General features: G+C 72.1%; 82 protein-coding genes and 3 pseudogenes. 45 read left to right on the top strand and 40 right to left on the bottom strand.

Annotated features, from left to right (window positions below; genetic code table 11):
• Positions 1-373: 373 nt before the first annotated feature.
• Positions 374-970 carry a hypothetical protein gene (locus QFW80_RS00540; RefSeq protein ID WP_280598938.1) on the top strand — a complete coding sequence of 199 codons (597 nt, stop codon included), beginning with the start codon at positions 374-376 and terminating at the stop codon, positions 968-970.
• Between the two features lie 88 nt (positions 971-1,058).
• Here QFW80_RS00540 and QFW80_RS00535 read toward each other — a convergent pair whose 3' ends face one another.
• The 4 genes from QFW80_RS00535 to QFW80_RS00520 all read right to left on the bottom strand — a co-directional run bounded on the left by QFW80_RS00535 (position 1,059) and on the right by QFW80_RS00520 (position 4,441).
• The gene (locus QFW80_RS00535) at positions 1,059-2,243 is read right to left on the bottom strand and encodes a glycoside hydrolase family 16 protein (RefSeq protein ID WP_280598936.1); all 1,185 of its coding nucleotides are present in this window, start codon (positions 2,241-2,243) and stop codon (positions 1,059-1,061) included.
• 30 nt (positions 2,244-2,273) lie between these two features.
• On the bottom strand, positions 2,274-2,699 hold the full coding sequence (locus tag QFW80_RS00530; protein WP_280598944.1) for a ketosteroid isomerase-related protein: 426 nt from the start codon (positions 2,697-2,699) through the stop codon (positions 2,274-2,276).
• A 168-nt stretch (positions 2,700-2,867) separates the two neighbouring features.
• Positions 2,868-3,479, bottom strand: coding sequence for a YdcF family protein (locus tag QFW80_RS00525; protein ID WP_280598934.1), 612 nt, complete (start codon positions 3,477-3,479; stop codon positions 2,868-2,870).
• On the bottom strand, positions 3,476-4,441 hold the full coding sequence (locus QFW80_RS00520) for a pyridoxal-phosphate dependent enzyme (RefSeq protein WP_280598933.1): 966 nt from the start codon (positions 4,439-4,441) through the stop codon (positions 3,476-3,478). Before QFW80_RS00520 ends, QFW80_RS00525 begins: the two co-directional genes overlap by 4 nt.
• 123 nt (positions 4,442-4,564) lie before the next feature.
• Between QFW80_RS00520 and QFW80_RS00515 the strand changes: the two genes are divergently transcribed.
• Together QFW80_RS00515 and mnmG are read left to right on the top strand one after the other, a co-directional pair.
• Positions 4,565-5,242, top strand: coding sequence for a hypothetical protein (locus tag QFW80_RS00515; RefSeq protein ID WP_280598931.1), 678 nt, complete (start codon positions 4,565-4,567; stop codon positions 5,240-5,242).
• Positions 5,243-5,713: 471 nt separating this feature from the next.
• Entirely contained in the window at positions 5,714-7,633 is a 1,920-nt protein-coding gene (gene mnmG, locus QFW80_RS00510; RefSeq protein WP_280598929.1) for a tRNA uridine-5-carboxymethylaminomethyl(34) synthesis enzyme MnmG, read from the top strand.
• Between the two features lie 17 nt (positions 7,634-7,650).
• On the opposite strand, the gene trxC is transcribed toward mnmG, so the two are convergent.
• The 5 genes from trxC to QFW80_RS00485 form a co-directional block, all read right to left on the bottom strand.
• On the bottom strand, positions 7,651-8,091 hold the full coding sequence (gene trxC, locus QFW80_RS00505) for a thioredoxin TrxC (protein ID WP_280598927.1): 441 nt from the start codon (positions 8,089-8,091) through the stop codon (positions 7,651-7,653).
• 82 nt (positions 8,092-8,173) lie between these two features.
• A complete protein-coding gene (locus QFW80_RS00500; RefSeq protein WP_280598925.1) occupies positions 8,174-11,491 on the bottom strand; it encodes an efflux RND transporter permease subunit in 3,318 nt (1,105 codons plus the stop codon).
• A gap of 1 nt (position 11,492) precedes the next feature.
• Positions 11,493-12,566 carry an efflux RND transporter periplasmic adaptor subunit gene (locus QFW80_RS00495; protein WP_280598924.1) on the bottom strand — a complete coding sequence of 358 codons (1,074 nt, stop codon included), beginning with the start codon at positions 12,564-12,566 and terminating at the stop codon, positions 11,493-11,495.
• Positions 12,567-12,580: 14 nt separating this feature from the next.
• Entirely contained in the window at positions 12,581-12,784 is a 204-nt protein-coding gene (locus tag QFW80_RS00490) for a YgaP family membrane protein (RefSeq protein WP_280598923.1), read from the bottom strand.
• 46 nt (positions 12,785-12,830) lie between these two features.
• A complete protein-coding gene (locus QFW80_RS00485) occupies positions 12,831-14,102 on the bottom strand; it encodes an NAD(P)/FAD-dependent oxidoreductase (protein ID WP_280598922.1) in 1,272 nt (423 codons plus the stop codon).
• 165 nt (positions 14,103-14,267) lie between these two features.
• On the opposite strand from QFW80_RS00485, the gene QFW80_RS00480 reads away from it, so the two are divergent.
• A complete protein-coding gene (locus tag QFW80_RS00480) occupies positions 14,268-14,678 on the top strand; it encodes an ArsR/SmtB family transcription factor (RefSeq protein ID WP_280598920.1) in 411 nt (136 codons plus the stop codon).
• A gap of 58 nt (positions 14,679-14,736) precedes the next feature.
• On the top strand, positions 14,737-15,096 hold the full coding sequence (locus QFW80_RS00475; RefSeq protein ID WP_280598918.1) for a carboxymuconolactone decarboxylase family protein: 360 nt from the start codon (positions 14,737-14,739) through the stop codon (positions 15,094-15,096).
• Between the two features lie 13 nt (positions 15,097-15,109).
• Here QFW80_RS00475 and QFW80_RS00470 read toward each other — a convergent pair whose 3' ends face one another.
• Positions 15,110-15,295 (bottom strand): oxidoreductase-like domain-containing protein, encoded by a 186-nt coding sequence (locus QFW80_RS00470; RefSeq protein WP_280598917.1) that lies wholly within the window; start codon positions 15,293-15,295, stop codon positions 15,110-15,112.
• Between the two features lie 147 nt (positions 15,296-15,442).
• On the opposite strand from QFW80_RS00470, the gene QFW80_RS00465 reads away from it, so the two are divergent.
• Positions 15,443-18,445: a two-component regulator propeller domain-containing protein gene (locus tag QFW80_RS00465; protein WP_280598916.1), complete on the top strand. Its 3,003-nt coding sequence runs from the start codon at positions 15,443-15,445 to the stop codon at positions 18,443-18,445.
• Between the two features lie 537 nt (positions 18,446-18,982).
• Here the strand turns inward: QFW80_RS00465 and QFW80_RS00460 are convergent.
• On the bottom strand, positions 18,983-21,352 hold the full coding sequence (locus tag QFW80_RS00460; protein ID WP_280598914.1) for a Tex family protein: 2,370 nt from the start codon (positions 21,350-21,352) through the stop codon (positions 18,983-18,985).
• Between the two features lie 121 nt (positions 21,353-21,473).
• Positions 21,474-21,851: a putative signal transducing protein gene (locus QFW80_RS00455; RefSeq protein WP_280598913.1), complete on the bottom strand. Its 378-nt coding sequence runs from the start codon at positions 21,849-21,851 to the stop codon at positions 21,474-21,476.
• Positions 21,852-22,008: 157 nt separating this feature from the next.
• Between QFW80_RS00455 and QFW80_RS00450 the strand changes: the two genes are divergently transcribed.
• Together QFW80_RS00450 and QFW80_RS00445 are read left to right on the top strand one after the other, a co-directional pair.
• Positions 22,009-23,349, top strand: a complete 1,341-nt coding sequence (locus QFW80_RS00450) for a sialidase family protein (RefSeq protein WP_280598911.1) — start codon at positions 22,009-22,011, stop codon at positions 23,347-23,349.
• A 205-nt stretch (positions 23,350-23,554) separates the two neighbouring features.
• Positions 23,555-24,268, top strand: a complete 714-nt coding sequence (locus QFW80_RS00445) for a pseudouridine synthase (RefSeq protein ID WP_280598909.1) — start codon at positions 23,555-23,557, stop codon at positions 24,266-24,268.
• On the opposite strand, the gene QFW80_RS00440 is transcribed toward QFW80_RS00445, so the two are convergent.
• Complete coding sequence (locus tag QFW80_RS00440) at positions 24,254-24,769, bottom strand: DUF2059 domain-containing protein (RefSeq protein WP_280598908.1); 516 nt, start codon at positions 24,767-24,769, stop codon at positions 24,254-24,256. The genes QFW80_RS00445 and QFW80_RS00440 overlap by 15 nt on opposite strands.
• A 72-nt stretch (positions 24,770-24,841) precedes the next feature.
• Here QFW80_RS00440 and arfB point away from each other — a divergent pair, with 72 nt between their 5' ends.
• On the top strand, positions 24,842-25,246 hold the full coding sequence (gene arfB, locus QFW80_RS00435) for an alternative ribosome rescue aminoacyl-tRNA hydrolase ArfB (RefSeq protein ID WP_280598907.1): 405 nt from the start codon (positions 24,842-24,844) through the stop codon (positions 25,244-25,246).
• 32 nt (positions 25,247-25,278) lie between these two features.
• Positions 25,279-25,881 carry a lysophospholipid acyltransferase family protein gene (locus QFW80_RS00430; protein ID WP_280598905.1) on the top strand — a complete coding sequence of 201 codons (603 nt, stop codon included), beginning with the start codon at positions 25,279-25,281 and terminating at the stop codon, positions 25,879-25,881.
• A 55-nt stretch (positions 25,882-25,936) separates the two neighbouring features.
• Here QFW80_RS00430 and QFW80_RS00425 read toward each other — a convergent pair whose 3' ends face one another.
• The 3 genes from QFW80_RS00425 to QFW80_RS00415 all read right to left on the bottom strand — a co-directional run bounded on the left by QFW80_RS00425 (position 25,937) and on the right by QFW80_RS00415 (position 30,720).
• On the bottom strand, positions 25,937-28,699 hold the full coding sequence (locus QFW80_RS00425) for a TonB-dependent receptor plug domain-containing protein (RefSeq protein WP_425603471.1): 2,763 nt from the start codon (positions 28,697-28,699) through the stop codon (positions 25,937-25,939).
• Between the two features lie 373 nt (positions 28,700-29,072).
• A complete protein-coding gene (locus QFW80_RS00420) occupies positions 29,073-30,119 on the bottom strand; it encodes a FecR family protein (RefSeq protein ID WP_280598902.1) in 1,047 nt (348 codons plus the stop codon).
• 4 nt (positions 30,120-30,123) lie between these two features.
• Positions 30,124-30,720: an RNA polymerase sigma factor gene (locus tag QFW80_RS00415; RefSeq protein ID WP_280598901.1), complete on the bottom strand. Its 597-nt coding sequence runs from the start codon at positions 30,718-30,720 to the stop codon at positions 30,124-30,126.
• On the opposite strand from QFW80_RS00415, the pseudogene QFW80_RS17525 reads away from it, so the two are divergent.
• From QFW80_RS17525 to QFW80_RS00400, 4 genes and pseudogenes are all read left to right on the top strand, one after another.
• A pseudogene (locus tag QFW80_RS17525) lies at positions 30,692-31,324 on the top strand (cyanophycinase); the annotation flags it as partial. The gene QFW80_RS00415 and the pseudogene QFW80_RS17525 sit on opposite strands and share 29 nt — an antisense overlap.
• 438 nt (positions 31,325-31,762) lie before the next feature.
• The gene (locus QFW80_RS17520) at positions 31,763-32,764 is read left to right on the top strand and encodes an isoaspartyl peptidase/L-asparaginase family protein (protein ID WP_331488473.1); all 1,002 of its coding nucleotides are present in this window, start codon (positions 31,763-31,765) and stop codon (positions 32,762-32,764) included.
• Between the two features lie 226 nt (positions 32,765-32,990).
• Complete coding sequence (locus tag QFW80_RS00405; RefSeq protein ID WP_280598897.1) at positions 32,991-33,632, top strand: hypothetical protein; 642 nt, start codon at positions 32,991-32,993, stop codon at positions 33,630-33,632.
• A gap of 28 nt (positions 33,633-33,660) precedes the next feature.
• Entirely contained in the window at positions 33,661-35,037 is a 1,377-nt protein-coding gene (locus tag QFW80_RS00400) for a phospholipase effector Tle1 domain-containing protein (RefSeq protein WP_280598942.1), read from the top strand.
• A 57-nt stretch (positions 35,038-35,094) separates the two neighbouring features.
• Here QFW80_RS00400 and QFW80_RS00395 read toward each other — a convergent pair whose 3' ends face one another.
• Positions 35,095-36,063 carry a LysR family transcriptional regulator gene (locus tag QFW80_RS00395; protein ID WP_280598895.1) on the bottom strand — a complete coding sequence of 323 codons (969 nt, stop codon included), beginning with the start codon at positions 36,061-36,063 and terminating at the stop codon, positions 35,095-35,097.
• A gap of 113 nt (positions 36,064-36,176) precedes the next feature.
• Here QFW80_RS00395 and aceB point away from each other — a divergent pair, with 113 nt between their 5' ends.
• The 3 genes from aceB (at position 36,177) to QFW80_RS00380 (ending at position 39,898) form a co-directional block, all read left to right on the top strand.
• Entirely contained in the window at positions 36,177-37,832 is a 1,656-nt protein-coding gene (aceB, locus tag QFW80_RS00390; RefSeq protein ID WP_280598894.1) for a malate synthase A, read from the top strand.
• 123 nt (positions 37,833-37,955) lie between these two features.
• Positions 37,956-39,290: an isocitrate lyase gene (gene aceA, locus QFW80_RS00385; protein ID WP_280598892.1), complete on the top strand. Its 1,335-nt coding sequence runs from the start codon at positions 37,956-37,958 to the stop codon at positions 39,288-39,290.
• A 134-nt stretch (positions 39,291-39,424) separates the two neighbouring features.
• Positions 39,425-39,898 (top strand): hypothetical protein, encoded by a 474-nt coding sequence (locus tag QFW80_RS00380; protein ID WP_280598890.1) that lies wholly within the window; start codon positions 39,425-39,427, stop codon positions 39,896-39,898.
• Between the two features lie 124 nt (positions 39,899-40,022).
• Here QFW80_RS00380 and QFW80_RS00375 read toward each other — a convergent pair whose 3' ends face one another.
• Positions 40,023-40,688 (bottom strand): ankyrin repeat domain-containing protein, encoded by a 666-nt coding sequence (locus QFW80_RS00375; RefSeq protein WP_280598888.1) that lies wholly within the window; start codon positions 40,686-40,688, stop codon positions 40,023-40,025.
• 123 nt (positions 40,689-40,811) lie between these two features.
• Positions 40,812-42,392 (bottom strand): Tle-like phospholipase domain-containing protein, encoded by a 1,581-nt coding sequence (locus tag QFW80_RS00370; RefSeq protein ID WP_280598886.1) that lies wholly within the window; start codon positions 42,390-42,392, stop codon positions 40,812-40,814.
• Between the two features lie 174 nt (positions 42,393-42,566).
• On the opposite strand from QFW80_RS00370, the gene QFW80_RS00365 reads away from it, so the two are divergent.
• The 3 genes from QFW80_RS00365 to QFW80_RS00355 all read left to right on the top strand — a co-directional run bounded on the left by QFW80_RS00365 (position 42,567) and on the right by QFW80_RS00355 (position 47,627).
• Positions 42,567-43,217, top strand: coding sequence for a tetratricopeptide repeat protein (locus tag QFW80_RS00365; protein WP_280598884.1), 651 nt, complete (start codon positions 42,567-42,569; stop codon positions 43,215-43,217).
• Positions 43,218-43,339: 122 nt separating this feature from the next.
• Positions 43,340-45,049 (top strand): gamma-glutamyltransferase, encoded by a 1,710-nt coding sequence (gene ggt / locus QFW80_RS00360; RefSeq protein WP_280598883.1) that lies wholly within the window; start codon positions 43,340-43,342, stop codon positions 45,047-45,049.
• Between the two features lie 49 nt (positions 45,050-45,098).
• Complete coding sequence (locus tag QFW80_RS00355) at positions 45,099-47,627, top strand: alpha/beta hydrolase family protein (RefSeq protein WP_280598881.1); 2,529 nt, start codon at positions 45,099-45,101, stop codon at positions 47,625-47,627.
• Between the two features lie 147 nt (positions 47,628-47,774).
• Here the strand turns inward: QFW80_RS00355 and QFW80_RS00350 are convergent, their stop codons facing one another.
• Together QFW80_RS00350 and QFW80_RS00345 are read right to left on the bottom strand one after the other, a co-directional pair.
• Entirely contained in the window at positions 47,775-49,262 is a 1,488-nt protein-coding gene (locus QFW80_RS00350) for an AAA family ATPase (RefSeq protein WP_280598879.1), read from the bottom strand.
• Positions 49,263-49,325: 63 nt separating this feature from the next.
• Positions 49,326-50,510, bottom strand: coding sequence for an acyltransferase family protein (locus tag QFW80_RS00345; RefSeq protein ID WP_280598878.1), 1,185 nt, complete (start codon positions 50,508-50,510; stop codon positions 49,326-49,328).
• 137 nt (positions 50,511-50,647) lie between these two features.
• Here QFW80_RS00345 and QFW80_RS00340 point away from each other — a divergent pair, with 137 nt between their 5' ends.
• From QFW80_RS00340 to QFW80_RS00290, 11 genes are all read left to right on the top strand, one after another.
• Positions 50,648-51,283: a nucleotide-binding protein gene (locus QFW80_RS00340; RefSeq protein ID WP_280598877.1), complete on the top strand. Its 636-nt coding sequence runs from the start codon at positions 50,648-50,650 to the stop codon at positions 51,281-51,283.
• A 45-nt stretch (positions 51,284-51,328) separates the two neighbouring features.
• The gene (locus QFW80_RS00335) at positions 51,329-51,805 is read left to right on the top strand and encodes a SixA phosphatase family protein (RefSeq protein WP_280598876.1); all 477 of its coding nucleotides are present in this window, start codon (positions 51,329-51,331) and stop codon (positions 51,803-51,805) included.
• Positions 51,796-52,389, top strand: a complete 594-nt coding sequence (locus tag QFW80_RS00330; RefSeq protein ID WP_280598875.1) for a YceI family protein — start codon at positions 51,796-51,798, stop codon at positions 52,387-52,389. The genes QFW80_RS00335 and QFW80_RS00330 overlap by 10 nt, the downstream gene beginning before the upstream one ends.
• Positions 52,386-54,374 carry a phospholipase D family protein gene (locus QFW80_RS00325; RefSeq protein ID WP_280598874.1) on the top strand — a complete coding sequence of 663 codons (1,989 nt, stop codon included), beginning with the start codon at positions 52,386-52,388 and terminating at the stop codon, positions 54,372-54,374. The genes QFW80_RS00330 and QFW80_RS00325 overlap by 4 nt, the downstream gene beginning before the upstream one ends.
• A gap of 310 nt (positions 54,375-54,684) precedes the next feature.
• On the top strand, positions 54,685-54,867 hold the full coding sequence (locus QFW80_RS00320; RefSeq protein WP_280598873.1) for a hypothetical protein: 183 nt from the start codon (positions 54,685-54,687) through the stop codon (positions 54,865-54,867).
• 130 nt (positions 54,868-54,997) lie between these two features.
• A complete protein-coding gene (locus QFW80_RS00315) occupies positions 54,998-55,615 on the top strand; it encodes a YkvA family protein (protein WP_280598872.1) in 618 nt (205 codons plus the stop codon).
• 11 nt (positions 55,616-55,626) lie between these two features.
• Positions 55,627-56,055, top strand: coding sequence for a hotdog fold thioesterase (locus QFW80_RS00310; RefSeq protein ID WP_280598871.1), 429 nt, complete (start codon positions 55,627-55,629; stop codon positions 56,053-56,055).
• 211 nt (positions 56,056-56,266) lie between these two features.
• A complete protein-coding gene (locus tag QFW80_RS00305; protein WP_280598870.1) occupies positions 56,267-57,022 on the top strand; it encodes a lysophospholipid acyltransferase family protein in 756 nt (251 codons plus the stop codon).
• Positions 57,022-58,017 carry a YheT family hydrolase gene (locus QFW80_RS00300; RefSeq protein ID WP_280598941.1) on the top strand — a complete coding sequence of 332 codons (996 nt, stop codon included), beginning with the start codon at positions 57,022-57,024 and terminating at the stop codon, positions 58,015-58,017. The genes QFW80_RS00305 and QFW80_RS00300 overlap by 1 nt, the downstream gene beginning before the upstream one ends.
• Before the next feature lie 63 nt (positions 58,018-58,080).
• Positions 58,081-60,162 carry a tetratricopeptide repeat protein gene (locus tag QFW80_RS00295; protein ID WP_280598869.1) on the top strand — a complete coding sequence of 694 codons (2,082 nt, stop codon included), beginning with the start codon at positions 58,081-58,083 and terminating at the stop codon, positions 60,160-60,162.
• 19 nt (positions 60,163-60,181) lie between these two features.
• Positions 60,182-60,799, top strand: coding sequence for a YbhB/YbcL family Raf kinase inhibitor-like protein (locus QFW80_RS00290; RefSeq protein ID WP_280598868.1), 618 nt, complete (start codon positions 60,182-60,184; stop codon positions 60,797-60,799).
• Between the two features lie 51 nt (positions 60,800-60,850).
• On the opposite strand, the gene QFW80_RS00285 is transcribed toward QFW80_RS00290, so the two are convergent.
• On the bottom strand, positions 60,851-61,666 hold the full coding sequence (locus QFW80_RS00285) for a DUF4377 domain-containing protein (RefSeq protein ID WP_280598867.1): 816 nt from the start codon (positions 61,664-61,666) through the stop codon (positions 60,851-60,853).
• Between the two features lie 173 nt (positions 61,667-61,839).
• On the opposite strand from QFW80_RS00285, the gene QFW80_RS00280 reads away from it, so the two are divergent.
• Both QFW80_RS00280 and QFW80_RS00275 read left to right on the top strand, forming a co-directional pair.
• Positions 61,840-62,238 carry a VOC family protein gene (locus QFW80_RS00280; RefSeq protein WP_280598866.1) on the top strand — a complete coding sequence of 133 codons (399 nt, stop codon included), beginning with the start codon at positions 61,840-61,842 and terminating at the stop codon, positions 62,236-62,238.
• Positions 62,239-62,509: 271 nt separating this feature from the next.
• A complete protein-coding gene (locus QFW80_RS00275; RefSeq protein ID WP_280598865.1) occupies positions 62,510-63,772 on the top strand; it encodes an RNA polymerase sigma factor in 1,263 nt (420 codons plus the stop codon).
• A gap of 19 nt (positions 63,773-63,791) precedes the next feature.
• Here the strand turns inward: QFW80_RS00275 and QFW80_RS00270 are convergent, their stop codons facing one another.
• The 5 genes and pseudogenes from QFW80_RS00270 to QFW80_RS00250 form a co-directional block, all read right to left on the bottom strand.
• Complete coding sequence (locus QFW80_RS00270; RefSeq protein WP_280598864.1) at positions 63,792-64,391, bottom strand: YceI family protein; 600 nt, start codon at positions 64,389-64,391, stop codon at positions 63,792-63,794.
• Between the two features lie 146 nt (positions 64,392-64,537).
• The gene (locus tag QFW80_RS00265; RefSeq protein ID WP_280598863.1) at positions 64,538-64,927 is read right to left on the bottom strand and encodes a VOC family protein; all 390 of its coding nucleotides are present in this window, start codon (positions 64,925-64,927) and stop codon (positions 64,538-64,540) included.
• 252 nt (positions 64,928-65,179) lie between these two features.
• On the bottom strand, positions 65,180-65,974 hold the full coding sequence (locus tag QFW80_RS00260) for an undecaprenyl-diphosphate phosphatase (protein ID WP_280598861.1): 795 nt from the start codon (positions 65,972-65,974) through the stop codon (positions 65,180-65,182).
• 70 nt (positions 65,975-66,044) lie between these two features.
• A complete protein-coding gene (locus QFW80_RS00255; RefSeq protein WP_280598859.1) occupies positions 66,045-67,667 on the bottom strand; it encodes a flavin monoamine oxidase family protein in 1,623 nt (540 codons plus the stop codon).
• A gap of 110 nt (positions 67,668-67,777) precedes the next feature.
• Positions 67,778-73,084: pseudogene (locus tag QFW80_RS00250) on the bottom strand (putative Ig domain-containing protein); the annotation flags it as partial.
• A 642-nt stretch (positions 73,085-73,726) separates the two neighbouring features.
• Here QFW80_RS00250 and QFW80_RS00245 point away from each other — a divergent pair.
• Genes QFW80_RS00245 through QFW80_RS00230 form a run of 4 tightly spaced genes read left to right on the top strand, consistent with a single transcriptional unit; the run spans position 73,727 to position 75,975 of the window.
• Positions 73,727-74,275, top strand: coding sequence for a phage tail protein (locus QFW80_RS00245; protein ID WP_280598857.1), 549 nt, complete (start codon positions 73,727-73,729; stop codon positions 74,273-74,275).
• Between the two features lie 60 nt (positions 74,276-74,335).
• Entirely contained in the window at positions 74,336-74,866 is a 531-nt protein-coding gene (locus QFW80_RS00240; RefSeq protein ID WP_280598855.1) for a phage tail protein, read from the top strand.
• A gap of 16 nt (positions 74,867-74,882) precedes the next feature.
• Positions 74,883-75,425: a phage tail protein gene (locus tag QFW80_RS00235; protein WP_280598853.1), complete on the top strand. Its 543-nt coding sequence runs from the start codon at positions 74,883-74,885 to the stop codon at positions 75,423-75,425.
• Positions 75,426-75,438: 13 nt separating this feature from the next.
• Positions 75,439-75,975 carry a GNAT family N-acetyltransferase gene (locus tag QFW80_RS00230; RefSeq protein WP_280598851.1) on the top strand — a complete coding sequence of 179 codons (537 nt, stop codon included), beginning with the start codon at positions 75,439-75,441 and terminating at the stop codon, positions 75,973-75,975.
• A gap of 18 nt (positions 75,976-75,993) precedes the next feature.
• Here QFW80_RS00230 and QFW80_RS00225 read toward each other — a convergent pair whose 3' ends face one another.
• On the bottom strand, positions 75,994-76,284 hold the full coding sequence (locus QFW80_RS00225; RefSeq protein ID WP_280598850.1) for a DUF6916 family protein: 291 nt from the start codon (positions 76,282-76,284) through the stop codon (positions 75,994-75,996).
• 235 nt (positions 76,285-76,519) lie between these two features.
• Here QFW80_RS00225 and glnA point away from each other — a divergent pair, with 235 nt between their 5' ends.
• From glnA to QFW80_RS00200, 5 genes are all read left to right on the top strand, one after another.
• Complete coding sequence (gene glnA, locus QFW80_RS00220) at positions 76,520-77,929, top strand: type I glutamate--ammonia ligase (RefSeq protein ID WP_280598849.1); 1,410 nt, start codon at positions 76,520-76,522, stop codon at positions 77,927-77,929.
• Positions 77,930-78,207: 278 nt separating this feature from the next.
• On the top strand, positions 78,208-78,912 hold the full coding sequence (locus QFW80_RS00215) for a TorF family putative porin (protein ID WP_280598847.1): 705 nt from the start codon (positions 78,208-78,210) through the stop codon (positions 78,910-78,912).
• Between the two features lie 39 nt (positions 78,913-78,951).
• Entirely contained in the window at positions 78,952-79,290 is a 339-nt protein-coding gene (locus tag QFW80_RS00210; protein WP_280577623.1) for a P-II family nitrogen regulator, read from the top strand.
• 121 nt (positions 79,291-79,411) lie between these two features.
• On the top strand, positions 79,412-80,698 hold the full coding sequence (locus QFW80_RS00205; protein ID WP_280598940.1) for an ammonium transporter: 1,287 nt from the start codon (positions 79,412-79,414) through the stop codon (positions 80,696-80,698).
• 650 nt (positions 80,699-81,348) lie between these two features.
• Positions 81,349-82,119 (top strand): N-acetylmuramoyl-L-alanine amidase, encoded by a 771-nt coding sequence (locus QFW80_RS00200; protein ID WP_280598845.1) that lies wholly within the window; start codon positions 81,349-81,351, stop codon positions 82,117-82,119.
• 70 nt (positions 82,120-82,189) lie between these two features.
• Here the strand turns inward: QFW80_RS00200 and QFW80_RS00195 are convergent, their stop codons facing one another.
• The 4 genes from QFW80_RS00195 to QFW80_RS00180 all read right to left on the bottom strand — a co-directional run bounded on the left by QFW80_RS00195 (position 82,190) and on the right by QFW80_RS00180 (position 87,927).
• A complete protein-coding gene (locus QFW80_RS00195; protein WP_280598844.1) occupies positions 82,190-83,263 on the bottom strand; it encodes an SDR family oxidoreductase in 1,074 nt (357 codons plus the stop codon).
• A 19-nt stretch (positions 83,264-83,282) separates the two neighbouring features.
• Entirely contained in the window at positions 83,283-84,197 is a 915-nt protein-coding gene (gene ku / locus QFW80_RS00190; RefSeq protein WP_280598842.1) for a non-homologous end joining protein Ku, read from the bottom strand.
• 68 nt (positions 84,198-84,265) lie between these two features.
• A complete protein-coding gene (gene ligD, locus QFW80_RS00185) occupies positions 84,266-87,187 on the bottom strand; it encodes a non-homologous end-joining DNA ligase (RefSeq protein WP_280598840.1) in 2,922 nt (973 codons plus the stop codon).
• Positions 87,188-87,423: 236 nt separating this feature from the next.
• Positions 87,424-87,927 carry a hypothetical protein gene (locus tag QFW80_RS00180; RefSeq protein WP_280598839.1) on the bottom strand — a complete coding sequence of 168 codons (504 nt, stop codon included), beginning with the start codon at positions 87,925-87,927 and terminating at the stop codon, positions 87,424-87,426.
• Between the two features lie 795 nt (positions 87,928-88,722).
• Between QFW80_RS00180 and QFW80_RS00175 the strand changes: the two genes are divergently transcribed.
• From QFW80_RS00175 to QFW80_RS00165, 3 genes are read left to right on the top strand one after another with little or no spacing between them, the layout of a single operon-like run.
• Positions 88,723-90,222 (top strand): cytochrome ubiquinol oxidase subunit I, encoded by a 1,500-nt coding sequence (locus QFW80_RS00175; RefSeq protein WP_280598838.1) that lies wholly within the window; start codon positions 88,723-88,725, stop codon positions 90,220-90,222.
• Positions 90,219-91,220, top strand: a complete 1,002-nt coding sequence (gene cydB / locus QFW80_RS00170) for a cytochrome d ubiquinol oxidase subunit II (protein ID WP_280598836.1) — start codon at positions 90,219-90,221, stop codon at positions 91,218-91,220. Before QFW80_RS00175 ends, cydB begins: the two co-directional genes overlap by 4 nt.
• Positions 91,220-91,351: a DUF2474 family protein gene (locus tag QFW80_RS00165; RefSeq protein WP_280598834.1), complete on the top strand. Its 132-nt coding sequence runs from the start codon at positions 91,220-91,222 to the stop codon at positions 91,349-91,351. The genes cydB and QFW80_RS00165 overlap by 1 nt, the downstream gene beginning before the upstream one ends.
• A 25-nt stretch (positions 91,352-91,376) precedes the next feature.
• Here QFW80_RS00165 and QFW80_RS00160 read toward each other — a convergent pair whose 3' ends face one another.
• From QFW80_RS00160 to QFW80_RS00125, 8 genes and pseudogenes are all read right to left on the bottom strand, one after another.
• The gene (locus QFW80_RS00160) at positions 91,377-92,393 is read right to left on the bottom strand and encodes an HDOD domain-containing protein (RefSeq protein ID WP_280598833.1); all 1,017 of its coding nucleotides are present in this window, start codon (positions 92,391-92,393) and stop codon (positions 91,377-91,379) included.
• A gap of 154 nt (positions 92,394-92,547) precedes the next feature.
• On the bottom strand, positions 92,548-94,362 hold the full coding sequence (locus tag QFW80_RS00155) for an ATP-binding protein (RefSeq protein ID WP_280598832.1): 1,815 nt from the start codon (positions 94,360-94,362) through the stop codon (positions 92,548-92,550).
• Between the two features lie 71 nt (positions 94,363-94,433).
• A complete protein-coding gene (locus QFW80_RS00150; protein WP_280598831.1) occupies positions 94,434-95,612 on the bottom strand; it encodes a methyl-accepting chemotaxis protein in 1,179 nt (392 codons plus the stop codon).
• Positions 95,613-95,675: 63 nt separating this feature from the next.
• A complete protein-coding gene (locus QFW80_RS00145) occupies positions 95,676-96,725 on the bottom strand; it encodes a protein-glutamate methylesterase/protein-glutamine glutaminase (RefSeq protein ID WP_280598830.1) in 1,050 nt (349 codons plus the stop codon).
• 1 nt (position 96,726) lies between these two features.
• A complete protein-coding gene (gene cheD / locus QFW80_RS00140) occupies positions 96,727-97,317 on the bottom strand; it encodes a chemoreceptor glutamine deamidase CheD (protein ID WP_280598828.1) in 591 nt (196 codons plus the stop codon).
• Positions 97,314-98,189 carry a CheR family methyltransferase gene (locus tag QFW80_RS00135; protein WP_280598827.1) on the bottom strand — a complete coding sequence of 292 codons (876 nt, stop codon included), beginning with the start codon at positions 98,187-98,189 and terminating at the stop codon, positions 97,314-97,316. Before QFW80_RS00135 ends, cheD begins: the two co-directional genes overlap by 4 nt.
• Entirely contained in the window at positions 98,182-100,485 is a 2,304-nt protein-coding gene (locus QFW80_RS00130) for a putative bifunctional diguanylate cyclase/phosphodiesterase (protein WP_280598825.1), read from the bottom strand. The genes QFW80_RS00135 and QFW80_RS00130 overlap by 8 nt, the downstream gene beginning before the upstream one ends.
• Before the next feature lie 37 nt (positions 100,486-100,522).
• A pseudogene (locus QFW80_RS00125) lies at positions 100,523-100,765 on the bottom strand (methyl-accepting chemotaxis protein); the annotation flags it as partial.

Genomic DNA, 100,765 nt, shown 5'->3' with positions numbered 1-100,765 from the left:
CGCACCCGGGGACCACCTCGCAACCGCATCGCACGCGCCTCGACCCCGGATGCGGCCTGCGGCCTTATCCGGGCTACGCGTCCCGCGCTCGTTCACCCGCGTCGCCCGGGTAAGCGCAGCGCACCCGGGGGCCACTCGCCCTCGCCGCCGCGTATGCCGCGCCTCGCGCCTCCGGGGGTCGCCGTCCGGCCCGCACCCGGATGCAGTCGTCCGTCTGATCCAGACGACGGGCCCGTCACCGGTGCGGTCGTCCGACCCGCCGCCGTCCCGGAGGCGGGCGCGAGCGCCAAGGGCACCGCCGCCGCGCGGCAGGGCCGTGATTCAGACCATCCCGCATAGACTTTCCGCGCTCCCGTCGCCGGAAGACGCCCTGATGAAACCGCTGATCGCCGCGCTGTGCCTGTCGCTCCTGCCCGCGCTCGGTGCGCAGGCGCAGTCCTCGCGCGTGGACCTGTCGGGCATCGATCCGCTGCAGGTCATCGCCGGTGCCAACGACGTGCTGCTGCGCGCGCCCGATGCCGACATCGACCGCCTGTTCAAGGCGGTGCATTTCGCGTCGCGCAACGAGCGCGAGGCGCGCGGCCTGTGCGCGCTGTTCGAACCCGATGCCGACCGCAGCCTGGTCGGCCTGCAGCGCGCGGCCAATGCGCTCGGGCCCGACAGCCGCACGCGGTTCGTGGACGCGGTGACCGCGGTCGCCGTCAACGGCCTGCAGGGCACGCCGCAGGCCTGGGATCCGGCCGTCGGCGAACAGGCGCTCAAGGCCGCGACCGTCACCGGGATGATGCTGCACGACGGCTTCATGCTCGGCCTGACCGGCACCGGCCGCGACGCCGCCAGCCGCGACGCGCGCTGCACCGCCTTCCGCCAGCTGGTGGACGTGCTCCATGGCTTCGAACTGGACCGCCGCGCGGCGGCGACGCGCTACCTGCTCAGCGAGGGCCTGGCCCGGTACGGCAGCGAACTCTGAGGCCGTTCGGCGGGTCGTCGCCGATCGGAGCGGGTCGCGGTCGCGCGGCCGTCGGCGTCAGCACGACCCTGCACGCCGCGGGTGTCCGTCAGCGGGGCGTGCGTGCCGGCCCCCGCGGGGTCGCCCCGGTGTCCCGGTTCGCATCCGCGCAGGCGGGCGCATCGGTGTGCCCATCCTCCCGGCTGCACGCGGTCGCGCGCGCGTCGCCTGCCGTCGCGCCACCCAGTCGCAGCAGGGGCGCCAGCAGCGGCCGCGTCGACGTCTGCGCTGCGGATTCTGCTGAAGGCGTGGAGAGGGAAGTCCCGCGTGGCGCAGGTGCAGGCGCCGGCGACCGCGCGGCCCGCGGCGGCGCCAGCGGCTGCGATCCGCTGCGGCGGATACGCGGCGGCGCGGCCTGGTACACCCGCACCCAGTCCACGTACATGCGCTGCGGGAACACGCTCGAGCTGTCCGGACTGCCGGGCCAGCTGCCGCCGACGGCGACGTTGAGCAGCAGGAAGAACGGCTGGTCGAACACCCACGGTCCGCGCGCCTCGACCTGGGCGCGGGTGCGGCTGTAGAACGGCTGGCCGTCGACGAACCAGCGGACGCCGGCCGCGTCCCATTCCACCGCGTACACGCGGTAGCGCGCATCGGCGCGTTCGCCCAGGTCGTAGGTGCCGCTGAAGGGCGTGTTGCCCGAATAGCCGGGTCCGTGCAGTGCGCCGTGGGTCAGCGTCGGCTCGAAGCCGACGTGTTCCATGATGTCGATCTCGCCGCTGTGCGGCCAGCCGACCTGGCCGAAGTTCGAGCCCAGCATCCAGAACGCCGGCCAGATGCCCTGGGTCTGCGGCAGGCGGATGCGGGCCTCGACGCGGCCATGCCGGAACTCGCGCTTGCCGCGCGTGATCATGCGCGTCGAGCTGTACTGGCACGTGCCGTACCAGCAGCTGGCGCCGGCCGGCGCGCCGCGTCGCGCCTCGATCACCAGCACCCGGCTGCCGGCCAGCGCATCGTGCTGGATGAAGGCGTTCTGGCCGTCGGTGTAGTGCTGCAGTTCCTGGTTGCCCCAGCCGTGGCCGCCGGTCTCGAAGGTCCAGTCGGCGGTGTTGGCGGTGTCGAACTCGTCCGACCAGACCAGCGTGTCGAAGGCGCTTGCGGCCGGCGTCGCGGCCATCGCCACGCGCGGCGGCGCCGCGGTATTGCGCGCAGTCGTGGGTGCGGCGCAGGCCACGGAGGACAGGCAGGCCAGCAGCAGCGCGGCGCGCAGCGGGGCGGAGCGGGGAGCGGTCATGCGTCCTCCGGGCGATGCGGTCGAGGGTCGTCAGCGCACCTGCGCCAGCCAGTCCTGCAGGTTGTAGTAGTTGCTCACGCGCGCGATGCGGCCATCGCGGATGTCGAAGAACGCGCCGCCCGGCAGCGAGTAGCGCTGGCCGCGTGCCGGCGGCAGCCCCTCGTCGTCGGCCAGGTATTCGCCGTCCACCACGTACTCGGCGGCCGCGCGCGCGCCATCGGCGGTCGCCATCACCACGATGTCGCGCAGCTGCTCGCGGTAGCAGCGGTCCATCCGCGCCATGAAGGCGGCGAAGGCCTCGCGCCCGGTCTCGCGCGCGCCCTGGTTGAGGTCGTGCTCGACCCCGTCGTCGAGCAGCGCCAGCATCGCGCCGCGGTCGCCGCGGTTGAAGGCCGCGTAGTAGGCCAGCACCAGTTCGGTGGCGCGGTCGTGGAGGCGGTTGCCGTCGATGCGCATCGCGTGTCCCCGGGCGCGCGTCGATTCGCGCAGTGGCATCATAGCGTGCCGGGTCCGGCGCTCCGGACGTCTGCGCCCGATGCCGGCGCGGGCGGCGTCGGCGTGCCGATGACAGGCGCGAATGCGCACGCGAAGGCTGGCGCGCATCGCGGCGCGATACCTGCACAGCTACTGCGGCGCCACCACCAGGTCGCGATGGAAGAAGTACACCTCGCGGGCGAGGAATTCCCAGCGGGTGCGGAACGAGCGGAAGCGCGTGCTCGGCGTCGGCGAGCCGACCGCGTCGATGCCCAGGCCGCGGCACAGGCGCAGCGCGCGCGCCATGTGCAGCGGATCGCTGACGACGATCGCGCGCCGCAGCCCGTGCTCGAGCATCAGCCGGCGCGCCTCGAACAGGTTCTGGTAGGTGGTCTGCGAGGTGGACTCGATCAGGATCGCGTCCTCTGGAATGCCGGCGCGGATCGCGTAGCGGCGCGCCACCTGCGATTCGGCGAAGCGCGCGCCGCTGCCGCCGTAGCCGCCGGTGAACACCAGCCTCGGCGCGAAGCCGTCGCGGTACAGGTCCAGGCCGTGTTCGATCCGGGCCCGGAACACCGGCGAGGGCACCGCGTCGTAGGCCGCGGCGCCGAGCACGATGATCGCGTCCGCGGCCGAGGCCTGGTCGCGCTCGCCGCTCCAGTGGATCCACGCCGCCACGCCGCAGATCCACGCCAGCGCGAGCAGCAGCAACCGCGCCAGCCAGCGCAGCAGCGGCCGGCGGGGGCGGGCCGGCCGCCTCACGGCGTCACCCGCGGCAGGGTGTCGGGGTCGACGTTCCCGCCCGTGAGCACGATCCCGACCCGGCGCCCGGCGAAGCGGGCCGGCTGTGCCAGCACCGCGGCCAGCGCGATCGCCGAGGACGGCTCCACCAGCAGCTTGAGCCGGGTCAGCAGCAGGCGCATCGCCGCGCGCGTGTCGGCGTCGTCGACCGCGATCACCTCGGCGCCGTAGCCGTGCAGGATGCGGAAGTTCGGTTCGCCCAGGGTGCCGCGCAGGCCGTCGCAGATCGTGTCGGGGACGAAGTCGACATCGCGCACGCCGCTGCGCAGCGAACGCAGGGTGTCGGCCGCGCCGGCGGGTTCAGCCAGCACCAGCGGCAGCCCCGGCGCGCAACCGGACAGCGCCAGCGCCGCGCCCGCCGCCAGCCCGCCGCCGCCGACCGGGACCACCAGCACGTCGAGCCCGGGTGCGGCGGCCAGCAGTTCCAGCGTCGCGGTGCCCTGGCCGGCGATCACGCGCGGATCGGCATAGGGGTGGACCAGGGTGGCGCCGGTGGCCGCCTGCACCTGCCGGCACATCGCCTCGCGCGCGGCGATCGTCGGCTCGCAGCGGTGCAGCACCGCGCCCTGCGCCGCGATCAGGGCCAGCTTCGGCGCCGCCGCGCCCTGCGGCGCGACCACGTGGCAGCCGATGCGGCGCCGACGCGCCGCCAGCGCGAGCGCGGCGCCGTGGTTGCCCGAGGAATGCGTGACCACGCCGCGCGCGGCCTCGGCATCGGACAGCGAGAACACCGCATTGCAGGCGCCGCGGAACTTGAACGCGCCGCCGTGCTGCAGCGGTTCGGCCTTGAACAGCAGCGAGGCGCCGGCCGCCTCGTCCAGCGCATCCGCCCGCAGCACGGGCGTCGCGCGCACATGCGGCGCGATCCGTGCCGCCGCGTCCAGTACGTCGTCGAACTGCGGAAGCGGCGTGCTGGCGGGCATGGCCGACAGCCTAGCCGATCGAAGCCAATCGTGTTCAGGAAGCACAACGCGCCGCCGGAAAGGTTAAGCACGGATTCAATGCCCCGCGCCGATGCTGGATCCTCGCAGAACGGGGGATCCACCATGGTCCGCAGGTTTTTCATCGCGCTGGTGGCCCTGGCCGCCCTCTCCGGGTGCGCCACCTACAGCTCCTCGCGCGGCTACGGCTACGGAGACGGCGACTACTACCACGGCGGCGCGTCCGACTATTACTACGGACGTCCCTATGGCTCGCTGAGCCGCAGCGGCGGCAGCTGGTACGGCGGGGTCGGCTACGGCTACCCCTATGTCGGCGGCTACGGCGGTTACTACCGCCATTCCTACTACTCGCCCTACTACGGCGGCTACGGGTATGGCGGCTGGCCGTACTACTACCCGCGCCCGCCCCGGCCGCGCCCGCCGCACCGGCCCGACACCCCCGAACCCCCGCAGGCGGGCGACCGGGTGACCGGCGGCAACCTGCCGCCGCGCCGGCGCAGCGTGCCGCAATCCCAGCCGCAGCAGGCGCAGATGGCGCCGCGTCCGATTCGGCGCGAGATGGGGCAGCCGCTGTCGCGACCGTCCGTGCGCCCGGGCTCGCAGATGCAGCCGCAGCCGGTGCGTCGGGTGCCGTCGCGCCCGATGGCGCCGTCGCCGGCCCCGCGGATGGAGCCGCGCGCGGCCCCGCGACCGGTCATGTCGGCCCCGCGCCAGGAGCCGCGCAGCGCGCCGCGGATGGAGCGCCGGTCGATCTCGCGACCCGACCGACGGCAGGAGGAATAGGGTCCGGACCCCTTGCACACCGCCCCGGGGACGTTCAAGCTAACCGGGCTGACCGGTTGCGTCGGATTCCGACGTAACCGGTCCTGAAAGAGACAAAAAAGCGTTCCGCTTGTCGACACCCGGCGGGGGATACCGGATCCCCCCTGTTCCGCTCCCGCCGGGCGTCGGCGCCTCTTCCGAGGCGCCGGGCGCCGCCCCCTTGTGACGCGGTGCCCATGCAAAAGAATGGGGCCGGATGTCCCCCGACATCCGGCCCCTTTGCTTCCCCGGGTTGTGCATGGCCAGCCCTGTTCCAATCTCCGGCCGCGCCCCCCTTGACGCTTGCCATCCCGGGTGCAGGGAAACAGATCGCAGGAAGCGTGCCAACTTTCGCGCCGATCCGCCCTGGCGGCTTGCGCGCCGCGGCCCGGCCGCGAACAATTCCAGCGCATTCCGCCATTCCACGCGCCGCCCGCGCATCGTCCCGCACGCATGTCCCACGACTTCCACCGCTACGACGTCATCGTGATCGGCGGCGGCCATGCCGGCACCGAGGCCGCGCTGGCGTCCGCACGCGCCGGCGCGCGCACCCTGCTGCTGACCCACAGCATCGACACCGTGGGCGCGATGAGCTGCAACCCGGCGATCGGCGGCATCGGCAAGGGCCATCTGGTGCGCGAGATCGACGCGCTCGGCGGGCTCATGGCCAAGGCCGCCGACGCCGCCGGCATCCAGTGGCGCCGGCTCAACGCGTCCAAGGGGCCGGCAGTGCGTGCCACGCGCGCGCAGGCCGACCGCGCGCTGTACCGCGCCTTCGTGCGCCATGCGGTGGAACACCAGCCCGGGCTGACCGTGTTCCAGGCCGCGGTCGACGACCTCGTCATCGAGGGCGACGCAGTGCGCGGCGCGATCACCCAGACCGGCCTGCGCTTCGACGCGCCGGCGGTGGTGCTGACCGCCGGCACCTTCCTGGCCGGCAAGGTGCATATCGGCGAGACGCAGTACGCCGCAGGGCGGATGGGCGATCCGCCCGCGACCACGCTGGCGGCCAGGCTGCGCGAGCGACCGTTCGTGGTCGATCGCCTGAAGACCGGCACCCCGCCGCGCATCGACGGCCGCACGCTCGATTATTCGACGATGGTCGAGCAGCCCGGCGACGATCCGCGTCCGGTGTTCTCGTTCACCGGCTCGCGCGAGGACCATCCGCGGCAGGTGTCGTGCTGGATCACGCACACCACCGAACGCACGCACGCGATCATCCGTGACGCGCTGCACCGCTCGCCGCTGTACTCCGGGCAGATCGAGGGCATCGGCCCGCGCTACTGCCCCAGCATCGAGGACAAGGTGGTGCGCTTCGCCGACAAGGCCAGCCACCAGGTGTTCGTCGAGCCCGAGGGGCTGGGCGTGGTCGAGATCTATCCCAACGGCATCTCGACCTCGCTGCCGTTCGACGTGCAGTTTGAACTGGTGCGCTCGATCAGCGGCTTCGAGCGCGCGCACATCACCCGCCCAGGCTACGCGATCGAGTACGACTTCTTCGATCCGCGCGGGCTCAAGGCCTCGCTGGAGACCAAGGCGGTCGCCGGGCTGTTCTTCGCCGGCCAGATCAACGGCACCACCGGCTACGAGGAGGCGGCGGCGCAGGGGCTGCTGGCGGGCGTCAACGCCGCGCGCTTCGTGCGCGAATTGCCCGCGTGGTCGCCGCGCCGCGACCAGGCCTACCTGGGCGTGCTGGTCGACGACCTGATCACCCACGGCACCAGCGAGCCCTACCGCATGTTCACCTCGCGCGCCGAATACCGGCTGCAGCTGCGCGAGGACAACGCCGACCTGCGGCTGACGCCGGCGGGCCGCGAGCTGGGGCTGGTGGACGACGCGCGCTGGTCGCGGTTCGAGGCCAAGCGCGAATCGGTCGAGCGCGAGACGCAGCGACTCGGCGGGCTGTGGGCATCGCCGGCGAACGCCGCCGGCCGCCAGGCGGCGGAGGTGTTGGGCATCGAACTCAGCCGCGAGAACAGCGCGCTCGACCTGCTGCGCCGGCCGGAGCTCGATTACGCGACGCTGGTATCGCTGCCGGCGTTCGCGCCCGCGACGCCGGTGGCGGGCGAGGTCGCCGAGCAGGTCGAGATCGAGACCAGGTACGCCGGCTACCTGCAGCGCCAGCGAGACGAGATCGCGCGCGCCCAGCGCAACGAGGGCACGTCGATCCCGCACGGGTTCGACTACGCGCAGGTGCGCGGGCTGTCGGCCGAGGCGGCGCAGAAGCTGGAACGCGTGCGCCCGCAGACCGTGGGCCAGGCGCAGCGCATTCCCGGAATGACGCCGGCGGCGATCTCGCTGCTGCTGGTGCACCTGGTGCGCGACAGGCGCGAGGATTCGACCGGCGCCGCATCGCGCGCGGCGGCGCACTGAGCGGATCGCCGGCGCCCTTACGTCGGCCGGTTCGCCCGCGCCCAGCGCACGATCTCGCCCGCCGGCATCGCCCCCGATACGCGTGCGAGTTCCCGCCCGTGCAGGAACAGCGCCAGCGTCGGGATGCTGCGCACGGCGAAACGCGCGCCCAGCGCCGGTTCGGCCTCGGTATCGACCTTCGCCAGCCGCATGCCCGGCTCCAGTTGCGCCGCGGCGGCCTCGAACTGCGGCGCCATCGCCTTGCACGGGCCGCACCAGGGTGCCCAGAAGTCGACCAGCAGCGGCAGGTCCGCGCGCTGCGCATGGACATCGAACGAGGCCGCATCCAGCGCCACCGGCCGGCCCTCGAACAGCGCGCGCCCGCAGCGCCCGCATTTGGGCCGGTCGCCCAGGCGCGCGGCCGGCACGCGGTTGAGGGCCGCGCAGTGCGGACAGGCGACGCCGAGCAGCGCGTTCACGGGCGATCCCCGGCGCGCTCGCGTGCGGGGTCGCGGGCAGTCCCGCACCGGCGTGCGGGGGTGGGGTGGGGCGGGGCGATGGTCATGTCGGTCCGTTCCGGAGCGTCGGGGCCTGCTCGCCGGGCGCATCGGCCGCCGGCGCCGGCGCCGGCGGCGTGGAGCGGGCGCGCCGGCGGGCGAGCAGCCCGTAATACAGCAGCGGGATCACCAGCAGCGTGAGCACGGTGGACACCAGGATGCCGAACACCAGCGAGATCGCCAGCCCGTTGAAGATCGGATCGTCGAGGATGAAGAGGGCGCCGCCCATCGCCGCCAGCGCCGTCAGCGCGATCGGCTGCGCGCGCACGGCGCAGGCATCGATCACGGCGCGCTCCAGCGACTGCCCGCATTCGAGCAGGTGGTTGATGAAGTCCACCAGCAGGATCGAGTTGCGCACGATGATGCCGGCCAGGGCGATCATGCCGATCATGCTGGTGGCGGTGAACTGCGCACCCAGCAGCGCATGGCCGGGCATGACCCCGATCACGGTGAGCGGGATCGGCGCCATGATCACCAGCGGCACCACGTAGTCGCGGAAGTAGGCCACCACCAGCAGGTAGATCAGCACCATGCCCGCGGCATAGGCCAGGCCCATGTCGCGGAAGGTCTCGTAGGTGATCTGCCATTCGCCGTCCCACTTGATGCCGAAGCCGCTGGTGTCGGGGGGCTGGCGGACGAAGAACTGCGACAGGCGCTGGCCGTCGACGAACGCATCGGAGACCTGGCCGACCAGGTCGAACATGCCGTACAGCGGGCTGTCGGCCGCGCCGCTCTCGTCGCCGGTGACGTAGACCACCGGCAGCAGATCCTTGTGGTGGATGGCGCCGTCCCAGCCCGTGGTCTCGACCCGCACCAGTTCCGACAGCGGCACCAGCTGGCCCGCGCCGCCGCGCACGGCCAGCTGCAGCAACGCGTCCAGCGAGGCCTGGTCGGTGACCGGCAGGCGCAGGCGGATCGGGCGCGGGTACTTCGACCGCCCGTCGACCAGCCAGCTCGCGTCCAGCCCCGACAGGCCCGCCGCGATCGCGTCGGCGATCGCCGCCTGCGGCACGCCCAGGCGCGCGGCGCGGACCCGGTCGATGACGATCGCCTCGCGCCGCGCGTCCGGCGCCTCGACGCTGGTGTCGACGTCGACGATGCCAGCGGTCGCGCGGAACCGCTGCTCCAGCGCGCGGCCGATCGCGCGCTGGCGGGCATAGTCCGGGCCGTACACCTCGGCCACGATCGGCGCCAGCACCGGCGGCCCCGGCGGCACCTCCACCACCTTCACCGAGGCTACATGGCGCGCACCGATCGCCGCCACCTGCGGCCGCAGCGCCGCGGCGATGTCGTGGCTCTTGCGGCTGCGCGCATGGCGGTCGACCAGGTTCACCTGCAGGTCGCCGACGTTGGCGCCGGCGCGCAGGTCGTACTGGCGCACCAGTCCGTTGAAGTTGATCGGCGCAGCGGTGCCGGCGTAGCCCTGGTAGTGCAGCACTTCCGGGGTGCGGTCGAGCACGGTCGCCAGTTCGACCAGCAGCGCACTGGTGTCTTCCAGCGTCCGGCCCTCCGGCAGGTCGACCACGATCTGCAGCTCGGACTTGTTGTCGAACGGCAGCATCTTCAGCACCACCAGCTGGACCACCGCCAGGCTCGCGGCCAGCGCCACCAGGCCGGCCATCGCCAGGAACAGCAGGTGCCGCCGGCGCGCGCCCCTGCCGGCGTCCAGGAACGGCGTCATCACCCGCTCGAACAGCCGGTGCAGGCGCGCGGCCATGGTGCCCTCGGCGTGGCCGTGGGCGTCGCCGTGTTCGTTCGCCGGCGCGGCGTGCCGGCGCAGCAGCCTGAGCGACAGCCAGGGCGTGACCACGAGTGCGATCAGCAGCGACAGCAGCATGCCCACCGAGGCGTTGATCGGGATCGGCCGCATGTACGGCCCCATCAGCCCGCTGACGAAGGCCATCGGCATCAGCGCGGCGATCACGGTGAAGGTGGCCAGGATGGTCGGGCCGCCCACCTCGTCCACCGCCGGCGGGATCGCCTCGCGCAGCGTCCTGCCGCCCTGGGCCATGTGCCGGTGGATGTTCTCGACCACGACGATCGCATCGTCGACCAGGATGCCGATCGAGAAGATCAGCGCGAACAGCGACACCCGGTTGAGGGTGAAGCCCATCGCCCAGGAGGCGAACAGCGTCGTCGCGAGGGTCAACACCACCGCGCTGCCGATCACGATCGCCTCGCGCCAGCCGAGCGCGAGCAGCACCAGCAGCACCACCGAGGCCGTGGCGAAGGCCAGCTTCTTGATCAGCGTCCGCGCCTTGTCGCTCGCGGTCAGGCCGTAGTCGCGCGTGATCTCGACCCGCACGCCGTCGGGAATCACCTCCCCGCGCAGGGCGTCCACGCGGCGCAGCGCGGCGGCGGTGATGTCGGCGGCATTGCTGCCGGGCTTCTTGGCGATGGCCAGGGTCACCGCCGGGGCGGTGCCGCTGGCGGGTCCATCCCGCCCCGGCGGCGCGCCGTGCCAGGCGTAGCGCGTCGGCACGTCGCCGGCGTCGGTGACGGTGGCCACGTCCGCCAGCCGCACCGGCTGGCCGCCGGCGATGCCCAGCACCAGCGACGCGACCTCGGCGCGGTCGGCCAGGAAGCGGCCCGCGGTGACCTGCGACACGCCGTCGCCGCCGACGCGCTCGCCGGCCTGGCGGGCGAGGTTGGCCGACCGCAGCGCCCCGGCCAGGTCGTCCACGGTCAGCCCGTGGCTGGCCAGGCGCGCCGCATCCAGCTGCACCATCACCGCGCGGTCGGGCGCCCCGATCGTGAACACGTCGCGGGTGCCGGGAATGTGCTTGAGCTCGGTCTCCAGCGTGTGCGCCACCTCGGCCAGGTCGGCGGCGCCGCGCGACGGATCATCGGTCCACAGCGTGAGCGCCATCACCGGCACGTCGTCGATGCCCTTGGGTTTGACGATCGGCTGGCCCACCCCGAGCCCGGGCGGCAGCCAGTCCTGTTTCGAGAACACCTTGTCGTACAGGCGCACCAGCGCCGGCTGGCGCTGCACGCCGACCTCGAACTCCACCGTCAGCACCGCCATGCCGGGCCGGCTCACCGAATAGGTGTGCTTGACCTGCTCGATCTCCGACAGCGCCTGTTCCAGCGGCCAGGTCACCAGCTGTTCGACCTGGCGCGCATCGGCGCCGGGGAACGGCACGATGACATTGGCCATGGTGACGTCGATCTGCGGCTCTTCCTCGCGCGGCGTGATCAGCACCGCGACCGCGCCCAGCAGCAGGCCGACCAGCGCCAGGATCGGCGTCAGCGGGCTGGCCTGGAAGGCATGCGCGAGGCGCCCGGCGAGGCCGGGACGCGCGCCGGTTTCCTGCGCCATCTCAGTCGGTCCCGCGCGCCGCGACCAACGCCTGCAGCGCGGCGACCGGGTCGATGGCGACGGTCTCGCCGGCGCGCAGGCCCGCGATCACCTCGACCGCGTCCGCCTCGCGTGCGCCGGGCCGCACCTGCCGCAGCGACAGCCGGCCCTCGGCCAGCACGTACACCGCGCTCACCTCGCCCCGCTGCACCAGCGCCGTTGCCGGGACGCGCGGCAGGGCGGCGCCACGCACCGCGGGGAACGCGACCCTGGCCGTCGTGCCGGGCTGCGGCGGCGCCTCGAGCGGCGGCAGCACGACGCGCACGCGCACCGCGTGGGTCGCGGCATCGGCGGCGGGGAATACGGTGACCTCCCCGATCTCGATCCGCCGGCCGTCATCGAAGGTGACCACTGCGCGCGGATCGGCGCGGAGCGCTTCGGCCTCGGACTGCGGCACGCGCACGTCGATGCGCAGGTCCCCCGGCGCGAACACGCTCACCAGCGGCTGGCCGAGGCCGACGCTCTCGCCCGGTTCGACCGCGCGCGCGCCGACGATCCCGGCATACGGTGCGCGGACCGTGGTGTAGGCCGCCTGCTGTCCGGCATCGGCGACCCGGGCGCGCGCGGCGTCGCGCGCGGCGACCGCCGAATCGCGCATCGCGCGCGTCTGGTCGAGCTGCGACGCCGAGACGTAGCGGGCCTGCGACAACTCGAGGTAGCGGCGGTAGTTGCCCTCGGCCTCGGCGGCGGCGGCCTCGGATGCGCGCAGCTGCGCGCGCGCGGCATCGACGCCCGACTGCTGTTCCACCGCGCTCAGGCGCACCAGCACTTCGCCGGCTGCGACGCGGTCGTTCACGTCGCGCAGCACGTCGGTCACGCGGCCGCTGGTCTGCGCGGTCAGGGTCGCCTGCCGCACCGCCTCGACCACGCCGTCCCAGGCGCGGCCGTCGGCCGGCGCGCCGGCGGCGACCGTCACCGTCCGCAGGCCGTCGATCGCGGCGGTCGGCGGTGGCTGCGCGGGTTCGCGCGTGCCGCAGCCGGCCAGGGCGGCGGCCAGCAGCAGCGGACCTGTGCGGCGTGCGGCGGAGAGCGGCATGCGCATCGGCGTGGTCACCGGAAGGCGCAGCCGCCGGGCACGCCCAGCCGGCGCAGCACCATCGCCGCCGGGCAGAAGCCGGTGATGCTGGACTGCAGCAGGTTGGCGCCGACGAATACGGTCAGCCACAGCCACAGCGGCGAGACGAAATGGGCAAGGGCGACGCTGGCGAGGATCATCACGCCGGCGAAGGCGAGTACGGCCCGGTCGAGGTTCATGGAGACGCTCCTGGAAGGGGTGGGGGTGAGGGGTGGGGGGCGTCGCTCAGCGCGTGCGCCGGATGCCGAGCAGCCTGAGGACGTACTTCTCGTACACCGGCTCGGTGCGCCCGGTCTTGATCTTCATCAGGAAGTACTTCTCGAAGGCGATCTTCGCCATGTGCACCCACCTGCCGCGCCGGGCCCAGGTGACATTGCGCGGCGGCATCTGCGGCAGCGCGACGAAGGCCACCCCGGTATCGCCCATGTCGGCCAGGCAGATCGCGTTCCAGGTCGCTTCGGTGGTGGCCGGTTCGCCCGCGATGTCGGCCCGCAGGTTGCGCGCCACGGTGGACACCATCGACTCGATCATGAATCCGGTCTTGGGCGCGCCGGTGGGCACCGGGGTCGGCTCCACCGGCGGGATGGCGACGCAGACGCCCAGCGCATAGACGTTGGGGAACGCGGGATTGCGCTGGTGGCGATCGATCGCGACGAAGCCGCGCGGATTGCACAGGCCCTCGATCCCGCGCACCGCATCCACGCCGGTGAACGCGGGCAGCACCATCGCGTACTTGAACGCCAGCACGTGCGCCTGCTTCGGCTGCCCGGAATCGTCCATCTCGGTGACGTCCATCTCGCCGGCGCGCACCGCGGCGATCTTCGCGTTCGTGATCCAGCGGATGTGGCGCTGGCGCAGCTCCGATTCCATCAGGCCCTTCGAATCGCCCACGCCGCCCAGGCCCATGTGGCCGATGTAGGGTTCGGGCGTGACGTAGGTGATCGGCACGCGGTCGCGCAGCTTGCGCTTGCGCAGGTCGCGGTCGAGGATCATCGCGAACTCGTAGGCCGGACCGAAGCAGCTGGCGCCCGCGGCGGCGCCCACCACCACCGGACCCGGCGATTCCAGGAAGCGCTCGTAGGCCGCCCGGGCCTGCGCCGCGTGCGCGGTGGTGCAGATCGAGTGGGTGTGGCCGCCGTCCGGTCCCAGGCCCGGGACCTCGTCGAACGCGAGCCGCGGACCGGTGGCGATGACCAGGTGGTCGTAGTCCAGCGTGCGCCCGTCGCGCAGGCGCACGCGGTTGTGCCCGGGCTCAACGCGCTCCGCCCCCGCGGCCTCGAACCCGATGCGGTGGTGCGCCAGGCGCGGCGGGACCTGCACCTGGATCTCGTCCGGCGTGCGCCAGCCCACCGCCACCCACGGATTGGACGGGGTGAACGAGAACAGCTCGCCCTCGCCGACCACCGTGATCGTCGCGTCCTCGTCCAGCAGCTCGCGCAGTTCGTAGGCGACGCTCATGCCGCCGATGCCCGCGCCCAACACCACGACATGTGCCATGACCGTGCCCTCGCGCGTGGTGGCCCGCGGCCACCTCTATGGTTGATTTCTAAATTAGCAAAATCTAATATACATGTCAATCGACGCCATGCGCGATCGCCAGGGCGCTTGCCCGTGCCGGCCGCGCGTGGCGCAATGCGGCCCTTTCATCCATGAGGAACGCCAATGGCGGCTGCCCCCGGCAATCCAGGCTTCGATCTCCAGGCCATGCAGGCGCACGCGGGCGACGCCGCCCGGCTGCTCAAGGCCCTGGCCAACGAGCGCCGGCTGCAGGTGCTGTGCCTGCTGGCCGGCGGCGAGCGTTCGGTGGGCGAACTCAACGAGCTGCTCGACCTGAGCCAGTCGGCGCTGTCGCAGCACCTGGCGGTGCTGCGCGAGGAGCAACTGGTGGACACCCGGCGCGAGTCGCAGACGATCTACTACGCGCTGGCGCCGGGGCCGGCGGCGGCGGTCATGCAGACGCTGCACGGCATCTACTGCGCGCCGCCAACGACGCGGCGCAAGGCGCCCACCCGGCCCGCGCGCGCGCCGTCGTCCCGAACCCCGCCGGCGGGACGTCCGCGCCGGTCCGGATAACGCTGGCGCGCGCGTCGCACCGCATTCCCCGCATCGCCCACCCTCGCAGGAGCCGACCATGCCGAGCCGATCCTTCACCGACCTCACCCGCGACACCTCCCGCCACCTGGCGCCGCTGCGCACCCACAACCCCGACGTCATGCAGGCCTTCGGCGCGCTCAGCAAGGCCGCGCTGGCGCCGGGCGAACTCGACGGGAAGACCAAGGAACTGATCGCGATGGCGATCGGCGTGGCCAGTCGCTGCGACGACTGCTTGGGCTTCCATGCGAAGGCGCTGGTGCGCCTGGGCGCGACCGCGGGCGAGTTCCGCGAGATGCTGGGCGTGGCCGTGTACATGGGCGGCGGCCCGTCGCTGATGTACGCCGCGCACGCGCTGGCGGCGTTCGAGGAATTCTCCGCCGCCGCGCAGGGGGAGTGAGCCGGCGCGCGCCTCAGCCGGCGCCCGGGTGCCGCTGGCGCCAGCGCGCGAGCCGCTCGCGGTAGTCGCGCATCGCCTCGGCGTGCAGGTCGTGCACGCACGGGTCGCAGCCGCCGTCGCAGCAGTCCGAGGGCAGCGGCGGCTCGGGCGGCAGCGGGCGCGGATCGTCGTCGGCGGGCGTGGACGTGTGCACGACCATCGGCTCGGGAAGGTGTGGACCATCATGGTCGCGCACCCGGAGTGTGCGCGGCGTCTCGTTGTACGCCTGCGCATGCAGGCGCGACGGACGGCGCGGTGATCGCAGCGGCTAGACTGTGAAGACGTGAACAGGGGCACGTTGCAGGGCATGCCACGATCGAGTGCATCCAGGCTGGCCGCGCGCGCGCGCCGGCCACGGCGCCTGCGTGCGTTCGCGTGCCTGTGCGCCTGGGCCTGGCTTGCATGCGCCGGGCAGGCGGCCGCGCTGGATCCATCGCTCCCGGTCGAGCGCTACACCGTGACCCGCTGGAGTGCCGACGACGGGCTTCCGCACAGCCAGGTCCACGACATCGCGCAGGCACGCGACGGCCATCTGTGGCTGACCGGCTGGGAAGGCACCTCGCGCTTCGACGGCACCGCGTTCGTCGAAGTCGACGGACTGCGCCATCCCGACGGGCGGCCGCTGGCCTCGCGCATGCTGTGGCGCGATGCCGAGGACGGCCTGCTGGCCGGCATCGACCACCTCGGCCTCGCCCGGGTGGCGCCGACCGGCGCGATCGCGCCTGCCTGCACCGGAATGCGGGTCCAGGCGGTTGCCCGCCTGGCCGCTGGCGGCGACGGACGCCCTTGGGTGGCCGCGCGCGACGGGCTGTACCGGCTCGCGCCCGATGGCCGCTGCGAGCGCGTGGCGGGCAGCGAAGTCGTGTCCGCGCTGTCGCCGCTGTCGTTGCTCGAACACCCCGACGGCAGTCTCTGGATCGGCCACCCGCGCGGGCTCTCGCGCTGGCACGCGGGGCGCCTAGAAGCGCTCGGCGACACGCTGGGCCTGCCCTCGGGCGAGGTCCGCGCGCTCGTGGAGACCGATGACGGCGACACCTGGATCGGCGGCGACGCCGGTGTCTGGCGGCTGCGCGCGGGACGGCTCTCGCGCCAGCGCGCCGAACGCGCCGAGGCGCTGCTCCAGGACCGGCGCGGCGCGCTGTGGGTGGCCGCCACCGAGAGCGCGGTGCTGCGCCTGTGGAACGACCGCTGGGAGCGGCTGGACGCCCGCCATGGCGTAGCCGGATACGCCACCGGCGCGCTGTTCGAGGATCGCGAAGGCCTGCTCTGGTTCGGCACCACCCACGGCCTGTTCCGGATCGCCGACGGCCCGGTCTGGGCGCTGGGCGAACGCCAGGGCCTGCCGACCGGCTACGTGCGCAGCGTGCTGCAGACCGCGGACGGGCAGGCCTGGGTGGGCCATTCGCTGGGGCTGTCGCGCATCCGCGACGGCCGACCCGAACCCGTGCTCCCCGCGCCGGGCCAGGCGCCGACGTCGGTGCTGTCGCTGGCGCGCGCAAGCGACGGCGGGCTGTGGGCGGGCACCTACAACCGCGGCGTGCTGCATGTCGACGCGGGACCGTCCGCGGCGAGCCGCCCGCTGCTGCCCGCGTCCGCGCCCCTGGCCACCGCCCAGGTGCGCGCGCTGCTCGAGGCGCCGGATGGCACCCTATGGATCGGCACCGAACAGGGGCTGGTCGCGTGGCGGGACGGCACGCTGGACCCGGACCCGCTGCCCGGCCTGCCGCGCCTGCCGGTGCGTGCGCTGCACCTGGGCGCCGACGGCACGCTGTGGATCGGGCAACTCGGCGGCCTGGCGTGGCGCGAGCCGGGCGGGCGGCTCGTGGTCCCGGCGACCGAGCGCGACTACCCCGCGCAGTCCGCGTTCGATTTCCTGCCCGAGCCCGACGGCGGCCTGTGGATCGCGAGCGACCGCGGCCTGGTCCTGCATCGCGACGGCGGCTGGCGGCTCTACGGCCGCCCGCAGGGGCTGCCGGGCAGCAGCGTGTTCCGGCTGCTGCTCGACCGGGCCGGCCACCTGTGGGCCAGCGGCAACCACGGCGTGATCCGGATCGCGCGCGAAGCGCTGCGCGCGTTCGACCAGGGCGACGAGACACGGCTGGACCTGCAGGTGTTCGGACGCGAGGACGGCGTACCCAGCCGCCAGGCCAATGGCGGCAGCGCCCCGGCCGGCTGGCGCATGGACGATGGCGCGCTCTGGTTTCCCACCGCGGCCGGCATCGCCGTGTTCGATCCGGACCGGGTGGCGCACGCGCTGCCGGGCGACGTGCCGCTGGCGATCGAAGGCCTGCAGGTGGACGGCGTCGATCGTCCGGTGACCGCGGACGTCGTGCTGCCGGCCGCGGCGCGGGTGGTGATCCGCTATGCCGGCGTCCACCTGCGCCATCCCGGTGCGCTGCGCTACCGCTACCGCATGCACGGGCTCGACCGGGACTGGATCGAGGCCGGGCAGGCGCGCGCGGTGACCTACACCAACCTGCCGCCGGGCCGGCTGCGGTTCGAGGTGCAGGTGGCGCGCGCGCCGGCCGACTGGGCGCACCCGGCCGGTCGCGCGCAGATCGTGTTCGACGTGGCGGCGCCGTGGTGGACGCGGCCGTGGATGGCGCTGCCCGCGCTGTTGCTGGTGCTGCTGGCGTTGCTGGGCCTGCACTACGCCCTGGGGCGGCACCAGCGCACGCGGCAGCGGCGGTTGGAGGCGGAAGTGGCGCGCCACACCGCGCGCCTGCGCGAGAGCAACCGCCAGCTGGAGGAGGCCTCGCGGGAACGCGAGCAGCTGATGGAGCAGCTGCTGCACCAGGCCAGCCACGATCCGCTGACCGGGCTGCCCAACCGCCGCGCCAGCGACCAGCAGCTCGCGGCCGCGCTGCAGCACGCCGACCTGGTGCACGCGCCGCTGTGCGTGGCGCTGGTGGACGTGGACCGCTTCAAGCACGTCAACGACCGCCACGGGCACCACGTCGGCGACCGCGTGCTGGCGCGGGTGGCGCTGCAGCTGCAGGCTTCGTTGCAGCGCGGCAACGTGTTCGTGGGCCGCACCGGCGGCAAGGAATTCGTGGTGGTGCTGCGCGAGACCGCCTTGGACGACGCCGTGGCCGCGCTCGAACGCGCCCGCGCCGACGTCGCCGGCCTGCGGCTCGGCCCGGACCCGGCCGCGCCGATCGCCTGCACCATCAGCGCCGGCGTGGTCGAGCGCCGCGGACGGGAAGGGCCGGACCAGCTGCTGCAGCGCGCCGACGTCGCGCTGTACGACGCCAAGCGCCAGGGCCGCGACCGCGTCGTCGCAGGCGAACCCACCCGCGACCACGCGTAGCCCGGACAAGCGAAGCGCATCCGGGTCGCGGGATCTCCGGGCAAGGCGCACCTCCCCTTCGTGCCAGGGTCCGGCGCGGCGCGACACGCCCCGCCGAACCCGCCACGCAGCCGCGTCGCCCGGCCAAGCGCAGCGCATCCGGGTCGCGCGATCACTGGAGAAACTGCGCGCCAACTCTCGCCGTGCGCCGCAACCGACTCCGTGTGGCTCACCAGTGGGTCATCCACGTCGCCGCATCGCCAACGACAGGGCGAGGTGCATCCGCGATCGACGCGCCGGCCGGGGCCACGTGCGCGATTGGAATGCAAGGCAGGCGACGCGTGGCCTGCGCTCAAGGGTGGATGCGGGGTGCATGAAACGTGCGGGTGGATCCCGGATGCGCTGCGCTGATCGGGGCTGCGGCAGGGAGGCGTGCGCGCGATGGCGCGGCGGACGCCGCATGTGGTCGTCCGTCCCGCGCGTGGCGCGCGACCCGGATGCGCTGCGCTGATCCGGGCTACGTAGGGGCGGCGTGGCGGCGCGCGGTGCGGGCGCCGCCTAGCTGCGGCGGGCGCGGGCGAAGGCGTCGGCGAGGGCGTTGTTGGCCGGCGGCGCGGCCGGCTTCGGTGCGCCGCCCCCCGGCTTGCCGGACCGCGCGGACCCGCGCGACGGCCCCGCGTTGCGGGCGGCGCCCTCGCGGCCGCGGCCGTCATCGCCGCGCGGCTGCCGGGGCGCCGGGGCATCGTCCAGGCGCCGGGTCAGGGCGATGCGCTTACGCGCCACGTCCACCTCGAGCACCTTGACCTTGACGATGTCGCCGGCCTTGACCACCTCGCGCGGATCCTTGACGAACCGGTCGGACAGCGCGGAGATGTGGACCAGCCCGTCCTGGTGCACGCCGATGTCGACGAAGGCGCCGAACGCGGCGACGTTGCTCACCACGCCTTCCAGGATCATGCCCTCGCGTAGGTCCTTGATGTCCTCGACGCCGTCGGCGAACTGCGCGGCCCTGAATTCCGGGCGCGGATCGCGGCCGGGCTTTTCCAGCTCGGCGAGGATGTCGCGCACGGTGGGTTCGCCGAAGCGCTCGTCGGTGAACTGCGCGGGCTTGAGCGAACGCACGAAGCCCGCGTCGCCGACCAGCGCCTGGATCGGCCTGCCGGTGGCCTGCACGATGCGCTCGACCACGGGGTAGGCCTCCGGGTGCACCGCCGAGGCGTCGAGCGGCTCGTCGCCGTCGGCGATGCGCAGGAAGCCGGCGCACTGCTCGAACGTCTTCTCGCCCAGGCGCGGGACCTTCAGCAGGTCGCGACGGCGGCGGAACGGCCCGTTGGCATCGCGATGCAGGACAATGTTCTCGGCCACGGTGGTCGACAGCCCGGCCACGCGCGCCAGCAGCGGCGCGGACGCGGTGTTGACGTGCACGCCGACCGCGTTCACGCAATCTTCCACGCGCGCGTCCAGCGCCCGCGCCAGCTTGAACTGGTCGACGTCGTGCTGGTACTGGCCCACGCCGATCGCCTTGGGTTCGATCTTCACCAGCTCGGCCAGCGGATCCTGCAGCCGCCGCGCGATCGACACCGCGCCGCGCAGCGACACGTCCAGCTGCGGGAACTCCCTGGCCGCGAGCTCCGAGGCCGAATACACCGAGGCCCCGGCCTCGCTCACCACCAGCTTCTGCATCTTCAGCTCGGCGCAGCGCTTGAGCAGCTCGCCGGCGAGGCGGTCGGTCTCGCGCGAGGCGGTGCCGTTGCCGATCGCCACCAGCTGCACGCCGTGCGCGGCGCACAGTTTCGCCAGCGTGGCCAGCGACGCGTCCCACTGCCGCCGCGGCTCGTGCGGGTAGATGGTGTCGGTGGCGACCAGCTTGCCGGTGGCGTCGACCACCGCCACCTTGACCCCGGTGCGCAGGCCCGGGTCGAGCCCGAGCACGGACTTCGGGCCGGCGGGCGCGGCCAGCAGCAGGTCCTTGAGGTTGTCGCCGAACACCGCGATCGCCTCGGCTTCGGCGCGCTCGCGCGCCTGCGCGAACAGGTCGATGACCAAGTGCAGGTGCAGCCGCGCCTTCCACGCCAGGCGGCAGGCGCTGCGCAGCCACGCGTCCGCGGCGCGGCCCTGGTCGCGGACGCCCGCGTGCAGCGCCACGCGCCCTTCGGCGTACAGGTGCCCGGCCTCGGCGTCCGCGCCGGGGTCGAGATCGAGGGTGAGGAATTCCTCGCGCCGCCCACGCAGCAGCGCCAGCAGCCGGTGCGAGGGAATCTTCGCCAGCGGCTCGGCATGGTCGAAGTAGTCGCGGAACTTCTCGCCGGCCGCCTGCTTGCCGTCCACCACGCGCGCGCGGACGACGCCGGTGGCCTGCAGCCAGTCGCGCAGTTCGCCCACCAGCGCGGCGTCCTCGCCCCAGCGCTCGATCAGGATCGCGCGCGCGCCTTCCAGCGCGGCCTTCGCGTCGGCCACGCCCTTGTCCGGGTCGACGAACTGCGCGGCGAACTCCTCCGGCACGCGGGTCGCATCGGCCAGCAGGCCGTCGGCCAGCGGCTCCAGCCCCGCCTCGCGCGCGATCTGCGCGCGGGTGCGGCGCCTGGGCTTGTACGGCAGGTACAGGTCTTCCAGCCGCGCCTTGCTGTCGGCGGCCTCGATCTCGGCGCGCAGGACGTCGTCGAGCTTGCCCTGTTCGGCGATGCTGTCGAGGATCGCGGCGCGCCGGTCCTCGAGTTCGCGCAGGTAGGTCAGGCGCGTCTCCAGCGTCCGCAGCTGGGTGTCGTCCAGGCCGCCGGTCACTTCCTTGCGGTAGCGGGCGATGAAGGGCACGGTCGCGCCTTCGTCGAGCAGGGCGATGGCGGCGGTGGTCTGGGCGGGCTGTGCGCCGATCTCGTCGGCGATGGCGGAGGCGATCTTGCGCGCGAGCGCGGGGGAAGCTGACGGCATCGTTCGGTGTCGCGTGCGGCCATGGCGGCGCGGAGGCGCGATTGTGGCAACCGCGGGCGCGGGCCGGAACCCGTTGACAGCCGCGCACGCCTGGGGTGGCGTCGCGCGCTGCGGCGTGCGCTCAGGCCTCGCGCACGACCGATTCGCCGCGGGCGCGGCGCCGCCACGGCAGCGGCAGGCTGAGCAGCATGAACGCCAGCCAGGCCAGGCGGCTGGACGGCGATTCGCGGTCGGGCGCGTGCAGCTGCGCGTCGGCGGGCGCCTGGTCGTCGTCGATGGCGTACTCGCCGGCGTCCATGGCGCGCAGGATCGCGCGCGCGCGTTCGGCATCGGCCTCGGCCACCCGCACGCGGGTGCCGCCGATCGCCAGCCGCCATTCCCAGTTCGCGACCGACAGGTGCTCGTCGCCCACGTGCGCGTCGATGCCCTCGGACTGCAGCAGGCCGCGGGCGATCTGCGCTTCGATCGGATCGAGGTAGCTGGCGACGGTGGTGAACATGCCCGGGTCCGTGGCGCGCATGCGCCGGTGCAGGCGACAGGCTACGCTAGCGCGCGGACGCCGCGGTGAATGCGCGTCCGGCCGCCATCGCGCCGACGCGTGCGCGCATGGACGCGGCTCCATTCCCAAGCGCGGCTTCGCCGCAGGACCGAGCGCCATGATTCCAGCCAGCATCCCGTCCCGCAGTCTGCGCGCGACTGCCGTCGCGCTGGCGTTGGCGATCGCCGCGTGCGGCGGCGGCGAAGCCCCGCCCGCGACGCCGGCCGCCGCGGGCGACCTCGCCGCACCCAGCCGCATCGAACCCTGGACGCTGCCGCCGACCCTCCCCGGATCGGCCGCGCCCAGCCTGTCCGCGACCCCCGACGGCAAGCTGCTGCTGGGCTGGATCAATTCGCAGAAGGGACGCCGCCACATCTTCCAGTTCAGCAGCTTCGCGCCGGACTGGGGCCGCTGGATGCATGCGATGACCACGGTGGCGGTGGGCAACAGCCTGTTCGTCAACTGGGCCGACGTGCCGCACCTGGCGGCGACGCCCGATGGCGCGCTGTGGGCGCACTGGCTGCAGAAGAACGGCGACGCGCCGTACGCCTACGACGTGGTGCTCTCGCGCTCGCGCGACGGCGGCGCGAACTGGGCCCCGCCGGTGCTGGCGCACGACGACGGCACCCGCACCGAACACGGCTTCGTCTCGCTGTGGCCGCAGGGCACCGACGCGCTCGGCGTGGCCTGGCTGGACGGACGCCAGACCGCCGCCGTCGCGCAGGGCCAGGGCGGCCACGACCACGGCCCGGCGCAGGGCCACGGCGGCGGGCACGCGGGCGCGGGCGCGATGACGCTGCGCGCGGCGGTGTTCGATGCCCAGCTGCAGCCACGCGCGCAGGCCGAGATCGACGCCAGCGTCTGTGACTGCTGCCAGACCTCGGTCGCGATCACCGCGCGCGGACCGCTGCTGGTCTATCGCGGCCGCCGCGAGGGCGAGATCCGCGACATCTACGCCACGCGCTTCGACGGCAACGCGTGGCGCGCGCCGCAGGCGGTGCACGACGATGGCTGGATGATGCCCGCCTGCCCGGTCAACGGCCCGGACGTGGCCGCCGATGGCGAGCGCGTGGTGGTGGCCTGGTACACCGCCGCCGACGGCGCGCCCGAGGTGCGGATCGCGGCGAGCGGCGATGCCGGCGACCGTTTCTCCGCGGCGCTGACGCTGGACCGCGGCGAGGCGGTGCTGGGTCGCGCCGCAGTGGCGCTGGACGCGCGCCAGGCCTGGATCCTGTGGCAGCGCGAGGAGGCCGGCCGGCAGTCGCTGTGGCTGTCGCGGCGCAGCCCGGACCTGGCGACCGAATACGAACGGATCGAGATCGCACAGCCGCGTGGCGAAGGCCGGGCGACGGGCTTTCCGCAGCTGGCGGTGGTGGGCGGCGTGGCCCACGTGGTCTGGACCGACGTGGCCGCCGGCGCGCCGAACCTCGCGGGCGTGCGCGTGGTGCCGGCCGGGTGAGCCCTGGTTGCGACCGTCCCGCCAGCGAAACCGAAGCCGCCCGGCTCGAGTTCGCCTGCACGACAGTCGCCGCATCGGGCGTGGCCGGACGCGTGGACGCCGCCGCGGCCCGGCAGATCTCCGATGGCGCGCCGCCGCCGATGACCGCACGCCCGCCTGCGACCGGTCCGCGCCGGCCACCGTGTGCCGACGGGTGCGCGAGCGCATGATCGAAGTGCTGTATGCCGACGACCACCTGGCAGTGGTCGACAAGCCCGCCGGGCTGATGGTGCACGACAGCGCACTGGCGCGCGGCGAACACGATTTCCTCGCCGACCGGCTGCGCGAGCAGCTGCAGCGCCAGGTACTGCTGGTGCATCGCCTGGACCGCGCCACCAGCGGCTGCCTGCTGCTGGCCTTCGACCGCGAGACCGCGGGCGCGCTCGGCCGCGCGGTGATGGCCGGCGACCTGCACAGGGATTACCTGGCCGTGTGCCGCGGCTGGCCGGAGCCGGCCTTCACCATCGACCATCCACTCGATGGCGGGCCCGGCAAACCGGTCAAGAAGCCGGCGGTGACCCGCTTCGAGCGCCTGGCCACGTGCGAGCTGGCGCTGCCGTCGGCGGGCTTCGACACCTCACGCTACGCGCTGCTGCGCGCCAGCCCGGTCACCGGCCGCTTCCGCCAGATCCGCCGCCACCTCAAGCACGCCTCGCACCACCTCATCGGCGACACCAGCCACGGCGACGGCCGCCACAACCGCCACTTCCGCATGCTCGGCATCCACCGCATGCTGCTGCATGCGCAGCGGCTGCGTTTCGTGCATCCGGCCAGCGGCGCGGCGCTGGTGGTGGAGGCGCCGCCGGACGCGGAGTTCGGGCGTGCGCTGACGCTGTTCGAAGCGGTGCCGGGCGGCGCCGCGGCTTCATCCGCCGGCTGACACCTCGGCCGAGATCTCGCGCTGCATCTGCTCCAGCATCGGCACCACCAGCCCCTGCATGGCCTCCATGGTGTGCTGCATCAGCGTCGGCATCTTCTCGATCATGCGCTGGCCGGCCGGCGTTTCGTAGAAGGCGACGATGGCGTCGATGTCCTCGGCGCTGAAGGTGCGGCGGTAGATGTCGCGGTAGATCGGTTCCAGGTTCTCCCACGCCAGCGCCTGGCGCACCGCGGCGGACGAGCGCGACACGATCGCCTCCATGCGCGCGCGCTGCGCGTCGTCGAGTTCCTGCCCGGCCGTCAGCTGCGCGACCATCTGCCGCTGCGAGGCCTCGACCTGCGGCAGCATCCCCTCGAGCATCTGCCGCGCGCGGGTGACGTCCAGCAGGCGGTCGATGCGCGCATCGTCGAGCGGCGTCTCCGCGGCGGCGGCGGGGGCGGGCGCGCCGATGCAGGTGGCGAGCAGCATCGACACGGCGAGCAGCAGGGTTCTGTGCGACATTGGGGCGGTCCTGTCCGGTGGCGTCGGACCCAGTGTAGATGCCGCGCGGGCGCTCCGAACCCCGTCACCGCCATGGCCATCGAGATTCCCGAGAGCGAGATCGTCGAACGCTTCGTGCGCGCCAGCGGCGCGGGCGGGCAGAACGTCAACAAGGTCGCGACCGCGGTCGAGCTGCGCTTCGACGTGGCCGGCTCGCCCACGCTGCCCGAGCCCGTGCGCGCGCGCCTGCTGGCGCGACGCGACCGTCGGCTCACCGATGAGGGCGTGCTCGTGATCCAGGCCCAGCGCTTCCGCACCCAGGAGCGCAACCGCCAGGACGCGCGCGAGCGGCTGCAGGCCTTCGTCGACGCCGGCCTGCGCGCGCCGGTGCCGCGCATCGCCACCCGGCCCACGCGTGGCGCGAAGGAGCGGCGCCTGGGCGAGAAGCGGCAGCGTAGTACGATCAAGCAGTCGCGCACCCGCCGCGACTGGGACTGAACACGCGGGCACGGCCAGGGCGTGGGAGGCGCATGACCGCAGGCAACGACGTGGTGCCGCCGCTGCCGCCGAGCGCGCCGCGGGTGCGGCCCAATCCCTTCACCCGCTGGTTGGGGCGCGCGATCCTGCGCCTGGGCGGGTGGCACGTGGCCGGCAGCTTGCCGGACCTGCCGAAGCTGGTGCTGATCGCCGCCCCGCATTCGTCCAACTGGGATGGCGTGTGGGGCTTCGCCGCCAAGCTCGCGCTGGGCTTCGAGGTGCGGGTGCTGGGCAAGGCGCAGCTGTTCTGGTGGCCGCTGGGACCGGTGCTGCGCAGGCTGGGCGTGATCCCGATCGACCGCAGCTCGCCGCAGGGCACGGTGGGCCAGGCGGTGGCGATGATCCGCGCCAGCGAGCGCATCTGGTACGCACTCGCGCCCGAGGGCACGCGCAAGCCCGTGGAGCGCTGGAAGAGCGGTTTCTGGAAGATCGCGCACGAGGCGCAGGTGCCGATCCTGCCGGCCTACTTCCACTATCCGGAACGGCGCATCGGCATCGGCCCGCTGTTCCACACCAGCGGCGACATGGCCGCCGACATCGCCGCGCTGCGCGCGTGGTATGCGCCCTGGATGGGCAAGCACCGCGGCACGGTGTGAGCCGTGCCGCACGGCGGCGCGGCCGGCCTGCCGCGCACCGGCCGGCGCGCCCGGCTCAGAGCGCGCTGCCCCCGAACTTGTGGGTGAACTGCAGGTAGAAGCTGCGGCCTTCGGTGTCGAACCAGGAGATGTCGTAGTACGGGTACGAGGTGTAGGTCGGATCGGCGGGCGGCATCTCGTCGGTGAGGTTGACCACCGACAGCGAGAGGCGCGAGTGGTCGCTGAAGCGGTAGCCGACGTTGGCGGTGTAGCGGTAGGTGGCCTCGATCCACGGGCCCGGATCGCCTTCCTCCCAGACCTCGTCGTAGGACCAGCCGTTGGGCAGGCTGCCCAGGCGCCGGCCCTGCACCGAGGCGCTCCACGCATTCTTCTCCCAGCCCACGAGCAGGCTGGCCTTGGTGCGGGGAATGTCGTAGCCGCTGTTGACCGCGAACTGGTCGACCACCGCCTCGTCGGGATACTCCTGGATGTCGTGGCGATCGACCCAGGTGTAGCCGGCGTTGAGCCGGAACAGGCCGACCGGCGTGTCGAAACGCAGGTTCGAGGCGGCGTCGACACCCTGGGTGCGCTCGCGCGCGATGTTGATCGGGTTCACGTGCACGCCGTAGATGCTGCCGTCCACGGTGCGCGTGATCCGGGCCAGCATGTCGACGCAGGTGGACGAGTCCGGGTCGGCGCCGTTCAGGCCGAGACGGCAGTCGCGCTCCCAGCGCATCACTTCGTTCGCGCGCAGGTCCCGCACCTGGTTGCGCATGTCGATGCTGAACCAGTCGAGCGAGACGTCCCAGCTCGCGGTCGGCGACCAGACCAGGCCGGCGGTCCAGGAATCGCTGGTCTCCGGCTCCAGGTCGCGGTTGCCGACGCGGCTGCGGATGATCCCTTCATCGCCCCAGCTGCAGTCGTCGTAGCTCTCGGCGTCCGGTTCCTCGGTGTCGCAGCGGTAGAAGTCGGTGACCGAGGTCTCGTCGTTGCCCGGGCCGGTGAACACGTAGTGCAGGTCCGGCGCGCGGAACGCGGTGCCGTAGGAGCCGCGCACCAGCAGGCTGTCGATCGGGCGCCACTCCAGGCCGGCGCTCCAGGTGAACTTGTTCGGGTCGCGGCCGGCGAAGCGGTACTGGTCGAAGCGGCCGGCCACGCTCAGGTTCAGCGTGTCGTGCAGCGGCATGCGCAGCTCGCCGGCGAGTGCCCAGCGGTTGCGGCTGCCGGCGCCGTCGGAGTCCTTCCAGCTGTAGTAGTAGTACTGCGTCGCCAGCGGATCGGGCTTGAGGTCGTACGACTGGTGGCCGAGTTCGGCGGTGGCGGCGAAGCCCGCGGCGCCGCCGGGCAGCTGGAACAGTTCGGCGTTGGTCAGCGTGAACCAGGCGGTCTGGGTGTCCGACTCGGGATGGTAGGTGGTGCGGGCGAAGATGCTGTCGTACTCGGCGCGGGTGAGCGGGGTGTACATGCGCGAATACGGCGCATCGAAGATCGGGTAGCCGTCCTCGTCGACGCCCAGCTGCGGCCCCAGGAACAGCTCGTTGGCGCGCGCGGCGACGATCTGCGGCCAGCTGATCTCGGCCCGGTACTGCGAATGGCCCAGCGCCGCTTCGTAATCCCAGGCCTCGCCCAGCCGGCCGGCCAGGCCGGTGGTGATGCTGAAGGTCTTCTGCACGGTGTTGACCATGCCGTTGCGCAGGCCGCCCATTTCCTCGAGCGTGAACTGGCGCTGCCAGTACTCGAGCTGTTCGGTGCTGCGGTTGTAGAAGTAGTCCCACTCGGTGCCGTCGGCGGTCATCAGCGCCCAGCTGCGCGGGGCGCGGAACAGCGAGACCTCGTGGCGGCCCGCCTGCACGTCGGCGAACCAGCGCAGGCCGCCTGCGAAGTCGTAGTTGAGCGAGGCGTAGGTGTTGATGCCCTCGCGCTCGCTGATCATGGTGCGGTAGGCCACCGCGCGGTCGCTGCCGCAGTAGTTGCCGTAGTTGCGCCGTTCGGCGTAGTGCATCGTGCCCTCGTTGAGGTGCGAAAGCGCGTTGCAGGTGTCTTCGCCCGGGTCGATATAGTCGTCCCACCAGTCGGTGATCAGGAAGTTGCGAGGCGGATAGCCGTAGCGCTCCGGGTTCGGCGCGTCGTAGCTCGAGTCCTGCTGCGCGCGCTGGAAGCCCCACAGCGGCTGCTGGTTGCGGTACTCGGCGCCGAACACGGCGCTGAACGCGCCGCGCGACAGGCCCCCGGACGCGTTGAGCCGGAAGCTCTCGGCATCGCCGCGTTCGGTCCGGCCGAAGCGGTAGTCGAGGGTGATGCCGTCGGCCTCCTTCTTCAGGATGAAGTTGACCACGCCCGAGATCGCGTCCGAGCCGTAGATCGCCGACGCGCTGCCGGTCAGGACCTCGATGCGGTCGATCATCCCCAGCGGAATGCTGGAGATGTCGGTGAAGTTGCTGCGGCCGCCGAAGGGCATCGGGAAGTCGGCGATGCGGCGGCCGTTGACCAGCACCAGGGTGTGGTTGGGCCCGAGGCCGCGCAGGTCCACCTGCTGCGCGCCGGGCGAGAAGTCGGCACCGCCGGCCGACTGCTGGCTCTGGGTCTCGCCGCCGTTCTGGGTCAGCGACTGCAGCACGTCGGGCACGCTGGTGAACCCGCCCGCGCGGATGGTCTCGGCGGTGATCACCGTGATCGGCGCGGGGCCTTCCACCTGCGCGCGCGGGATGCGCGAGCCGGTGACCTGGACCGTCTCCAGTTCGGCCACCGGCGGCGCGGGTTCCGGCGCCGGCGGCGGTGCGGGCGCGGCGACCGGCGCCGGCACCGGGCTGGCCTGCGCCAGCAGCGGCTGCTGCACCACCAGCACCGCGCCGGATGCGTCGCGCCGGGCGGCGAAGCCGCTGCCGTTCAGCAGCCGGTCCAGCGCCTGGTCGGCCGGCAGCCCGCGCGCGCCGGCGGTGCGCACGCCGCGCAACTGGTCGGCACGATAGACCAGCTGGGTGCCCGACTGCCGGGCCCAGGCGTCGAGTGCGCCCGCGAGGTCGCCCGCGGCGATTTCAACGCGTCCGGAAACGGGCGCCTGGGCGTGGGCGGCGAACGCCGCGGAACAGGCGAGGGCGAGCAGCAGCGGGCGCAGCGGACGTGACGGTATCAAGGCGGTTCCCCAAGCGGCGCGCGGATCGCGCCCCATGTCTGGTCAGGACGAACGAGCCGCGCAAATCCCCCGCCGACGCTCAGGGGCTGTGCAGCACGATGCGGTCGCGGGCGTACTCGGCGCGCACCGGGAAGCCCTGCTCGAGCAGCCGCACGAAGCCTTCCGCGTTCTCCCAGCGGAAGCTGCCGCCGATGCGCAGGTCGCCGACGGCGGCGTCGCCGATCACGATCTTGCGCGCGTTGTAGCGGTTGAACTCGTCCGCGGCCTCGGCCAGCGGCGTGTCCTGGAACACCAGCAGGCCGCTGCGCCAGTCGACCAGGCGCGCCGCCTCGGCCAGCGGCATCGAGCGCACCAGCACTCCGTCGCGCCGCGCCAGCGCCACGCTGCCGGCCGGCAGCAGCGCCGCCGGCCGCGGTTCGCCGTCGACCGGGTCCGACTCCAGCCGCACCGTGCCCTCGGTGACCACCACGCGCAGGTCGGCGCCGTCGCGGCGGACCGAGAAGCGCGTGCCCACAGCCACCACCCGCCGGGGGCCGGCCTCGACCACGAACGGCCGGTCGGGATCGCGTGCGGCTTCGAAGTAGGCCTCGCCGCGGGTCAGGTCGATGCGCCGTTCGCGCCGCGACAGGCGCACGTCGATGCGGCTGTCGCTGGCCAGCGTGGTGCGCGAGCCGTCGGCCAGCGGCACCGTGCGCACGGTGCCGAGGGCACTGGCGTGGGAGGCCGCCTCGACCGGCGCGAGCGCGTACCAGCCCCAGCCCAGCGAGAGCGCACACGCGGCGACGGTGGCCGCGACCGCGAAGCCGAGCCGGCGGCGGGTGCCGCCGCGCGGGCGCATGCGCGGCGCGAACACGAGATCCGCGGGACCGGGCGTGGCGCTGCCGATGCCCGCGGCCGCCCACGCGCCGCGGGGCGGAGGCGCGTCGCCACGCCAGCCCGCGCCCAGGGCCTGTAGCCGGCCGGCCTCGGTCCACGCCGCTTCCAGCCGCAGGAACGCGACCCGGTGCGCGACCGCCTCGCCCAGCCAGGCCTGCAGGGCGGACTCGTCGCCCGCGCACCAGCCGGTGCCGTCGCGACGCGCCAGCCAGTCGGCGGCGATGCGTTCGATGTCGTCGGCCGCGGTCACGGGCTCAGTCCGACTGCCGCTGTCCATCGGGCTCCATGGCCACCTCCATGTCCGCACCGCCGTCGCGCGGGCGGGGCGCGCGCGCCTCCCCGTCACCGCCGTAGAAGGACCCGGCGAGCAGGCGCATGCCCTTGGCGATGTGTTTTTCCACGGTCTTCTCGCTGATTCCGAGCCGCTGCGCGACCTCGCGTTGCGACAGGTGTTCGACGCGCCGCAGCCACACCACCTCGCGGCAGCGATCCGGCAGCCGGTCGAAGGCGTCGGCCAGGCGCCGCAGCAGCTGGCGTCCGCCGCACCACCGTTCCGGCGACATCTCGTCTATCAGGACGTGCAAGGGCTCGAAATCACCCACCGGCTCGATCGACACCACCTTGCCGCGGCGTGCGCGGTCGGCCAGCAGATGGCGCGCGGTGGCGAACAGGAACGCCCGCGGCTGCTGCGGCAGCGCCTTGCCGGCGGCTTCGTACACGCGCGCGTACACCTCCTGGCGCAGGTCGCGCGCCTCGTCGCGGCTGGGCGCGGAGCGGACCAGGAACTGCATCAGCGGCGCCTCGTGGACGAGAATCTCGCGGATGAACCAATCGTCCAGCGGCGTGGGCATGGGCGGCACCATAGCCGATCGCGCGCCGCGGTTGCCGGGCGGGGGATTTGCCGCCACTGTTCGTCCTCTTCCCGCACGGGCCCGCGAACGGGACGAAGGACGCCGGATGACGAGACGCGCGATCGGATCGATGCTGCTGGCCTGTGCGCTGGCGTGGCTGCATGCCGGCGCGGCGCGCGCGGCGGACTACGAGCGCCACCTGGTCGGCGACCCGTCCCTACCCACGCCCGGCACCACCGCGCCCGGGCTGCTGCTGATGGGCGGCGGCGACCGCAACTTCGACGCGCTGCGCTGGTTCCTGGCCAGGGCCGGCAATGGCCACGTGGTGGTGCTGCGCGCCTCGATGGGCGGCGAGATCGGGCGCGAGTTCCACGACGAGGTGGGCGGCGTGGCCTCGGTGGAGACGTTCGTGTTCTCGAGCCGCGACGCCGCGGATGATCCGGCGATCCTCGCCAGCCTACGCAAGGCCGACGGCATCTTCATCGCCGGCGGCGACCAGTCGCGTTACGTGCGCTACTGGAAGGACACGCCGGTGGCGCAGGCGCTGGACGCGCACGTGCGCGCGGGCAAGCCGATCGGCGGCACCAGCGCGGGCCTGGCGATCCTGGGCGAGTTCGTCTACGGCGCGATGGACGGCGGCAGCCAGGTCAGCCCGCGCGCGCTGGCCGATCCGCTGGGCGAGGCCAATACCATTGAAACCGGGTTCCTGCACATCGACGCACTGGGAGGCGTGCTCACCGACACCCACTTCCGCGAGCGCGACCGCCTCGGCCGGCTGCTCGCGTTCGTCGCCAAGGCCGAGACGCTGTCCGGCGGGCGCCCGGTGCTCGGGCTGGGCGTGGACGAGGACGCCGCGGTCGCGGTCGACGGCGACGGACGCGCGCGCGTGTTCGCCACCGCCCCGGGCGCGGGCGCCACGGTGGTGCGCGGCGGGTTCGCGCCGCAGGCTCCCGACGAGCCGATGCGGCTGGAGCGGGTCGAGACGATCGGCGTGGGCGTCGACTCGGTGCTGCGGCTGCCGCAGGGCGAGGTCGAGCGCCCGATGTGGCAGCGCCGCTACGCGGTGCGCGACGGGGTACTGGTGGCGCGGGACGCACCGCGCCTGGTGATCCACGGTGGCGCCGGCGTGGAGCGCGGCGACCTCACGCCGGAGGAGGAAGCGGCTGCGCGCGCCGCGCTCGCCGAGGCCCTGCGCGCGGGCCACGCCGCGCTGGCCGGGGGCAAGCCCGCACTCGAGGCGGTGACCGCCGCGATCACCGTGCTCGAGGACGCGCCGCAGTTCAACGCCGGCCGCGGCGCGGTGTTCACGCACGATGGCCGCAACGAACTCGACACCTCGATCATGGATGGCGCCAGCGGCCGGGCCGGCGCCGCCGCCGGGCTGCAGCGCGTGCGCAATCCGATCCTGCTGGCGCGCGCGATCATGGACCGCTCGCGTCACGTGATGATGGTGGGCGAGGGTGCCGAACGCTTCGCGCAGGAGGCCGGTGTCGCGCTGGTCGAGCCGTCGTACTTCCGCACCGAGAAGCGCTGGCAGCAGCTGCAGCGCGCGCTGCAGGACGACAGCAAGCCGCATGCGGCGCTGCCGGGGCCGGAGCTGCCGGGCAAGGCGTACTTCGGTACCGTCGGTGCGCTCGCGCTCGATGCGCAGGGCCGGCTCGCCGCGGGGACGTCCACCGGCGGCATGACCAACAAGCGCTACGGCCGGGTGGGCGATGCGCCGATCATCGGCGCCGGTACCTGGGCCGACGACCGCTGCGCGGTGTCGGGCACCGGCTGGGGCGAGTTCTACATCCGCGCCGCCGCCGCGCACGAGATCTGCGCGCGCGTGCGCCTGTCGGGCGATCCGCTGGCGCGCGCCGCCGACGCGGTGATCAACCGCGACATCCCCGCCGCCGGTGGCGATGGGGGTGCGATCGCCCTCGGCGCCGACGGTACCGTCGCGTTCCCGTTCAACACCCCGGGCATGTACCGCGGCTGGATCGGCGAAGACGGCGAACCCCACGTGGCGATCTGGCCGGACGAGGCGTTGCCGATGCCGTGAGGGCAGCCCCGCATGGCGCCTTCGGCCAGCGAGGATGTTCGACATCGTTGACAAGGGTGCTGGCCGCCCCGGATCGGGTGCGCCTCGCGCGGCATTCCGGATCGTTGGCCGAATCGTGTAGAACGGTGCGGGCGGCGGCCGCGCCGCGTTTGTCTCCGGTCGCGACCCGCGCTATCGTCGCTGAGGCGCCGGTTCGCGGGGCGCTGCAGGACGACAGGGAGGTGGCATGGATGCGCAGCACACTGCCTGCGGTGGCGGGCGTCGTGGATCGCGCCGGATCATCGCGACGCTCGTGGTCGCGTCGCTGACCACGACGGGATGCCAGGGCATGGCGGACACCAGGCAAGGGCCGACGACGGCCGACGGCAGACGCATCGACAACACCGTGGCCGACTGGCCGCTGAAGTTCGTGCAGCACAGCTTCGGTGTACGTTGCTATTCCACGTACGGCTGTACGGTGGACTACAACGGCTTTCGTCACGTCTCGCATTCTGAGGACCAGTTGCGTCCTGCGCTTTCGGACGTGCATCCGGACGCTTTGAAGAATGCATCGGTCGGTTACATCGGAGTTCGGAACTTTCCCGACCCTGCGCGCGTGAGCTGGCGCTCGAAGGATGGCGTTCGGCACGATGAGCAAGTGGATATCGGCGCGATCTTCGCCGATCAGCTGATCGTCCATGAGGTGCCGCGCGACGAGATCAGCGAGGGGGTTTCGATCTGGGATCCAGGGATTCTTCTCGTGGTCGACGACCGGACCATCAGCGTCTACATGCGCGCGTTCATTCCGACGAAAGCGCCACAGATCCCGGGCAATCCGAGGAGTACTCACCGGGACGACTGGGTGCTCGCCTGGAGCAGGCGCTACTGACTGAGCCCGGTCGACATGGAGGTTGGCGATGGGTGGACAGAGGCATCCAGATGGCGTGGAGACATATCCGGCGACGGATGCTGATCTCGAACTTTTCGTGGAGGCAAGCTATGAACTGGCGCGGTTCGATGCGCCTGCTCTCCTGAGTAGTCATCATCCGCAGGGGCGGCTCTACGTCGCGGCCTTCGACGGTACCGGGAACAGCCGGGTGCGAGATCTGCCGGAGAACCACACCAACGTCGCGCTCATCCACGAGCAGGTGGCAAGCCGGGTGAGGGCGGATGAAGACCGTCTGGGGTATTCGCGTCTCGGTACCGGCTATGTCGAAGGCGTGGGTACGCAGGGTGGTCTTGCAGGGACGCTCGATCTGATTTCAGGGAGAACGTATCAAGCGCGACTCGAAGAGATGTATCTCCAGTTCGTCACCGAAGCCGCACGTTGGATCGACGAGGACCCAAACGCCGACATCCGCCTCGCCTCCATCGGCTTCAGCCGTGGCGCCGAGCAGGCCGCCGGCTTCACGCGCATGGTCGAGGCGCGCGGGATCCAGAATCCCGAAGGCGCGATCGTGGAGCGCGGCCGCGACGGCCTGATCGAGCGCGTCGAATTCACCCGTCCGCCCCTGCGCGAACCCGGCACCGTCGTGCAGGCCATCGGACTGTTCGATCCGGTCGGCACCGGCGTGCCGCGCGAGCATGATCGCCGCCCCGCGGCGTCGGTGATCTCGGGGTTCCAGCTCACGGCGGAACACGAGCGGCGCAACCTGTTCCAGGGCACGCGCGTCGCCGACATGGGCGCGACCTCCGATGGACGCTTCCTCAACGTGCTGGTGCCCGGCGCGCACAGCGACGTCGGCGGCGGCTATCGGCAGAACGGCCTGTCGATCCGCAGCGGCAACCTGATGATCGACTACCTCAATGCACTCAGCGACGAACCCTTCCTGGCCAAGCGCCCCGAGCCGCAGGATCCGGCGCTCAACGTGATCCACCGCTCCGAGCAGCACCAGATCTTCTACCGCACCTCCGAGTTCGACCGCGACGGCATCCGCGTGCACCAAGAGGACCTGGCGCCGCCACCGCTGTGCCGGATCGACTGTCGCGATGCCGAGCCCCGCAACGAGGCGATGGCCGCCAGCGTGGACTGGCAGCCGGTGGTGGTCGGACCCGCCCCCGCGGCGCCCGCGGCCGTGCTCGAGGATGCCGATGCCCGTGCCGCGGTCGACCAGTTGCTCCAGGCGGCGGGGCGGCACGACGCGTACGCCGTCTGGCAATTGTCGCGCGACCTGCTCGATGGTCCCGCCGGCCAGGCCTGGCTGGCCGCGGGCGAAGAACGCCTGCGCGCCGTACCCATGGTCGGCGAGCAGACGCAGCAGCGCGCACCCGCCGTGCCCGAGCTGGAACGTTGATCGCGTCGATCGGCCCGGGCCTCCAGTGGCAGGGCCGCACCACGCGAGCAACTGCGCTCAGCGCTCCGAATGCCCGCTGTCGTAGTAGTCGCGGCGGACGAACAGGTCGGGCTGGATCAGGTCCATGAAGGCGCGGGCCTGGGGCGAGGGCAGCTTGCCCTTGCGCATCACCACGCCGTAGCTGCGGGCCGGGAAGAAACGCTCCAGCGAACGCGTGGCGATGCGGCCGCGGTCGGCTTCGGTCAGGCAGATCGAGGACAGGATGCTGATCCCCATGCCCATCGCCACGTACTGCTTGATCACTTCCCAGCCGCCGACCTCCAGCGCCACCGTGTAGGGCACGCGGTTCTGCTGGAACACCAGGTCCACCAGGCGCCAGGTGATCTGGCGCTTGGGCGGCAGGATCAGGCCGTACTGGCCGATGTCGGCCAGCGTCAGGTCGTCCTTCCCGGCCAGCGGGTGCCCGGGCGGCATCACCAGGTGCTGTTCGAAGCGGTGCAGCGGCTCGTACACCAGGTCCGCCGGCACGTCGAGCATCGAGCCCACCACCAGGTCGACCGCATCGGCGCGCAGCAGGTCGGTGCCGTCGGCGCTGACGGTGTTGTGCAGGCTCAGGCGCACGTCGCCGTGGTGCTGCCGGAAGCGTTCCACGATCCGCGGCAGCAGGTACAGGATGGTCGAACTGTTGGCCGCGATGTTGAGCTCGCCCGCGTCCATGCCCCTGAGCTGGTTGCGGAAGGCCGCCGGCAGGGCGTCGATGCCCTCCACCAGCGGACGCGCCAGTTCGTACAGCGCCTCGCCGGCGCGGGTCGGCACCAGGCGCCGGCCGCTGCGCTCGAACAGGGTCTCGCCCAGCTCCCGTTCCAGCGCCTGCAGCTGCAGGGTGATCGCCGGCTGGCTCAGGTACAGCGCCTCGGCCGCCCGCGACACCGAGCCCAGGCGCGTGACCTGGCAGAAGGCGCGCAGCGGCTTGAGCCGGTCGGCCTTGTAGGCGAAGCGCGACGGGGGGTGGTCGCTGGAAGCCATTGAAGACGTTGCTTATATGGTGAACTTATAGATCGCATTGAAATAACTGTCTTGTCAAATACCTGGCTCGGGAGGACGGTGGCGCTGCACCGCAACATCCACCGGAGCCCGCCATGTCCGCCGTCCTCAAGCCGATTGCCCCCGTTCCCGCCCTGCGTCTGGCCGTCGCCGACGGCGCGGCCGACCTGCTCGACGCTCCGGCCCGGGAGTTCCTCGCCGGCCTGCACCAGCGCTTCGACGCCCGGCGCCTGGCGCTGCTGGCCGAGCGGCGCCGGCGCCAGGCGGCGTTCGATGCCGGCGCGCTGCCCGACTTCCGCGCCGACACCCGCCACCTCCGCGAGGCCGACTGGCGCGTGGCGCCGATCCCGGCCGCGCTCGAGGATCGCCGGGTCGAGATCACCGGGCCGGTGGACCCGAAGATGGTCATCAACGCCCTGAACTCGGGCGCGACCTGCTACATGGCCGATTTCGAGGATTCGACCTCGCCGACCTGGGAGAACGTGACCGCCGGCCAGCGCGCGCTGCGCGAAGCGGTCGCCGGCACCCTCACCTTCGAGGGCGGCGGCAAGCGCTACGCGCTGCGCCCCGAATCGGAGCGCGCGGTGCTGATCGTGCGGCCGCGCGGCTGGCACCTGGACGAGAAGCACGCGCGGATCGAAGACGGCGGCGACGGCGCGCGCATGTCCGCCGCCCTGTTCGACCTGGGGCTGTTCGCCTGGCACAACGCCGCCGCGCTCGCGGCGAAGGACCGTGGCCCGTACGCCTACCTGCCCAAGCTGCAGTCGATGGAAGAGGCGGCGCTGTGGGACGACGTGCTGGCCCACATCGAGGGCGAACTCGGGCTGCCGCGGGGGCAGATCAAGGTCACGGTGCTGATCGAGACCCTGCCGGCCGCATTCGAGATGGACGAGATCCTGCACGCGCTGCGCACACGCATCGCGGGACTGAACTGCGGGCGCTGGGACTACATCTTCTCCTACATCAAGACCCTGCGCGCGCACCGCGACCGGGTGCTGCCCGAGCGCGGGCAGGTGACGATGACCCAGCCGTTCCTCAAGGCCTACTCGGAACTGCTGATCCAGACCTGCCACCGCCGCGGTGCGCATGCGATGGGCGGCATGGCCGCGCAGATTCCCATCGGCAACGACGAGGAAGCCAACGAACGCGCGCTGGCGCGGGTGCGCGCGGACAAGCTGCGCGAGGTCACCGCCGGGCACGACGGCACCTGGGTGGCGCACCCGGCGCTGATCCCGCTGGCCCGCGAGGTGTTCGACCAGCGCATGCCGACCAGGCACCAGCAGCACCTCGGGCGCGAGGAGGTGGTCGTCACCGCGGCGGACCTGCTGGCGCCCTCGCTGGGCACGATCACGCGCATCGGCTTCGAGAACAACGTCGAGGTGTGCGTGCGCTACCTCGCCGCCTGGCTCGACGGCAACGGCTGCGTGCCGATCCACTGGCTGATGGAGGACGCGGCGACCGCGGAGATCGCGCGCGCCCAGTTGTGGCAGTGGCTGCACCATGCCGACCAGCCGATCGGCCGCGTGCCCGCCGCCGCCGACGGCGCGCGCTGCCCGCTGCACCTGGACGACGGCACGGTGATCGACGAGGCCCTGTTCGACCGCGTGCTGCTGGGGCTGCCCTCGCGCCTGGCGGCGCAGCCGGTGGTGGGCGCGGCGCGCATCCCCGAGGCGATCGCAATGCTCGAAGCGCTGACGCGACGCGACACGCTGGAAGAGTTCCTGACCCTGCCGGCGTACGAGCGCCTGTGACGCGCGGCGACGGGTGATCCGTGGCGGTGACCGCACCGTCCGGTTCCGGCCCGCGACCGCCAGGCCATCGATCCTCCCTGCCATAACCACCGATTGCGAATCCCGCCTTCCGGAGTCCGACCCATGAACATCCAGCACCAGATCGACGCATTGCAGCAGCAGTGGACCACCGACCCGCGCTGGGCCGGCATCGAACGCCCTTACTCGGCCGCCGACGTGGTGCGCCTGCGCGGCAGCCTGCAGCCCGCGTACACGCTGGCCGCGCGGGGCGCGGACAGGCTGTGGACGCTCGTCAACGGCGGCGCGAAGAAGGGCTACGTCAATGCTTTCGGCGCGATCTCGGCCGGCCAGGCGATGCAGCAGGCCAAGGCCGGGCTCGAAGCGGTGTACCTGTCGGGCTGGCAGGTGGCCGCCGACGGCAACACCTCCGAAACCATGTACCCGGACCAGTCGCTGTACGCCTACGACTCGGTGCCGACGATGGTGCGCCGGATCAACAACACCTTCCAGCGCGCCGACGAGATCCAGTGGAAGGCGATCTGCGACGGCAAGATGCGGCAGGAAGACGCGATCGACTACTTCCTGCCGATCGTCGCCGACGGCGAGGCCGGCTTCGGCGGCGTGCTCAACGCCTACGAACTGATGAAGAACATGATCACCGCCGGTGCCGCCGCGGTGCATTTCGAGGACCAGCTGGCCGCGGTGAAGAAGTGCGGCCACATGGGCGGCAAGGTGCTGGTGCCCACCCAGGAAGCGGTGCAGAAGCTCGTCGCCGCGCGTCTGGCGGCCGACGTGCTGGGCGTGCCAACGGTGGTGCTGGCGCGTACCGACGCCGAGGCCGCGACCCTGCTGACCTCCGACTTCGACGCCAACGACCGTCCGTTCATCACCGGCCAGCGCACCGCGGAGGGCTTCTACAAGGTCCGCAACGGCCTGGAGCAGGCGATCAGCCGCGGCGTGGCCTACGCGCCGTACGCGGACCTGGTGTGGTGCGAGACCGGCACGCCGGACATCGGGTTCGCGCGCGAGTTCGCCCGGGCCGTGCATGCGCGCCAGCCGGGGAAGCCGCTCGCGTACAACTGCTCGCCCAGCTTCAACTGGAAGAAGAACCTGGACGACCGCGCCATCGCCCGCTTCCAGGACGACCTGGCGGCGCTGGGCTACACCTACCAGTTCATCACCCTGGCCGGCATCCACATCAACTGGTTCAACACCTTCCGCTTCGCGCACGACTACGCGCGCGGCGAGGGCATGCGCCACTACGTGGAGCAGGTGCAGGAGCCGGAGTTCGCCGCGCGCGAACAGGGCTACACCTTCGTCTCGCACCAGCAGGAGGTCGGTGCCGGCTACTTCGACGACGTCACCACGGTGATCCAGGGCGGCAGCTCCAGTGTCACCGCGCTCAAGGGCTCGACCGAAGAGGAACAGTTCGCGCGTTCGCACGCGGCGGCGGCCTGATCCGGATCTGCAGCGGAAGCGCCGGCCTGTGACGATTGCAGCTTCGATTGCCTCGATAGCGGTCGTTATCCGTTCGCTGGACTGGCGAGGACAGGCGCGATAGATTGCGGCTAAAGGCCGCCAGGTAATCCGTGATGCGTTATCTACTGCTGCTTTGCATGCTGCTCGGCGCCGAAGCCGTGGCCCAGGTGGCGGCCCTGCCTGCTGTGGACCTGGAAGAAGTATCGGTGCGGCAGGAACAGATCCGGGCGGAGATACGCAGTGCTGCAGACGAGTTCCGTGGGCTTTCGCCCTCTGAGCAGCAACAGGTGCTCGAAAGATCGGAGTCCGTGTCACAGATCATCGCGGGGAAGGAGTCTTGGGGAGAACTCGACGATGCCGAGCGCGCCAGCGTGATGGCGACGCTGGACTGGATTGATGTGACCTTGGACAAGGCCAAGGCCGCTGAGCTGGTTTGCAGCTATGAAAGGGTCGTCGGAAGCAATCGTAAGACGCGTGTCTGCAGGAGTGCTGCTCATATCGAGGCGGAGCGTGAAGAAACCAGGCGGCTTCTTTCGAAGCCCGGTGTTTGCGCGCCGGGAACTCCGGGATGCAGCATGAGAAACTGAAGCCGCTCCCGCCGGCGCGTTCAGCGCAGCGAGTGCGCCATTTGTCCGGTCGTCCGGATGGAAGAGTGAAAAATCAGGACAGTGCCCGTCGGCGTTCCCGCGTTGCAGTCAATGACGTCGCAAATCACTGGTCCGCAGCGTCCACCGCCGCTTCCAGCGGCACGCCATTGGCCTTCAGCCAGGCGACAACCGCCTTGCGCTCGCCCAGCGCGCGGTCGTTGAGGATCGCGCGGTTGTAGCCGAAGTAGTACGACTGGAAGCTGGCGCCGCCGGAGTTCTTCGCCAGCGGCGAGGCGCCGGCTTCCAGCAGTGCGAGCACGGCGCCGCCGTTGTTGGTGCGGGCGGCCACGTGCAGCGGAGTGTCGCCGTTGTTGTCGGCCACGTCGGGGTCGGCGCCGGCTTCCAGCAGGACCGCGTACTGCGTCGCCTCGGGCGACAGCAGCGCCTGCACCAGGGGGGTGGCGCCGGTCTGCGTGTTGCGCGCATTGGCATCGCCGCCATGGCGCAGGACCGTCCGCAGCACCTCCGCGTTGGCCGAGAACGCGGCCGCGTGCACCGGCGTGTCGCCCGATGGCCCGGGCCGGTTCGGATCCGCTCCGCCTTCCAGCAGGGCGGAGACGCTAGCCGCCTGGCCGGCCTTGATCGCCGCCAGCAGCAGGGTGCTGCCGTCGCTGCCGGGGGTGTCGACATCGACGCCGTCCAGCTGGCGTCGGATCTCCGCAGCGTCGCCACGCGCCACCGCGGTGGCCAGCGCTGACACTTCGGGCTGGGAAAACGCGTCGTTACTCATGGATGGCCGGGCGCAACCCGTGGTCAGGCAGAAGAGGACCGCGGAGGCGAGCAGGGACAGTCGACGCATGCGCGGCATTTCACTGCCGATCATACCCGGGCGCAAGCGGCAGACCGTGTCCGGTCAGCGACCGAACAGGCCGCCGACCAGGTTGGTCGCGCCCTGGGCCACCCAGCCGGCACCGTCGGCGATGCTTTCGACCACCTGCCCGCCGGTGTCGGCCACGAACTCGACCGCATCGCCGCCGAAGTCGACGGTGCCCGACAGCACGTCGCCGACCCAGCCATCGACGTGTTCGTCGATCTTCGCGGCCGCGGCGTCGGCGTAACCGTCGACCGTGTCGCCGACCGAGTTCAGCGCTCCCTCGGCGAAGTCGCCGGCGAGGCTGACGCCGCCCTGCACGTACTGGCCGTTGGCGAACTCGCCGGCGACCACCGAGTCGATGTCGGTGGCAAAGTCGTGCACGTTGCGCGCATAGTCGTCCTTCACCGCGTCGGGCAGCAGGTTCTGCGCGTCGCGGCCGAAGCTGGACGGATTCTCGTAGCCCGGCTGCCACGGCTGGTGTTCGACCATGCCGGCGGTCAGCGCGTTGGGGCTGTGGCTGATCGCGGCATAGGCCACGTCGCCGACCAGGTTCACCCCGCCGGTCACCAGCCCGGTCACCGGGTTGATCGGCAGGAACGGCGTGTGCCGCGCCGCTTCCACACCCGCGTTGATCAGGGCGCTCTCGCCGGGCGAGAAGCCCTCGATCGGCCCGTAATTGGTGAACATGTTGTGGGCGTCGGCGCTGGCCGGATCGACCACGATCTGGGTGCCGATCGCGTCGGGCGCCAGGATGCCCGTCACCCAGCTGTCCTGGGCCTGGGTCAGGGCGTCGCTGGACAGCGAGTAGGCGCGGATCTGCCCGCCTTCGGCGAGGTCGCGCGCGCGCTGCGGATCGATGCCGAGGCGGTCGAAGGTGTTGGGATGGATGCCGGAGGCATCGAAGGTCACCGCCGGCACGCCGCTGGCGAGCGAACCCACCGAGGCCAGCCCGCCGCCCTGCGAATGCCCGGTGATCGCCAGGTTGGTCGCATTGCCGCCGGCGCCGTCGCCGAACACCCGCGCGAATTCGACCGCGGTATTGACCGCAGTGACGCTGAACTTGTCGCCGTCGCGGGTCTCGTAGCCCAGGCCCTGGCGGAAATTGTTGTCCCAGTCGTCGGCGCCTTCGGCGGTGCCGCGGTAGGACAGGACGAAGTTGCCCTCGCCGTCGGTGTAGACCTCGGCGCGGAATTCCTGGGCGTTGGTCTCGACGCTGTCGTTGGCGCCCAGGTACTGCAGGCGCCAGGCCTGCGGATCGGCCACGCCCAGCTCCTGGAGCTGGGCGTCGGTGACCGCGCTCCAGCCTTCCGGCGGCGCGCCACGCGTGCCGTACACCGCGGTGGCCAGCTGGGAGAGGGTCACATCGAACGGCTGTGCCTGGGTGCCGCCCGCCACGCCCGAGAGCGTCGTCCCGGCGGGGATCCCGTAGGTGCCACCGGCGGCCGACGGCGGGGTGCCCGCGGTCTGGCCCGGAGCCTGCATTTGCGGGTGGTAGCTCGTCTCCGGGCGGTAGCCGGTCTGCACCGGCGGTGGCAGGGTCGGCGTGGTGGCGGTGGTCGGCTGGACCGGCGGCTGCCAGCGGTAGCCCGAATCGATGACTGGTGAAATGCCGGCGCCCATGGCCGTCTCCGTACGACTTGGTACGGCCACGCTAGCGCGGCGCGGGCCGCGAATCAGCTAGGGCGTGCCCGAGGGCGAGGGCAGGGGACCGGGACGCCGGTGGCCGCGCCCTCGCGACGGTGACATTACAATATGTCCCGGGAGGCTGTTCGCGTTCTACAGGGGGAGTTACCGATGGACATCCACACACGTGCAATCGCGCGAGCGTGCACGCCGGTTCTGCTTGCGCTGCTGGCCTGGGCCTCGGCCGCGTCGGCGCAGTCGCTGCCCAGGCCGGCCGAGTTCTATTTCGATGAGGACGCGAGCGTGGCCGCGCCCCTCGCACGGGAGGCCGATGGGGCCGATGTCGAACAGCTGGTGCGGCTGATGGAGCGCGGCGGCCGCAACGCCGAGCAGGCCACCGCGCAGCTGGCGCACCTGTCGATGGCCTCGGGCCGCGCTGAGACCGGCCGTGCGCTGTACGCACGCGCGATCGCGCAGGCCCAGGAGGGCAGCGCGCGTCGCCGCATGCTGCAGTGGAACCAGGGCTGGGACCTGTACCGCGCCGGCGATCTCGAGGCCGCGCTCGGGAGCTGGGGCCAGGCCTACGCGAACCGCCTGGTGCATCCGTCCTGGGTGCCGCCGACGCTCGCGCTGGCACTGTGGAAACTCGACCGGCGCGACGAGGCCGTGGCCTGGTATGCCGCGGCGGTGCGCACCTATCCGGACCGCTGGTCGAACCCGGCCGCGCTGCCCGCCCTGCTGCCGGACTGGACCGAGGCCGACCGCACGACGCTGGCCGAGGTGGTGGCGGCCTGGCGCGAAGCGCCGCCGGCCTGGCCGTGATCCGGCGCGGCCGCTCCGCACGTCGCGGCCTGTGCCGTGACGCGCTCGGGGCCGTCGGCGCGTGACAAGGCTTCCGCGGTTCCCCTAAGGTGGCGCGCCACCAGCCACGACGGGGAACCAGCATGCGCCACACGATCCGGATCCTCGCGCTCGGCGCGCTCGTGGGGTTGGCCGCTGGCGCATCGGCGGCCGATCGCATCACCGGCCAGCCCTTCGCCACCCGCAGCGAGGTCTACGCCCCGCACGCGATGGCGGCCACCTCGCATCCGCTGGCGACCCAGGTGGCGCTGGACGTGATGAAGGCCGGCGGCAGCGCGGTTGATGCCGCGATCGCCGCCAATGCCGCCCTGGGGCTGATGGAGCCGACGGGCAACGGCATCGGCGGCGACCTGTTCGCCATCGTCTGGGATCCGGAGACGGCCCGCCTGCACGGCTACAACGGCTCGGGCCGTTCGCCGAAGTCGCTGACCCTGGCCGAGTTCCAGCGCCGCGGGCTGAGCGACATCCCGCCGCACGGGCCGCTGCCGGTCACCGTCCCGGGCGCGGTCGACGGCTGGTTCGCGCTGCACGGCCGCTTCGGCAAGCGCACGATGGCGCAGAACCTCGCGCCCGCCATCCGCTACGCGCGCGAAGGCCATCCGGTGCACGAGACGATCGCCTACTACTGGGACCGCTCGGTGCCGCGGCTGTCGAAGTGGCCGGGGTTCACCGAACAGTTCACCATCGACGGCCGCGCGCCGCGCACCGGCGAGACCTGGAAGAACCCGAACCTCGCGAACACGCTGCAGGCGATCGCCGACGGCGGCCGCGACGCGTTCTACACCGGCGACATCGCCCGCACCATCGGCGACTACTTCGCCGCCAACGACGGCTTCCTGTCGTACGAGGACATGGCCGCGCACACCGGCGAATGGGTCGATCCGGTCTCGACCACCTACCGGGGCCACGAACTCTGGGAGCTGCCGCCCAGCGGGCAGGGCATCGCCGCGCTGCAGATCCTCAACCTGCTCGAACCCTACGACCTGGCGTCCCACGGCTTCGGCAGCCCCGAGCACGTGCACCTGTTCGTGGAGGCCAAGAAGCTCGCCTTCGCCGACCGCGCGCGCTGGTACGCCGATCCGGCGTTCCACCCTGCGCCGGTGGCGAAGCTCATTTCGAAGGCCTACGCGCGCGAACGCGGCGCGCTGATCTCGATGGACACCGCGCTGCGCGAAGTGCAGCCGGGCACATCGCGGGAGCTCGACGAGGGCGACACCATCTACCTCACCACCGCCGATGCCGACGGCATGATGGTCTCGCTGATCCAGTCCAACTACCGCGGCATGGGCAGCGGCATGGCGCCGCCGGGGCTGGGTTTCATCCTCCAGGACCGCGGCGAGCAGTTCGTGCTCGCCGACGGCCATCCGAACACGTTCGAACCCGGCAAGCGCCCGTTCCACACCATCATCCCGGCCTTCGTGACGAAGGACGGCAAGCCGTGGCTGAGCTACGGCGTGATGGGCGGCGCGATGCAGCCCCAGGGGCACGTGCAGATCCTGCTCAACCTGATCGACTTCGGCATGAACCTGCAGGAGGCGGGCGATGCGCCCCGCATCCAGCACGACGGCTCGACCGAGCCCGCCGGGCAGGCCACCGCCATGAGCGACGGCGGCGAGGTGGACCTGGAGACCGGGTTCCCGTACGAGACCGTGCGCGCGCTGATGCGCAAGGGCCACAGCGTGCGCTACGCCGACGGTCCGTACGGCGGCTACCAGGCGATCATGGTCAATCCGCAGGGCGGCTGGATCGGCGCCAGCGAATCGCGCAAGGACGGGCAGGCCGCGGGGTACTGAGCGCATCGGCACGGTGAACCGCCGGGCGTACCCGGCCAAGGGGACAGGAATGGGGAACGGATCGGGGTGGGGGCGCCTGCTGGTCGCGCTGCTCTGGCTGGTGTCATGGCAGGCCGGGGCGAGTATCCGCGAGGTGCGGGAGGGCGCAGCGGTGGATCTGCCGCCCGGCAGTGGCCTGCTGTTGCTGGCGGTGGATTCGGACGAAGCGCTGCAGTCAGTGGCGATCCGCCGCAGCGACTCGATGCTGGGTCGCGAGTCGCTCCGCTCCGTGCCGAAAGGGCTGACCTCGCGTCTTTATCTGCTCCCCGCCGGGAAGTACCGCTGGAGCAGCATCCGTGACGGCGGGGTGCGCTACCGCATCGCGAGCGACGACGAAGACTATGCGTTCACCGTCGAACCGGGAGTGGTGAACTACCCGGGCCACATGGTGTTTCGCCTGAAGGGCGAGCGCGTGGCGCTGGCGCACGTCGCGAACCGCGGGCTTCTGGCGCTGGACTGGCTGCAGCAGGTACATCCGCAGGTAGCGCAGGACTTTGCGTTCGAATACCGCGGCTACTACCCCGATCCCTTTCCTGCCTTGTGGGGCCGCCAGGCGTCCGGATCCACGCATGCCTCGCCGATGGCACCGCCGCCACCGCCCGGGCCACTGCCGCTGCCGCCCGACGTTCTGTGGAAGCAGAGCGCTCTGGAGCAAATCAGCCTCAACCCCGGTGGCACGCTGGCCGCAGTGGTGGAGCGCGAGGGCGAGGGCGACGACGCGCGCAGGGTGGTGAGGATGCTCGACCTGCAGCGCGAAGAATCGATGGCGCTGCTGCAGCTTCCGGTGGAAGTGCGCCGGCTCGACTGGGCTGGCGACCGAAGCCTGGTGGTGAGCTGCATCGATGGCTGGGGATTGGACGTGGTCATGGTTCTCCAGCTGCGCGAGACCGCGGACGGGTGGACGTTCAATCGCCTGAACTTTCCCTACAAGGGGCGACTCGTCGACGTGCTCCCCGGCGATCCGGAGCACGTTCTGTTCGCGAGCACCTACTTCGGCGCCTCGAAGGCCGGGGTCCAGGTCCACAAGGTTCCGATCCAGAGCCAGCGTGCGCTGGACAGGTTCGGCTTCGGCCGCAAGGATTCTCTCGACCGCGGCGTCGAGGAAGGACGGACGTGGCTGGCGGACGGGCGCGGCGAACTCCGCGCGACGATCGCGTTTCGCGACGGGCGCCAAGTGCTGCTGCACGGGCGCGCGGGGGATTTCCGCGAGGTGATGGAACTGGACGACGACGGTGCGTTCGAGCCGATCGCGTTGTCCGCGGACGGGAACACGATCTACGGGGCCAGCGACGAGGACCGCGGCCAGCGCGACCTGGTGGAGCTCGACCCGGCTTCGGGCGAGATCACCCGGACGGTCTTCTCACGGCCCCGGGTGGACGTGCAGGACGCCGTCTTCGACGCGCGGCACAACCTGGTGGGCGTGACGTATTTCGAGGACGGCGTGCTGGTCAGCGAGTACTTCGACGAAAGCAGCCGTGCCCAACAGTCCCGGCTGCAGCAGGCGTTCGGGGATCGCACGGTGCGCATCGTGGACCGCGATGCCGGCTCGCGGCAGTTCTTGCTGCTGGTCGAAGGCAGCGACCAGCCTGGCGAGGTGTACCACTTCGACTCCACTCGCAACCGCGCATCGCTGCTCGTCGCGATGCATCCATGGTTGCAGCCATACCGCTTCCGCAAGTCGACGGTGGTGCGCGTCATCGCGCGCGACGGGTTACCGATCGAGGCCTACCTCACTCTGCCCGAGGTGTCGCGGCCACCGCTCGTCGTGCTGGCGCATGGTGGCCCGATCGGCGTGCGCGACACCCGCCAGTTCGACCGCGAGGTGCAGTTCCTCGTCTCGCTGGGCTACGCGGTACTGCAGGTCAACTTTCGCGGCTCTGAAGGTTTCGGGCGCGAATTCCGCGAAGCAGGACGCCGCGGTATGGGTACCCTGATCGAGGACGACATCGACGCGGCGCTGGCGCAGGTGCTGGCGCTCCACCCAATCGATGGCCGCCGCATGTGCGCGATGGGCAGCAGCTACGGCGGCTACTCTGCCCTGGTCTCGGCAGTGCGCTGGCCCGGTCGCTTCCGGTGCGTCGTCTCGATTGCCGGGGTCAGCGACCGGATCCTGTTCTTCACCGCCAGCGACGGCGGCCGCACCGAGGAAGGTCGACGCGAGATGGAAGAGGCGCTCGGCGATCCCAACACCGAGACCGACGCCATGCTGCAGTCCTCTCCGCTGTACCGGTACGACGCGCTCGACACTCCTGTCATGCTCGCCCACGGCACCGAAGACCTGCGAGTGGACTACGAGCACAGCCGCCGGCTGGCGCGGGTGCTGTCGAAGGCCGGCCGTCCGCCGGTGCTGTTGACGCTGGAGGGAGAGGGGCACTCGGTGGAGGGAGCAGGCAGCCGCAAGCGTCTCTGGGAGGGCGTGGCGGGCTTCCTCCACGCGCAGCTGGGACCGCAGCGTGGGGCAGTCGAGGACCCGGTATCGGCAGGCATGCACGCGCCGAACGGCGCCACCGACCGAAGGTCCTCGTCGGCGGGCCGCTGAAGCCGGGTCCGGACTTCCGGCGGGAGCGGCACCTCTGGAATGGCTGCGCGCCGCGAGCGCATGCAGGCCGGCGCCAGCCGACTGCCTGCTGGTCGCAACGGTAGCGGGGTCGTGCCGATCGTTGGCGAGGCCCCCCGCCGCCGGCGCTCAGTCCGCCGGCACGGTGCGCTCGGCGGCCCAGTCGCGCAGCGCCTGCACCTGTTCGCGCATCACCACCGACAGCGGGCGCGTCGCGCCGATCTCCTGCAGCAGCAGCGCATCGTCCACCGCGCGGGATTCGGCGTGGGCGACGTACAGCGCGGCGACGATCGCCTGTTCGATCTCGGCGCCGGAGAAACCCTCTGCCGCCTGCGCCAGCGCGCGCAGGTCGAAGCGCTCGGCGGCCAGTTCGCGCCGGCGCAGGTGCAGTTCGAACACGTGCGCACGGGTGTCGGCATCGGGCAGGTCGACGAAGAAGATCTCGTCGAAGCGGCCCTTGCGCAGCAGTTCCGCGGGCAGGTCGCGCACCTGGTTGGCGGTCGCCACCAGGAACACATTCGAGCGGCGCTCGGCCATCCAGGTCAGCAGGTAGCCGAGCACGCGCCGCGACACGCCGCCGTCGCCGTCGGCGCTGCCGGCGGCCACGGCCTTCTCGATCTCGTCGATCCACAGCACGCAGGGCGCCAGCTGTTCGGCCTGGGCCAGCGCCTCGCGCAGGTTGGCCTCGGTCTCGCCGTGGTACTTGGCGTACAGCGTGCCGAAGTCCAGCCGCACCAGCGGCACGCCGAAGCCGCCGGCCACCGCCTTGGCCAGCAGCGACTTGCCGCAGCCCTGCACGCCGAGCAGCAGAACGCCCCTGGGCGGATCGAGTCCCGGCGGCGCCTCGCCGTCCACGAACACCCGCCGCCGCTGTTCCACCCAGCGCTTGAGCCGGCGCGCGCCGGCCACGTCGGCGAAGCGCGCGGTGTCGTACTCGTAGTGCAGGTGGCCGCTCTTGTTGAGCAGCTCGAACTTCAGCCGCGCCAGCTCGGGCAGGTCGCCCGGACCCAGCACGCCGTCGTCGTGGATCAGGTGGCGGGCGATGCGGCGCGCGTCCATGGCATCGAGCCCCTGCAGGTTGCGCACGATCCGCCGCACCACCGCCTCGTCGGCCTCCACCCGGCGCCCCTCGTGCTCGCGCTGGAACGCGGCGATCTCCTCGCGCACCAGCTTGAGCAGGGTGTTGGCGTCGGGCAGGCGCAGACGCACGCGCGTGGCGGCGGCATCGAGTTCGCGCGGCAGTTCGACCTTGTGCCCGACCAGCACCACCGTGTGCGGCAGGCAGTCGCGCCGCTGCAGGATGTCGCGCAGCTGGCGCTGGGTGCCGGCGTAGCCGAGGTAGGGATGGAAGTCGAGCAGCAGGTACACGCCGCGCTGGTCGGCGTTGCGGATCGCGGCGAGCGTGGCGCCGGCGTCGGGCGGGCCCTGCACCGGATCCTCGCGGTCGAGGTCGAGCCGGCGCAGGCCTTCGGTGATCGACCAGCGGTAGAGCGCGCGCCACACCCGGGTGAGCGACTGCCGGAACAGTTCCACCACGCGGATCTCGTCGGGGGTGTCGACCACGATCAGGGGCGTGCCGGCGCGGATCAGCGCCACGAGGTCCTGCAGGTCGCTCATGTGCGGCGGGCGTGGAAGGGGGCGGGGCGACGATAGCAGACGGCAGGCGCGCGGCGACCGCGCTCAGCGTGGCGGCCGGGTATGCGGCAGCGGCCTGCCGTTGAACAGCCAGCGCATCACCGCGTACGGGCGCACCAAGACATGATGGACCGCCAGCGGCACCAGCATCGAGACCGCCAGCACCACGCCGAACTTCGCCAGCGGCGCCCAGGGCAAGGGCAGCAGCGCGCGTGCCGCCAGCACCACGCACAGGTGGTGGAACAGGTAGATCGAGTAGCTCGCGTCCGACAGGTAGCCGAAGGTGCGGCTGGCGCCTCCGACCCAGCGCGTGAACCCGGCGAACAGCAGGCGCACCGCGCACCAGGCCAGCAGCGCGCGCGCGACCACCGCCACCGCGGTCGCGACCGGCGTCGCCGGCGGCGACACCGCCAGCCCCAGCAGCAACGCCCCGGCGATGCCGGCGCACCACCAGGTGCCGCGGCCGACCGTGATGAAGCGCCGCCACAGGTCGGCGTCGCGCTGCAGCAGGCAGCCCATGGCGAAGAACGGCGCGTGGTCGACCAGTTCCTCGGGGTTGACCAGGCCGCCGATCTCGGCCGCCAGCAGCGGCAGGGCGTGCGCGGCCGCCATGCTGGCCAGCGGCACCAGCGCCGCGGCGGCCAGCAGCAGCGGCAGCGCCTGTGGCCGCGAGAGGGGGCTCGCCGCCGTTGGTGCCGCGACCCACGGCCGCAGCGCGGCCAGCACCAGGCAGTACAGCGCCAGGTCGACCAGGAACCACAGGTGGCCGAGCCAGTCGCCGCGCAGCAGCGCCGGAAGCAGGGCGCCGCGCACGAAACCGCCCGCCGGCGCCGGCAGCGCCAGCACCCAGACCTGGACCAGGTTCAGGCTCAGCAGCACCACCAGCGCCGGCAGCAGCAGGCGGCGCATGCGCTCGCGCGCGAACGCGGGCGCCGGCTGCCGGCGCAGCAGCCGCATCGAGAAGTAGCCCGCCACCACGAAGAATGCCGGCATGCGGAACAGGTGGATCGCATCGGCCAGCGCCTCGAGCGTCGCGCTGCGGGTGGGGTCGACCACCAGCCAGCGGCCGTCGAGGCCGTAGGGATTGCTCGCGTGCAGCACCACGCCGAGCAGCATGAGCACGCTGCGCAGGGCGTCGAGCTCGTGCAGGCGCGCCTGTGGCGCGGCCGTGGCGTGCCCGGGCGCCTCCGCCTGCGCCACGCCGCCCGTGCAGGCGGAAGGCGGGGCCACGACCGCAGTGGAGGACTCGCTCATTTGTAAAGGTTGCGTCAACGGCGCTCGGGGCATGCGCAGGTAACGTGCTGCGGTGGTCGCGACGGCCACGCCGCCGGTGTACGCTCGCGGCTCGTTTCCGGCGGAGGCAGTGCATGAAGACCGTGCTGGTGGCCAGTTCCAAGGGCGGTGTCGGCAAGACCACGATCGCCACGCACCTGGCGGCCGAATCGGCACTCGCCGGCCGCAGTACGGCGATCATCGACGCCGACCCGCAGGGTTCGTCCACGCGCTGGGCCGAGCGCCGCGCCGCGCTGGAGAGCGCGGTCCTGCCGATCGAGGGCGCCAGCCGCCACCGGAGCGCCTGGAAGTCGATCCCCGAGGGCACCGAACGGGTGGTGATCGACGCCCCGGCCGGCGCCCATCCCGATGCGCTCGAGGTCTACCTGGAGCATGCGGATGCGCTCGTGGTGCCGGTCCTGCCCTCGGCGCTGGACATCGACGCCACCGTGCCCTTCCTCAACGCGCTCGCCAGGCATCCCCGGGTGCGCAAGGGCGACCTGCGCGTGGGCCTGGTCGGCAACCGGCTGCGGCCTTGGACCAACGCCTCGCAGCAGGCCATGGACCTGCTGCAGCAGTGGCCCTATCCGCTGGTCGCGCAGCTGCGCGACAGCCAGGCCTACGTGATGCTGGTCGGTTTCGGCAAGAGCCTGTTCGACTACCAGTCGGCCCAGGTCCGCGACCACCAGGCCGACTGGCAGCCGCTGCTGAAGTGGCTCAAGCGTGCCTGACCGCCTGCACGGACGCCGGACATCGCCCCCGGGAGGAGCGTCCACATGCGCGAACTGATCCTGCTGCGCCATGCGCACGCCGAACCGGCCCTGCCGGGGCAGGCGGATTTCGACCGGCCGCTGTCGGCCGAAGGGCTGGCCGAGGCCGATGCCGTGGCCACCTGGCTGCGCGACAAGGCGCTGGTGCCGGACCGCGCGCTGTGCTCCCCGGCCCGCCGCACGCGCGAGACGCTGGACGCGGTGATGGAAGTGGTGGGCAGCCTCGACAAGCGGCTCGAGCAGGGCATCTACGAAGCCATGCCGGGGACGCTGGCCGGCCTGATCGATTCCCATCGCGATTGCGACCGGCTGCTGGTGGTCGGCCACAACCCGGGGCTCGAGCGCCTGGTGGCGCTGCTGCACAGCGGCCAGTCGGGCGATTACCGGGGCATGCCGCCGGCCGCCGTGGCGGTCCTGTCGCTGCCGGCCGAGGCGGCGATCGAGCCCGGCATCGCCACCCTGTCCGCGTTCTGGTGGCCGTGAGTTCCGGCCCGGGCCTGCGTGCGGGCCGGGCACTGCGGTGGCTGGCGCTGCTGCTCTGCGCGACTGCGCTGGTGCCCGCCGCCGCGGCCGAGATCGACACCGCGCATTCGCGCATCGGATTCACCCTCAAGACCCGCTGGGGCCAGACCCTGGACGGCCGCTTCCCGCAGTGGCAGGGGGAGATCGTGGAGGTGTCCGCCGCGCGCCGCCAGGTGCGGCTGCGCCTGCCGACGGCCGAAGTGGAGATCCTCGGCCATCCCCAGTATTCGAAGATCACCCGCGGCAAGGGGTTCTTCGATGCCGAACGGCATCCGTACGTGGAATTCGTGTCCGACCCCTACGACGACGCCCTGCTGCGCGAGGGTGGCCTGCTGGGTGGCGCGCTGACGATCCGCGGCGTGCGCCGGCGCGAGGTGTTCACCCTCGAGCCCGCGACCTGCGACCGTCCGACCGTGGACTGCGACGTGGTCGCCAGCGGGGTGGTCTACCGCAGCGATTACGCGATGGACCGCTGGGCGTTCGCGCTCGGCGACCGCGTGGTGTTCTCGCTCCACCTGCGCACCCGGTCCGCCAGGGCACCATGACCGCTGCATGGCGTGCGCTGGTCGCGCTGCTGGCCCTGGCCTGCGGCGCCTGCAGCAGCCTGTCCGCGCTGGAACGCGACCGGGCGGCGGCGATCGCGGCGCAGGCGCGTTCGACTGTGGTCGAATGCGCCGCCGCCGACGCCTGCGCGCGCCCCTCGCCGCTGCGCGAACTCGGCGCGCGCGCGCTGGCCGACAGTACGCCGGAACAGCCGCGCCACTACGCGCTGCTGCTGGAGTACGGCCAGGACGCGCTGCTCTCGCGCCTGGACCTGATCCGCGGCGCGCAGCGCAGCATCGACCTGCAGACCTACATCTTCGACGAGGACGACGCCGGCCACCTGGTGCTCGACGAGCTGCTCGCGGCGGTGCGCCGCGGCGTGCGGGTGCGGGTGCTGGTCGACCAGCTGTCGGCGCTGCGCCAGGTCGACACCCTGGCCGCGCTGGCCTCGGCGCACGTGAACTTCGAGCTGCGCATCTACAACCCGGTGCTGTCGCGCGCGCGGATCTCCTACCCGATGTACGCGTGGGCCGCGGCGTGCTGCTGGCGCCGGCTCAACCAGCGCATGCACAGCAAGCTGCTGCTGGTGGACGGCCTGGTCGGCATCACCGGCGGGCGCAACTACCAGGACGACTACTACGACTGGAATCCGGAGTTCAATTTCCGCGACCGCGACGTGCTGGTGGGCGGCCCGGCGACCGCGGAGATGTCCGCCAACTTCGAGGCGTTCTGGGCCGCGCCGCTGAGCGTTCCGGTGGAACGGCTGGACGATGTCGGCGGCTATCTGCTGAAGCAGGGCGCGCCGGCCCTGCCGCAGTGGCCGTACGAGGATCCCGAGCGCGTCGCGGCGGTCTCGCGCACCGCCGGCGATACCGACCTGGTTCGCGAGCGCCTGGCGGACGTGGCGCTGCCGGTGGGCGAGGTGCTGTTCATCGGCGACCTGCCGCAGAAGCACCGGCGCGACCGCGAGGCGGCCGCGGCCGCGGTGTACGCGTCGCCGCTGCTGAACAACCTGATCGAATCGGCACAGGACGAAGTGCTGCTGCAGACGCCCTACCTGGTGCTGTCCAAACAGGCGCAGGCGATGTTCGCGCGCATGCACGAACGCGATCCGCCGCCGCGGGTGGTCGTGTCCACCAACAGCCTGGCGGCCACCGATTCGTTCATCACCTACGCGCTGTCCTACAAGTACAAGCGCCGCTACCTGCGCGACTTCGGCTTCGAGATCCACGAGTTCAAGCCCTTCCCGGAGGATGCGCCGATCGACCTGGAGGCCACCGGCGCGGTGGACATCTCCTGGAACGCCGACGGGAGCGTCAACATCCGCGCGCCGGAGGCGCCGGCCGATGCGGCGGCTCCGCGCGAACCGCGCGGGCGTGCGGACATGGGCGTGTCCGGCAGCGGCAGCGGCAGCGGCAGCGACGGGCGCCGGGAACCACCGCTGAGCCGCGAATACGCTGCGCTGCGCTACGCCGGCGTGGGCGTGCACCAGCGCGTGCCGCTCAAGCGTGCCGGCGTGCGCTTCGGCCTGCACGCCAAGTCGCTGGTGATCGACAACCGGATCGGCGTGGTCGGCACCCACAACTTCGATCCGCGCGGCGACGACTACAACACCGAGAGCGCGGTGATCATCGAGGATCCCGCGTTCGCGCGCGCGCTCGGCGACAGCATCCGCCGCGACACCGCGCCCGAGAACGCGTGGGTGATCGCGCGGCGTGACAAGCCGCCGGTGTTCTCGGGGCTGGAGTACTCGCTGACCAAGGTGTCCGAGCACCTGCCGGTGTTCGACCTGTGGCCGGTGCGCTACGCCACCAGCTACGAGTTCCAGCCCGGGCCGCAGTGCCCGGCGCCGCTGTCGCCGTTCGATCCGGGCTTCCGCGCCTGCCACGAACCGGTGGGCGACTTCCCCGAGGTCAACCTCGGCTTCCGCACGCTGCTCACGCGCATCTTCACCGCGTTCGGCGCCGGGCTGGCCCCGATCCTCTGACTGGAGGGCGCGGCGCGCCCGCAAGCGGTCGCTGCGCGCGCCCCTGCACGGTCATCGCACCGGCGCGCTCGATGCCGTTGCGCCCAGGTACGCGTGTCGAGACGGCCGCCCCCGGACCCGGGGGCGCCGGGCATAGGTCGTCAGTCATGCCCGGCGGACGCAACCGCCAGCCCTCCGATCCCATCCAAATCAACAGGTTCCGGCCGCTGGTGCCCGCCTGGCCCCGGGCCATGACTTCCGGCCCATGGCAGAACCCTTCTGGTGTATTACTTTACCAACACACCCACACACAACGCCCCCCGAGACGACCATGTACGCCACGACCCAGACCCTTCCCCGCCAGACCGTGACCCTGCCGCGCACCCTGCGCCCGCTGCCGGCCTTCGAACGCCGCGAGCGCGGTTTCGGCGTCGGCTACGGCAACAGCAGTGGCTACGCCAGCGACCGGCGCTACACCCCGGCGACCGGCACCACGCGCTTTCGCTTCGCGTAACCGGGACGACCGTGTGCCGGGATGCGCCCGGCACCGCGGCGCACGCGCCGGATACGCCCGGGCGGCGCGATTGACGCGTGCGCCACGCGCGGCCTAGGCTTCACGTCTTTTCCCGCCCCCGGACCCGCCCATGTCGCTTTCGCTGACCATCGACCTCAACGACCAGGATCTCGAGCACTTCACCACTGCGTTGAAGGCCGCGCACAAGGCCGCGGGCGACCGCAGCGCCGACGAGATCGTCGCGGCCGCAGTCGCGCTGCTCGAAGGGGCGCAGAAGGTCAAGACGCCGGACTTCATCCGCGAGCGCCTGGAGCGGCTGGACGACATGATCGCGATGGTCCGCGACGAGGGCTGGCACCTGGACGAAGAGGACAGGCAGCACGTGCTCTCGGCGCTGGTGTACTTCGCCGATCCCAAGGACGTGATTCCGGACCACGTCGAGGTGCTGGGCTTCCTCGACGACGCGATCATGATCGAGCTGTGCGTGCGCGAGCTCAAGCACGAGCTCGACGCCTACGACGATTTCTGCGAGTTCCGCGAGCGCGAGGCGCGCAAGCGCGGGATCGAGCCCTCCGCGGTGGGCCGCGCCGACTGGCTGGACAGCCGCCGCGACGAGCTGGTCGAGCGCATGCACGCGCGCCGCCAGCGCGACGGCAGCGAGTTCGGAATGGGCTACGGCAGCAGCAGCGGCTACGGCAAGACCGCCTACTCGCGCGCCTGGCGCCCGAGCCTGTTCCGGTTCCGCTGAGCCCGGCGCGGATGTTCCGCGCCGACGTCTCGCTGGACCAGCTCAACGCGCTGTCGCGGAACACCGCGATGGAACCGCTGGGCATCGCGTTCACCGAGATCGGGCCCGATTACCTGCGCGCGACCATGCCGGTCGACGCGCGTACCCACCAGCCCTACGGCCTGCTGCACGGCGGCGCCTCGGTGCTGCTCGCCGAGACCCTCGGCAGCAGCGCGGGCGGGCTGTGCGCGCCCGACGGCCACGGCGTGGTCGGCATCGAGATCAACGCCAACCACTTGCGCGGCGTGCGCAGCGGCCTGGTCACCGGCACCGCGCGCCCGCTGCACGTGGGCCGCAGCACCCAGGTCTGGGAAATCCGGATCGAGGACGAGGCCGGGCGGCTGGTATGCGTGTCGCGGCTGACCCTGGCGGTGGTGCCGCGCCCCGCAGCGGGACGCTGAGGCGTCGGGACGTACTGTTCCGGGACGCGGTCCCGACGCTCCGCCTGGCCGGTGCGGGCGACAGGCACTTCGGCAGTGGAGGCGACCCGGACCAGCCGCGGTGCATCGCGCCGCGGTTCCGCCGGGCACCGTCGCGCTGGCCCGCGCCGGGCCGGTTTGGGTATCGTGGGCGGCTTCGGACTTCCCCCGTCCCCCGCCTGGCTCCTCCTTCGTGCGTGTCTTCCGTTACGCGGTCCGCATCCCGTTCCTGCTCTGGCACGTGCTGGTGCACCTGCCGCTCACCCTGCTGATGATGTCGCCGCCGTTCGGGCAGCTGCGCCTGGCCGACGGCGGACGCCTGCGGTATCGCATGGTGCGGCTGTGGTCGGGCGGGCTGATGCGGGTGTTCGGGCTGCGCGTGCGGCGGATCGGGCATCCGATGCCGGGCGCGGTGATGTTCGTGGCCAACCACGTGAGCTGGATCGACATCGTGGCGCTGCACAGCCAGCGGATGATGGGCTTCGTGGCCAAGCGCGAGATCGCGGGCTGGCCGGTGGTCGGATGGCTGGCGGCGCGCGGCGAGACGATCTTCCACCAGCGCGGCAGCCAGGAATCACTCGGCGGCGTGCTGCACGAGATGCTGGCGCGGCTGCGCGACGGCCGCGCGGTGGGCGTGTTCCCCGAGGGCCGCACGCGCGACGGGCGCGAAGTCGGCCCGTTCCACGCGCGCATCTTCCTGGCCGCGGTCGAGGCCGGCGTGCCGGTGCAGCCGGTGGCGCTGCGTTACGGCGAGCACGGCAGCGCGCAGACCCGGGTCGCGTTCGCGCCGGGCGAGAGCTTCTTCGCCAACTTCCTGCGCCTGCTCGGCGAACCGGCGTGTGGCGCGGAGGTCGTGTTCCTGCCGCCGATCGTGCCGGGCGATGCCGAGGGCCGGCGGCGGATCGCCGAAACCGCGCGCGAACGCATCGTCGCCGCGATGTCGCCGTGATCCCGGACGGCGGCCGCGAACCGGCGGACTACGCACCACCGCGCTGGCTGCGCGGCCCGCACCTGCAGACCGTCCTGGCCAGCAGTCCGTGGCGCCGCCGGCGCGCCGCGGCCGCGCTGGCCGCGACCGGAGCGACGACCACCGCCCACCTGCTCGACGGCGGCGACGGCGTGCGCCTGCACGGCCTGCACAGCGCGATCCCGGGCGTCGAGGCGCGCGGCCTGGCGCTGCTGCTGCACGGCTGGGAAGGCAGCGCGGACTCGAGCTACATGTGCCTGTCCGCGGCGCAGCTGCTCGGCCGCGGCTTCGAGGTGTTCCGGCTCAACTTCCGCGACCATGGCGGCACCCATCACCTCAACCCGGACATCTTCCATTCCTGCCGCATCGACGAGGTGGTGCATGCCGCGCGCGATGTCGCGACGCGCTTCGCTTCGCGCCCGATGGTGGTGGCCGGCTACTCGCTCGGCGGCAACTTCGCCCTGCGCCTGGCGCTGCGCGCGCCGCAGGCCGGGCTGCCGCTGGCACGCGTGGCCGCGATCTGCCCGGTGCTCGACCCGGCGCGCACCATGCGGCGGATGGAAACCGGGCCGTGGTTCTACATGCACTACTTCGAGCGCAAGTGGCGCGGCTCGCTGCAGCGCAAGCGCGTGCTGTTCCCCGACCGCGTGGGGTTCGACGAGTCGACGCTGAAGCTGCGCATGCGCGCGCTCACCGAGTGGCTGGTGCAGCGGCACACCGATCTCGGCAGCCTCGATGCCTACTTCGACGGCTACTCGATCGCCGGCGACCGCCTGCGCGCCCTGCAGATCCCCACCCACATCCTGATGGCGGCGGACGATCCTGTGATCCCGGCCGAGGATTTCCACGCGCTGTCGCTGCCGGACGCGACCCGCGTGGAACTGCTGCCCTGGGGCGGCCACTGCGGCTTCCTCGAGGATGCGCGCCTGTCGGGCTACGCCGAACGCTGGCTGGCGGCACGGCTCGCGGCGGGCTGAGCGCGGGCGGGCGATACAATCGGCGGCCCGCACACACCGTGGGCCGCGCGGCCCGATTCCCCCATGCAGGACCAGATTCTCGAAGCGCTGCGCCGCGGCGCGAACGACGAGGCGCTCGCGCTCGCCCGCCGCGACGCCGCGGCCAAACCCGGCGACGCCGGCGCGCAGCGCATGCTGGCCGTGGCGCTGGGCGCGAACGGCGACCGCGAGGGCGCGCTCGCCGCGGTCGATCGCGCGCTGGAGATCGTGCCCGACGATCCGGACCTGCATTTCCAGCGCGCGACGCTGCTCGCGGGCGACCGCGACGTCGAAGGCGCGCGTGCCGCGCTGGAGCGCAGCGTCGGGCTCAATCCCAACCAGTTCGGCGCCTACGTGCTGCAGGCCCAGCTGGCGCTGGCGCGCGGCGATCTGGACGAGGCCGAGCGGCAGTCGCGGCTCGCCGGCAGGCTCGCACCCGAGCATCCCTGGCTGCTCGGTGTCGACGGCATGGTGGCCCTGGGGCGGCGCCGTCCGGACCAGGCGCTGGCGCTGCTGTCGCGCGCCGCCGAGCGCGCACCCGACGACGAGCAGGTGCTGCTCGGCCTGGCGCTGGCCTACATCGCCAACGGCCACGACGCGTTCGCCGAACAGGCCCTGCGCAACCTGATCGACCGGCGTGGCGGTCCGCGACCGTGGCGCCAGCTGCTGGCCGAGACCCTGCAGCGCCAGCAGCGCCCCGCCGAAGGCTTCGACGCGCTGGCGCCCGCGCTGGAGGGCGAGGTGCCTGCCGCGACGCTGCGGCTCGCGGGCGAACTCGCGCTGCAGGCCGGCCGTCCCGCCGACGCGCTGGACTGGCTGCGGCGCGCGATCGCCGCCGACCCGCGCGCGCCGCGCGCGCTGGCCCTGGCGCTCGAAGCCTGGCGTCGCCTGGACGACCGCGACGACGCCACGCGCACGCTCGAGGCCGCGCTGGCGACGGCGCCCGACGCCTCGGCGCTGTGGCGGGCACGTCTGGCCATCGTGCCGGTTGACGCTGCGGACGCGGCGTATGAAGTGTTGTCTCGATGGGCGGACGCGCTGCCCGACGACCCTGCCGCGATGGACGCGCAGATGCGGCTATCGCTGGCGACGGGCGACACGGATGCTGCGCTTCGGCATGCCCGCGCGCTGGCGCGGCGCCTTCCCGGCCACGGGGGCGCACACACGGTCATCGTCGATATCCTGCGCGAGCGCGACCCTGCGGCCGCCATCGCGCATGTCGAGTCGCTGTTGTCGTCTGTCGAGGGCGATGCGGCGCGGGAACGGCTGATCGCCTCGCTCGGACTGCTCGAGGATGCGACCGGTCGATATGCTTCGGCAGTGGAGCGGTGGCAGTCGCTTGCCCGGATTCGCGCGTCCAGGCGACTGCCGCTGCCGCCGCTCAGCGCGCCGGTTTCTGCAGGGCGAGCGTGGCCGGACTGGACCGCACGGGGGGACGATGGCACCCCCGTCCGCACGCTGTTTCTATGGGGGCCGCCGGGTTCCTGCGTGGAGAACGTTGCGACCCTGTTTTCAGGGGTCCCGGGCTTCCGCGCCGACCGGATGGCACCCGGAGCGCCGGACGACGTGTTCCAGCGATACGCGAGCGTTCACGCGCTGGACAACGGTCTGCTCGACCCGGCACACGCCATGCGCGAATGGAGCGAGGGCCTGACCACGCGCGGCATAGAGGGCAGGCACGTAGTCGAGTGGTTGCTGTGGTGGGACAATTCCCTGCTGCGCGTGCTGCGGCCGCATGTCGACGGCGCTGCCGTCGTCTTCGTGCTCCGGGATCCACGCGACATGCTTCTCCAGTGGTTGGCGTTCGACTCGCCGATGCGGATCGGCGCTAGTTCCCCCGCGGCCGCAGCCCGATGGCTGGCGGGCGCCATCGGCCAACTGCTGGAGATCCTCGAGGACAGGCTGTATCGGGTGTCGCTGGTGCTGATCGATGGGCGGGAAAGCGATGCGGCCGCGCTTGGTGAGGCGCTGTCGGAAGCGCTGGGAATGCCCTTGGACGTCGGGGGGCGCGTCCTGAGCGGACTCCATTTCCCCGCCGGCCACTGGCGCCGCTACGCCGAGGTGCTGGCCGGGCCGTTCGCGCAGCTGACGCCGGTCGCGATGCGGCTGGGCTATCCTGAAACCTGATCCACGGCAGGAGGCGCAGATGCAGATCCGCAGCGAGAGTTTCGAGCCGCGCGGGGCGATCCCCGCCGAATTCGCGATGGGTGCGCCGGACGGCTTCGGCACCAACCGCAATCCCCACCTGGCCTGGGACGGCGCGCCCGACGGCACGCGTTCGTTCGCGCTGCTGTGCATCGACACCGACGCGCCGACCGATCCTTCGCTGGCCGGCAAGGACGGCGTTGAGATTCCGGTCGCGCATCCGCGCGGCGACTTCGTGCACTGGGCGATGGCCGACATTCCCGCCGACGTGCGCGAGATCGCCGCCGGCAGCGCCAGCGACGGCGTCACCAAGGGGGGCAAAGCTTCGCCTCCGGGTCCGGCCGGCGCACGCCAGGGATTGAACGACTACACCGGCTGGTTCGCCGGCGACGCGGCGCTGGCGGGCGAGTACTTCGGCTACGACGGCCCGTACCCGCCGCCGAACGACCTGCGCGTGCACCGCTATTTCTTCCGCGTGTTCGCGCTCGATGTCGAGCGCCTGGAGCTGGCGACCACCTTCACCGCCGGCGACGTGCTGCGCGCCATGCAGGGCCACGTGCTGGACGAGGCGGCGGTGTACGGCACCTACGCGCTGCATCCGGGCGCGCGCCAGGCCTGAATCGCGGCGGGCCTTGTCGCCGACACCCGGCGCCTCCGCGCGCGCTGGGACTCAGGGCGCGACGGTCTCCGATTCGACCACCATGTCGAGCACGTAGGCGATCGAACTGCCGTCCGCCGGCGGGTCCGCCACCTCGTAGCGGTCGAGCCGCAGCACGTTGCGCACGCCGGGCGTGTGGGTGTAGCCCTCGATCTCCTGGTACAGGAACTGCCATTCGCCTTCGCCCTGGCGCAGGCCGTCGGCGTCGAACGGGAGTTCGCGCACGTGCAGGCACCGGTGGTCCGGGATCATCGCGTGCGGGCAGGGCACGCGCTGCGGCGCGACCTCGAGGAACACCCGTTCGCCGGTGCCGCCATGGCGGGTGGCGGCGGTGGGTGTGCCGGTGAAGGTCAGGCGGTCGCCGCCGGACGTGGTCAGCACCAGGGTGTCGCCGTCGCCGCGCACCCGCGTGCCGGCGTCGGCCAGGCGCGCCGCGATCGCCTCGTCGGCCGCCATCAGCGCGCCGCCGCCGCAGAACTTCTTGGTCTGCGCGAGCGCGCCGACCTCGAGGCGTTCGCCGACCAGCGTGTAGGGCCCGGTCATCCGGTTGCAGCCGCCGCCGACCGAAATCCGGTCGCCGGTGAAGTCCAGCTGCAGTGGCGCATCGGACGCCGGGAACAGCGCCCCGATGCGGACGCCGGCCGCATCCACCGCGCCGGTGAGGCGCCAGTGCGCGGCGGCCAGCGCCCGGGCATCGAGGGCGCCGCCGGACGCGGATGACGCTGGCGGTGCGACCTGGCTCGACGGCGGCGGCGCCGATGCAGTCGGACTGGAGGGCGTGCACGCCGCCAGCGCGACGGCGAGCGGCAACAGGGCGAGCGGACGCATGGTGGAGTCTCCCGTGACGGACGTCGCGGCCAAGCCTACGCCTTCGGCCGCGGCGGTGCCGCGATGTCGATCCGCGCGTCGCCGCTTCGTCGTCCGGGCGAGGGTGCGGCCAAGCACCCGCACCACGCCCGCGCGCAACGCGTCCCCGCCCGATCATGTCGACCGGAGCACCCATGCCACGCAAGATCTTCGTCAACCTGCCGGTCAGGCATCTCGGCACCTCGGTCGCGTTCTTCACCGCGCTCGGCTTCAGCTTCAATCCGCAATTCAACGATGCGAACGCCACCTGCATGATCGTCGGCGAGGACAGTTTCGTGATGCTGCTGGTCGAACCGTCCTTCGCCACCTTCACCGACCGCGCCATCGTCGATGCGCGACGGCAGACCGAAGTGCTGGTGTGCCTGTCGTGCGACAGCGACCAGAAGGTCGACACGCTGGTGGCCCAGGCGGTCGCTGCCGGTGGGCAGGCGCATCGCAGCGCGCAGGACCAGGACTTCATGTACGGCCACGGCTTCGTCGATCCGGACGGCCACGTGTGGGAACTGGTGCACATGCGCCAGATGCCGTCGTGACCGCGACGCACACGCCGACGGCCGGCCGCGGGGCAGGAGGATGAGCCTGCTCGGGCTGCTGGTGCGGCATCGTCTGGTGGCCGACGCGGCGCCAGAGCAGCGCGCGCCGCCGGTAGCGCCGGCGCGAGCGGCGCGTGCAACCCGGGTTCCACCGGACCGGCCGGACGCCGGCGCAGCGAAGGGCGGCGCCAGGCGCGGCACTGCTGCGGGGCGTGCGCCATGACCGTCGCGACTTGCACCGCGCGCGCGGGCGGTGGTCTGATACGCCGCCATGGCCCAGTCCGACCTGCAGCGCCGCATCGATGCCGTCTGGCGCGAAGAATCGCCGAAGGTGGTCGCCGCGCTGATGCGCATGGTGCGCGACCTGGACCTCGCCGAGGAACTGGCGCAGGACGCGCTGGTCACCGCGCTGGAGCGCTGGCCCGACGCGGGCCTGCCTGACAACCCTGGCGCGTGGCTGATGGCGACCGCCAAGCATCGCGCGATCGACCACCTGCGCCGGCACCAGCTGCGGCTGCGCAAGCATGCGCAGATCGCGCAGGAGCTCGACGGCCTGCACGACGAGCTGCACGCCGCGCGCGAGGAGTCGCTGGACGACGACATCGGCGACGACCTGCTGCGGCTGATCTTCGTCGCCTGCCATCCGATCCTGTCGGTCGAGGCGCGCACCGCGCTCACCCTGCGCCTGCTGTGCGGCCTGACCACCGACGAGATCGCGCGCGCGTTCCTGGTGCCGGAAGCCACGGTCGCACAGCGCATCGTGCGCGCCAAGCGCACGCTCGGCGAGGCCGACGTGCCGTTCGAGGTGCCGCGCCGCGACGAGCTGCCCGAACGCCTGTCGGCGGTGCTGGGTGTGGTGTACCTGGTGTTCAACGAAGGCTACGCGGCCACCGCCGGCGACGACTGGATGCGGCCGGCGCTGTGCGCCGAGGCGCTGCGCCTGGGGCGGCTGCTGGTCGGGCTGGCGCCGGGCGAGCCGGAGACGTTCGGGCTGCTGGCGCTGATGGAGCTGCAGGCCTCGCGCGCCGCCGCGCGCACGGGCCCGGATGGCGAACCGGTGCTGCTGCAGGACCAGGACCGTTCGCGCTGGGACCACGAGGCCATCGAACGCGGCCTGCGCGCGCTGGCGCAGGCCGAACGCGCCGCAGGCGGACCGGGGCCGTACACCCTGCAGGCGGCGATCGCGGCCTGCCATGCGCGCGCCGCCAGCGTGGACACCACCGACTGGGCGCGGATCGTCGCGCTGTACGACGCGCTCGCCGAACTCGCGCCGACGCCGGTGGTGGCGCTCAATCGCGCGGTCGCGGTGTCGATGCACACCGGCCCGGCCGACGGACTGGCGCTGGTCGATGCGCTGGTGGACGCGCCTGCGCTGCGCAGCTACCACCTGCTGCCCGCGGTGCGCGGCGACCTGCTGCACAAGCTCGGGCGGGGCGAGGAAGCGCGAGCCGAATTCCTGCGCGCGGCGGAGATGACCCGCAACGCGCGCGAACGCGGCCTGCTGCTGGCGCGCGCCGACGCCGCGCTGGCGTGACGCGCGCGACCGGCCGCGCCTAGCCTTCCGGCGCGGCGGCGTCCACGGCCACCGCTTCGGCCTGGATCCGCAATGTCACCGTCATGTCGAAGCCATAGTCCTTGCCGGCATCGATGCCGAAGGCGTCGCGCTGGAACGTGGCGACCGCGTCGGCGCCGCACAGTTCGCGCCGGTGCAGCGGGTGCGGCATGCACTTGAAGCTGCCGATCTCGAGCGTGAGGGGGCGGGTGACGCCGCGCAGGCTCAGTTCGCCCTCCACGCGCGTGGGTCGTCCGTCGACGAAGCCAGCGAACGTGCCGGTGTAGCGTGCCTGCGGCCAGCGCGCGGTGTCGAGCAGGCCTTCGCCGCGCGCGTGCGCATTCATCTCGTCCAGGCCGTAGTCGATGCTGTCGGTGTCGATCTCCACCTCCAGCCGTCCGTTGCCCGCAGCGCGATCGAGCACCACGGTGCCGCGGCTGCGGTTGAACTTCCCGCGCCAGACCGACAGCCCGCCGAGATGGTCGGCCTCGAAGCTCGGGAAGGTGTGGGCCGGGTCGAGCTCGTAGGTCACCTCGGCGGCGGTCGCGGGACAGGCGAGGGCGGCGGACAGCAGCACTGGCAGGCACAGGCGGTGGCGCATCGTAGGCAACCTTGTCGGGCAAGAAAGGCGGGCGAGGCCACGTCGACCGTCGGATCGACGTGGCGCGCATGCAGGCGCCCCGCGATGGAGGCGGCGTCGGCGGGTGCGCGGGACGCGGGCCGTGCGCAGTGACGGCCCGGGATGGGCTACTGCATCGAATGCAGGCCGATCATGTTGCCCTCGGTGTCGATCACCAGTGCGATGTTGCCGTACTCGCCGATCGACATCTTCTCGCGTTCCACCCGGCCGCCGGCGCCGGCCACGCGCGCGGCGGTCACGCCGCAGTCTTCGCAGGCGAAGTAGACCAGGGTGCCGCCGACGCCGGACGGGCCGCCTGGCATCGCGCACAGCGCGCCATTGGCGCCGTAGCGCTCCATGTCGCCGGGGAACGACCACATCTCCAGCCCGTCGTCGCCGCCCTCGGGCAGCTTCAGGGCTTCGAGCCGGATCTGCAGCACGGCTTCGTAGAACGCGCGCGCGCGCGCCATGTCCTGGACGTAGATCTCGAACCAGTTGACGCTGTTTGCGTTGGACATCGGGACTCCTGTTCCGGGCGTGCCGGGGATTGGCGGGACGGGTAGGCGTGCGTGACTGCGCGCGCCCATGTCATGGACGACGAAGCATGCCGGCGCAGTTCGACATGTGTCCGTCCGCCGGTCGGACGCCGGTCCCCCGCGTCTGGCTCGACGGCACGGTCGCTCGACAGGGCAGGGGGCGGGCCACGGAGGCCGGTGCGTAATGGTGAAGGCGTGGCGCGCGAGGCGCCGCGCTCCAGGTCGTCCCGGTGCTCAGTCGCCCACCGGCAGCCACAGCAGCAGCGCCGCGCCCAGCACGATCCGGTATACGGCGAACCCGGTGAACCGGTGCTGCTTGATGTAGCCCAGCAGCCATTTCACCACCACGAAGCCGGTGACCGTCGCCGCGGCGAAGGCCAGCGCCACGTCGCCCCAGGCCTCGCCGCCCAGGCCGCCGTCGGTCCACAGTTCGAGGAAGGCGTAGCCGCTGGCGGCGAACATCGTCGGGATGCCGACCAGGAACACGAACTCGGTGGCGGAAGAACGCCGGCCCAGTCCCGCCAGCATCGCCATGAAGATCGCCGCGGCCGAGCGCGAAGTGCCGGGAAACACCCCCGCCACCACCTGCGCCAGGCCCACCAGCACCGCCACCGTCCAGGTCACGTGGGTGCCGTCGCCGCGGCGTTCGGCCACGCGCTCGGCGACGATCATCCACACCCCGCCCAGGATCAGCGCCCACGCGATCGGCGTCACCGTCTCCGGCAGTTCCCAGCCCGCAAGACGCACCGGCAGCCCGACCAGTGCGGTGACCAGGAACGCCACCGCGAGTTTGGCCGCGTAGTCGCGGTTGGCCGGGTCGCCCAGGCCCGTGGCCAGCGCCCAGATCCGCTGCCGGAACACCAGCGTGATCGCCAGGATCGCGCCGGCCTGGATCACGATGTTGAAGAAGTCCGAGCGTGCGCCGAGCCAGTGCTGGGCGATCAGCAGGTGGCCGGTGCTCGACACCGGCAGGAATTCGGTCAGCCCTTCGAGGATGCCCAGCAGGAGGGCGGACAGCGGATCGGACATGGAAACCCTTCGGCCGGCGGGCGGGCAGGATACCGGATCGTGCCGACGCGCCCGCCGCCGCGCTGTCCCCTCAGCGGCCCCACATGCGGTTGCAGGCCTCGCCGGCCGCGCGCAGTCCCGACAGCACGGCGCCTTCCATGAAGCCCTGCCATTCGTAGAAGCTGCTGGTGTGGTCGCCGGCGAACATCAGGTTCTCCACCGGCGTGGCCTCGGTGTGCGCGAGGGTGGTGAAGTAGCCCGGCTGCGGCCGCGGCACGGCGCCACGGCTGAGCGGATCCAGGCTCCAGTTCTCGCTGCTCGCCAGCAGGCGGCCGCGGCGATCGCGGCTGGCGGCCGCGGCCGCGCCGGGCAGCACCCGTTCGAGCGAGGCCACGAACGCGGCGGCGTCGAGCTGCACGCTGCCGGGCCGCAGCGCGCGCGCGGCCTGTCCGCCCAGTTGCTGGGCGAGCACCGCACCGCTGCGGCTGCCGCGCACGGGATTCGTTTCCCAGGTGTGCTGCAGGTGCGGCAGGTCGCTGCTACCGCTGCCGCTGGCGCCCTGCGTGCGCCAGTACGGGTGCCGGAAGCCGACGAGCAGGCGGCCGGCGTCGCCCATCTCGGCATTGGCGATCGCGTGCCGCTTGGACGGCGGCAGCGCGATGCCGCCGCCGAACTCCACCTCGCGCAGCACCGTGAACGGCAGCGCCAGCACCACCGCGTCGTAGTCGCGCTGCACGTAGCGGCCGCCGGCCTCGAATGTCAGCCGCAGGCTGCCGCCGAAGCGGCGGTCCAGCGCCACCAGGCGATGCCCGTGCTCGACCGGTTGCGGCAGGCGGGCGGCCAGGCCGGTGGCGATCAGGTCGTTGCCGCCCACCACCCGCAGCGATCCGCCGCGGCCGGGGCCGACACCGAACTTGCCGCGCCGGTCGTGGTGCACGAAGCGCAGGAAGCCCAGCGCGCTCACCTCGTCCAGTTCGCTGCCGAACTCGCCCCGCACCGCGTTGTCCAGCACCCCGCGCAGCAGGGCGCCGGCGCCGTACAGGTCCAGGTATTCGGCCAGGGTCATGAAATCCAGCGCTTCGGCGCGCGGGTCGAAGCGATGCGCATCGGGCGCGCCCAGCGTGACCAGGTCCTCCTGGATGAAGTCGGCGAATGCGCGCAGCTCCGCGGCGATCTCCGCCTCGCCATGGCGCTGGCCGGCGAAGTGGTGGAACGCCTGGCCGGCACCGGCGTCCACGGTTTCGAGCGGCAGATCCAGCGCACGCGCGTAGCCCAGCATGGCGTGGTGCGAGGCGCCGATGAATTCGGCGCCGTGTTCGGCCACCTGGCCGGGGAACAGGCCGCGCGCCGACCGGCAGCGGCCGCCGACCCGCTGCGCCGCCTCGAACACGCGCGCCGGCACCCCGTTGCGTGCGAGCTCGGTGGCGCAGGCCAGCCCGGCCAGCCCGGCGCCGACCACGGCCACGCCGCGGATGTTGGTGAGCCGCGCATAGACCGCGCGCGCATCGCGCGGGCCCGCCGCCAGCAGCGGAGGTGCGAGCGCGCCGGCACCGGCGGCGGTGGCGCCGGCCAGTCCCGCCTGCAGCACGCGGCGTCGCGCGCCATCGCGCGGCGGTCCGGCCCCGAGGGACGCCGCATCGTCGTCGCCGCGATGGCCGTCGCGGTCGCGCCGGACCAGTCGCAGTACCTGTGCCATCCAACCCGAACGCACCATGCCTGTTTCCCCTGACGATGGAGCCCCCGCGGCGGATCGACGCCGCGGACGCGTGGATCGGCGACGGCGCCGCCCCGGCCCGCCGCCCCGGAGGACGGCGGCCGCGGCGGTCAGCGCCCGCCCTGGAACATCAACTGCACGGCGTTGTCGCGCTGTTCGCCGCTGCCGACCACGCCACGATAGTCGACCTGGATGGAATAGCGGCCGAGGTCGAACAGCAGGCCCAGCCCCAGCATCAGGCGGCTGCGGTCGAACCCGTCCACCTCGGTGAGGTACACCGGCCCCAGGCCGTCGGCATAGCGCATCGACGCGCCGCCCGCGGCCGTCAGGTCGTGCTGGTACTCGACCCTCAGCTGCGGCGAGAACGCACCCCAGCCAGTCCCGCGGCGGAACTGCATGCGCAGACCGAGGTTGCCGGTGGTGGTGTCGACGTCCTGTTCGCCGTACGACAGCGCCCAGGTGTCGTCGCCCTGCTCGGTGTAGCGCGCGAGTGCGCCGCGCATCGCGTCCAGGCGCGCGTAGGGCGTGAACTGCCAGGCGTCGCGGGCGATGGCGGTGCCGACCGACACAGAGGCGAACAGCTGGTCGCCGTCCCGCCGGCCCTGGACCGATCCGCCGGTCGCGGTGAGGTAGCGCTCCATGTCGAAATCCAGGCGCTGGTAGCCCGCCAGGCCGTCGATGAAGACCGATCCGCGCGGCTGCAGGCTGCCGTACAGCGCCAGCGTCCACGCCTTGCCGCGCAGGTGGGAGCCGTGTTCGCCGATCGTGGTGCTGTCCTGGCCGTAGCCCAGGCCCGCGCCCACCACCAGCCCCGGGTGCAGGCGGGTATCGATGCCCGCGCTCACGCCTTCGGTCTCGAAGTCGAACCCGCGCCCGCCGGCCTGGCCGTCGAAACTGCCCGAACGCAGCGTGCCGCCGGCCCAGGTGCCGAACGTGGACGGGGTGCCGCCCGGGTCCATACCGCCGTCGGCTTCGTCCATCGGCGCCAGGCGGTCATCGGTGCCGGCATCGCGCCAGCGCGAGCGGTTGGACGCGTGGCAGGGATGCTCGATCGCGTAGAACCGGTTGTCCGGGCACTGCTCGCGGCTGGCGAGCGTGATTCCGTTGCGATGGCCCGCGGTCCCCGACTGTCCATGCAGCTGCTCCAGGCGCTGCTGGAAGTTGCCGATCTGGCTGTTCGCGAAGCGACGGGTGGCGGCCGCCTGGGCATCGAGCAGGCCGCGCACTTCCGGATCGCGGGTCGGGTCGGGCCGGGCGATCACGACCAGGGCGTAGCGTCGGGTCCCGCTGAAGCCGAGCGCGTCGGTGGCGCGGACGGTGAAGTCGAAGGTGCCGTCCTCGGCCGGCGTGCCCGACAGGCTCCCGTCGTCCGCCAGCGCCAGGCCAGCCGGCAGCGTGCCGGCGTCGATCGCGAACGCGTACGGCGCCGTGCCCCCGCGCGCGCTCAGGGCCTGGGCGTACGCGAAGGCCTGCAGCGCCTCGGGCAGCGTGTCGGGATCGATCACGATCTCCGGCGCCGTCACCGCCAGCACGTAGTCGATCGTCACCGTGCCGGCGGTGCCGGTCGTGCTGTCGGTGGCGGTGATGGCGAAGGCGAAACTGCCGGCCTCGGTGGGCGTGCCCGACACCACGCCACGGGCCGGATCCAGCGCCAGCCCGTCGGGCAGGGCACCCGACGACAGGGCGTAGCGATACGGCGCCACGCCACCGCTGGCGGTGAACGTCTGGCGCCAGGCCACGCCACCGGTGGCGGCCGGAACGGTGTCGGGGCTCAACGCCAGCGTCGGCGCCGCGACATCGAGGGTGTAGGTCGCACTGGCCGACGCCGGTGCGCCGCTGGTGCTGTCGGTGACCGTGACGGTGACGGTGTAGCGTCCCGCCTCGACCGGCGTGCCGGAGAACGCCAGCGTGGTGCCGTCGAACGCCACGCCGGCCGGCAGCGCGCCCGTGAGGGTCGCCGTGTACGGCGCGACGCCGCCATCCACCTGCAGCACCTGGCGGTATGCGATCCCCGCGGTGGCGCCGGGCAGCGCGCCGGCCGCGGGCAGCAGCGACAGCGTCGGCGCCGCCACCGCGAGCGTATAGGCCTGGTCGACGGACTGGCCGTTGGCATCGGTCGCGGTCAAGGTGAAATCGAACGTGCCCGCGCCGGTGGGGGTGCCGGACAGGACGCCGTCCGCCGCCAGCGCCAGGCCGGCGGGCAACGTCCCCGTGGTGACCGCGAACGCGTACGGGGCGATGCCGCCGCTGGCGGTGATCGCCTGGCGATAGGGCGCGCCCGCCGTGGCGTCCGGGAGCGTCACCGGGGTGATGGCCAGGATCGGCGCCGGCACCTCCAGCGTGTACGCCCGGCTGACCGTGAACGGCGCGCCGGCGCCGCTCGAGCCGGTGTCGGTGGCGGTCACGGTGATGGCGTAGCTGCCCGGTTCGGTCGGCGTGCCCGAGAGCGTGTCGCCCGAGAACGCCATGCCCGCCGGCAGCGTGCCGCCGAGCGCGTAGGTGTAGGGCCCGATGCCGCCGCTGGCGACGAAGGCCTGCGAGAACGCGGTGGCGTAGGGAGCCTGCAGCGTCCCGGTGGCCGGCGCGAGCGCGAGGGCCGGATCGCCCACGACCAGCGTGTAGGCCCGGTCGACGGACTGGCCGTTGGCGTCGGTCGCGGTCACGGTGAAATTGAACGTGCCCGCCTCGGTGGGTGCCCCGGCCAGGGCGCCGTCCGCGGCGAGCGTCAGGCCCGGGGGCAGTGCGCCCGCCGTGAGGGCGATCGCATACGGGGCCACGCCACCGCTGGCGGCGATGGACTGCGCGTAGGTCGCGCCCACGACCGCGTCAGGGAGCGCCGCCGGCGTGATCGCCAGCGTGGGCGAGGCGACCACGAGGGTGTAGGCCTGGCTCACGGTGAACGGCGCGCCGGTGCCGGTCGAGCCGGTGTCGGTGGCGGTCACGGTGATGGCGTAGCTGCCCGGTTCGGTCGCCGTGCCCGAGAGCGTGTCGCCGGCGAACGCCAGCCCCGCGGGCAGGGTGCCGGTCAGCGCGTAGGTGTACGGGCCCACGCCGCCGGCGGCGGCGAACGCCTGCGAGAACGCGGCCGCATACGGCGCATCGAGCGTGCCGGCGCCCGGCGCCAGGACCAGCGCGGGGGCATCGACCACCAGGTTGAACACTTCGGCGTAGGTGTACGGTCCGTTGCCCGAACTGCTGTCGGTCGCCGAGACGTCCAGCGCGAAGGTGCCGGCCTCGCTCGGCGTGCCCGACACCGTCACCGAGTCGGCGCCGCTGGCGGTGATCGCGAGGCCGTCGGGCAGGTTGGCGACCTGGTAACCGCTCCAGGGGGCGGCGCCGCCATCGAAGGTGAACGTCTGGCTGTAGGGCGCGGCGGTGGTGGCCGTCAGCGGACCGGAGGCGGTGATGCCGAGGACCGCATCGGCGACCGTCACGCTGACCGTGGCCGGCGCCGACACGCCGCCGGCGTTGCTCGCGGTGTAGGCGAAGCTGTCCGCGCCCGCATAGCCCGCATCGGGCTGGTAGGTGATCGTGACGCCGGCGACCACCACAGTGCCGTGCGCCGGTGCGGTCGTGATCGCCAGGCTGTCGGGCGCGCCGCCCGACAGGGTCAGCGGCACCGAGGTTGCGGGTGCGCCATACGGGACCGTCAGCGCGGAATCGTTCGCCACCGGCGTCGGATCGGTCACCTGCAGCGTGAACCCGCGGGTGGCGGTGTAGGGTCCGGTCCCGGTGCTGCTGTCGGTGGCGGTGACGCTGAAGCTGAAGGTGCCGACGGCGGTGGGCGTGCCGCTGAGCGAGCCGGCGGCGGAGAGCGTCACCCCCGCGGGCAGCGCGCCCGCCGTGACCGCGTAGCTGTACGGGGCGATGCCGCCCGTGGCGGACCCGATGCTGCCGGTGTAGGCGCTGCCGAGGTTGGCGTCCGGCAGCGTGGCCGCCGGCAGGTCGATGGTGGGCGCGGCAATGATCACCGTGTACGAGCGCGATCCGGCGAACGGACCCGGCGACGCGGCGCTGTCGGTCGCGGTGACGGTGAAGTTGAACGACCCGCCGCCGCTCGGCGTGCCTGCGAGGCTGCCGCCGGAATCGAGGGCCAGTCCCGGCGGCAGGGCGCCGGCGGTGACCGCGAACGTGTACGGGCCGGTGCCGCCGGACGCCGACAGGGTCTGGCTGTAGGACGAGGCGACCGAGCCGTTGGGCAGCGTGACGGGCGACACCGCGATCACCACGTCGTCGTTGACGATCGTGCCCACGCCCTGGCCGTCGGCGATGGTGGCGCCGACGGCCCCCGACAGGTTCACGAAGAACGTTTCCGTGGGCTCGACCACGGTATCGCCCACCACCGGCACGGAGATCGTCTGCGAGGTCTGGCCGGCCGCGAAGTTCACCGTGCCCGATTGCGCGAGGTAGTCGGACGGCGCGGTGGCGGTGCCGTCCGCGGTCGCGTAGTTCACGCTGACCGGCTGGCCGCTGGCCACGCCCAGGGACACCGTGAACACGGCGCTGGCCGTGCCCGAGGCGCCCTCGATCACGCTGGCGTCGCCGATGGCGATCGTGGGCAGCGGGTCGTCGTTGAGGATCGTGCCCGTGCCCTGGCCGTCGGCGACCGATGCTCCGGTCGCGTTGGTGACGTTGACGAAGAACGTCTCGTCCGCCTCGTTGGCGGTGTCGCCGGTGACCGAGACGGTGAAGACGTAGGTGCTGGTGCCGGCGGGAATGGTCTGGCCGGTGAGGCTCGACGCCACGTAGTCGCTGCCCGCGCTGGCGGTGCCGTCGGCGGTGGCGATGTCGAAGCTGACACCGCCGGGTCCGGCGGGTGCGTCGAGGCTGATGGTGAACGTGAAGCCGGTGCTGCCCGCGTCGCCCTCGTTCGCGTCGACATCGTCGATCGACAGCGAGGGGGCCGACGCCACCGTGAGGGTGTAGGTCTCCAGCTCGAAGTACGGGCCCGCTCCGGTGCTCGAATCGGTCACGCGCAGGGTGACGGGATAGTTCCCGGGCGCCGCGGCGGTGGTGCCGCTGACCACGCCGGTGGACGAGATCGAGATCCCGGCCGGAAGGGTGCCGGTTTCCACCTGGTAGGCATGCGGGGCGACGCCGCCGCTGGTCGACAGCGCCTGCGAGAACGCGTTGCCCTGGACCGCGGTCCCGGTCGTGGGCGCGAGCGTGAGCGTGGGGTTCTGGACGGTTCCGCTGTAGCCGCGGACCACCGTCTCCCCGAGCGCGTCCTCCGCGCGGATCTCGAAGCTGTAGCCGCCGCGCTGGGTCGGCGTGCCGGACAGCAGGCCCGTGCTGGTCAGGCTGAGGCCCGCAGGCAGGGCGCCGCTGCTCAGCGACCAGGTGTAGGGGTCGGAACCGCCCGAGGCGGTGAATGTCACGCCGACGGGAGTCCCGGCGATCAGCGGGGGCACCGCGCTGGGAGAGATGACGATCGCCGAGGTCGGGGGCTGGATCGTGATGTCGAACCTGACCAGATTGAGGTCTTCGTCGGCCAGCGTGAAGGTGTCGCTCGTCTCGGCCCCATCGCCATCGTGTGTGTACGTGACGTACTGCACGCCACCGCTGTTGGGTCCGATCACGTAGCTGCCGTTCTGCGGTGGCGTGGCGGGCGGGCCGTCACTCATTCCACTGTCGAAAAAACCGTCGCAATCGCTGACGTCGAACTGGGTCGAACCGCCATACGCCACCGTAGCTGTCAGCGGTGCCGGACAGTAGTTGGAGGTTTGCGCCTGCGCCGCGCTCGACCACAGCAGGCTCGCGAGGAGCAGCACCCACGAAAGATGGAACACGCCGGCAACGGCGCGCTGGCCCGGAACACTGTGCATGACTGTCGTCCCCTGTAGCGCCGGGCATCGATGCCCGGTCGACCCGTTCGTCCCTGGCAGGCGCCTGCAGCCGACCCCCGGCTTCGCATGCGCCCGCACCCCTGGTGCGCGGCATTACACCAGCATTCGCATGCAATGACACGCGTCGCGTGCGCGCCCCCTGTTCATGAACGTGCGTTTGCGTCTAGGCTAGTCGCGCTGGCGCATCCGCGTCTGCACAGGGGAGTCACCGCGATGAGCGAGTTCTTCATCGGCCAGATCATGATGGCCGGATTCGGCTACGCGCCGAAGTATTTCGCGCAGTGCAATGGCCAGTTCCTGCCGATCAACCAGAACCAGGCGCTGTTCTCGCTGCTTGGTACGCAGTACGGCGGCAACGGCACGACGATCTTCGCGTTGCCGGACCTGCGCGGCCGCACGCCGGTCGGCTACGCCAGCTCGGTCGACCCTGCGTGGCAGCCGGTCCCGACTTCGATTGGAGAGGCGAGTGGCGCCGAAAGCGTGGCCCTGCTGCCGACCAACCTTCCGCCGCATACGCACCAGGTGGCCGCGTCCTCGGCCGCGGGCAACAGCCGCGTTCCCAGCGGCCGCACGTTCGCTACCAGCACCAACGGCAACGGCAACGCGATCGCGCTCTACGCCGGCGCCTACGGGCCGGTAGTAGCGCTGGATGCGCAGACGGTGGTGCCGTCGGGCAACGGGCAGGCCCATCCGAACATGCAGCCCTACACGGGCATCAACTTCTGCATCGCGCTGTCGGGCGTCTTCCCGTCGCGCAACTGATTCCTGCGCGAGCGCCGGCGCGTTCACGCCGCGCCGGCCCATCCTCGGAGCACAGCTGACATGAGCCAACCCTTTATCGGCGAAATCCGGATGTTCGGCTTCTCGCGTACACCGGTCGGATGGCAGGCCTGCGACGGCAGCCTGCTGGCGATCGCCGAGAACGACGCGCTGTTCACGCTGATCGGCACGACCTACGGTGGCGACGGGGTGAACTCGTTCGCCGTCCCCGACCTGCGCGGCCGCGTGCCGGTGCACCAGGGCCAGGGCCCCGGCCTGACGACGCGGGTTCTGGGCGAGCGGGCCGGCACCGAGCAGGTCACGCTGATCGCCACGCAGATGCCGGCGCACACCCACTCGATGATCGCGACCACGGCCGCCGCCAGTGCGATCACCCCCGGCACTGCCCTGCTGCCCGGCGCGGTGAGCGGCGACACCTTCTACGTCGACAGCACGGCGGGCAACAATGCGGTCGCGATGTCGACGCAGATGATCACCACGGCCGGTGGCAACCAGCCGCACGAGAACTGCATGCCGACGCTGACCACGCAGTACTGCATCGCGCTGTTCGGCATCTGGCCGGAACAGGCCTGAGGACGAGGATTCCAGCATGAGCGAACCCTTCATCGGCGAGATCCAGATGTTCGGTTTCAACTTCAATCCGTACGGCTGGGCGTTCTGCAATGGCGGCACCATGCCGATCGCGCAGAACACCGCGCTGTTCTCGCTGCTCGGGATCCAGTACGGCGGCAACGGAACGAGCACCTTCCAGCTGCCCAACTTCGCGGGCCGCGCCGGCTGCCAGCAAGGCCAGGGTCCGGGACTGAGCACTCGCCAGCTCGGCGAGTCGTTCGGGACCGCGGAGGTCGCCCTGGCGTCGACCCAGATGCCCGTGCATTCGCACGGCGTCAGGGCGTGGTCGCAGACGGTGCCGGGAAGCGGCAGCCACGCACCGGTCAGCAACGGTGGCCTGTCGTTCCTCGCAGGCAGCACCATGTCGCGTACGTACGGCACGACGCCGCTCGACACCCAGATGGCGCCGAACATGCTGGTGCCCAACAACGGCGGCGGTTTCCCGCACCAGAACCGGCAGCCTTACCTCGGCGTCAACTTCTGCATCGCCCTGCAGGGAATCTTTCCCTCGTTCCCGTGAAAGCACCGGTCCGGTGAGCCACGCGTTTCGGGTGCCGCGCCCCGACCACCTGCGCGCAGCCGGCGTCCTGGCCGCGCAGGGGATCACGCTGCGCTGGCTGGACGACGGCGACCTGCCCTGGCTGGCAGAGCTGTACGCCGACACCCGGGCCGACGAGATGGCGGCGCTGCCGTGGCCGGGGCACGCCAGGCGTGCTTTCCTGCACCAGCAATTCATGCTGCAGCACCAGCATTACCTGGCCGAGTACGCCGACGCGGAGTTCCTCGCCGTCTGCCGCCGCGGCGTGCCGGCCGGACGCCTGTACCTGCGCCGCACCGCACCGATGCACCTGGTGGTCGACATCAGCCTCTTCGCCGATGCGCGTGGGCAGGGGGTCGGGCGCGCCCTGCTGGCGGCCGCGCAGCACGATGCAACGTGCCAGGGCCGGGGCATGGCGCTGCATGTGCTGCAGCACAATGCCGCTGCGCGGCGGCTCTACACGCACCTGGGTTTCGTCGAGGCCGGTGGCAACGCGCCGTACCTGCGGATGGAGTGGCACGCGGCGGACTGAGCGCGCCGCAGGGCGGGCTCAGTTGAAGACCGCCTGGTAGAGGAAGCCCTCGCGATCCCGGGCCACCGGCACCAGGAAGATATCCAGCTCGCCCAGCCGCGGATGCTGCATGCGATAGGTCTGCTGCGGGAACAGCAGGGGCGAGCCGTTGCGGAACATCAGCGAGAAGGGTGCGCGCGCCGCATCCCGCCCGCGGTGCGGCAGCGGTTGCGCATCGACCAGCACGAACGGCGCGTCCATGCCCTGCATCCGGGCTGCGAACGTCTCGTTGAGGCATCCGGCGAACTGTTCGAGGGACAGCAGATCCATGGAGGGGCAGGCGTGGCGGCGGCGGGGCATGGTCGGCGCCCTGCAGGCCCCTGGCAAGCCTACGGTCTGCACTCCCCAACATGGTGCGTTCGTCACAAACGCTTCACCATTCGTGTGCGCGACCGCACATTTGCCGACGCACCAGCTTTTCGAATCAATCGGTTACGAATCGGCGAACGTTGGCACGGCGCTTGCGACATCCTGCACCAACCCTTCGCAAACCGGAGTTCCACCGATGTCGCTCGAGAATGTCGAAAAGCTGATCAAGGACCACAAGGTCGAATTCATCGACCTGCGCTTCGTGGACATGCGCGGCGTGCAGCAGCACGTCACCTTCCCGGCGAACATCGTCGAGCCCTCCCTGTTCGAGGACGGCAAGATGTTCGACGGCTCGTCGATCAGCGGCTGGAAGGGCATCAACGAGTCGGACATGATCCTGCTGCCCGACGCATCCACCGCGTACCTGGATCCGTTCTACGCCGATCCCACGCTCAACCTGACCTGCGACATCCTCGATCCGGCCACGATGCAGGGCTACTCGCGCGACCCGCGCGGCATCGCCAAGCGTGCCGAGGCCTACCTCAAGTCCAGCGGCATCGCCGACCAGGCCTTCTTCGGCCCCGAGCCCGAGTACTTCATCTTCGACTCGGTGCGCTTCGGCAACGAGATGGGCCACACCTTCTTCCAGATCGAGTCCGAGGAAGCGGCCTGGAACACGGGCAAGGAATACGAGGGCGGCAACAGCGGCTACCGCCCGGGCGTGAAGGGCGGCTACTTCCCGGTCGCCCCGACCGACTCGCTGCACGACCTGCGCGCCGAGATGGTCAAGACGCTCGAGCAGATCGGCATCGAGACCGAGGTGCACCACCACGAGGTGGCCACCGCCGGCCAGTGCGAAATCGGCACCAAGTTCAACTCGCTGGTGAAGAAGGCCGACGAGCTGCTGGCCACCAAGTACGTGATCCGCAACGTCGCCTTCCGCAACGGCAAGACCGCGACCTTCATGCCCAAGCCGATCGTCGGCGACAACGGCAGCGGCATGCACGTGCACCAGTCGCTGGCCAAGGGCGGGCAGAACCTGTTCTCCGGCGACGGCTACGGCGGCCTGTCGCAGATGGCGCTGTGGTACATCGGCGGCATCTTCAAGCACGCGCGCGCGATCAACGCCTTCGCCAACTCCGGCACCAACAGCTACAAGCGCCTGGTGCCCGGCTTCGAGGCCCCGGTGATGCTGGCCTACTCGGCCCGCAACCGCTCGGCGAGCTGCCGCATCCCGTGGGTGTCGAACCCGAAGGCGCGCCGCATCGAAGTGCGCTTCCCCGATCCGCTGCAGTCGGGCTACCTGACCTTCACCGCGCTGATGATGGCGGGCCTCGACGGCATCAAGAACCAGATCGATCCGGGCGGCCCCAGCGACAAGGACCTGTACGACCTGCCGCCGGAAGAGGAGAAGCTGATCCCGCAGGTGTGCTCGAGCCTGGACCAGGCGCTGGCCGCGCTCGACGCCGACCGCGACTTCCTCAAGGCCGGCGGGGTGATGAGCGACGACTTCATCGACGGCTACATCGACCTGAAGATGCAGGAAGTCACCAAGTTCCGCGCCGCGACCCACCCGCTGGAATACCAGCTGTACTACGGCGTCTGATCCACCGGGAGCGTCCGGCGCGTGCCGGACGCTCTCCTGATTCACGCGTCCGGCGCATGCGTCGGGCGTGCGGCCCTCCCCCACGCGGGCCGCGTTTTTCCCACCGCCAACGGAATCCATCGGCTCGAGAGCACGGAACCAGGGAACCAGAAGGACCGGACAGGGCCCGCAGAGCGCCCGCCGGCGCCCGCACCAGGCATGGGGATGCCGGGCACGGGTGAGCAGACATGCAAGACCGGGGAGGGCTTTTCCATTTTTCCAAGAATGAGGAGCCTGTCATGTCGTCACGCAAGATCGCAGCTGCAACCCTGTTGTCCGCCGGGCTGCTCATGGCCGGCAACGCGGCCGCCGAAGTGTCCGGTTCGGTCACGGTGGTCAGCGACTACCTGTTCCGCGGCATCACCCAGACCAACGAGGAACCGGCGCTTCAGGCAGGCGTCACCTGGAACCACGAAAGCGGCTTCTACGTCGGCGGCTGGGGCAGCAGCATCAGCTGGCTGTCCGATGCCGATCCGGAGATCTCCAGCCAGGTCGAACTCGACGCCTTCGCCGGCTACGCCGGCAGCTTCGGCGAAAGCGATTTCGGCTACGACGTGGGCGTGAACTACTACTGGTACCCGGGCGACTATCCGGCCGGCTTCAACGACGCCGACACCGCCGAGGTCTACGTCGGCCTGACCTACAAGTTCCTCAGCGCCAAGTACTGGTACGCGGTGACCGACCTGTTCGGCATCCCCGATTCGGACGGCAGCACCAACCTCGACCTGTCCGGCAAGTTCGAGTTCGGCGAGGGCTGGAGCACGACCGCCGCGGTCGGCAAGCAGTGGGTCAAGGGCACTGCCGGCACCGGCACGTACGCGTTCTGGAAAGTGGGCGTCGACAAGGGCTTCGACAACGGCTTCGGCATCGGCCTGTCCTACAACGACAACGACCTGATCGGCCCGGACGAGACCATCGTGCTGGCGCTGTCGAAGTCGTTCTGACCCGCGCGACCGACCCATCCCAGAAGGAGGCGCACTGCCATGAAACTCATCATCGCCATCATCCGGCCGTTCAAGCTCGACGAGGTGCGCGAAGCGCTCGGCGAAGCCGGCGTGTCCGGACTCACCGTCACCGAGGTCAAGGGCTTCGGCCGCCAGAAGGGCCATACCGAGCTGTACCGCGGCGCCGAATACGTCGTCGACTTCCTGCCCAAGCTGAAGATCGAGGCGGCGGTCTCGGACGACGTGTTCGATGCCGCGCTGGAGGCGATCACCAAGTCGGCGGGCACGGGCAAGGTCGGCGACGGCAAGGTGTTCGTCGTCGCGCTCGACCAGGTCATCCGCATCCGCACCGGCGAGATCGGCGCGGACGCGCTCTAACCCAACCTCGGAGGCCCAAACGATGAAGATGCAACTGTTCTCCGGGTGGAAGACCCGCATGCAGGCGCTGGGACTGGCCCTGCTGGTGGGCGTGGCCGGCCTGACCGGCACGCTCGACGTCATGGCGCAGGATGCCACCGCGCCGGTGGCCGAGGCGGTCGGCGAGGCCGCGCAGGCCACCGTCGACAAGGGCGACGTGGCCTGGATGCTGACCTCGACCCTGCTGGTGCTGCTGATGGTGGTGCCCGGCCTGGCGCTGTTCTACGGCGGCATGGTGCGGTCGAAGAACGTGCTGTCGGTGCTGATCCACGTGATCTCGGTGTTCTCGCTGCTGGTGGTGCTGTGGATCGTCTACGGCTACTCGCTGGCGTTCTCCGGCGAGGGGGCGTGGATCGGGAACCTGGACAAGGCGTTCCTGTCGGGCGTCACGATCGACACGCTCGCGGCCACGTTCACCGATGGCGTCAGCCTGCCCGAGTACGTGTTCGTCGCGTTCCAGTCGACCTTCGCCGGCATCACCGGCGCGCTGATCGTGGGCGCGTTCGCCGAGCGGGTGAAGTTCTCGGCGGTGCTGCTGTTCTCGGTGATCTGGTTCACCCTGGGCTACCTGCCGATCGCGCACATGGTGTGGGCGACGGGCGGCTACCTGTTCGAGCACGGCGCGCTGGACTTCGCCGGCGGCACCGTGGTGCACATCAACGCGGGCATCGCCGGCCTGGTGGGCGCGTACTTCGTCGGCAAGCGCGTGGGCTACGGGCGCGAGGCGCTCAAGCCGCACAACGTCACCCTGACCTTCGTCGGCGCGTCGCTGCTGTGGGTGGGCTGGTTCGGCTTCAACGCCGGCTCCAACCTCGAGGCCACCGCCGGCGCGGCGCTGGCCTTCATCAACACCCTGGTGGCCACGGCCGCGGCGGTGCTGGCGTGGGCGCTGACCGAGAAGCTGACCAAGGGCAAGGCGTCGGCGCTGGGCGTGGCCTCGGGCGCGGTCGCGGGCCTGGTCGGCATCACCCCGGCGGCCGGCCTGGTCGGGCCGCTGGGCGCGATCGCGATCGGCTTCGCCGCGGGCGTGATCTGCGTCTGGGGCGTGACCGGGCTGAAGAAGCTGCTCAAGGTCGACGACACCGCCGACGTGTTCGGCGTGCACGCGATCGGCGGCATCGTCGGTGCCATCCTGACCGGCGTGTTCTACGCGCCCGGTCTGGGCGGGCAGGGCGGCGAGGACTTCAACATGGCCTCGCAGGTCGGCATCCAGGCGCTCGGCGTGCTGATCACGATCGTGTGGATCGGCGTGGTCTCGGTCATCGGGTTCCTGGTCGCGAAGCTGGTGTTCGGCCTGCGCGTGAGCGAGGAAGCCGAACGCGAGGGCCTGGACATCACCACCCACGGCGAGTCCGCCTACGAGTCCTGATCGAAGCGGTATCCACCTCCCCCACGAGGTGCGGGCGGGCAGCGCAGGCTGCCCGCCTTTTTTGTGCTTCGTTGTCTCCGGTCTCCAAAGCGCGGCGCCTGGTGTCTTCCCGTACCGCGAGACGGCGGGCACGGGTGCCCTCGGTGGCGAATGTCCCCCGGCAACGCCCTGCGGCCGTTGCCTCCTCCTTGATTTCGCCCCCGAGGACACCCGCGCCCGCCGCTCCGGGCCCGATCGCGCCCGGAAAGGCGACGCGTCTCGCACGCACGTCCCAGTGCATGGTCCGCACGCCGTGGTCTCCGGAGCCTGAGCACCGCGGTGGTCGGGAGCCTTTGCGGCGAAATCAAGGAGGAGGCCTGCGCTTGCAGGCGCAGGCCGGGGGACATTCGTCGCAAAGGCTCCCGGCCGCCGCGGGGCCCGTCAGGTCGCCGTCGACAGTCGAACTGCGTCCGGTCGTCCGGTCACGTCGCCGTACAATTCGCAGCCCGGAACCACCGCGCGTTGCCACTGCGCGATCGCAAGCGCGAACCAGCGTTCCGCCTGCATACCTGTGCGATGACACCATCGACATCGGCCGTCCTCGAACGACCTGAGACGTGCAAGGAACCGGCTCGCTTGCAATCGCGGCGCGCAGAAGATGCAATGCGGGCATGCCGAATCGAATCCGCCTCGCGATCCTGTGCGCCTGCGCGCTCGTCCTCGCCGCCTGCCAGCATGGCGCGCCGCGCAACCCGATGGCCACCTGGGTGCCGTCGCCGAACTTCGACACCCGGCGCGCGCAGCTGATCGTGCTGCACTACACCGAGCAGGACTCGGTCGCGCAGAGCTTGCACACCCTGCGCACGCGCAACAGCGGAGGGCCGGTGAGCTCGCACTACCTGGTGGGGGACGACGGCGCGATCTACCAGCTGGTGTCCGACGAGCATCGCGCCTGGCATGCCGGTGCCGGCAGCTGGGGTTCGATCCACGAGCTCAACTCCGCCTCGATCGGCATCGAGATCGACAATGACGGCGTCGAGCCCTTCAGCGAACCGCAGATCGCCGCCCTGCTGCGCCTGCTCGACGACCTGACCACGCGCCACCGGATTCCGAAGGATGCCGTGATCGGGCATTCCGACCTCGCGCCCGGCCGCAAGATCGATCCGGGGCCGCGTTTCCCCTGGAAGCGCCTGGCCGAGGCCGGCTACGGCGTCTGGCCCGACCCGGCCGCGCCTCTGCCGCCGCCCGGCTTCGATCCGGTCCAGGCGCTGCGCCTGGTCGGCTATCCGGTCGACAACCTCGAGGCGGCGATCCACTCCTACCGCATGCGCTTCCGCGGCGACAACGGCAAGGCGCTCGACGAAGAAGACCTGCGCATCCTGCATGCCCTGACCTGGCGGCGTTCGCCCGTGTCCGCGGCGCCGGCTGCCGGCGCGCCCTGAAAGCCGCGCCTCGGCTGCGGCCGGCGCGGCTCGCGGGAGGCGCGCGCGTCGCTTGCGCGCGCCGCGGGGCTCAGCCCTTAGGCCCGCCCATCACCGGCAGTACGATGCCGTTGACGTAGCTCGACATCACCGGCGAGGCCAGGAACACGAATGCCGGCGAGAGTTCCTCCGGCTGCGCCGCGCGGCCCATCGCACTGTCCTGTCCGAACTCGCCCACTTCGTCGGCGGGCTTGTCGGCGGGATTGAACGGCGTCCAGACCGGGCCCGGCGCCACCGCGTTGACGCGGATGCCGCGCGGGATCAGGTTGGCGGCCAGCGCCTTGGTGAAGGCGTGCACCGCGCCCTTTGTGGTCGAGTAGTCGATCAGCTTCGGGCTGCCGAACAGGCCCGTCACCGAACCGCAGTTGATGATCGACGCGCCCTCGGACATGTGCGGCAGCGCCGCGCGCGCCATCTGCAGGTAGCCGGCGACGTTGGTCTGCAGGGTCTCCTGCAGGTGGTCGTCGCTGATGTCCTCCAGGCGCTCGGCGTGCAGCTGGAAGCCGGCGTTGTTGACCAGCACGTCGAGCCGGCCGAACTGCTTCGCCACCTGCTTGACCGCGCGGTTGCAGAACGCGGGATCGCGCACGTCGCCCGGCACCAGCACGGCCTGGCGGCCTTCCTTCTCGACCCAGCGCGCGGTTTCCTTCGCGTCCTCGTGTTCGTCCAGGTAGAAGATCGCCACGTCCGCGCCCTCGCGCGCGAACAGCACCGCGACCGCGCGGCCGATGCCGGAGTCGGCGCCGGTCACGATCGCCTTCATGCCTTCGAGCTTGCCGCTGCCGCGGTAGTCCGGGGCCTCGAAGCGCGGTGCGAGATCGAGGTCGGCTTCGCGGCCCGGCTTGGCGATGTGCTGCGCCGGCATGCGCTCGGGTTGCCGGCGCGCGCCGGCCTGCATCGGCGCGTCGTCGCCCTTGTCCTTGCCCGTGCGGCGGGCATCCTTGCGGTCGATGACCGCCTGCAGTCCGCGCTGGCCGCGCGCGGTGCGCGCCGCGGCCTGCGCGTCGCCGCCGGTCGGTGCCTTCGCCGCGCGCGGCGTGGCCTTCGCGGTGGAAGCGGGCGCCTTGCGTGCGGGCGCCTTGCTGGAGGTCTTCTTGCGTGCCATCGTCGTCAGGGTCTCCTTGTCAGCCGGCCTTGCGTGTGCGTGTGCCGGACTTGGCCGCCTTCTTCGCGGGCGTCTTCTTCTTCGCCGCCTTGCGCGGGGCGGACTTCCTGCCCGCGGTCTTCTTGGCCGGCGTGCGGGTGTTGTCCTTCAGGCTCTTCTGCAGCAGGGAGACGAAGTCGACCACGTTGGTGGCCGCGTCCTCCTGCGGTTCGGGCTCCTCCAGGACCTGGGTGGTGGCGCCCTTGCTCTTGATCCGCTTGCGGATGATCTCGGCCAGGCGCTCGCGGAACTCGTCGTGGTAGTCGCCCGGGTTCCACTTCGCGGCCATCGAGTCGACCAGCTGGGTGGCCATCTCCAGCTCCTTCGCGCTGACGCGGTAGTCGCCGGCCTTGCCCTCGGGGATCTTGTACTCGGCGGGGTCGACCAGCTCCTGCGGGTAGCGCATCAGCATCAGGATCAGCGCATCGCCCTGCGGCATCACCGCCGACAGGTACTCGCGGGTGCGGATCACCACCCGCGCCACGCCGATCTTCTTCGCCTTGCGCAGCGTCTCGCGCAGCAGCACGTAGCCCTTCTCGGCCTTCTTGCCGGGCACCAGCACGTAGGGCTTCTCGAAGAAGCGCACGTCGATCGATTCCTGGTCGACGAAAGCCTCGATCTCCACCGATTCGTGGCTTTCCGGCGCGGCCGAGGCGATGTCGGATTTCTCGATCACCACGTAGCTGCCCTTGTCGTACTCGAACGCCTTGACGATCTCCTTCCACGGCACTTCCTCGCCGGTATCGGCGTTCACGCGCTCGAAGCGGATCGGCTTGCGGTCGCGCGAGTCGAGCATGCGGAAGGACAGGTCGTTGCTGCGGGTGCCGGACATCAGCGAGACCGGCACGTTGAGCAGGCCGAAACTGAGGTTGCCGGTCCAGATGGGGCGGGCCATGCCGTCACTCGCGCAGGAAGGCGGGTCGCCAGCCTGCTCCCGCGGGCGTCGTCGCCACGTGCAGAGGCTCAGCCGGGTAGCGACTGCACGACCGCGTCGATGCCCTCCCACGGGTGGCGACGCAGCCGCTTCAGCCGCGCCAGCGCGTTGCCGATGTCCCAGGCGTTGCCGGCGCGCACCCGGCCCAGTTCCTCCCAGCGCAGCGGCATGCACACCGGCGCCCCGGCACGCGCGCGCACCGAGAAGCTGGCGACGCTGGTGGCGCCGCGGCCGTTGCGCAGCCAGTCGATGAAGATCCGGCCCTTGCGGCGCTGCTTGCTGGCGGTGGCCACGTAGCGCAGCGGGTCGGCTTCGCGCGCGGCCTCGGCCACGGCCTGGGCGAACGCGCGCGCGCGCTCCCAGGGTTCGGCCGGCGACAGCGGCACCACCAGGTGCAGGCCCTTGCCGCCGGTGGTGCGCACGAACGATTCCAGCCCCGCCTGCGACAGGAACCCGCGCAGCTGGCGCGCCGCGGCGACCACGTCGGGCCAGCCGATCGAAGCGTCGGGATCGAGGTCGAACACCAGCCGGTCGCAGTGCTCCACGTCGTCCACGTGCGTGCCCCAGGGGTGGAACTCGATGGTGTTGAACTGCACCAGTTCCAGCACGCTGGCCGCGTCGGTGACGTAGAGATAGTCCTCGCGACCGCCGTCGGATTCCTTCAGCGGGATGCGCGACACCAGGTCCATCCCCGGCGTGGCGTGCTTCTGGAAGAAGCACTGCGCCCGCAGCCCGCCGGGGCAGCGCACCAGCGACAGCGGCCGGCCTGCGATCTCGGGCAGCAGCCAGTCCATCGCCGCGGCGTAGTAGTCGGCGAGCTGCCGTTTGGTGATGCCGTCGCCGGGGAACAGCACCTTCCCGGGGCTCGACAGCGCCGGCGGGGAGCGCGCGTTGCCGGCGCCAGCGCCGCGCGCGCGGGCCTTCGGCGCGGCGCGCGCCCGGTCTTTCACCGTCCCGCCGCCTGTCGCGGAGGCCTTCGCCTGCTTCGCGCCGGTTGCCCCGCGTGCGGTCGGGCCGGGTGCGGCGTTTGCGGCCTTGATGGCCCTGGTGGTCTTTCCGGTCTTTTTCGAAGCCCGGGTCGGCTTCGCTGGTCCGGACGCTTTCGGCGCCATCGCGGCGTTCGCGCCCGATGCCTTCGACGCTTTCGCGGGAGCGCGCGCGCCCGCCTTCGCCGCCTTCGCCGTGTTCCCCGGGGCCGTCCCGGGCCGCGTCTTGCGTCGTCTCGCCACCGATCCGTCCTCCGCGCCGTCGTCGATGCGGTCGCCGCCGGCGTCGGCCAGGTCGGACACGCGCTTGTCGGGCCGCAGGGCCTTGAAGCTGGCCTGGCGCAGCAGCCCGCGTCCGCCGGTGCCGCGATGGAACACTTCCACCACGAACGCCGGCCGCGGCAGCCATTTCGCCTGGCGCAGGTCGGTGTCGTGCTCGGGCACGTATACGGTCTCCGCAGCGCGCCCCTTGCCGGCCAGGCGCTCGCCCAGCGCCGCGAGCTGCGGGTCGCTGAAGCCGCTGCCCACGCGGCCGGCGTAGCGCCAGCCGTGGGTCGGGTCGGGCGTGGCCAGCAGCAGCGCGCCGATGCCGCGGCGGCTGCCCTTGGGCGGGGTGTAGCCGACCACCGCGTATTCGGCGCTGGCCTGGGCCTTGGTCTTGCGCCAGTCGTCGCCGCGGCCCGGATGGTAGGCCGCATCCGCGCGCTTGGAGATGATGCCCTCGAAGCCGGCGTCGAGCGCGGCCTGGAACGCCGCCTCGCCGTCGCCGACGCCGTGCGAGCTGTAGGCCAGCACCTCCGGGGCCTTGCGCAGCAGCCGTTCGAGCAGCTGCTTGCGCTCCAGCAGCGGCGCGTGCGCCAGGTCGATGCCGTCCAGGTGCAGCAGGTCGAACAGCACCAGCCGCAGCCGGCCCTGGCGTTCGCCCGAGAGCACCTGCTGCAGGGCGTTGAAGTCCTCGCGCCGGCCCTGCACCGCGATCAGCTCGCCGTCCAGCAGCGCCTCGCGCGCACCGAGCGTGGCCAAGGCATCGCGCACTTCCGGCACGCGGTCGGTCCAGTCCAGCCCGTTGCGCGACCACAGCCTCGGTGCACCGGCGTGCAGGCTCGCGAGCAGACGATAGCCGTCCCACTTGAGTTCATGCAGCCACTGCCCGCCCGCGGGCGGCTGGGCCACCAGGCGCGCGAGTTGCGGCGCGGGCGCGTCCGTGCCCAGCGCATGCTCGCGCGCGCCGGTCAGCTTGCCGGCCGCGGCGCGCCAGTCGGTCCGGGAGCGGCGGGCTCGGGCCGCGGGCGTGGCGGGCGTGGAGGCGGACTTGCGTGCGGCCCGGGTCGCGAACGGCGTCCGCGCCGCGCTGCGACGCTTGTCGCTGGCAGGCCTGTTCCCGGCAGGCGTCTTCGCCCGTGCAGCACTCTTCTTCGCGACCGTGCGCGACGCAGGCGGCGCGGTCACGCCTTCGAGCAGGTCGTCGGCCTCCGCCGGCCCGGCCCAGGCGTCGTCCTGCTTGAACAGCAGCCACTGCGGCTGGCGCGCCGGCTTGCCCGAGCGCACCAGGTGCCAGCCACCCTTGAGCCGGTCGCCGTGCAGTTCGAAGCGCAGATGGCCCTTCGCCAGCTGCGCGGCGACGTCGCCGTCGGTGGTCCAGGTGCCGTGGTCGAACAGGGCGACATGGCCGGCGCCGTAATGGCCGGCGGGAATCTCGCCTTCGAACCCGGCGTAGTCCAGCGGATGGTCCTCGACCTCCACCGCCATGCGCTTGACCTTCGGGTCGAAGCTCGGGCCCTTGGGCACGGCCCAGCTGCGCAGCACGTCGCCGACCTGCAGCCGGAAATCGTAGTGGCGGCGGCTGGCGTGGTGCAGCTGCACCACGAAGATCGGACGGCGGCCGCGCGCCGTACGCGCAGGACCGTCGTCGGGTTCGGGTGTCTGCCCGAAGCGTCGCTTGCGGCGGTAATCCTCGAGCGCCATGGAGCGAGCGTGGCAGGGACCGCGTGTGCGGGCCGTGGATGCGCCGGCGGCGGCCCTGCAGCCGCCCGTCGCGCGATGCGACGGGTCGTGAGGGCAGGGAAGGCCTACGGGCCAACCGTGGGGCTTGAGGTCACACCAGGACGCTCCCGCGCCTCGCGAACGTCTGACGAACGCCTGCCGCGTGCAGACGGCAGTCTCGGCACACGCGATCCACGTCGCGCGCGAAGCGCGCGAGGTCAGGCTTGCGGCGTCGCGTGTCCGTCGACCTCCAGCTGCACCAGTCCGAGCTGATCGAACGGCGCGCGCAGGTGCGCCTGGCGATCGTCGTCGGCGTCGACCACCACCAGCACGCGGCCGGCCTCGATCTCGGCCTCGTATTTCCGACGTTCCGGCTCCTGGATCGACGCGCCCGCGAGCGCGGACGCCCATGAGCCGACCAGCGCGCCGGCCGCGCCGCCCCCGAGCAGGGCGCCGGCGAGCGTGAGCCCGAGCGGCGGGAACGTCATCGCCGCGAGGCCGGCCACCGCGCCCGCCGCCGCACCCAGGCCCGCGCCGCGCGCGGCGGCGGGCAGCATGTCGGTATCGGCCTGCTTCATCTCGTCGGGCACCGCGCCGACCTCGATATCCGAGCGCGCCACCAGCGACAGGCAGTCGTCGTCCAGTCCGACCTCGCGTGCCGCGGCGACCGCCTGCTCGGCGCGTGCGAGATCGGGCGCGCTGTAGATGCGGCGGGTGCTCATGCGCATGCTCCCGTCGCGTGCCCGCCACGGCGCCCGTGGGATGGCACTGCGCTGCGGACCGCACGTTCAAGGCCAGCCGGGACGTCTTCGCACCACGCGGGCGACAGGGGGGTGGCGCGCGCGTCAGCGCTGCCGCAGGTCGCAGGCAAGGCCATGTGGACTCCGTCGGATAGGGTGGACCGCGCCAGCCTGCGCCCGGCCGCGGCACGGCTGCGTGAAGCAGCCGGTGCGGGATCGCGGATGCTGGATCGACGCGCGCCGGCGCGCATGAACCCTGCGGCACAGGGCACTGCACCCGCCACGCGGGGCGCGTGCATGCCCGGGAGCGACTGCTCGTTGCGGGCATGCGCATCCTGCGACGACGCGCGTGCCGCATACGACCAATGCCGGGCCATCCACTCCACCGGGCCGTGTTTCCGCGCGTCGAGCAAGGCGCGCGTCCGTCGCGACGCGCGCCACGCCCCGCTCGCGACGTGCGGAATCCCGGCACGCGGAATCGCGACACGCATGGGTCAATCTGCCAGCACGCGCGATCGCGATGCGGGCGTATCATGTGGATTCGCGGATGCGCGCCGCGCCGGCCCGATGCCTCTGCGGACCGCCGCGCGCTTCCATCGCATCACCGCGGCGCCGTGCCTGCGCCGCCAGCCCGGGCGAGGGACATGCCGAGCACGCGCCAACGACCAGTGTCATCCGTCCCAACCGGCGTTTCGCGTCGGGCGCGCGGAGGGCGGGCGAGTGGCGCGCCGGCGCGATTCATGCGCGCGTCCCGGGTCCGACCTGCACGGAGGCACCATGTTCGCCGATGCTGACGCCGTGCTGCTGGCGCGGATCCAGTTCGCGTTCACCGTCAGCTTCCACTTCATCTTCCCGGCGTTCTCGATCGGGCTGGCGAGCTACCTCGCCGTGCTCGAGGCGCTGTGGCTGAAGACCGGTCGGCAGGTCTATCTCGACCTGTTCCGCTTCTGGGTGAAGATCTTCGCCGTCGCGTTCGCGATGGGCGTGGTGTCGGGCATCGTGATGTCCTACCAGTTCGGCACCAACTGGGCGGTGTTCTCCGATCGCGCCGGACCGGTGATCGGCCCGCTGATGGCCTACGAGGTGATGACCGCGTTCTTCCTCGAGGCCGGCTTCCTCGGCGTGATGCTGTTCGGCATGAACCGGGTGGGGCCGCGGCTGCATTTCCTGGCCACGCTGATGGTCGCGGTGGGCACCTTCATCTCCGCGTTCTGGATCCTCAGCGCCAACAGCTGGATGCACACGCCGGACGGGTTCTCCGTCAACGCGGCAGGCCAGTTCGTGCCGGAGGACTGGTGGGCGATCATCTTCAACCCGAGCTTTCCCTACCGGCTGGTGCACACGGTGATCGGCGCCTACCTCACCACCGCGCTGGCGGTGGGCGGCGTGGGCGCCTGGCACCTGCTGCAGCACCGGCGCGCGCGGGCGCGCGAGCAGTCCAGCGATGCCGCCGCCGACGTGCCCGGCGAGGATCCCGCGCTGCCGCCCTCGATCGTCGGCGCGCGCACGATGTTCTCGATGGCGATGTGGATGGCGGCGCTGGTCGCCCCGCTCCAGATCGTCGTCGGCGACCTGCAAGGCCTGAACACGCTCGAGCACCAGCCGGCCAAGGTGATGGCGATGGAAGGCCATTACGCGAGCCACCCCGACGGCGCGCCGCTGATCCTGTTCGGGTTGCCGAACAGCGGGGAGCAGCGGGTCGACTACGCGGTCGAAATTCCGAAACTGTCCTCGCTGATCCTCAAGCACGACCTCGACGCGCCGCTCGACGGGCTCGACACCATCGATCCCGCCCTGCATCCGCCGGTGCCGATCGTGTTCTGGTCGTTCCGGATCATGGTCGGGCTGGGGATGGCGATGCTGGCGCTGGGCGCCTGGAGCCTGTGGGCACGTCTGCGCAAACGGCTGTACGACTGGCCCGCGCTGCACCGCGCAGCGCTGGCGATGGCGCCCGCGGGCTTCGTCGCGGTGCTCGCCGGCTGGGTCACCACCGAGGTCGGGCGCCAGCCGTTCACCGTGTACAACCTGATGACCACTGCCGAGAGCGCCTCGCCGCTGGACGCGCCGGCGGTCGGCGCCTCGCTGCTCGCGTTCGTGGTGGTGTACTTCATCGTGTTCGGCTTCGGCGCCTGGTACATCCTCAAGCTGATGGCCAAGGGGGTGCAGGCGCACGAGCCCGCGCCCGACGGCGACGAGGGCCCGATCCGCACCGCCGGCATCACCCCCGGTCCGGCCGAACGCATCGGCGACGCCGCGCCGCGGGGAGATGCGCGATGAGCCTCGACCTGCCCACCGCCTGGGCGCTGCTGATCCTGTTCGCGGTGTTCGCGTACGTGGTGATGGATGGCTTCGACCTCGGCATCGGCATCCTGTTCCCGGTGTTCCCCGTCGGGCGCGAGCGCGACCAGGCGATCAACTCGATCGCGCCGGTCTGGGACGGCAACGAGACCTGGCTGGTGCTCGGCGGCGGCGGGCTGATGGCGGCGTTCCCGCTCGCCTACGGAGTGATCCTGACCGCGCTGTATCCGCCGATCATCGCGATGCTGCTCGGGCTGGTGTTCCGCGGCGTGGCGTTCGAGGCGCGCTGGCGCGATCCGGCGCACCGCCCGTGGTGGGACGTGGCATTCACCGGCGGCTCGCTGGTGGCCGCGTTCGCGCAGGGCGTGACCCTGGGCGCGCTGCTGCAGGGCATCGCGGTCGAGGATCGCGCCTATGCCGGCGGCTGGCTCGACTGGCTGACGCCGTTCTCGCTGCTCACCGGCGCCAGCGTGGTCGTGGGCTATGCGCTGCTGGGGGCGACCTGGCTGATCTGGAAGACCGAGGGCGAGGCCCAGGCGCACGCGCGCCGGCTGGCGCCGTGGCTGGCGCTGGGGCTGCTGGCGGGCATCGTGGGCGTGAGCCTGGCCACGCTCGGGCTGGAGTTCGACTACCACCGGCGCTGGACCACGTACCCGGTGGTGCTGCTGACCGCGCAGGTGCCGCTGCTGACCGCGATCTTGGGCTACGCGTTCTGGCGCGCGCTGCGACGGGGGCGCGAATTGGCGCCGTTCCTGCTGACGCTGGGGCTGTTCGCGCTGACCTTCGCCGGGCTGGCGATCAGCATGTTCCCCTACATCGTGCCGCGCGCGCTGGACATCCACGCCGCCGCCGCGCCCGACGCCAGCCTGCGCTTCATGCTGGTGGGCGCGGTGGTGCTGATCCCGGTGATCCTGGCCTACACCGGCTGGGCCTACTGGGTGTTCCGCGGCAAGGTCGGCCACGCGGGCTACCACTGATGGCCGGTGACGCGCGCGATGCCGCGCCGGGGCCGCTGTGGAAGCGGCTGGCGTGGTTCGTCGCGCTGTGGCTGGCGGGGCTGGCCGCCGTCGGGACGGTGGCGTGGCTGCTGCGGCTGTGGATCGGGTGACCGCGCGCGGACGCCGCGTGCGCGCTCACTCGCTGCCGGTAGACGCCTTCGCCAGCTCGCGCCAGCGCGGCAGGCGGTCGTACTGGCCGACCGAGCGCAGGTAGGCCTCGTCGGGCTCGCGGCCGTTGACCAGGGCCGCGGCCACGTGCACCGCGCCGGTGACCCAGAAACTGCCGCGCACGCGCGAAGGACGGTCGTGGAATGCGACCGCCTCGACGATCGGCGCGGGCAGGCCCCACAGGCCCAGCAGATAGGCGCCGGTGGTGCTGTAGGGCGTGGTGGAGGCGTCGACCGCGGTGCGCGGCAGCAGCAGGCCGACTTCGGCCAGCAGGCCGGCGGTGGTGGCCAGGTCCGCACTCGGTCCGGCCAGCAGCTTGCCGGCCAGCTGCGAGATGCGCAGCGCGCGGTCGCGCAGCTCGTCGGCCTCGGGACCGGCGGAGAACACTTCGCTGGCGAGCACCAGCTGGCGCAGCGTGTTGTGGCCGAGGCGGGTGACCGCCGAGCGCAGGTCGGCGATCTCGCGGCCGCCGGAGTAGTACGCCGAGTTGGACAGCCGCAGCACGCGCGCGGCGACGGTCGGATCCTGCGCCACCACGTCGGCGATCTTCGCCGCGGTGCTGTCGGGATCGCGCAGCAGCGTGGTCAGCGCGAGGTACTGGCGCGGCGCGGCCGGCAGCGTGCCGACGCGCTCGATCGCGGATTTCAGCGCCGGGTCGTCGAGCAGGGTGCGCAGTTCGGCCACGCTCTCGACCGCATCGATCAGCGCCAGCGAATCCAGCGGTTCGTTGAGGATGCGGTGGCTGTTGGTGAGCGCGTCGAACAGGTCGTGCCCGCCCTCGGGCGCCACCAGCAGGATGCGCATCGCATCGGGATGGCGGCGGTACAGGCCGGCCAGCACCGGCAGGCCGGCACGATCGCCCACCCGCGAGGCGCACACGATCACGTCCGGCGCGCCGTCGCTGCCCGCGGCCGGGACGTCGGCATCCGAAGCCACGTGGTCCAGGTGCCACGCCAGGTCGTGTTCCGACAGTTCGCGCGCCACGGCCGCGATATGGTCCGTGTCGCCTCCGACTACAACGATCCGCACTGCATTCCCCTTCGATTCCCCGGGCGGGAAAGATACCGCGCCACCGCCGCCGCCCGTAGCGCGCGCTGCGCGTTCTTCCACGCGGCGCACAGTTCCGGCCGGCGCATCGTCAGGCGCCATCCCCCGGTATCGGCAGCACGGCGCGAACCTGAGTGCCGCCGCCCTCGCGCGAGTTGATCGCCAGGCTGCCGCCGAGCTGGGTGGCGCGTTCACGCATGGTGAGCAGGCCCAGGCCGCCGGGGCGCTCGGGATCGATGCCGTGGCCGTCGTCGACCACGCGCAGCACCAGGCTGCGCTGGCCGTCGACGTGCTCGATCGCCACGCGGACGCGTGCATGCGTGGCGCCGGCGTGGCGGGCGACATTGGTCATCGCTTCCTGCGCGATGCGGAAGCAGGCCAGTTCGACCGCGGCCGGCAGGCGCTGGGCGATCGGCGCCACGTCCAGTTCGACCTGCAGCCGGCTGTTGCGCGCCAGCGCGGCCACCTGCCCGCGCAGCGCCGCTTCCAGGCCGAGCGAATCGAGCTGCGGCGGGCGCAGCAGCAGCGACAGGTTGCGCAGCTTGTGCACGGTCTGGTCGGCGATGGCGATGACCTCGTCGAGGATCTCGCGCCGCACCGCCGCGTCCGTGGCCAGGCTGTCGTCGGTCAGCGACGTGGCCGCCAGCTTGATCGCGGTGATGGACTGGCCGATGTCGTCGTGCAGTTCGCGCGAGAGCGCGCGGCGCTCGTCCTCCTGCACCGTGAGCAGGCGCTGCGCGACCGACTGCAGTTCCTCGCGCAGGTGGCGCTGTTCCTGCAGGCTCAGGTTCACCGTTTCGTAGGAGGCGCGCGCGCGCGCGGCCAGTGCGTTCATCGCGTCGACCAGCGGCACCAGCTCGCTGGGCAGGTTGTCGGGTGCGATCGGGCTCGGGTCGCTGTCGAGCGCGAACTGCTGCATGCGCTCGAGCAGCCCGTGCACGCTGTGGCCGAGCCGCCGCAGCTTGGCCACCGCCACCGCGAGCACGCCGGCGAGCACCAGCGCCAGGACCGCCAGCAGCGCCAGCGCGTTGCGGCGCAGCTCGGCGTCGACCACGGCGTGCGGCTGCAGCAGGACCAAGTGCCAGCCGTTGTCGAGCGGGGCGGCGTACGCGAATGCGTCGTCGCCGTCGCGCAGCGCGCCGCGCAGCGAACGCATGCCGCGCTCGCCGCGCGCCAGGCGCGCCAGCTCGCGGTCGCCGGTCGCGTCGCCCAGGGCGTAGAGCGGACGCTGCGGCATTCCGGCGCCCGACTGGATCACGGTCAGGGCGCGGTCGAGCAGCAGCACCTCGAAGCCGTGCTCGTCCAGGCCGCCCCGGCGCATGCCCAGCGAATCGACCCGGATCGAACCTTCCAGCACGCCGGCGAAGCGTCCGTCCGCCTGCAGCGGCACCGACACCGCCACCAGCACGTCGCGGCCATGGCCGCGGCCGCGGAAGGCGTTGGAGACATGGCCGCGCCCGCTCTCGCGCGGCACCTGGAAATACTCGCGGTCGGCGACCGACTGCGGCCCGCCCTCCGGCAGCCCAGGTTCGCTGGCCAGGATGCGGCCGTCGGCATCGGTCACCAGCATCGTGGCGAAGGCCGGATAGTGGCGGCTGATGCGGGCGAGGTCGGCCTGCCAGCGCGCGACGTCGTCCAGGCTGGCTTCGCCGGCGCGGCGGTCGGCCAGCACCTGCAGCGCGGCCTGGTGTACCTGCAGGAAGCCTTCGAGCTCGCGCGCCCCGGCGTGGGCGGTGGCCGCCAGGCGGGTCGCGCTCTGTTCGCGCACCGAGACCGAGGCCTGCCACAGCAGCACCCCGGACAGCACCAGCACCGGCAGCACGACCGCGAGCAGCAGCAGCCGGGTGAATTCGCCGAGCAGGGCCCGGGCGGGCCGGGGCGTCGGGGCGGTCGCGGGATCGGGCATGCGGCCAAGCTACCGGCCGCAGCCGTCCGGCCGCAACCTCGGGCCGCCCGCGCGCGGCGGGCGAGGCCCGGTCAGAACAGTTCGACGCTGCCGGCGTCCATCGACTGCTGGGTCACCGGCTTGTGCGGCGGACGCTCCCACTCGCCGCGCATCTGGGCGATGCGCTGCCCGATCTGCGACAGCGCCTGGCGCAGTTCCGCGCCGGACTGGCCGCCGCTGCGGTGCAGCAGGTCCTGCAGCACGGTGGCTTCGCGGTTGATCGCGCCCAGCCGGTCGAGATGCACGTTGGCCGCGCCCAGCGCCTGGGTGGCGATGTCCTCGAACTGCAGCGAGCGCACCGCCTCGGCGACCGAGCCGTCGATCGACTTGCTGCACTCGGCGATTTCGCGCATGCCGGTGCCAAGGTTGCGGTTGATGCCGTCGACGCGCTCGAGCATCGCCGCGGCTTCGGCGCGGGCGACGCGGCTGCGGTCCAGGTCGCGCGAGGCCATCGTGCTGACGGTGTCGCGCACCCGGGCGATCGAGTCCTTGGAACTGTGGGCGAGCTTGCGGATCTGTTCGTTGAACGCGGTCGAGCGCTCCGACAGGTTGCGCACCTCGTCGGCGACCACCGCGAAGCCACGACCGGCTTCGCCGGCACGCGCGGCCTCGATCGCGGCGTTGAGCGCGAGCAGGTTGGTCTGGTCGGCGATCGACTTGACGTCCTCGAGCAGCGAGAAGATGCCGTCCAGGTGCTCGGCCATGGCGTCGATGTGGGTCACGGTGGCGCCGCTCTGGCCGCTGACCGCTTCCAGCGCCTCGACCAGCTGCTCCATCTGCTGGCTGGCCTGCAGCGCGAAGCGGTGCACGTCCGAGCCGCTGCCGTCGCCGTCGCTGCGGCGGTCGATGATGCGCGAGGCGACCTCGCTCTGCTGGCGCGACTTGCGGTTGACCGCGTCGAAGCTGGTGCCGAGCTTGGCCACCGACTCGCGGATCAGTTCGCGGGTGCGTTCGATCTCGTCGCGCGAACCCTGCACTTCGGCGCCGATGAAGGTGCGCAGTTCCTCCAGCACCCGGCTCTGCTCGCGCAGCAGCGCGGCATCGCCCTGCGATGGACGCAGCACGGTCCAGGCGAAGCCGAGCCAGGCCAGCGACATGGCGGCCAGGGCGCCCCAGCGGATGGCGGGGGCCAGGTCCAGCGCCTGCGCGAGGACCAGGACGAGGGTGAGCGCCACGGGCGCTGCGAGGCGAAGCAATACACGCGAATCCATCGTCGGTCCTGCCGGTTGCATGAGGTGGGTCTGCCGTCGGTAACGGCAGCGTGGCGGCGCGCTTTAGCGCTCGCGAGGGGCGGCCAGCAGCCGCCGAGCGACCTGTTCCAGCGGCACGACCTCGTCGGCCGCGCCGAGCGCGACCGCCGCGCCGGGCATGCCCCAGATCACGCTGCTGGCCTCGTCCTGGGCCAGCGTACGTGCGCCCGCGCGACGCAGCGACAGCAGCCCCGCGGCGCCGTCGTCGCCCATGCCGGTGAGCAGGGCCGCGGTGGCGTTGCGCCCGGCGTGCGCGGCCACCGATTCAAACAGCACGTCGACGCTGGGCCGGTGGCGGCGCACCGGATCGTCGTCGCCCAGCCGGCAGATCCAGCGCGCACCGCTGCGCACCACGCGCAGGTGACGGCCGCCCGGCGCGACGTAGGCATGGCCGGCGAGCAGGGGCTGCTGGTCGGTGGCTTCCATCACCGTCATGCGGCTGTGGCGGTCGAGCCGCTCGGCGAACGGGCCGCTGAACGCGGCCGGGATGTGCTGCACGATCACCGTGGCCGGCGCGTCGGCCGGCATCTGCTCGAGCACCTCGCGGATCGCCTCGGTGCCGCCGGTGGACGCGCCGATCGCGAGCAGGCGCTCGGTGGTGCGGTAGCCGATCGGCCCCTGCAGCGGAGGCGTCGCGGCGGCATCGGCCGGCGCGATCCGCGCCACGCGCGCGTTCGCGGCCTGCTTGACCTTCTCCACCAGCATCGGGCCGTAGCCGGCCAGGCCGCGGGCGACGTCGATCTTGGGCTTGGCGATGAAGTCCACCGCGCCCAGCGCCAGGGCGTCGAGCGTCACGCTCGCGCCGGCTTCGGTCAGCGACGACACCATCAGCACCGGCATCGGCCGCAGCCGCATCAGGTTGCGCAGGAACGTGAGCCCGTCCATGCGCGGCATCTCGACGTCGAGCGTCAGCACGTCCGGCGCGAGCTGCTTGATCTTCTCGCGCGCGATGTACGGATCGGACGCGGTGCCGACCACCTCGATGCCGGGATCGTCGCCCAGCAGTTCGGACATCAGCGCCCGTACCAGGGCCGAGTCGTCGACCACCAGCACCCGGATGGGGCGGCGGGCCATGTCAGAACAGTTCCACGGTCCCGGCGACCGGCGCGCGCGCCAGTCGGCCGTACAGCGCGCGCTCGGCGTCCACCACCTCGTCGCGGGTGGCCGGCAGGCGCTTGACCAGGCTGCGCCCGGTCTGCACGAAGAAGCCGACCTTGCGCGCCTGGGTGTCGCCCAGGTCCTGCGCCAGGACCGGGATCTTCTCCGCGTCCAGGTAGTCGAGCACGAAGCGCGCGTTGCGGGTGCCGATGGGATGGCTGTGGAATCCGCTGAGCACGTTGCCGCCGCCGAACACCTTGGCCTGCAGCCGCTGGCGGCGCGCGCCGCGCTTGAGCAGGTCGTTGATCAGCAATTCCATGGCGTTGACGCCGTAGCGCGCGGACGTGGCGTCGTTGTCGTCGCCGCCGGGCAGCATGAAGTGGTTCATCCCGCCCAGGCGCATCGCCGGGTCGTACAGGCAGGCGGCCACGCACGAGCCGAGCAGGGTCACCAGCGCGACCGGCTGGTCGGTCACCAGGTAGTCGGCCGGCAGCAGGCGGATGGCGCGGGTCTGCAGCGCGGAATCGAAATACCCGCCGGTGGACGGGACCGCCAGCGTGGCGCTCATCGGGCACCGCCGTCGGCCGCTGCGCGATAGACCGTCCGTCCGCAGGGCGACACCAGGTCGGCGGCGTGGTTGAAGCTTTCCGAATGGCCGGTGTACAGGCGCCCGCCCTCGGCCAGGGTCGGCACGATCCGCTGCAGCACGCCGTACTGGGTCGGCTTGTCGAAGTAGATCATCACGTTGCGGCAGAACACCGCGGCGTAGGCGCCGCGCTTGAGGCCGTAGTCGCGATCGAGCAGGTTCAGCGGCCGGAATTCGAGCAGTGCGCGCAGCTCCGGGCGCACCCGGCACAGGCCGGCGTTGGCGCCGGCGCCGCGCTGGAAGAAGCGCCGCTTGCGTGCCGGCTCCAGCGCGTCGATACGGTCGAGCGTATACACCCCGCGCGCGGCCGACTGCAGCACGGCGGTGTCGATGTCGGTGGCCAGGATCCGGACCGGCGGGGTCAGGGTGTCGAAGGCCTCGCAGGCCGTGATCGCCAGCGAGTAGGGCTCCTCGCCGGTCGAGGCCGCGCAGCACCAGACCAGCAGCGGCGGGCCGCCCTGCCAGGCCGCGCGCAGCTGGGTGGCCAGCAGCGGGAAGTGGTGCGCCTCGCGGAAGAACGAGGTCAGGTTGGTGGTGAGCGCGTTGACGAACTGCTCCGGCTCGTCGCCCGCGTCGGCGTCGACCAGGTCCAGGTAATCGCTGAAGCGCTCGATGCCGCGCGCGCGCAGGCGCCGCACCAGGCGGCTGTAGACCATGTCGCGCTTGTGGTCGCCCAGGCTGATGCCCGCGCGCTCGTAGATCATCCGGCACACGCGGCGGAAGTCGCGGTCCTCGAACGCGAACGTGCGCTCTCCGGTCGCGGAGGACGGTGGCTCGCGCAGCAGCTCAGCCATGGCACGGCTCCGCGGCGGCCATCGCCGCGGTGGCGGCCGCCTCCGCGGGATCGGCCGCATCCAGCGACGCGTCCGCGGGCGAACGCGCCGCCGCCGGGGCGGAGGCCGCCTGCGGCACGTGGTCGGACAGCCAGCGCTCGAACAGGCGCGGTGCCAGCGCCATCGAGTACAGGAATCCCTGCACTTCGTGGCAGCCGAACTCGCGCAGCAGCACCACCTGGTCGCGCGATTCCACGCCCTCGGCGATCACTTCCATGTCGAAGTTCTTCGCGATCAGCGTGATCGAGCGCACGATCGCCTTGTCGCCGCGGCTGGCGACCAGGTCGCGGACGAACGAGCGGTCGATCTTGACCCGGTCCACCGGCAGCCGGTGCAGCATCGACAGCGAGGCGTGGCCGGTGCCGAAGTCGTCGTAGGACACGCGGATGCCGCGGCTGCGCAGCTGCAGCAGGGTCTTCTCGGCCACACCGTCGTCGCGCAGGGCGATGGTCTCGGTCAGCTCGATCTCGAGCTGGTCTGCAGGCAGGCCGCTGGCGCGCAGCGCGGCATCGACCTTCTCCACCAGCGCGTCGTCGTTGAACTGGGCCGGGAACAGGTTGACGCCGACCTTGAGCCGGCGCCCGTGCAGCACCGGCCAGCCGGCGGCATCGCGGCAGGCCTGCTGGAGGATCCAGTTGCCCACCGCCGGGGCGATCGCGCTGCGCGCGAGGGCGTCGATGAAGGCGACCGGCATCAGCAGCCCGCGCTCGGGATGGCGCCAGCGCAGCAGCGCCTCGGCGCCGGAGACCACGCCGGAGGCGAGGTCGATCTGCGGCTGGTAGTGCAGTTCGAACTCGCCGTCGCGGAACGCGCGCCGCAGCTCGAGGTCGAGGTGGCGGCGGTCGACCGCCTCTTCGCGCATCGCCGGGGTGAAGCGGCGCAGCTGCAGGGTACCGGCACGCTTGGCGTGGCGCAGCGCAAGCGCCGCGAGCGCGAGCAGGCCGCTGCTGCCCGAATCCTCGTAGGCGGCCACGGCTTCGGACTCGTCGAACGCCAGGCCGATGCAGGCTTCCACGTGCACGCGCTGGTGTTCGACCTCGCATGGACGCGCGAGGTCGCGCAGCAGTGCCTGCAGACGCGGCTCGAGCGCGTCGGCGGTGTCGGCCGTCTCGAACAGGATCGCGAACTCGTCGCCGCCGAAACGCACCAGTTGCGCGTCGGTCGGCAGCCAGGCCATCAGCCGGCACGCCACCACCTGCAGCACGGTGTCGCCGATCACGTGGCCGAGCGCCTCGTTGATGGCGCGGAAGTTGTCCAGGCCCAGCAGCGCGACGCCGAGGCGCGCGCCGCGGCCGCGCAGGGCGCCGATGCTGGCGAACAGGGCTTCGCGGTTGGGCAGGCCGGTCAGCGGGTCGCGCCGCCCCGACGGTGGTTCGCGCCGGGCGCCGCCGTGGTCGGTGATGTCGCGCAGCACCAGGGCGATGCCGTCGTGCCAGCTGCAGCGCACCGCCTCGACCACGCGCAGCTCGCCCAGTGCGTCGCGGATGCGCAGTTCGCGCGCGCTGGGCACGTCGTTGCCGGGCGAGGCCGGGGCGTGCAGCCAGTCCGACACCGCGTCGGGGTCGAGCTGCAGCGACAGCGGCACCAGGTGTTCGACCGGCTGCCCGGGCGAGGCCGCGGCGCCGAGCAGTTCGCGCGCGGCGCCGTTGGCGAAGATGGTCGAGCCACGTCCGTCGACGACCACGATCGCACTGAAGCCTGCCTCGGCCACCTGGCGGCAGCGCGCCATCAGCGTGCCGGGCAGGGTGCGCGTGGCGAGCGCGGCCAGCGAGCGCAGGCGCGAGGACATCGTGTCGGCCGACTCATCGCGGCGGCAGGCGTCGCCGACGCCGATCACGCCGAGCAGGGTGCCGTCCGGCGCGAGCAGGGCGGCAGCCGCGACGTGGTGCAGGCCCGCACCGGTCACCACCGGATCGCCGGCGAGCACAGGATGCGTGCGGGTGTCGGGCACGACCGCCACCGGCTGGTCCGCGCTCACCAGGGCGTGCAGCCGCGAGTGGTCGAATACCGGTGTCAGCGCCAGTCCGCGGGTGGCGACCAGGCGCAGCCCGTCGTCCTCGACCAGCCACAGCAGGGCGCACGGGCAGTCGAGCAGTTCGGTCGCCACCGTGAGCAGCGCGGCGTGGCTGCCGTCATGGCCGTCGCCGTCCGGCGCCGGCGCGCCGCCGTCGGACGTCGGGTCCGCCGCCGCCGCGGATGCCTGCGGCGGGCGGGAACGTGCGTCGGCTTCCTCGGCGCGTGGGGCGAGCATGGGCATGACAGTCCGTTGTGGGGGAGGGTGGGGAGCGGATCGATCAGGCGAGTGCGTCGGCTTCGGGCGCGGGCGCGACCGACAGTCGGCGCGTCGCGCGCGGCACCTTGGACGCCGTGCCGGCGCCGTGCGCGGCGGTGCGCGCACCGTCCTGCACCCGGAACACCGCGACCGTCTGCACCAGCTGCCCCGCCTGCTGCTCCATGCTGCGCGCGGCGGCGGTGGCTTCTTCGACCAGGGCCGCGTTCTGCTGCGTGCCCTCGTCCATCTGGGTGATCGCCACGTT

The sequence above is a fragment of the Luteimonas rhizosphaericola genome, assembly GCF_029888045.1.
GTDB lineage: Bacteria > Pseudomonadota > Gammaproteobacteria > Xanthomonadales > Xanthomonadaceae > Luteimonas > Luteimonas rhizosphaericola.
This window is presented reverse-complemented; position numbering and strand designations above follow the sequence as displayed.

What these genes read in the sequence shown, in the direction of transcription:
- ggt (WP_280598883.1), top strand. Translation starts at nt 43,340, where the DNA reads ATGCGCCACACGATCCGGATCCTCGCGCTCGGCGCGCTCGTGGGGTTG.
- QFW80_RS00370 (WP_280598886.1), bottom strand. Translation starts at nt 42,392, where the DNA reads ATGGGCGCCGGCATTTCACCAGTCATCGATTCGGGCTACCGCTGGCAG.
- QFW80_RS00400 (WP_280598942.1), top strand. Translation starts at nt 33,661, where the DNA reads ATGGGTGGACAGAGGCATCCAGATGGCGTGGAGACATATCCGGCGACG.
- QFW80_RS00365 (WP_280598884.1), top strand. Translation starts at nt 42,567, where the DNA reads ATGGACATCCACACACGTGCAATCGCGCGAGCGTGCACGCCGGTTCTG.
- QFW80_RS00430 (WP_280598905.1), top strand. Translation starts at nt 25,279, where the DNA reads ATGACCGCAGGCAACGACGTGGTGCCGCCGCTGCCGCCGAGCGCGCCG.
- glnA (WP_280598849.1), top strand. Translation starts at nt 76,520, where the DNA reads ATGTCGCTCGAGAATGTCGAAAAGCTGATCAAGGACCACAAGGTCGAA.
- QFW80_RS00440 (WP_280598908.1), bottom strand. Translation starts at nt 24,769, where the DNA reads ATGTCGCACAGAACCCTGCTGCTCGCCGTGTCGATGCTGCTCGCCACC.
- QFW80_RS00240 (WP_280598855.1), top strand. Translation starts at nt 74,336, where the DNA reads ATGAGCCAACCCTTTATCGGCGAAATCCGGATGTTCGGCTTCTCGCGT.
- QFW80_RS00515 (WP_280598931.1), top strand. Translation starts at nt 4,565, where the DNA reads ATGGTCCGCAGGTTTTTCATCGCGCTGGTGGCCCTGGCCGCCCTCTCC.
- cydB (WP_280598836.1), top strand. Translation starts at nt 90,219, where the DNA reads ATGAGCCTCGACCTGCCCACCGCCTGGGCGCTGCTGATCCTGTTCGCG.
- QFW80_RS00460 (WP_280598914.1), bottom strand. Translation starts at nt 21,352, where the DNA reads ATGCCGTCAGCTTCCCCCGCGCTCGCGCGCAAGATCGCCTCCGCCATC.
- mnmG (WP_280598929.1), top strand. Translation starts at nt 5,714, where the DNA reads ATGTCCCACGACTTCCACCGCTACGACGTCATCGTGATCGGCGGCGGC.
- QFW80_RS00280 (WP_280598866.1), top strand. Translation starts at nt 61,840, where the DNA reads ATGCCACGCAAGATCTTCGTCAACCTGCCGGTCAGGCATCTCGGCACC.
- QFW80_RS00255 (WP_280598859.1), bottom strand. Translation starts at nt 67,667, where the DNA reads ATGGTGCGTTCGGGTTGGATGGCACAGGTACTGCGACTGGTCCGGCGC.
- QFW80_RS00130 (WP_280598825.1), bottom strand. Translation starts at nt 100,485, where the DNA reads ATGCCCATGCTCGCCCCACGCGCCGAGGAAGCCGACGCACGTTCCCGC.
- QFW80_RS00335 (WP_280598876.1), top strand. Translation starts at nt 51,329, where the DNA reads ATGCGCGAACTGATCCTGCTGCGCCATGCGCACGCCGAACCGGCCCTG.
- QFW80_RS00470 (WP_280598917.1), bottom strand. Translation starts at nt 15,295, where the DNA reads ATGGTCGTGCACACGTCCACGCCCGCCGACGACGATCCGCGCCCGCTG.
- cheD (WP_280598828.1), bottom strand. Translation starts at nt 97,317, where the DNA reads ATGAGCGCCACGCTGGCGGTCCCGTCCACCGGCGGGTATTTCGATTCC.
- QFW80_RS00375 (WP_280598888.1), bottom strand. Translation starts at nt 40,688, where the DNA reads ATGAGTAACGACGCGTTTTCCCAGCCCGAAGTGTCAGCGCTGGCCACC.
- QFW80_RS00205 (WP_280598940.1), top strand. Translation starts at nt 79,412, where the DNA reads ATGGCGCAGGATGCCACCGCGCCGGTGGCCGAGGCGGTCGGCGAGGCC.
- QFW80_RS00445 (WP_280598909.1), top strand. Translation starts at nt 23,555, where the DNA reads ATGATCGAAGTGCTGTATGCCGACGACCACCTGGCAGTGGTCGACAAG.
- QFW80_RS00270 (WP_280598864.1), bottom strand. Translation starts at nt 64,391, where the DNA reads ATGCGCCACCGCCTGTGCCTGCCAGTGCTGCTGTCCGCCGCCCTCGCC.
- QFW80_RS00260 (WP_280598861.1), bottom strand. Translation starts at nt 65,974, where the DNA reads ATGTCCGATCCGCTGTCCGCCCTCCTGCTGGGCATCCTCGAAGGGCTG.
- QFW80_RS00350 (WP_280598879.1), bottom strand. Translation starts at nt 49,262, where the DNA reads ATGAGCGACCTGCAGGACCTCGTGGCGCTGATCCGCGCCGGCACGCCC.
- QFW80_RS00455 (WP_280598913.1), bottom strand. Translation starts at nt 21,851, where the DNA reads ATGTTCACCACCGTCGCCAGCTACCTCGATCCGATCGAAGCGCAGATC.
- QFW80_RS00540 (WP_280598938.1), top strand. Translation starts at nt 374, where the DNA reads ATGAAACCGCTGATCGCCGCGCTGTGCCTGTCGCTCCTGCCCGCGCTC.
- QFW80_RS00210 (WP_280577623.1), top strand. Translation starts at nt 78,952, where the DNA reads ATGAAACTCATCATCGCCATCATCCGGCCGTTCAAGCTCGACGAGGTG.
- QFW80_RS00480 (WP_280598920.1), top strand. Translation starts at nt 14,268, where the DNA reads ATGGCGGCTGCCCCCGGCAATCCAGGCTTCGATCTCCAGGCCATGCAG.
- QFW80_RS00380 (WP_280598890.1), top strand. Translation starts at nt 39,425, where the DNA reads ATGCGTTATCTACTGCTGCTTTGCATGCTGCTCGGCGCCGAAGCCGTG.
- arfB (WP_280598907.1), top strand. Translation starts at nt 24,842, where the DNA reads ATGGCCATCGAGATTCCCGAGAGCGAGATCGTCGAACGCTTCGTGCGC.
- QFW80_RS17520 (WP_331488473.1), top strand. Translation starts at nt 31,763, where the DNA reads ATGTGGCAGCGCCGCTACGCGGTGCGCGACGGGGTACTGGTGGCGCGG.
- QFW80_RS00325 (WP_280598874.1), top strand. Translation starts at nt 52,386, where the DNA reads ATGACCGCTGCATGGCGTGCGCTGGTCGCGCTGCTGGCCCTGGCCTGC.
- QFW80_RS00175 (WP_280598838.1), top strand. Translation starts at nt 88,723, where the DNA reads ATGTTCGCCGATGCTGACGCCGTGCTGCTGGCGCGGATCCAGTTCGCG.
- aceB (WP_280598894.1), top strand. Translation starts at nt 36,177, where the DNA reads ATGTCCGCCGTCCTCAAGCCGATTGCCCCCGTTCCCGCCCTGCGTCTG.
- QFW80_RS00200 (WP_280598845.1), top strand. Translation starts at nt 81,349, where the DNA reads ATGCCGAATCGAATCCGCCTCGCGATCCTGTGCGCCTGCGCGCTCGTC.
- QFW80_RS00485 (WP_280598922.1), bottom strand. Translation starts at nt 14,102, where the DNA reads ATGGCACATGTCGTGGTGTTGGGCGCGGGCATCGGCGGCATGAGCGTC.
- QFW80_RS00465 (WP_280598916.1), top strand. Translation starts at nt 15,443, where the DNA reads ATGCCACGATCGAGTGCATCCAGGCTGGCCGCGCGCGCGCGCCGGCCA.
- QFW80_RS00490 (WP_280598923.1), bottom strand. Translation starts at nt 12,784, where the DNA reads ATGAACCTCGACCGGGCCGTACTCGCCTTCGCCGGCGTGATGATCCTC.
- QFW80_RS00275 (WP_280598865.1), top strand. Translation starts at nt 62,510, where the DNA reads ATGGCCCAGTCCGACCTGCAGCGCCGCATCGATGCCGTCTGGCGCGAA.
- QFW80_RS00215 (WP_280598847.1), top strand. Translation starts at nt 78,208, where the DNA reads ATGTCGTCACGCAAGATCGCAGCTGCAACCCTGTTGTCCGCCGGGCTG.
- QFW80_RS00475 (WP_280598918.1), top strand. Translation starts at nt 14,737, where the DNA reads ATGCCGAGCCGATCCTTCACCGACCTCACCCGCGACACCTCCCGCCAC.
- QFW80_RS00145 (WP_280598830.1), bottom strand. Translation starts at nt 96,725, where the DNA reads ATGGCCCGCCGCCCCATCCGGGTGCTGGTGGTCGACGACTCGGCCCTG.
- QFW80_RS00180 (WP_280598839.1), bottom strand. Translation starts at nt 87,927, where the DNA reads ATGAGCACCCGCCGCATCTACAGCGCGCCCGATCTCGCACGCGCCGAG.
- QFW80_RS00495 (WP_280598924.1), bottom strand. Translation starts at nt 12,566, where the DNA reads ATGCCGCTCTCCGCCGCACGCCGCACAGGTCCGCTGCTGCTGGCCGCC.
- QFW80_RS00225 (WP_280598850.1), bottom strand. Translation starts at nt 76,284, where the DNA reads ATGGATCTGCTGTCCCTCGAACAGTTCGCCGGATGCCTCAACGAGACG.
- QFW80_RS00310 (WP_280598871.1), top strand. Translation starts at nt 55,627, where the DNA reads ATGTTCCGCGCCGACGTCTCGCTGGACCAGCTCAACGCGCTGTCGCGG.
- QFW80_RS00320 (WP_280598873.1), top strand. Translation starts at nt 54,685, where the DNA reads ATGTACGCCACGACCCAGACCCTTCCCCGCCAGACCGTGACCCTGCCG.
- QFW80_RS00245 (WP_280598857.1), top strand. Translation starts at nt 73,727, where the DNA reads ATGAGCGAGTTCTTCATCGGCCAGATCATGATGGCCGGATTCGGCTAC.
- ligD (WP_280598840.1), bottom strand. Translation starts at nt 87,187, where the DNA reads ATGGCGCTCGAGGATTACCGCCGCAAGCGACGCTTCGGGCAGACACCC.
- QFW80_RS00530 (WP_280598944.1), bottom strand. Translation starts at nt 2,699, where the DNA reads ATGCGCATCGACGGCAACCGCCTCCACGACCGCGCCACCGAACTGGTG.
- QFW80_RS00295 (WP_280598869.1), top strand. Translation starts at nt 58,081, where the DNA reads ATGCAGGACCAGATTCTCGAAGCGCTGCGCCGCGGCGCGAACGACGAG.
- QFW80_RS00355 (WP_280598881.1), top strand. Translation starts at nt 45,099, where the DNA reads ATGGGGAACGGATCGGGGTGGGGGCGCCTGCTGGTCGCGCTGCTCTGG.
- QFW80_RS00405 (WP_280598897.1), top strand. Translation starts at nt 32,991, where the DNA reads ATGGATGCGCAGCACACTGCCTGCGGTGGCGGGCGTCGTGGATCGCGC.
- QFW80_RS00450 (WP_280598911.1), top strand. Translation starts at nt 22,009, where the DNA reads ATGATTCCAGCCAGCATCCCGTCCCGCAGTCTGCGCGCGACTGCCGTC.
- QFW80_RS00535 (WP_280598936.1), bottom strand. Translation starts at nt 2,243, where the DNA reads ATGACCGCTCCCCGCTCCGCCCCGCTGCGCGCCGCGCTGCTGCTGGCC.
- QFW80_RS00135 (WP_280598827.1), bottom strand. Translation starts at nt 98,189, where the DNA reads ATGGCTGAGCTGCTGCGCGAGCCACCGTCCTCCGCGACCGGAGAGCGC.
- QFW80_RS00290 (WP_280598868.1), top strand. Translation starts at nt 60,182, where the DNA reads ATGCAGATCCGCAGCGAGAGTTTCGAGCCGCGCGGGGCGATCCCCGCC.
- aceA (WP_280598892.1), top strand. Translation starts at nt 37,956, where the DNA reads ATGAACATCCAGCACCAGATCGACGCATTGCAGCAGCAGTGGACCACC.
- QFW80_RS00195 (WP_280598844.1), bottom strand. Translation starts at nt 83,263, where the DNA reads ATGGCACGCAAGAAGACCTCCAGCAAGGCGCCCGCACGCAAGGCGCCC.
- QFW80_RS00235 (WP_280598853.1), top strand. Translation starts at nt 74,883, where the DNA reads ATGAGCGAACCCTTCATCGGCGAGATCCAGATGTTCGGTTTCAACTTC.
- QFW80_RS00315 (WP_280598872.1), top strand. Translation starts at nt 54,998, where the DNA reads ATGTCGCTTTCGCTGACCATCGACCTCAACGACCAGGATCTCGAGCAC.
- ku (WP_280598842.1), bottom strand. Translation starts at nt 84,197, where the DNA reads ATGGCCCGCCCCATCTGGACCGGCAACCTCAGTTTCGGCCTGCTCAAC.
- QFW80_RS00265 (WP_280598863.1), bottom strand. Translation starts at nt 64,927, where the DNA reads ATGTCCAACGCAAACAGCGTCAACTGGTTCGAGATCTACGTCCAGGAC.
- QFW80_RS00415 (WP_280598901.1), bottom strand. Translation starts at nt 30,720, where the DNA reads ATGCCCACGCCGCTGGACGATTGGTTCATCCGCGAGATTCTCGTCCAC.
- QFW80_RS00155 (WP_280598832.1), bottom strand. Translation starts at nt 94,362, where the DNA reads ATGCCCGATCCCGCGACCGCCCCGACGCCCCGGCCCGCCCGGGCCCTG.
- QFW80_RS00520 (WP_280598933.1), bottom strand. Translation starts at nt 4,441, where the DNA reads ATGCCCGCCAGCACGCCGCTTCCGCAGTTCGACGACGTACTGGACGCG.
- QFW80_RS00395 (WP_280598895.1), bottom strand. Translation starts at nt 36,063, where the DNA reads ATGGCTTCCAGCGACCACCCCCCGTCGCGCTTCGCCTACAAGGCCGAC.
- QFW80_RS00340 (WP_280598877.1), top strand. Translation starts at nt 50,648, where the DNA reads ATGAAGACCGTGCTGGTGGCCAGTTCCAAGGGCGGTGTCGGCAAGACC.
- QFW80_RS00165 (WP_280598834.1), top strand. Translation starts at nt 91,220, where the DNA reads ATGGCCGGTGACGCGCGCGATGCCGCGCCGGGGCCGCTGTGGAAGCGG.
- QFW80_RS00285 (WP_280598867.1), bottom strand. Translation starts at nt 61,666, where the DNA reads ATGCGTCCGCTCGCCCTGTTGCCGCTCGCCGTCGCGCTGGCGGCGTGC.
- QFW80_RS00150 (WP_280598831.1), bottom strand. Translation starts at nt 95,612, where the DNA reads ATGGATTCGCGTGTATTGCTTCGCCTCGCAGCGCCCGTGGCGCTCACC.
- QFW80_RS00500 (WP_280598925.1), bottom strand. Translation starts at nt 11,491, where the DNA reads ATGGCGCAGGAAACCGGCGCGCGTCCCGGCCTCGCCGGGCGCCTCGCG.